The sequence below is a fragment of the Falseniella ignava genome (genome assembly GCF_002847645.1).
Lineage (GTDB): Bacteria > Bacillota > Bacilli > Lactobacillales > Aerococcaceae > Falseniella > Falseniella ignava.
The window spans coordinates 57,672-173,014 of record NZ_PKHE01000001.1 but is presented as its reverse complement, the minus strand read 5'-3'; the positions used below and the strand labels follow the sequence as shown (position 1 = coordinate 173,014).

124 protein-coding genes and 2 pseudogenes (2 of these 126 cut by a window edge) are annotated in these 115,343 nt (G+C 39.3%); 26 read left to right on the top strand and 100 right to left on the bottom strand.

The window, feature by feature from the left end; all coding sequences use genetic code 11:
• Positions 1-480: the start of a hypothetical protein gene (locus CYJ57_RS07785; RefSeq protein ID WP_180764343.1), read on the bottom strand. Its footprint begins 1,371 nt before the window's first position; the window shows 480 of its 1,851 coding nt (coding positions 1-480); the start codon lies at positions 478-480; its stop codon lies beyond the left edge, outside the window.
• 533 nt (positions 481-1,013) lie between these two features.
• On the opposite strand from CYJ57_RS07785, the gene CYJ57_RS00910 reads away from it, so the two are divergent.
• From CYJ57_RS00910 to CYJ57_RS00900, 3 genes are all read left to right on the top strand, one after another.
• Positions 1,014-1,550: a QueT transporter family protein gene (locus CYJ57_RS00910; RefSeq protein WP_180764342.1), complete on the top strand. Its 537-nt coding sequence runs from the start codon at positions 1,014-1,016 to the stop codon at positions 1,548-1,550.
• 116 nt (positions 1,551-1,666) lie between these two features.
• Positions 1,667-2,416, top strand: a complete 750-nt coding sequence (locus tag CYJ57_RS00905; protein WP_101953690.1) for a threonine/serine exporter family protein — start codon at positions 1,667-1,669, stop codon at positions 2,414-2,416.
• A gap of 10 nt (positions 2,417-2,426) precedes the next feature.
• On the top strand, positions 2,427-2,888 hold the full coding sequence (locus CYJ57_RS00900) for a threonine/serine exporter family protein (RefSeq protein ID WP_101953689.1): 462 nt from the start codon (positions 2,427-2,429) through the stop codon (positions 2,886-2,888).
• 113 nt (positions 2,889-3,001) lie between these two features.
• Here CYJ57_RS00900 and CYJ57_RS00895 read toward each other — a convergent pair whose 3' ends face one another.
• The 11 genes from CYJ57_RS00895 to CYJ57_RS07950 form a co-directional block, all read right to left on the bottom strand.
• Positions 3,002-3,622, bottom strand: a complete 621-nt coding sequence (locus CYJ57_RS00895) for a V-type ATP synthase subunit D (protein WP_006700917.1) — start codon at positions 3,620-3,622, stop codon at positions 3,002-3,004.
• A 6-nt stretch (positions 3,623-3,628) separates the two neighbouring features.
• Positions 3,629-5,005: a V-type ATP synthase subunit B gene (locus CYJ57_RS00890; RefSeq protein ID WP_006700916.1), complete on the bottom strand. Its 1,377-nt coding sequence runs from the start codon at positions 5,003-5,005 to the stop codon at positions 3,629-3,631.
• 1 nt (position 5,006) lies between these two features.
• Positions 5,007-6,785 carry a V-type ATP synthase subunit A gene (locus CYJ57_RS00885; RefSeq protein WP_006700915.1) on the bottom strand — a complete coding sequence of 593 codons (1,779 nt, stop codon included), beginning with the start codon at positions 6,783-6,785 and terminating at the stop codon, positions 5,007-5,009.
• A gap of 12 nt (positions 6,786-6,797) precedes the next feature.
• Entirely contained in the window at positions 6,798-7,109 is a 312-nt protein-coding gene (locus CYJ57_RS00880; RefSeq protein ID WP_101953688.1) for a V-type ATP synthase subunit F, read from the bottom strand.
• Positions 7,099-8,100 (bottom strand): V-type ATPase subunit, encoded by a 1,002-nt coding sequence (locus CYJ57_RS00875; protein ID WP_006700913.1) that lies wholly within the window; start codon positions 8,098-8,100, stop codon positions 7,099-7,101. Before CYJ57_RS00875 ends, CYJ57_RS00880 begins: the two co-directional genes overlap by 11 nt.
• Before the next feature lie 12 nt (positions 8,101-8,112).
• Positions 8,113-8,691 (bottom strand): V-type ATP synthase subunit E, encoded by a 579-nt coding sequence (locus CYJ57_RS00870; protein WP_101953687.1) that lies wholly within the window; start codon positions 8,689-8,691, stop codon positions 8,113-8,115.
• Positions 8,692-8,746: 55 nt separating this feature from the next.
• Positions 8,747-9,226 carry a V-type ATP synthase subunit K gene (locus CYJ57_RS00865; RefSeq protein WP_101953686.1) on the bottom strand — a complete coding sequence of 160 codons (480 nt, stop codon included), beginning with the start codon at positions 9,224-9,226 and terminating at the stop codon, positions 8,747-8,749.
• Positions 9,227-9,253: 27 nt separating this feature from the next.
• Positions 9,254-11,209 (bottom strand): V-type ATP synthase subunit I, encoded by a 1,956-nt coding sequence (locus tag CYJ57_RS00860; RefSeq protein ID WP_101953685.1) that lies wholly within the window; start codon positions 11,207-11,209, stop codon positions 9,254-9,256.
• Positions 11,187-11,522, bottom strand: a complete 336-nt coding sequence (locus CYJ57_RS00855; protein WP_101953684.1) for a hypothetical protein — start codon at positions 11,520-11,522, stop codon at positions 11,187-11,189. Before CYJ57_RS00855 ends, CYJ57_RS00860 begins: the two co-directional genes overlap by 23 nt.
• A 330-nt stretch (positions 11,523-11,852) precedes the next feature.
• On the bottom strand, positions 11,853-12,029 hold the full coding sequence (locus CYJ57_RS07955; RefSeq protein ID WP_006700908.1) for a hypothetical protein: 177 nt from the start codon (positions 12,027-12,029) through the stop codon (positions 11,853-11,855).
• Between the two features lie 174 nt (positions 12,030-12,203).
• On the bottom strand, positions 12,204-12,530 hold the full coding sequence (locus CYJ57_RS07950; RefSeq protein WP_244896561.1) for a helix-turn-helix domain-containing protein: 327 nt from the start codon (positions 12,528-12,530) through the stop codon (positions 12,204-12,206).
• Between the two features lie 345 nt (positions 12,531-12,875).
• Here CYJ57_RS07950 and CYJ57_RS00845 point away from each other — a divergent pair, with 345 nt between their 5' ends.
• Both CYJ57_RS00845 and glyA read left to right on the top strand, forming a co-directional pair.
• Complete coding sequence (locus tag CYJ57_RS00845) at positions 12,876-14,090, top strand: dicarboxylate/amino acid:cation symporter (protein WP_101953683.1); 1,215 nt, start codon at positions 12,876-12,878, stop codon at positions 14,088-14,090.
• Positions 14,091-14,221: 131 nt separating this feature from the next.
• Positions 14,222-15,457, top strand: coding sequence for a serine hydroxymethyltransferase (gene glyA, locus CYJ57_RS00840; RefSeq protein ID WP_101953682.1), 1,236 nt, complete (start codon positions 14,222-14,224; stop codon positions 15,455-15,457).
• 29 nt (positions 15,458-15,486) lie between these two features.
• On the opposite strand, the pseudogene CYJ57_RS00835 reads toward glyA, so the two are convergent.
• Positions 15,487-16,432, bottom strand: a pseudogene (locus tag CYJ57_RS00835) (IS30 family transposase).
• Positions 16,433-16,669: 237 nt separating this feature from the next.
• Here CYJ57_RS00835 and CYJ57_RS00830 point away from each other — a divergent pair.
• Together CYJ57_RS00830 and CYJ57_RS00825 are read left to right on the top strand one after the other, a co-directional pair.
• Positions 16,670-17,857 carry a glycine C-acetyltransferase gene (locus CYJ57_RS00830; protein WP_006700906.1) on the top strand — a complete coding sequence of 396 codons (1,188 nt, stop codon included), beginning with the start codon at positions 16,670-16,672 and terminating at the stop codon, positions 17,855-17,857.
• 45 nt (positions 17,858-17,902) lie between these two features.
• Positions 17,903-18,847, top strand: a complete 945-nt coding sequence (locus CYJ57_RS00825; RefSeq protein WP_101953681.1) for an L-threonine 3-dehydrogenase — start codon at positions 17,903-17,905, stop codon at positions 18,845-18,847.
• Between the two features lie 70 nt (positions 18,848-18,917).
• On the opposite strand, the gene CYJ57_RS00820 is transcribed toward CYJ57_RS00825, so the two are convergent.
• The 7 genes from CYJ57_RS00820 to tsaE form a co-directional block, all read right to left on the bottom strand.
• Positions 18,918-19,994, bottom strand: a complete 1,077-nt coding sequence (locus CYJ57_RS00820; protein ID WP_006700904.1) for an ABC transporter substrate-binding protein — start codon at positions 19,992-19,994, stop codon at positions 18,918-18,920.
• A 2-nt stretch (positions 19,995-19,996) separates the two neighbouring features.
• Entirely contained in the window at positions 19,997-20,827 is an 831-nt protein-coding gene (locus CYJ57_RS00815) for an ABC transporter permease (protein ID WP_244896560.1), read from the bottom strand.
• Positions 20,817-21,635 (bottom strand): ABC transporter permease, encoded by an 819-nt coding sequence (locus tag CYJ57_RS00810; protein WP_101953680.1) that lies wholly within the window; start codon positions 21,633-21,635, stop codon positions 20,817-20,819. The genes CYJ57_RS00815 and CYJ57_RS00810 overlap by 11 nt, the downstream gene beginning before the upstream one ends.
• Positions 21,636-21,645: 10 nt before the next feature.
• On the bottom strand, positions 21,646-22,797 hold the full coding sequence (locus tag CYJ57_RS00805) for an ABC transporter ATP-binding protein (RefSeq protein ID WP_101953679.1): 1,152 nt from the start codon (positions 22,795-22,797) through the stop codon (positions 21,646-21,648).
• A 166-nt stretch (positions 22,798-22,963) separates the two neighbouring features.
• Positions 22,964-23,908, bottom strand: a complete 945-nt coding sequence (murB, locus tag CYJ57_RS00800) for a UDP-N-acetylmuramate dehydrogenase (protein ID WP_101953678.1) — start codon at positions 23,906-23,908, stop codon at positions 22,964-22,966.
• A complete protein-coding gene (locus tag CYJ57_RS00795) occupies positions 23,892-24,479 on the bottom strand; it encodes a GNAT family N-acetyltransferase (RefSeq protein ID WP_006700899.1) in 588 nt (195 codons plus the stop codon). Before CYJ57_RS00795 ends, murB begins: the two co-directional genes overlap by 17 nt.
• Positions 24,480-24,482: 3 nt before the next feature.
• The gene (gene tsaE / locus CYJ57_RS00790; RefSeq protein ID WP_006700898.1) at positions 24,483-24,971 is read right to left on the bottom strand and encodes a tRNA (adenosine(37)-N6)-threonylcarbamoyltransferase complex ATPase subunit type 1 TsaE; all 489 of its coding nucleotides are present in this window, start codon (positions 24,969-24,971) and stop codon (positions 24,483-24,485) included.
• Between the two features lie 92 nt (positions 24,972-25,063).
• Here tsaE and CYJ57_RS00785 point away from each other — a divergent pair, with 92 nt between their 5' ends.
• Positions 25,064-25,561: a DUF4430 domain-containing protein gene (locus CYJ57_RS00785; RefSeq protein WP_006700897.1), complete on the top strand. Its 498-nt coding sequence runs from the start codon at positions 25,064-25,066 to the stop codon at positions 25,559-25,561.
• Between the two features lie 50 nt (positions 25,562-25,611).
• On the opposite strand, the gene pta is transcribed toward CYJ57_RS00785, so the two are convergent.
• The gene (gene pta / locus CYJ57_RS00780) at positions 25,612-26,595 is read right to left on the bottom strand and encodes a phosphate acetyltransferase (RefSeq protein ID WP_101953676.1); all 984 of its coding nucleotides are present in this window, start codon (positions 26,593-26,595) and stop codon (positions 25,612-25,614) included.
• A gap of 137 nt (positions 26,596-26,732) precedes the next feature.
• Between pta and CYJ57_RS00775 the strand changes: the two genes are divergently transcribed.
• The 9 genes from CYJ57_RS00775 (at position 26,733) to CYJ57_RS00735 (ending at position 39,971) form a co-directional block, all read left to right on the top strand.
• The gene (locus tag CYJ57_RS00775; protein ID WP_101953675.1) at positions 26,733-27,173 is read left to right on the top strand and encodes a CopY/TcrY family copper transport repressor; all 441 of its coding nucleotides are present in this window, start codon (positions 26,733-26,735) and stop codon (positions 27,171-27,173) included.
• A 10-nt stretch (positions 27,174-27,183) separates the two neighbouring features.
• On the top strand, positions 27,184-29,439 hold the full coding sequence (locus CYJ57_RS00770) for a heavy metal translocating P-type ATPase (RefSeq protein ID WP_101953674.1): 2,256 nt from the start codon (positions 27,184-27,186) through the stop codon (positions 29,437-29,439).
• A gap of 218 nt (positions 29,440-29,657) precedes the next feature.
• Positions 29,658-30,137: a nucleoside 2-deoxyribosyltransferase gene (locus CYJ57_RS00765; RefSeq protein WP_101953673.1), complete on the top strand. Its 480-nt coding sequence runs from the start codon at positions 29,658-29,660 to the stop codon at positions 30,135-30,137.
• 120 nt (positions 30,138-30,257) lie between these two features.
• Complete coding sequence (locus CYJ57_RS00760) at positions 30,258-31,889, top strand: ABC-F family ATP-binding cassette domain-containing protein (RefSeq protein WP_006700891.1); 1,632 nt, start codon at positions 30,258-30,260, stop codon at positions 31,887-31,889.
• Positions 31,890-31,915: 26 nt separating this feature from the next.
• Entirely contained in the window at positions 31,916-32,890 is a 975-nt protein-coding gene (gene guaC, locus CYJ57_RS00755) for a GMP reductase (RefSeq protein WP_101953672.1), read from the top strand.
• A gap of 142 nt (positions 32,891-33,032) precedes the next feature.
• Positions 33,033-33,746: a YebC/PmpR family DNA-binding transcriptional regulator gene (locus CYJ57_RS00750; protein ID WP_101953671.1), complete on the top strand. Its 714-nt coding sequence runs from the start codon at positions 33,033-33,035 to the stop codon at positions 33,744-33,746.
• A 176-nt stretch (positions 33,747-33,922) separates the two neighbouring features.
• Entirely contained in the window at positions 33,923-36,751 is a 2,829-nt protein-coding gene (locus CYJ57_RS00745; RefSeq protein ID WP_101953670.1) for a DUF1002 domain-containing protein, read from the top strand.
• A gap of 271 nt (positions 36,752-37,022) precedes the next feature.
• A complete protein-coding gene (locus CYJ57_RS00740; protein WP_006700886.1) occupies positions 37,023-38,321 on the top strand; it encodes a dicarboxylate/amino acid:cation symporter in 1,299 nt (432 codons plus the stop codon).
• Between the two features lie 153 nt (positions 38,322-38,474).
• Positions 38,475-39,971: a PALP domain-containing protein gene (locus tag CYJ57_RS00735; RefSeq protein ID WP_180764341.1), complete on the top strand. Its 1,497-nt coding sequence runs from the start codon at positions 38,475-38,477 to the stop codon at positions 39,969-39,971.
• Positions 39,972-40,019: 48 nt separating this feature from the next.
• On the opposite strand, the gene CYJ57_RS00730 is transcribed toward CYJ57_RS00735, so the two are convergent.
• The gene (locus CYJ57_RS00730; protein ID WP_101953668.1) at positions 40,020-40,526 is read right to left on the bottom strand and encodes a GNAT family N-acetyltransferase; all 507 of its coding nucleotides are present in this window, start codon (positions 40,524-40,526) and stop codon (positions 40,020-40,022) included.
• Positions 40,527-40,629: 103 nt separating this feature from the next.
• Between CYJ57_RS00730 and CYJ57_RS00725 the strand changes: the two genes are divergently transcribed.
• Positions 40,630-41,286 carry a hypothetical protein gene (locus CYJ57_RS00725; protein WP_006700883.1) on the top strand — a complete coding sequence of 219 codons (657 nt, stop codon included), beginning with the start codon at positions 40,630-40,632 and terminating at the stop codon, positions 41,284-41,286.
• Between the two features lie 62 nt (positions 41,287-41,348).
• Here the strand turns inward: CYJ57_RS00725 and truA are convergent, their stop codons facing one another.
• The 51 genes from truA to tilS form a co-directional block, all read right to left on the bottom strand.
• Positions 41,349-42,119, bottom strand: coding sequence for a tRNA pseudouridine(38-40) synthase TruA (gene truA / locus CYJ57_RS00720; protein WP_006700882.1), 771 nt, complete (start codon positions 42,117-42,119; stop codon positions 41,349-41,351).
• A 21-nt stretch (positions 42,120-42,140) separates the two neighbouring features.
• Complete coding sequence (locus CYJ57_RS00715; protein WP_006700881.1) at positions 42,141-42,944, bottom strand: energy-coupling factor transporter transmembrane component T family protein; 804 nt, start codon at positions 42,942-42,944, stop codon at positions 42,141-42,143.
• Positions 42,934-43,836, bottom strand: a complete 903-nt coding sequence (locus CYJ57_RS00710; protein ID WP_006700880.1) for an energy-coupling factor transporter ATPase — start codon at positions 43,834-43,836, stop codon at positions 42,934-42,936. The genes CYJ57_RS00715 and CYJ57_RS00710 overlap by 11 nt, the downstream gene beginning before the upstream one ends.
• Positions 43,806-44,645, bottom strand: a complete 840-nt coding sequence (locus CYJ57_RS00705; RefSeq protein WP_101953667.1) for an energy-coupling factor ABC transporter ATP-binding protein — start codon at positions 44,643-44,645, stop codon at positions 43,806-43,808. Before CYJ57_RS00705 ends, CYJ57_RS00710 begins: the two co-directional genes overlap by 31 nt.
• Before the next feature lie 238 nt (positions 44,646-44,883).
• A complete protein-coding gene (rplQ, locus tag CYJ57_RS00700) occupies positions 44,884-45,264 on the bottom strand; it encodes a 50S ribosomal protein L17 (protein WP_006700878.1) in 381 nt (126 codons plus the stop codon).
• 41 nt (positions 45,265-45,305) lie between these two features.
• Positions 45,306-46,250, bottom strand: coding sequence for a DNA-directed RNA polymerase subunit alpha (locus tag CYJ57_RS00695; RefSeq protein WP_101953666.1), 945 nt, complete (start codon positions 46,248-46,250; stop codon positions 45,306-45,308).
• A 75-nt stretch (positions 46,251-46,325) separates the two neighbouring features.
• Positions 46,326-46,718, bottom strand: coding sequence for a 30S ribosomal protein S11 (gene rpsK / locus CYJ57_RS00690; RefSeq protein WP_006700876.1), 393 nt, complete (start codon positions 46,716-46,718; stop codon positions 46,326-46,328).
• A 28-nt stretch (positions 46,719-46,746) separates the two neighbouring features.
• Positions 46,747-47,109, bottom strand: coding sequence for a 30S ribosomal protein S13 (gene rpsM / locus CYJ57_RS00685; protein WP_006700875.1), 363 nt, complete (start codon positions 47,107-47,109; stop codon positions 46,747-46,749).
• Positions 47,110-47,133: 24 nt separating this feature from the next.
• Positions 47,134-47,247, bottom strand: a complete 114-nt coding sequence (gene rpmJ, locus CYJ57_RS00680; RefSeq protein WP_022155406.1) for a 50S ribosomal protein L36 — start codon at positions 47,245-47,247, stop codon at positions 47,134-47,136.
• 25 nt (positions 47,248-47,272) lie between these two features.
• Positions 47,273-47,491 (bottom strand): translation initiation factor IF-1, encoded by a 219-nt coding sequence (infA, locus tag CYJ57_RS00675; RefSeq protein ID WP_006700874.1) that lies wholly within the window; start codon positions 47,489-47,491, stop codon positions 47,273-47,275.
• Between the two features lie 43 nt (positions 47,492-47,534).
• Positions 47,535-48,197, bottom strand: a complete 663-nt coding sequence (locus CYJ57_RS00670; protein ID WP_006700873.1) for an adenylate kinase — start codon at positions 48,195-48,197, stop codon at positions 47,535-47,537.
• A 20-nt stretch (positions 48,198-48,217) separates the two neighbouring features.
• Positions 48,218-49,513, bottom strand: a complete 1,296-nt coding sequence (gene secY, locus CYJ57_RS00665; protein ID WP_101953665.1) for a preprotein translocase subunit SecY — start codon at positions 49,511-49,513, stop codon at positions 48,218-48,220.
• Positions 49,513-49,953 carry a 50S ribosomal protein L15 gene (gene rplO / locus CYJ57_RS00660; RefSeq protein WP_006700871.1) on the bottom strand — a complete coding sequence of 147 codons (441 nt, stop codon included), beginning with the start codon at positions 49,951-49,953 and terminating at the stop codon, positions 49,513-49,515. Before rplO ends, secY begins: the two co-directional genes overlap by 1 nt.
• A gap of 29 nt (positions 49,954-49,982) precedes the next feature.
• The gene (rpmD, locus tag CYJ57_RS00655; protein WP_101953664.1) at positions 49,983-50,162 is read right to left on the bottom strand and encodes a 50S ribosomal protein L30; all 180 of its coding nucleotides are present in this window, start codon (positions 50,160-50,162) and stop codon (positions 49,983-49,985) included.
• Positions 50,163-50,173: 11 nt separating this feature from the next.
• Entirely contained in the window at positions 50,174-50,677 is a 504-nt protein-coding gene (rpsE, locus tag CYJ57_RS00650; RefSeq protein ID WP_101953663.1) for a 30S ribosomal protein S5, read from the bottom strand.
• A 21-nt stretch (positions 50,678-50,698) separates the two neighbouring features.
• Positions 50,699-51,046 carry a 50S ribosomal protein L18 gene (gene rplR, locus CYJ57_RS00645; RefSeq protein WP_006700868.1) on the bottom strand — a complete coding sequence of 116 codons (348 nt, stop codon included), beginning with the start codon at positions 51,044-51,046 and terminating at the stop codon, positions 50,699-50,701.
• 24 nt (positions 51,047-51,070) lie between these two features.
• Positions 51,071-51,607 (bottom strand): 50S ribosomal protein L6, encoded by a 537-nt coding sequence (gene rplF / locus CYJ57_RS00640; RefSeq protein WP_006700867.1) that lies wholly within the window; start codon positions 51,605-51,607, stop codon positions 51,071-51,073.
• A gap of 39 nt (positions 51,608-51,646) precedes the next feature.
• Complete coding sequence (gene rpsH / locus CYJ57_RS00635; RefSeq protein ID WP_006700866.1) at positions 51,647-52,045, bottom strand: 30S ribosomal protein S8; 399 nt, start codon at positions 52,043-52,045, stop codon at positions 51,647-51,649.
• A 32-nt stretch (positions 52,046-52,077) separates the two neighbouring features.
• Positions 52,078-52,263, bottom strand: a complete 186-nt coding sequence (locus tag CYJ57_RS00630) for a type Z 30S ribosomal protein S14 (protein WP_006700865.1) — start codon at positions 52,261-52,263, stop codon at positions 52,078-52,080.
• Between the two features lie 17 nt (positions 52,264-52,280).
• The gene (gene rplE / locus CYJ57_RS00625; RefSeq protein WP_006700864.1) at positions 52,281-52,823 is read right to left on the bottom strand and encodes a 50S ribosomal protein L5; all 543 of its coding nucleotides are present in this window, start codon (positions 52,821-52,823) and stop codon (positions 52,281-52,283) included.
• A 26-nt stretch (positions 52,824-52,849) separates the two neighbouring features.
• Entirely contained in the window at positions 52,850-53,155 is a 306-nt protein-coding gene (gene rplX / locus CYJ57_RS00620) for a 50S ribosomal protein L24 (protein ID WP_006700863.1), read from the bottom strand.
• Positions 53,156-53,182: 27 nt separating this feature from the next.
• Positions 53,183-53,551 (bottom strand): 50S ribosomal protein L14, encoded by a 369-nt coding sequence (rplN, locus tag CYJ57_RS00615; protein WP_006700862.1) that lies wholly within the window; start codon positions 53,549-53,551, stop codon positions 53,183-53,185.
• Between the two features lie 32 nt (positions 53,552-53,583).
• Positions 53,584-53,862, bottom strand: coding sequence for a 30S ribosomal protein S17 (gene rpsQ / locus CYJ57_RS00610; protein ID WP_006700861.1), 279 nt, complete (start codon positions 53,860-53,862; stop codon positions 53,584-53,586).
• Between the two features lie 19 nt (positions 53,863-53,881).
• Positions 53,882-54,082, bottom strand: coding sequence for a 50S ribosomal protein L29 (rpmC, locus tag CYJ57_RS00605; protein WP_006700860.1), 201 nt, complete (start codon positions 54,080-54,082; stop codon positions 53,882-53,884).
• Positions 54,072-54,506 carry a 50S ribosomal protein L16 gene (gene rplP / locus CYJ57_RS00600; RefSeq protein WP_006700859.1) on the bottom strand — a complete coding sequence of 145 codons (435 nt, stop codon included), beginning with the start codon at positions 54,504-54,506 and terminating at the stop codon, positions 54,072-54,074. Before rplP ends, rpmC begins: the two co-directional genes overlap by 11 nt.
• Positions 54,507-54,508: 2 nt before the next feature.
• Positions 54,509-55,165, bottom strand: coding sequence for a 30S ribosomal protein S3 (gene rpsC / locus CYJ57_RS00595; RefSeq protein WP_006700858.1), 657 nt, complete (start codon positions 55,163-55,165; stop codon positions 54,509-54,511).
• A gap of 1 nt (position 55,166) precedes the next feature.
• Positions 55,167-55,523 (bottom strand): 50S ribosomal protein L22, encoded by a 357-nt coding sequence (gene rplV, locus CYJ57_RS00590; RefSeq protein WP_006700857.1) that lies wholly within the window; start codon positions 55,521-55,523, stop codon positions 55,167-55,169.
• A gap of 14 nt (positions 55,524-55,537) precedes the next feature.
• Positions 55,538-55,819, bottom strand: a complete 282-nt coding sequence (rpsS, locus tag CYJ57_RS00585; RefSeq protein WP_006700856.1) for a 30S ribosomal protein S19 — start codon at positions 55,817-55,819, stop codon at positions 55,538-55,540.
• Between the two features lie 42 nt (positions 55,820-55,861).
• On the bottom strand, positions 55,862-56,692 hold the full coding sequence (rplB, locus tag CYJ57_RS00580) for a 50S ribosomal protein L2 (protein ID WP_006700855.1): 831 nt from the start codon (positions 56,690-56,692) through the stop codon (positions 55,862-55,864).
• 25 nt (positions 56,693-56,717) lie between these two features.
• Positions 56,718-57,029: a 50S ribosomal protein L23 gene (locus tag CYJ57_RS00575; RefSeq protein WP_101953662.1), complete on the bottom strand. Its 312-nt coding sequence runs from the start codon at positions 57,027-57,029 to the stop codon at positions 56,718-56,720.
• A complete protein-coding gene (gene rplD / locus CYJ57_RS00570; protein WP_101953661.1) occupies positions 57,029-57,649 on the bottom strand; it encodes a 50S ribosomal protein L4 in 621 nt (206 codons plus the stop codon). The genes CYJ57_RS00575 and rplD overlap by 1 nt, the downstream gene beginning before the upstream one ends.
• Positions 57,650-57,672: 23 nt before the next feature.
• Positions 57,673-58,305: a 50S ribosomal protein L3 gene (rplC, locus tag CYJ57_RS00565; protein ID WP_006700852.1), complete on the bottom strand. Its 633-nt coding sequence runs from the start codon at positions 58,303-58,305 to the stop codon at positions 57,673-57,675.
• Positions 58,306-58,331: 26 nt separating this feature from the next.
• Positions 58,332-58,640 (bottom strand): 30S ribosomal protein S10, encoded by a 309-nt coding sequence (rpsJ, locus tag CYJ57_RS00560; protein WP_006700851.1) that lies wholly within the window; start codon positions 58,638-58,640, stop codon positions 58,332-58,334.
• 310 nt (positions 58,641-58,950) lie between these two features.
• Positions 58,951-60,057 (bottom strand): alpha-hydroxy-acid oxidizing protein, encoded by a 1,107-nt coding sequence (locus CYJ57_RS00555; RefSeq protein WP_101953660.1) that lies wholly within the window; start codon positions 60,055-60,057, stop codon positions 58,951-58,953.
• A 25-nt stretch (positions 60,058-60,082) separates the two neighbouring features.
• Entirely contained in the window at positions 60,083-60,802 is a 720-nt protein-coding gene (locus tag CYJ57_RS00550; RefSeq protein WP_006700849.1) for an LrgB family protein, read from the bottom strand.
• Positions 60,799-61,173, bottom strand: a complete 375-nt coding sequence (locus CYJ57_RS00545) for a CidA/LrgA family protein (RefSeq protein ID WP_101953659.1) — start codon at positions 61,171-61,173, stop codon at positions 60,799-60,801. Before CYJ57_RS00545 ends, CYJ57_RS00550 begins: the two co-directional genes overlap by 4 nt.
• A 201-nt stretch (positions 61,174-61,374) precedes the next feature.
• Complete coding sequence (gene nagE / locus CYJ57_RS00540) at positions 61,375-62,829, bottom strand: N-acetylglucosamine-specific PTS transporter subunit IIBC (protein ID WP_006700847.1); 1,455 nt, start codon at positions 62,827-62,829, stop codon at positions 61,375-61,377.
• An 89-nt stretch (positions 62,830-62,918) separates the two neighbouring features.
• Positions 62,919-64,103: an elongation factor Tu gene (tuf, locus tag CYJ57_RS00535; RefSeq protein ID WP_006700846.1), complete on the bottom strand. Its 1,185-nt coding sequence runs from the start codon at positions 64,101-64,103 to the stop codon at positions 62,919-62,921.
• Between the two features lie 135 nt (positions 64,104-64,238).
• Positions 64,239-66,317: an elongation factor G gene (gene fusA, locus CYJ57_RS00530; RefSeq protein WP_006700845.1), complete on the bottom strand. Its 2,079-nt coding sequence runs from the start codon at positions 66,315-66,317 to the stop codon at positions 64,239-64,241.
• Positions 66,318-66,379: 62 nt separating this feature from the next.
• Positions 66,380-66,850: a 30S ribosomal protein S7 gene (gene rpsG / locus CYJ57_RS00525; protein ID WP_006700844.1), complete on the bottom strand. Its 471-nt coding sequence runs from the start codon at positions 66,848-66,850 to the stop codon at positions 66,380-66,382.
• A gap of 55 nt (positions 66,851-66,905) precedes the next feature.
• On the bottom strand, positions 66,906-67,319 hold the full coding sequence (gene rpsL / locus CYJ57_RS00520; RefSeq protein WP_006700843.1) for a 30S ribosomal protein S12: 414 nt from the start codon (positions 67,317-67,319) through the stop codon (positions 66,906-66,908).
• Between the two features lie 294 nt (positions 67,320-67,613).
• Positions 67,614-68,648, bottom strand: coding sequence for a LacI family DNA-binding transcriptional regulator (locus CYJ57_RS00515; protein ID WP_101953658.1), 1,035 nt, complete (start codon positions 68,646-68,648; stop codon positions 67,614-67,616).
• 1 nt (position 68,649) lies between these two features.
• Positions 68,650-69,486 carry a carbohydrate ABC transporter permease gene (locus CYJ57_RS00510; RefSeq protein ID WP_006700841.1) on the bottom strand — a complete coding sequence of 279 codons (837 nt, stop codon included), beginning with the start codon at positions 69,484-69,486 and terminating at the stop codon, positions 68,650-68,652.
• Positions 69,487-70,332: a carbohydrate ABC transporter permease gene (locus CYJ57_RS00505; protein ID WP_006700840.1), complete on the bottom strand. Its 846-nt coding sequence runs from the start codon at positions 70,330-70,332 to the stop codon at positions 69,487-69,489.
• Between the two features lie 112 nt (positions 70,333-70,444).
• Positions 70,445-71,794, bottom strand: a complete 1,350-nt coding sequence (locus CYJ57_RS00500; RefSeq protein WP_101953657.1) for an ABC transporter substrate-binding protein — start codon at positions 71,792-71,794, stop codon at positions 70,445-70,447.
• A 359-nt stretch (positions 71,795-72,153) separates the two neighbouring features.
• Positions 72,154-73,641: a lysine--tRNA ligase gene (gene lysS, locus CYJ57_RS00490; RefSeq protein WP_101953655.1), complete on the bottom strand. Its 1,488-nt coding sequence runs from the start codon at positions 73,639-73,641 to the stop codon at positions 72,154-72,156.
• 61 nt (positions 73,642-73,702) lie between these two features.
• Positions 73,703-74,743: a tRNA dihydrouridine synthase DusB gene (gene dusB / locus CYJ57_RS00485; protein WP_101953654.1), complete on the bottom strand. Its 1,041-nt coding sequence runs from the start codon at positions 74,741-74,743 to the stop codon at positions 73,703-73,705.
• A gap of 1 nt (position 74,744) precedes the next feature.
• On the bottom strand, positions 74,745-75,638 hold the full coding sequence (hslO, locus tag CYJ57_RS00480; RefSeq protein ID WP_101953653.1) for an Hsp33 family molecular chaperone HslO: 894 nt from the start codon (positions 75,636-75,638) through the stop codon (positions 74,745-74,747).
• 105 nt (positions 75,639-75,743) lie between these two features.
• Positions 75,744-77,801: an ATP-dependent zinc metalloprotease FtsH gene (gene ftsH, locus CYJ57_RS00475; protein ID WP_101953701.1), complete on the bottom strand. Its 2,058-nt coding sequence runs from the start codon at positions 77,799-77,801 to the stop codon at positions 75,744-75,746.
• Between the two features lie 147 nt (positions 77,802-77,948).
• A complete protein-coding gene (gene hpt, locus CYJ57_RS00470; protein ID WP_006700828.1) occupies positions 77,949-78,491 on the bottom strand; it encodes a hypoxanthine phosphoribosyltransferase in 543 nt (180 codons plus the stop codon).
• 47 nt (positions 78,492-78,538) lie between these two features.
• On the bottom strand, positions 78,539-79,996 hold the full coding sequence (gene tilS / locus CYJ57_RS00465; RefSeq protein ID WP_101953652.1) for a tRNA lysidine(34) synthetase TilS: 1,458 nt from the start codon (positions 79,994-79,996) through the stop codon (positions 78,539-78,541).
• A 98-nt stretch (positions 79,997-80,094) separates the two neighbouring features.
• Here tilS and CYJ57_RS00460 point away from each other — a divergent pair, with 98 nt between their 5' ends.
• Positions 80,095-80,769: a response regulator transcription factor gene (locus tag CYJ57_RS00460; RefSeq protein ID WP_006700826.1), complete on the top strand. Its 675-nt coding sequence runs from the start codon at positions 80,095-80,097 to the stop codon at positions 80,767-80,769.
• Positions 80,766-81,827, top strand: coding sequence for a sensor histidine kinase (locus CYJ57_RS00455; RefSeq protein ID WP_101953651.1), 1,062 nt, complete (start codon positions 80,766-80,768; stop codon positions 81,825-81,827). The genes CYJ57_RS00460 and CYJ57_RS00455 overlap by 4 nt, the downstream gene beginning before the upstream one ends.
• 40 nt (positions 81,828-81,867) lie before the next feature.
• On the opposite strand, the gene CYJ57_RS00450 is transcribed toward CYJ57_RS00455, so the two are convergent.
• The 9 genes from CYJ57_RS00450 to CYJ57_RS00410 form a co-directional block, all read right to left on the bottom strand.
• Positions 81,868-83,628, bottom strand: a complete 1,761-nt coding sequence (locus CYJ57_RS00450; RefSeq protein WP_101953650.1) for an ABC transporter ATP-binding protein — start codon at positions 83,626-83,628, stop codon at positions 81,868-81,870.
• A complete protein-coding gene (locus CYJ57_RS00445) occupies positions 83,615-85,357 on the bottom strand; it encodes an ABC transporter ATP-binding protein (RefSeq protein WP_244896558.1) in 1,743 nt (580 codons plus the stop codon). The genes CYJ57_RS00450 and CYJ57_RS00445 overlap by 14 nt, the downstream gene beginning before the upstream one ends.
• A gap of 200 nt (positions 85,358-85,557) precedes the next feature.
• Entirely contained in the window at positions 85,558-86,862 is a 1,305-nt protein-coding gene (locus CYJ57_RS00440; RefSeq protein WP_244896557.1) for an IS1182 family transposase, read from the bottom strand.
• 128 nt (positions 86,863-86,990) lie between these two features.
• Complete coding sequence (locus CYJ57_RS00435) at positions 86,991-87,518, bottom strand: S1 domain-containing RNA-binding protein (RefSeq protein WP_101953648.1); 528 nt, start codon at positions 87,516-87,518, stop codon at positions 86,991-86,993.
• 30 nt (positions 87,519-87,548) lie between these two features.
• Positions 87,549-87,932: an FtsB family cell division protein gene (locus CYJ57_RS00430; RefSeq protein WP_101953647.1), complete on the bottom strand. Its 384-nt coding sequence runs from the start codon at positions 87,930-87,932 to the stop codon at positions 87,549-87,551.
• Positions 87,933-87,993: 61 nt separating this feature from the next.
• A complete protein-coding gene (locus CYJ57_RS00425) occupies positions 87,994-88,275 on the bottom strand; it encodes an RNA-binding S4 domain-containing protein (protein ID WP_101953646.1) in 282 nt (93 codons plus the stop codon).
• Position 88,276: 1 nt separating this feature from the next.
• Positions 88,277-91,798, bottom strand: coding sequence for a transcription-repair coupling factor (gene mfd / locus CYJ57_RS00420; RefSeq protein ID WP_101953645.1), 3,522 nt, complete (start codon positions 91,796-91,798; stop codon positions 88,277-88,279).
• A gap of 70 nt (positions 91,799-91,868) precedes the next feature.
• The gene (pth, locus tag CYJ57_RS00415) at positions 91,869-92,429 is read right to left on the bottom strand and encodes an aminoacyl-tRNA hydrolase (RefSeq protein ID WP_244896556.1); all 561 of its coding nucleotides are present in this window, start codon (positions 92,427-92,429) and stop codon (positions 91,869-91,871) included.
• A gap of 104 nt (positions 92,430-92,533) precedes the next feature.
• Positions 92,534-92,767 (bottom strand): Veg family protein, encoded by a 234-nt coding sequence (locus tag CYJ57_RS00410; protein WP_006700817.1) that lies wholly within the window; start codon positions 92,765-92,767, stop codon positions 92,534-92,536.
• Between the two features lie 225 nt (positions 92,768-92,992).
• On the opposite strand from CYJ57_RS00410, the gene CYJ57_RS00405 reads away from it, so the two are divergent.
• The 3 genes from CYJ57_RS00405 to CYJ57_RS00395 are packed head-to-tail and all read left to right on the top strand — an operon-like array spanning position 92,993 to position 95,551.
• Complete coding sequence (locus tag CYJ57_RS00405) at positions 92,993-93,736, top strand: metal ABC transporter ATP-binding protein (protein ID WP_101953643.1); 744 nt, start codon at positions 92,993-92,995, stop codon at positions 93,734-93,736.
• Positions 93,729-94,610: a metal ABC transporter permease gene (locus CYJ57_RS00400; protein ID WP_101953642.1), complete on the top strand. Its 882-nt coding sequence runs from the start codon at positions 93,729-93,731 to the stop codon at positions 94,608-94,610. Before CYJ57_RS00405 ends, CYJ57_RS00400 begins: the two co-directional genes overlap by 8 nt.
• A 17-nt stretch (positions 94,611-94,627) precedes the next feature.
• Positions 94,628-95,551 carry a metal ABC transporter solute-binding protein, Zn/Mn family gene (locus CYJ57_RS00395; RefSeq protein WP_101953641.1) on the top strand — a complete coding sequence of 308 codons (924 nt, stop codon included), beginning with the start codon at positions 94,628-94,630 and terminating at the stop codon, positions 95,549-95,551.
• Between the two features lie 11 nt (positions 95,552-95,562).
• On the opposite strand, the gene CYJ57_RS07780 is transcribed toward CYJ57_RS00395, so the two are convergent.
• Positions 95,563-95,706, bottom strand: coding sequence for a hypothetical protein (locus CYJ57_RS07780; RefSeq protein ID WP_156790210.1), 144 nt, complete (start codon positions 95,704-95,706; stop codon positions 95,563-95,565).
• Positions 95,707-95,954: 248 nt separating this feature from the next.
• On the opposite strand from CYJ57_RS07780, the gene CYJ57_RS00390 reads away from it, so the two are divergent.
• Positions 95,955-96,530 carry a hypothetical protein gene (locus CYJ57_RS00390; RefSeq protein ID WP_101953640.1) on the top strand — a complete coding sequence of 192 codons (576 nt, stop codon included), beginning with the start codon at positions 95,955-95,957 and terminating at the stop codon, positions 96,528-96,530.
• Between the two features lie 82 nt (positions 96,531-96,612).
• Here CYJ57_RS00390 and rsmA read toward each other — a convergent pair whose 3' ends face one another.
• The 5 genes from rsmA to CYJ57_RS00365 form a co-directional block, all read right to left on the bottom strand.
• A complete protein-coding gene (rsmA, locus tag CYJ57_RS00385) occupies positions 96,613-97,440 on the bottom strand; it encodes a 16S rRNA (adenine(1518)-N(6)/adenine(1519)-N(6))-dimethyltransferase RsmA (RefSeq protein ID WP_219525533.1) in 828 nt (275 codons plus the stop codon).
• Positions 97,441-97,477: 37 nt separating this feature from the next.
• A complete protein-coding gene (gene rnmV, locus CYJ57_RS00380; RefSeq protein ID WP_101953638.1) occupies positions 97,478-98,065 on the bottom strand; it encodes a ribonuclease M5 in 588 nt (195 codons plus the stop codon).
• On the bottom strand, positions 98,065-98,895 hold the full coding sequence (locus tag CYJ57_RS00375; protein ID WP_101953637.1) for a TatD family hydrolase: 831 nt from the start codon (positions 98,893-98,895) through the stop codon (positions 98,065-98,067). Before CYJ57_RS00375 ends, rnmV begins: the two co-directional genes overlap by 1 nt.
• Entirely contained in the window at positions 98,876-100,933 is a 2,058-nt protein-coding gene (gene metG / locus CYJ57_RS00370) for a methionine--tRNA ligase (RefSeq protein ID WP_180764340.1), read from the bottom strand. The genes CYJ57_RS00375 and metG overlap by 20 nt, the downstream gene beginning before the upstream one ends.
• A gap of 96 nt (positions 100,934-101,029) precedes the next feature.
• Positions 101,030-102,610 (bottom strand): C40 family peptidase, encoded by a 1,581-nt coding sequence (locus CYJ57_RS00365; RefSeq protein ID WP_101953635.1) that lies wholly within the window; start codon positions 102,608-102,610, stop codon positions 101,030-101,032.
• Between the two features lie 293 nt (positions 102,611-102,903).
• Between CYJ57_RS00365 and tyrS the strand changes: the two genes are divergently transcribed.
• Both tyrS and CYJ57_RS00350 read left to right on the top strand, forming a co-directional pair.
• Complete coding sequence (gene tyrS / locus CYJ57_RS00360) at positions 102,904-104,175, top strand: tyrosine--tRNA ligase (protein WP_101953634.1); 1,272 nt, start codon at positions 102,904-102,906, stop codon at positions 104,173-104,175.
• Positions 104,176-104,368: 193 nt separating this feature from the next.
• Positions 104,369-104,572 carry an IS3 family transposase gene (locus tag CYJ57_RS00350; protein WP_040442786.1) on the top strand — a complete coding sequence of 68 codons (204 nt, stop codon included), beginning with the start codon at positions 104,369-104,371 and terminating at the stop codon, positions 104,570-104,572.
• Between the two features lie 227 nt (positions 104,573-104,799).
• Here the strand turns inward: CYJ57_RS00350 and CYJ57_RS00345 are convergent, their stop codons facing one another.
• From CYJ57_RS00345 to CYJ57_RS00295, 12 genes and pseudogenes are all read right to left on the bottom strand, one after another.
• Entirely contained in the window at positions 104,800-105,210 is a 411-nt protein-coding gene (locus tag CYJ57_RS00345) for an OsmC family protein (RefSeq protein WP_040442783.1), read from the bottom strand.
• A 55-nt stretch (positions 105,211-105,265) separates the two neighbouring features.
• Entirely contained in the window at positions 105,266-106,432 is a 1,167-nt protein-coding gene (locus tag CYJ57_RS00340) for a cobalamin-independent methionine synthase II family protein (RefSeq protein WP_006700800.1), read from the bottom strand.
• Between the two features lie 66 nt (positions 106,433-106,498).
• On the bottom strand, positions 106,499-107,320 hold the full coding sequence (locus CYJ57_RS00335; RefSeq protein ID WP_101953633.1) for a phosphate/phosphite/phosphonate ABC transporter substrate-binding protein: 822 nt from the start codon (positions 107,318-107,320) through the stop codon (positions 106,499-106,501).
• Between the two features lie 43 nt (positions 107,321-107,363).
• Positions 107,364-108,497 (bottom strand): acyl-CoA dehydrogenase family protein, encoded by a 1,134-nt coding sequence (locus CYJ57_RS00330; RefSeq protein ID WP_101953632.1) that lies wholly within the window; start codon positions 108,495-108,497, stop codon positions 107,364-107,366.
• A gap of 1,079 nt (positions 108,498-109,576) precedes the next feature.
• Positions 109,577-110,476, bottom strand: a pseudogene (locus tag CYJ57_RS00325) (transposase); the annotation flags it as partial.
• Between the two features lie 175 nt (positions 110,477-110,651).
• Complete coding sequence (locus tag CYJ57_RS07775) at positions 110,652-110,828, bottom strand: hypothetical protein (protein WP_006700796.1); 177 nt, start codon at positions 110,826-110,828, stop codon at positions 110,652-110,654.
• On the bottom strand, positions 110,828-111,535 hold the full coding sequence (locus tag CYJ57_RS00320) for an NAD(P)H-dependent oxidoreductase (RefSeq protein WP_101953630.1): 708 nt from the start codon (positions 111,533-111,535) through the stop codon (positions 110,828-110,830). Before CYJ57_RS00320 ends, CYJ57_RS07775 begins: the two co-directional genes overlap by 1 nt.
• Positions 111,532-112,953, bottom strand: coding sequence for a sensor histidine kinase (locus CYJ57_RS00315; RefSeq protein ID WP_101953629.1), 1,422 nt, complete (start codon positions 112,951-112,953; stop codon positions 111,532-111,534). The genes CYJ57_RS00320 and CYJ57_RS00315 overlap by 4 nt, the downstream gene beginning before the upstream one ends.
• Positions 112,950-113,672 carry a response regulator transcription factor gene (locus tag CYJ57_RS00310; protein ID WP_006700793.1) on the bottom strand — a complete coding sequence of 241 codons (723 nt, stop codon included), beginning with the start codon at positions 113,670-113,672 and terminating at the stop codon, positions 112,950-112,952. Before CYJ57_RS00310 ends, CYJ57_RS00315 begins: the two co-directional genes overlap by 4 nt.
• A 181-nt stretch (positions 113,673-113,853) precedes the next feature.
• Complete coding sequence (locus CYJ57_RS00305) at positions 113,854-114,282, bottom strand: single-stranded DNA-binding protein (RefSeq protein WP_006700792.1); 429 nt, start codon at positions 114,280-114,282, stop codon at positions 113,854-113,856.
• Between the two features lie 77 nt (positions 114,283-114,359).
• Complete coding sequence (gene whiA, locus CYJ57_RS00300) at positions 114,360-115,283, bottom strand: DNA-binding protein WhiA (RefSeq protein ID WP_006700791.1); 924 nt, start codon at positions 115,281-115,283, stop codon at positions 114,360-114,362.
• A 26-nt stretch (positions 115,284-115,309) separates the two neighbouring features.
• On the bottom strand, positions 115,310-115,343 hold the 3' portion of the coding sequence (locus tag CYJ57_RS00295; protein WP_101953628.1) for a gluconeogenesis factor YvcK family protein. The gene runs 962 nt beyond the window's last position; the window shows 34 of its 996 coding nt (coding positions 963-996); the start codon falls outside the window, past its right edge; its stop codon occupies positions 115,310-115,312.

Genomic DNA, 115,343 nt, shown 5'->3' with positions numbered 1-115,343 from the left:
CGTTGTTTCCGGCGCAGGAGTTGTATCTTTTTCCTTGTCGTCTTCCTTATCCTTATCTTTATCTTCGTCTTTGTCTTTGTCCTTATCTTTGTCTTTGTCTTTGTCTTTATCTTTGTCTTTGTCTTTATCTTTGTCTTTATCACCGTCTGAATTATCATTCGATGATTCCTCTGGTGGATTTGGGGTATTGTTTTCCGAATCTTTATTATCTGGGTTTTCTGAATCTTGATCTTTTGAATCAGTATTACCAGGGTCTGGATTTGTCCCATCATTTTCAGAACCTGAGTTTGAATTATCTGGGGTAGTACCCTGTCCTCCATCCGGATTATTCGTTGCTGGAGGGTCCGCTGGTACATCTCCATCAACTACCTCAGATACAGCATTATCATCATCTGTTGCTAATACAAGTGAGCTAGCTTGCGCTAACACCATATTTACACTTAGCAGTCCGACCATCATACGAACTAGCGATTTCTTCATAATTTCACTCCTTAGTCTTGATTCCCGCTTATTATAACATTATTTTTCAGCTGAACATATTAATTTGACGTTACATTGTTTTAAAAGAGTTCGATTAGCGAACCTATTTAGATTTTCGATTCTAAATAGGTTCAGGCGGGAAATCTATTTGGATTTCAGATTCTAAATAGATTCAAGCGACAAACCTATTTGGATTTCAGATTCTAAATAGATTCAAGCGACAAACCTATTTGGATTTCAGATTCTAAATAGATTCAAGCGACAAACCTATTTGGATTTCAGATTCTAAATAGGTTCAGGCGGCAAATCTATTTGGATTTCTGATTCTAAATGGATTCAAGCGACAAACCTATCTGGATTTCAACATCCAGGATAATTCGACAAAAATAGTGATCAAAATATCAGGATTGCTTTTTATAGTGAAAGTGTTAGAATAGGAATGTTGTCTTACAACACTGCACCACTTCAGCAGAGTACTGCTCATCGTCCTTTGGGTGCAGTTATTACTAGCATTGCTATAAAGGAGAATGGATATGTCAAATCAACAAAAATCATACGGTACTAACCAGACACAAGGTTTAGTACGTGGCGCTTTAGTTACCGCATTGTATATCGCTTTAACGGTGGTCGTTGCCCCTGTCGCATATGGTCCAATTCAGTTTCGTATTTCTGAAGCTCTGAATTTTATCGGCCTGTATAATCGCCGCTATATCTACTCAATTACACTTGGTGTAATGATTGTCAATTTCCTACAGTCCAATCTGTTGGACGTGGTTGTGGGTGGGTTCCACACTTTAATATCATTACTCATTGCACGTTGGTTAGGTGAAAAAGTCGTTCAGTGGCTGGGCGAAAAGGCTAAACATCCCCTTTTCGTTCGTTACATCGTAATGACCTTCGTGTTTACGGCGACCATGTTTATTATCGCTTGGATGCTAATCCACTTAGGCTATGAAAATTATTTCTGGCAAACCTACGGTGTGCTTGCACTATCAGAATTCATTGTAATGACCTTGGGAGGTCTCGTAATGTACTTCTTGATTGATCCACGCATTAATTTTTATCAATAAAATAATGACCAGTAAGTGGGACGACTTACTGGTCTTTTTTTCAAGTAAACTTTTGCATTATGATATTGATTTATTAGACATTATCTTGAATAATAGATAACAGACAGGAGGGTATTATGAACGAAGAATATAAACAAACAGTCCTGACCACCGCTCTGTTAGCAGGACGTATTATGATGGAATCCGGATCGGAAGCCTATCGTGTTGAAGATACGATGTTAAGAATCTGTCGACATGCTGGATTTTTAAATGCAGAAAGTTACGTTACTGCTACCGGTATTTTCCTAAGTCTTAATGACCTGACTGGTTCACAGCTACAACAAGCGCGCCGACGCTCTACGAATTTCGAACGCATTGCCAATACCAATCAACTTTCACGTCTATACACTAGCAATGCGATTACATTAGAAGAATTAAATCATCGTCTACAAGAAGTTGACATTAATACCCCCAATTTCCCTTTCTGGTGGAAAATTATTTGCGCAGGGATTGCTTCAACGACCTTAATGATTATTATGGGCGGTTCATATTACGACTTTCTTGCCGCTATTCCAATCGGAGCAGCTGGCTATGTTGTTTCAGTCTTGGTCTCAAAATACACTGGCCTATTATTTATTAATGATCTTTTCGCTTCGATTGTGATTACATTCTTAGTTTTATTATTAGAAAATTTGGGGCTTGTCACTGACCGAGATATGTTAATTGTTGGGACGTTGATTCCACTCGTCCCAGGGCTCGCCATTACTGCGGCTTTTCGCGATTTATTCGCAGGGCATTTGCTAACAGGGATTGTTCGAAGTGTCGAAGCCATTATTACCGCCTCAGTGCTCGGTATTGGTATTGCCTTAATGTTAAGTAGTATGTAAGGAGCAAGCGATGGTTTATATTGAACAATTTATTATGTCCTTTATTCCAAGTTTATGCTTCGGAATTATACTCAATGCTCCGCGACGTATCTTAATCCCTTGTGGTTTAATTGGCGGTTGTGCTTGGATTGTAACCTACGCAACGATGCAGGCTGGGACGAATGTTGCGATTGCAACTTTTCTTGGAACCTTAATGATTAACTTCTTATGTGTCTATTTTTCACGTCGACAAAGAGTTCCCGCAATTATTTTAAGTATTCCAGGTATTGTCCCCCTTGTTCCCGGGGGTCCTGCTTATACTGCTGTGCGCTATGCGGTAGAAAGCCGCTATATCGAAAGCTTCGAGCAAATATTAATTGTCATTTATGTTTCAGGTGCAATCGCAGTTGGGTTTATGGTTGGAAATATGGTTGAAAGTAAGTTCACCCACTATCTCTCACGAAATCGCCTGACCCGTACAAAACAACCTTAAAAATCAATCTATGATAAATAACCTTCACCGATTCTTTCAAGGTGGAGGTTATTTTGATTTTCTCTAAAAAAACTCAACAGTGTTTATTCACTGTTGAGTTAAACTGTAGCCTCTTATTGATCAAAATCTTTAATTTTCATTAGACGGGTAATTTCTGCCCGCTCATTTTCGTCGAGTTTAAGTTGAATATACTTGATCGTTTCTTTCAAGTCAGGAATTGTACGCTCTTCTAGCGCGTTTACACGACGGCGTGTGCGTTCAATTTCACCGGCTAAAAGTTGACACGCTTTTTCCAATTCGGCTAACTCTAACATTTTAGGGAGCGCTTCGTTGAAACTTGTTAACGTATCATCTAAATCTGCATTCGAATTCAAGTAACCATACTTCAATTCGTTGTCTTCTTCACCGGAAAAATGCATTTCAGGAACTTTGACACTCAACATATTCTTTCGGTCAACGTCCAAACGGACATCGAATGTCGGAACGAGTGCGATTTGCTCTAAATATTCTTCATGGAGTAATGCTTTTGATAAAGCGAAATTTTGCATACCACGTTTTAAGATGGTTTCAACTTCTTCACGAAGTTGTGCATTCTCACGAATCATATTAATGAAGCTTTGCATCAACCCATCTTGTTTGTCTTTTAAGATTTTATGACCTTTGGTGGCGACGGCGAGTCTCTCTTTCAATACTGTGAGCTCCATCCGAGTGGGATTCACATTTAATCGAGCCATCGTTCATCACTTCCCTTCAGGCATATATTTCTCAATCAATTCCTCGCTAATACGGGTTAATTCCGTTCTTGGGAGAATACGTAGTAATTCCCAACCAATCTCTAAACTATCTTCAATACTGCGGTTTGTATAGTAACCTTGGTTAACGTACTTCTCTTCAAAAGCGTCTGAGAATTCTAAGTACTTCAAGTCCGTTTCAGTCAGAGCTGAATCCCCTAAAACCGAAGCTAAGCTCTTCGCTTCTTTACCTTGTGCGTATGCAGAGAAGATTTGGTTCATCGTTGACGCATGGTCTTCACGCGTCTTACCTTCCCCAATTCCGTTATCTTTCAGACGCGAAAGTGACGGCAACACGTTAATCGGTGGTTGTAACCCTTGGTTGTATAAATCACGAGACAAGATAATTTGTCCTTCTGTAATATAACCCGTTAAGTCAGGGATCGGATGCGTAATATCATCTTCTGGCATCGTAACGATTGGAATTTGTGTCACTGACCCCGTTGAACCTTCGATACGTCCTGCACGTTCATAAAGCGTTGCTAAGTTCGTATATAGGTAACCTGGGTAACCACGACGACCTGGCACTTCACGACGCGCTGCGGAAACTTCACGTAATGAGTTCGCATAGTTCGTCATGTCTGTCATAATAACTAAGACGTGCATATTCTTTTCAAATGCTAAGTATTCCGCAGCAGTTAACGCCATTTTTGGTGTCGCTAGACGTTCAATCGCTGGGTCATTCGCTAAGTTAATAAAGACTACCGAACGGTCAATCGCACCGGTCTCAGTAAAGTCATTGATGAAGTATTGCGCTTCCTCGAAAGTAATCCCGATGGCTGCGAACACTACCGCAAAGTCTTCATCTGAGTTTAATACTGTCGCTTGACGAGCAATTTGCGCCGCTAACTCTTTATGAGGTAGACCAGACCCTGAGAACACTGGAAGTTTTTGTCCACGAACTAAAGTATTTAAATGGTCAATGGTTGAAATTCCTGTCTGAACGAACTCATTTGGATAGTTACGCATTACAGGGTTAATCGCTGCTCCGTTAATATCAAGTGATTTCTCTGCAATCAGTTCTGGTCCCCCATCACTAATGCGTCCCATTCCATCGAAACGGCGTCCGATCATATCTTCAGACACATCTAATGTTAAAGGTTTGCCTAAGAAACGAACTTTTGCATCAACCTTATTAATTCCAGATGAACCTTCAAATAACTGAACGATTGCTGTGTCACCTTCAGCTTCAAGGACTTGTCCACGGCGAATAGTGCCATCGCCTAATTCAACGTTAACTAACTCGTCGAATTTTACGCCTTCCACACCTTTAACGGTAACTAATGGGTCTACAACAGCAGATAATCCTTTATGTTCTTTTAACATCTTATGCGTCACCTCCATCTTGCACCACTTGACGGATTACCGCATCAATGACTTCGCGAATTTCTCCGTAAGCTGTTTCTACTTGATCTTCATGGATGTATTTCATACGTCCAATTCGTTCACGTAATTCTACCGTGCCTTCAATCACATCGGTAATATGTGTTCCGAGCTCTAAGGCGTGTTTTACTTTATCTTCAAAGTGAAGAATCGTTTGAAGCATTTCAGATTGTTTCTTCAAGCTTGTATACGTATCGACATCATCGTAAGCATTTTGTTGTAAGTAGTCGGTACGAATCATTGCTGCAACAAGTAATTTAGCGCGGTCTGAGTCGGAGAGTGAATCTACCCCAACTAGACGAACAATCTCATCTAATTCTGCTTCCTGTTGTAGTAATGAACGTGTATGCGTTACGGCAGCATCCCAATCCATTCCAAGGCGCTCGTTTAATTTCTTATTCAAATCTGATGAATAAAGTGAGTAAGAACTTAACCAATGAATCGCTGGGAAGTGACGACGACGTGCTAGCGTAGCATCAAGACCCCAGAACACTTTAACAACACGTTGTGTGTTTTGCGTTACCGGCTCTGAAGTATCCCCACCTGGAGGTGATACCGCACTAATCGCTGTAATACTTCCTTCACGCGCAGGTTGTCCAATCGTTGTAACAAATCCAGCACGTTCATAGTATTCTGCTAGACGAGATCCTAAGTAAGCAGGGTAACCTTCGTCCCCTGGCATTTCTTCAAGACGACCTGAAATTTCACGCAGCGCTTCCGCCCATCGTGAAGTTGAGTCAGCCATGATGGCAACCGAGTATCCCATATCACGGAAGTACTCAGCAATGGTAATACCCGTATAGATTGACGCTTCACGCGCCGCTACCGGCATGTCCGATGTGTTCGCGATCAGAATCGTACGGTCCATAATTGATTCTCCAGTATTTGGGTCTACTAATTCTGGGAACTCATTAATAACTTCCGTCATCTCATTACCACGTTCACCACAACCTACGTATACGACAATATCTACGTCAGCCCATTTTGCAATTTGGTGTTGTACAACGGTTTTACCCGCTCCGAATGGTCCGGGAACCGCTGCCGCTCCACCTTTTGCAACCGGGAAGAGCGTATCAATAACACGTTGACCTGTAATCAGCGGAGTTGTCGGTTCATGTTTTTCAGCAATTTTACGCGGTTGACGAATTGCCCAACGTTGAATCATATTAAATTCACGGTCACCTTCGGCTGTTTCTAACACGTACACGGTGTCTTCAACTTTGAAGTCTCCTTCGTGAATTTCTTTCACAATACCCGTTACACCGATCGGCACCATAATTTTATGGTTAATAACCTTTGTTTCTTGAACTTCACCGATGATGTCACCTTCTTGGACTTTATCACCAACTTTAGCAACTGGCGTAAAGTGCCATACACGGTCACGATCTAATGAAGCCACCTCGATACCACGGGCAATAAATGAACTATTTGATTGTGTCGCAATATCTTTCAGTGGACGTTGGATTCCATCAAACATTGAAGACATCATACCTGGTCCGAGTTCAACTGATAGAGGTTGTCCTGTAGGGAATACAGGTTCACCTGGTCCGACCATCGATGTTTCTTCGTAAACTTGGATGAAGGCTTCATCTTCACGGATTTGAATAATTTCGCCAACTAATTTCGCTTCGCCGACATAACAAATGTCACGAATTTTGGCTTCTTCTAAACCAGTTGCAGTGACTAGCGGTCCTGAAACTGATTGAATAATTCCGGAATTCAATAATCATACCTCCTATAAAATATTTTGGCCAACGGCCTTTTTAACTTTCTCTTGGATTCGTTGCATTCCAATGCTCTCTGAATCCACTTCACTTGGTATTAATATAATGGCTGGCAAGAACTGCTCATCATATTCAGAAATAACATGGGGGACTTGAGCCGCAAGCGCTTCTGTAATAAAGATAACCCCATATTCTTGTTGAACCATCTCATGAATCATCGAGCGAACCTCACTCGCATCATTCACATAGTTGACGTCCATCCCAAGCATTCCAAATGCATAGACGGCATCTTTCTCACCGATAAATCCAATCTTATATCGCATAGCTCAACCTCATTCTTTCCTTCACAATATCGTTATCGATACTGTTCAATTTGCCTGTTAAAATTAGGCGGATATTCACAACTTCTTCTTCAACGGCGTGAATATAGGCTAATACAGGTAGCGGTCCAAACACTTTCATTTTAGCGGCTGATAATACGTTGCTAGATTCCTTGTCAATCTCACGTTCGAGCTGACTCAATGAGTTTTTATGGTTCATATTGACATTCATAAATAATTCCCGTAAATCTGGGTGTTGACTGAAATGCTGATAAGCTGCGTCAAACCCTTGACCCATCGCTTGAACATACTCTTCAACTTTAATGTTTCCATGTTCCGATAAGACCGCTTGCATATGATTTACCGAACGATTCATCGCTAATCCTCGGAAGTATACCGATAAGTTTTGTAAATCGATTTGTCGACGAATCCAATGCTCAACGTCTGATTCTTCTAATTGTTCAGCGAGATGAACTAAATGTTCTTGATAAATTCGATCCACAAATATATCAATATCATTCACTGAAGGCGTATCTGAATAAAAATTATCCATTTGGCGAATATGATCAATATATTCTTGTGGTAAAATATCAGAGTTTAACGTTGCTACAGCTTTACGAAACTCATATATCGGATAGTAGGTCAGATCAATCAATGTTTTTTGATATTCTTGACCGGTCTTTTTCTCCTTAAAGAGCACCTTGATATTATGATATGCATACTGCAGTGTAATTAGTTCCGCTAAAGCTTTATTAGGGATCTCATTGATTAACCAGCGGTATGTATCTTCCAATACATGCATCAGCATTGGTTCATAATCACGCGTACGAATCGCCTCTTCCACGCCTTCACGATAGATTGTATCGCTTAAAACACGGACAGCTTCTTCATAATTTGCTGCTTGTAGCATCCGCTCATAATGATTCTGATTGAGGAGGTAGTTCTCGTGAACACGAACAGTCATATTCACTTTGCCATAATCTGTATCTTGCATACGAACTCCCTTCTATTTGTCGTTGAACAGTTTCTCCACGACAAGATGTTGTAGTTGTTCTCGATAATCATTGACTAAATTATCAAATAAATAATTGTATTGTGTATTTCCTTGTTCAAGGATAAATCCTGAAGCTCCTTTTAAAGGTTCATTTTCTACTTCTATACCAGCTTTTTTGAAGTCTTCAAACTTATCATCTAACTTGTAAAAAGTTTCGCTTCCTAAAATTAACTTGATTCCTTCTTGAGAAGGTAACTCCTTAATCACATTCCAAATAAACTCTTGGATTAACTCTGGAGAAAGGGCTGTTAATTGGTCTTTAACGTCTGTAATAAAATGTTGGATAATGTTTTGTTTGATTGCCAACATGTCGTTACGTTGTCTAAGTTGAGTACTGCCTAAAGCAATCTCGTGCTGTTTTAGTCGGTTCGCTTCGACTTTTTGACGTTCTATTTGGTTTTCTTCTCTTAATTGTTCCTTCTTCTGCTCGAGTTCTTTAAGTTGCTCTTCACGATATTCTTGGAACAATTGATCAAACTTTGCTTCTTCACGACCGATGACACTTTGAGTCAAGCTTTTTAAGTCTGCCATAATCTCTCGTCACTCTCCTCTCTAATTCGATATCATTTGACGTAACTACGTCTTATTAATTACCGAATAAGAACATTAAGATCGAGATAACTAAACCTAAGATCGCGTATGTCTCAACCATCGCTGAGAAAACAATCCCTTGGGTTGCATTTTCAGGACGTTGCGCAAGAATTTGCATACCCGCAATTGAAGCTCGCGCTTGATATGGAGCAGAAGTATACCCTGCGATTCCTACTGGAAGTGAACACATAAAGTAGTACCATCCTGTTGAAGCAGACATACCTGGTTCAAGGTTAAGTAAGATTAATAACCCCATAACGAATCCGTATAATCCTTGCGTTGCAGGAAGTAGTTGAAGAACTAGCGCTTGACCGAATAATTCTGGTTTTTCTTTAACCAATGCTGAAGCAGATTCCCCAGCCATACCTACTGCAATTGCAGAACCTGTCCCTGCCATAAAGGTAGCGAATGCTACACCAAATCCTCCGAGAATAAGTCCAATGTTTTCTCCGAAAAATGCCGTAATAAATTCCATAAAAGAATACCTCCAATGATATAAATTTTATTTTTTACTTTCAATCCAAACTTCTTCTTCCAATGGTTTCAACGGTTTGAATTCTTTACCTCCGCCTTCAAAAAACTTACCGAAAAACTCAACGAATTCAAGACGCATTGAGTGGACGTAAGCTCCGAGGAACGAAATAAAGATGTTCAAACCATGTAAAGCTAAGAACAATAGAATCCCTACACTAAAGCGCAATACCGGTGGTAGTAGGCTTACAATTAAGTTGAATGCCATTCCGATATTTGCTCCAGCCACACCTAAAGCTGTTAGACGGGTATAACTTACAATATCCCCTACTAATCCAGCCACGTCGATCATACCAAATAAACCTAAGCTAAAGCCGATAAATGGATTACCGTTAGTAAAGATGTTAACAATAAACATCCCCACAATATTACCAAGAATTAATACGAGACCGACTTTTTGTAGGGAGGGGTTATTCCATCCCAAAATGCTATTAGCTCCCATTACTAAAATCCCAACTAAAATTAAGAACCATTGCATGGAGTCAAGGTACCATCTAACATAGTCCCCTTTACGAGCTTCCAAATAAGCTTTTAGTGCATAGGCTAGAAGCATATGGATAATACCGATTAATACGCAAATTAACATGACATCGATAACTTGATCGGTAATGTCCATCACCTTAAACGGTAGATCAAAGCCAAAGAAACTACCAAAAAATAGGCCTACCGCCATTGTTCCAACAGACATAAAATTAAATGACATCAGACTTTGCTTTGTCTTATCATTCAAATCAAAGAACAAGATTGGGAATAGCGTTCCGATAAATAAAAGTAATCCATAACCTAAATCTGCACTCATCAATCCAAAGAATAACACTTGGAAAAATGAGTAAAACGGTGTTGGGTCCAGACTTCCGTACAATGGGATTCCATATTGTTTCGTAAGCCCTTCAAACGGACGGGCAAACCAATGGTTCCTTAATTGAACTGGAATATCTTCAGGTTGGTCTTCATCACTAACAGGTTCGACATAAGATACAAACCCATCTTGACCCAGTTGTTGTTCTAGATAATGAATTTGCTCATCAACTCGATCCGACTCCATCCATCCTTTGAGAACGAACAGATGCGCGCTATCTAACGCTAACTTACTCGCCATCTGACGTTCAACAAGATTACCGTAATGCTCTTTAATTAACGATAACTGAACGTATTCTTCTTCAAAATCACCTAAAGATGCTTTAATGTCTTTTGCTTGTGCAAAACATTCTTTACGCTGCTTTAAGTTACGCTCTAACTCCACTTGAGGAAGTTCTGTATATTGATAATTTAACGGATCAAAATCAAGACGTTGAAGTTTATTTAGGATGACCTTTTGACTTTCTTCAGGGAAAACGATTAGATAACCGCTACGGTCCTGCCCATAAAATACTTCTTGAACAAACACATCTTCAGTAATTTGATGCAATTGATCAACTAAGTCATTATAATCTTCAGTCTCAATCGTACCTAACACGCCCGAAAAGTAATGTAACTCTTTCAATTCATCTGGATGAACTTTCAGTTGCGACCATTGTCGCAGCAATGCTTCTTCGTCTTCAAGCTGCTTGATTTTTTCTTCAATCTCATGCAACTGATTATCGAGCGAATAAATTGCTTGGGTTAACCCCTCAAAGTCTAATGAATGAATATGTTGTTCTAATTCATCTAACGTGAACGTATCACGTTTTCGTCGTAAACGAGTGAATAATGATTCCGGAGTACGGTAGCGATCAAGTATCGCTAGAGCTTTGACCGCCTCATTATATTGATAGCGTGCTGAGCTCTCTTGTGTATCTTGATGCGAGAATATTTCAATATCCTCTTCAGCTAAATCGGTGAAAGGCACAATTTCTGTTCCTTTCATTTCTTGCAAAGATTCTAGCAGTAGATCCTTTCTTGATTGTTCAGCGATTATCAGAACTTTACTCATTTCTGAAATTGCCATATGCTGCCATAACCTCCTTTACACCTTTCTGGACGAGTAAATCCTTGACAGATTCGTATTCATGCTGCATTTTTTGTTGATATTGCGAGACAACATGACTCACTTGCTCATAAGCCGCATTTAACTCTCCTTGAAATTGACGATCCAAATCACGATCTAAATCTTTCAACGACCGATCCAGTACCTCGCCATATTGTTGAAGTTCTTTTTGGACCATTTCTTGAATTTCTTCTTTATGCTCGTGCATCGAATTTTTCAATCCATCAATCGTACTTTCCGCTTCCTTCAAGGTATTGATAATTTCGTTTTTCATTCAGAAAATCACCTCCGACATGTCGTTATGAAAGCGTTATATTATCAGTTTACAGAGCTCCTCAACCCCCAGATGCCAGGATTCCTCATAGTAAATTAATAAATAACTCTTTACCATATTACCATTTTGTCTATAGAGTATCAAATCTTTATCTAACATAAAAGCTTGATCTATCTAGCTTTTTAATCCTTTATTTTAAAGTATTTTCCAGAAATAAACGTCGATTATTTCCAGATTTTTTTCATATAATTAGATCATGTATTGGTGTTCATTTAAGTCAAGAAATACTTTTTTGATTAGATAAATTGCAATAATTATTGCGACAAAAAGTCATTCTAACTGAACGAGTTCGTACATGAGTACTTCAAAAGGTGTTTTAAAATCTAAGCATTTTCTAGGTCGATTATTTATCAACCATAATGCATTGAAAAGTTCACGTTCCGTAATTTTAACTAGATCTGTGCGTTTAGGGAAAATTTGGATCAACTGATTTACAGTCGAAATCATAGATTCCTTCGATCGATTCGGCATCTTTAAAGCGATATAGAAGCGACTCTTGTGCTCAGCAAAAGTAACGAGACATTCTTTACTTTTACCTCTGGTTTCCTGAGTTTTGCGTCGTTTCCCTTTTTGTCTCAGGTAGTCGTAGTCTAGCGAGACCTCAATGACGCCTTGATAGATCTAGTTATAAATTGTTTTAAATGATAATCTTTTTTGATAGCAGCGCCCTACGATTTGTTCGGCAGACCAGGTTAATTCTAACTTTGTTTGAATATCTTGAATGAGATCGGGCGTATGTTTAAGACGACGACCTTTAAGAGATTGATGCTCAGTAGCGTTAGCTTGAGCCAATTGAGCAACGTAACGGGCTGACTTAACACGCTTGAGTTCTCGATAAATCATCGAACGGTGGCGCCCAATAGCTTCAGCAATTTGACTCACTGTATAGTCCTGATAAAGTACTTCTATTTTTGAACGGTCTTCTATGGAAAGATGTTTGTAGCTCATAACAGGTCTTCCGTGTGTGTTTTTGTGGTTACTAACATTTTATACGAACCTGTTATGAGTTTTCTTGTTTGTCGCAATTATTTTTACAATCTATCTAATATATAACAATTCTCTCTAATAGCTCCTGTAATGATTTTAGTAATTTTCATTTTGTAATCTCCTATAATATCTTATAATTAGATTTACAATATCATTATAATATCATTATAATGAAAATAATAGTTGCTATTGATTAAAAATAATGATACTGTTTAACTGAGACAAGGGAAACGCTTTCTTATATTATTTCAGTAAAGGAGGATCGTGATCACTAATTTTAACTAAATGAAAAAGGAGAGTTTATTTATGGCAAAAAAGAAAAAATCGATTGGTTTAATCCCCAAGTTAATTTTAGCGATTGTATTAGGTGCTATAGTTGGACAGATGACATTCCTACCAGAATTTATTTTACAAATTCCGGTAACATTCTCTTCAATTTTTGGTAATATTCTTAACTTCTTTATTCCGCTAATGATTGTTGGATTTATTGTCAAAGGCATTGCTGACTTATCTGACGGGGCTGGCAAATTATTAGCAGCGACTACGGGATTGTCATATTTATCTACAGTTATTGCGGGTGTGTCAGCATTATTAGTAGCGACTATAATATTCCCCATGTTTATTGATCAAGGAACATCTTTTGTAGATACTAGTGGATCTGAATTAGCTCCAATATTTGAAGTTGCTATTCCACCAATGTTTGAAGTAACAACTGCCATTGTATTTGCGTTTATTTTTGGTATCTGTATTTCATGGTTAAGAACAGAGAGAGATCGTTATGTCATGTATAATTTCTTCGATGAATTTAACCAAACTGTTGTTGTTACATTAGAGAAATTTATTGTTCCAATGTTACCTTTCTTCATCTTTGGTAACTTTGTAAACTTAAGTTATGCTGGAACATTTACTACAATCTTGTCTGTTTTCTGGCGAGTATTCTTAATTATTATTGCACTTCACTGGGTATTTATTATTTTATGGTTCGTTATCGCAGGCTCATACACTGGAAAGAATCCAGTCACATTAGTTAAAAATCAAATACCAGGTTACTTAGCTGCGGTTGGGTTGCAATCATCAGCAGCGACTATTCCATTTAGTTTAGAAATTGCTGAGAAAAACGGTGTATCAGCTAAGATTCGTGATTTTGTTATTCCATTCTGTGCAACAGCACATTTAATGGGAAGTACGATTACCATTACTAGTTGTGTGACGGCAGTATTAATGATGAATGGTATGTCATATTCACTAACGACAATGATACCATTCATTATGACGCTTGGTATTGCAATGGTTGCTGCACCTGGCGCACCAGGTGGAGCCATTATGGCTGCTTTACCATTTTTATTCATGGTAGGGCTAGACCCTTCTGGATCTGCAGCTACATTACTCGTATCGCTTTATATCGCTCAAGATAGTTTTGGTACGGCAACCAATATTTCTGGTGATAACGCGATTGCATTAATCGTAGACAAATGGTTTTCAAAAACAGTAGATACTGCAAAGCCTGAAAGAAGTGTATAGTTAAATACTAAATAAATGTATAAAAAATAAATTGATTAAAGTGTTACTTAAGAGCAAAAATTTAATATTTTAAACCATTAACTAACTTATCGTGATATGTTAAAAATAAAATAATGGGGAGAGTTATTTATATGACAAACCAATATTTTGACCAAGAGGTATTTGACACCATTGAAAAGGAGCGTCAACGTCAAGAAGAGAACATTGAACTAATCGCCTCTGAGAACTTCGTTTCGAAAGAAGTATTAGAAGCTCAAGGGAGTATTTTAACAAACAAATATGCGGAAGGTTATCCTGGTAAACGTTACTACGGTGGATGTGAATTCGTAGATATTATTGAACAACTAGCCATCGACCGTGTTAAAGAATTATTCGGTGCTGAGTACGCAAACGTACAACCACACTCAGGATCTCAAGCTAATAATGCTGTATTCCAAGCATTATTAAAACCCGGTGACACCTATTTAGGAATGGACTTATCACACGGTGGGCACTTGACTCATGGCTCTCCAGTTAATTTTAGTGGTAAATTATATAACGTTGTTCCTTATGGTGTAGATAAAAAAACAGAAATAATCGATTATGACCGTATTCGTGAATTAGCATTAGAACATAAACCAAAAATGATTATTGCTGGTTACAGTGCTTATCCAAGAGAATTAGACTTTAAGAAATTTAGAGAAATTGCTGATGAAGTTGATGCTTATCTAATGGTGGATATGGCTCACTTTGCTGGACTTGTTGCAGCAGGCGAATATCCAAACCCAGTACCTTATGCTGATGTTGTGACATCAACAACTCACAAAACATTACGTGGACCTCGTGGCGGTTTAATCTTAGGTAAAGCGAAATATAAGAAAAAATTTAACAGTGCAATTTTCCCAGGTAGTCAAGGTGGCCCTTTAGAGCACGTTATCGCCGGAAAAGCTGTTGCGTTCTTAGAAGCTTTACAACCAGAATTCAAAGCATATGCAAAACAAATTAAGAAAAATGCGAAAGCAATGGCAGAAGTTTTCTTAGCTCATGACAAAGCTCGTCTAGTTAGTGGAGGAACAGATAACCACTTACTATTAATTGATGTAACTGGTTTTGGTATTACTGGTAAAGAAGCTGAAGAGTTACTTGACGAAGTAAAAATTACAACAAATAAAAACACCATTCCATTCGAAACAGAATCACCTTTTGTGACAAGCGGTATACGAATTGGTACACCAGCAATCACTACACGTGGTTTCAAAGAAGAAGAATCTCGTGAAGTAGCTGAATTAATTGTAAAAACATTAGCGTCTAAAGGAAATGAAACAGTTCTTGATGAAGTACGCCAAGCCGTCTCTGATTTAACAACTCGCATTCCTTTATATAAATGATGAATTACAATAATTATTGCGACAAAAAGTTATTCTAATTGAACGAGTTCGTACATGAGTACTTCAAAAGGCGTTTTAAAATCTAAGCATTTTCTAGGTCGATTATTTATCAACCATAGTGCATTGAAAAGTTCATGTTCCGTAATTTTAACTAGATCTGTGCGTTTAGGGAGAAATTCTCTAAGTAATCCATTGGAATTCTCGTTAGTCCCTCTCTGCCAGGCACTGTAAGCATCCGCAAAGTAAAAAGCGATGTTTTGTTGTTCGATGTCTGAATAACAAGCAAATTCTTTCCCACGGTCAGAGGTGAAGCTTTTGAGAGTTTATTTAGGGAAAGATTGAATCAACTAATTTACAGTCGAAAGCATGGATTCTTTGGATCGATTCGGCATCTTTAAAGCGATATAGAAGCGACTCTTGTGCTCAACAAAAGTAACGAGACATTCTTTACTTTTACCTCTGGGAGAGAGTACCGTATCAAGTTCCCAATGATCAAATTCCAAACGCTTTTTAACAGCGCTCGGTCGTTCTTTAATCGATGTTTCGATATTAAATTTACCTCTGGTTTCCTGAGTTTTGCGTCGTTTCCCTTTTTGTCTCAGGTAGTCGTAGTCTAGCGAGACCTCAATGACGCCTTGATAGATCTAGTTATAAATTGTTTTAAATGATAATCTTTTTTGATAGCAGCGCCCTACGATTTGTTCGGCAGACCAGGTTAATTCTAACTTTGTTTGAATATCTTGAATGAGATCGGGCGTATGTTTAAGACGACGACCTTTAAGAGATTGATGCTCAGTAGCGTTATCTTGAGCCAATTGAGCAACGTAACGGGCTGACTTAACACGCTTGAGTTCTCGATAAATCATCGAACGGTGACGCCCGATGGCTTCAGCAATTTGACTCACTGTATAGCCTTCATGATAAAGAATTTCTATTTTTTTAACGGTCTTCTATGGTAAGATGTTTATAGCTCATAACAGGTCCTCCGTGCGTGTTTTTCGTGTTTTTGTGGTTACTAACATTTTACACGAACCTGTTATGAGTTTTCTTGTTTGTCGCAATTAATTTTACAATCTATCATTTACAAACTCAGAGGCATAAACATCTCATTAAATTCTCATGTTACAAATGTTAGCGATTGCTAGAAAACGCTTGAACAATCTGATAAACTGAAAACATAGTATTTTATTAATAAATTATAGGAGGATTATTATGAGTCAAAAACTTGAAGAATTTTTAGCAAAAAATTTGCAAGAGTTAAAAGAAAATGGGTTATATAATGAAATCGATACGGTTGACGGACCAAATGGCCCAATCATCAACGTCAACGGTAAAGAATTAATTAACCTATCTTCAAATAACTACTTAGGTTTTGCTACGAACGAAGAAATGATTCAAAAAGCAAACGAAGCCACTACTCATTACGGTGTCGGAGCTGGTGCGGTCCGTACAATTAATGGAACTTTAACTATTCACGATCAACTCGAAGCAAAAATTGCCGAGTTCAAAGGAACTGAAGCAGCCATTGCTTTCCAATCTGGCTTTAACTGTAATATGGGAGCTATCGCTGCAGTTATTGGTAAAGGCGATGCGATTCTATCTGATGAGTTAAATCATGCATCGATTATTGATGGTTGTCGTCTTTCTGGAGCAAAAATCATCCGTGTAAAACACCAAGATATGGACGATTTACGTGCTAAAGCTAAAGAAGCTACTGAAAGTGGCGAATACGATAAAGTAATGTACATCACTGACGGTGTCTTCTCAATGGACGGTGACGTTGCAAATATTCCAGGCATCGTTGAAATTGCTAAAGAATATAACTTAATTACTTATGTTGATGACGCACATGGTTCAGGCGTTATGGGTAAAGGTGCTGGTACGGTAAAACACTTTAATGCACAAAAAGATATCGACATGCAAATGGGAACCCTCTCTAAAGCTTTAGGTGTTGTAGGCGGCTATGTTGCTGGTTCTCAACAATTGATTGACTGGCTTAAAGTAAGAGCTCGTCCATTCCTATTCTCTACTTCACTAACACCAGGTGCCGCAGCAGCAGCAACCAAAGCAATTGAATTAATGATGGCTTCAACTGAAGCACACGATAAATTATGGGAAAATGGCCGCTACCTTAAAGAAGGTCTGAAAAACTTAGGCTTTGATATCGGACAATCTGAAACACCAATTACGCCATGTATTATTGGTGATGAAAATAAAACACAAACCTTCTCTCGTCGTTTGAAAGAAGAAGGCGTTTATGCTAAATCCATTGTTTTCCCTACCGTTCCGCGTGGTACAGGGCGTGTTCGTAATATGCCAACAGCGGCTCATACGAAGGAACAATTGGACGAAGTGCTAAAAGTCTACGAAAAAGTTGGTAAAGAATTAGGCGTTATTTAAATCCATCACATCATAGATTAAATAGAAAAGGATGATTTCACCACTATGGAAAAAATTCTTATTACGGGGTCTCTTGGCCAAATTGGGACACCCCTCGTCGTTAAATTACGTGAAATATACGGTGTTGATAATGTTATTGCAACAGATATCCATCAAAATGATGATTCTGTGGTATGTCAAGAAGGTATCTTTGAAATTCTAGATGTTCTCGATGTTGAGAACTTCGAACGAATCATTCGTGAATATAAAGTCGATACATTAATTCACCTGGCAGCTTTACTCTCTGCTGTTGCAGAAGCAAAACCTAAGTTAGCTTGGGATATCAACATGGGTGGTTTGGTGAACGCATTAGAGTTGGCACGCCAATACGATTTACAATTTTTCACACCAAGTTCCATTGGTGCTTTTGGCCCAACTTCACCACGCGATCAAACACCTCAAGATACTATCCAACGCCCTACAACCATGTATGGTGTTACAAAAGTAAGTGGCGAACTGCTTTGTGATTACTACTATACAAAATTCGGCGTCGACACTCGTGGTGTTCGCTTTCCGGGATTAATTTCTTATGAAGCACCTCCAGGTGGTGGTACAACGGATTATGCCGTAGAAATCTACTATGAAGCATTGCGCCATGGTAAATATGCCTCATATATCGATAAAGGCACTTATATGGATATGCTCTATATGCCGGATGCGATTGATGCGATTATTCAACTAATGGAAGCACCTGCTGAGAATTTAAAACATCGTAACGCCTTCAACATTAGCGGTATGAGTTTTGAACCTGAAGAAATTGCGGCTTCAATCCGTAAAGTCATGCCTGAATTTGAAATGACGTATGACGTCGACCCTGTCCGTCAAGGTATTGCAGATTCATGGCCTAATTCTTTAGACATATCTTGTGCTGTTGAAGAATGGGGCTTCAGTCCAAAATATGACCTTGATGCGATGACACGAGATATGCTCGATAAGCTTAAGCTCGACTAATTTCAATCCTTACTATAAATTAAGAAGCGTTGCCTTTTTAAGGCTAACGCTTCTTTTTGAATATATTTACTTAATCTCTAGGTTCTAATTTTACTTCTAGGAACATATTGTTATATTCAATCAATTTCTCTTGGCCTAAACCACGATAAACTTCTAAATGTTCAATAACATCATCGGTAGGATAGAACGCAGGGTCATTCACCACTTCCGGATCCATCAGCTCCATTGCCCGTCGATTTGGGGTCGCATATCCAATATATTCTGCATTGCGTGCCGCTATATCTGGCCGAAGAAGGAAATTAATTAAAGCATAAGCTCCGTCAGGATTAGCTGCATTATGCGGAATGACAATGTTATCAAACCACAAGTTGGACCCTTCCGATGGGACTTTATATGCTAAACGATCATCATTTTCCATCGCCATCGCCGCTTCTCCCGAAAAAGTAATTCCGATAATCGCTTCTTGATTATGCATATGCATTTTCAACTCATCAGCAACTAACGCTAAAATATTGGGCATTAATAACTTCATCTTATCACGCGCCTCAATTAAGCGACTCGTATCCGTTTCATTCAAGGAATAACCTAACGACTGCAATCCGATACCCATGACTTCTCGGGCACCATCATAAATAATAATTTGATTGCGATATTTTGGATTCCACAGATCATCCCAATGATTCAACTCATCTTCATCCACATATTCAGTATTATATAAAATGCCTAAGGTCCCCCAAAAATATGGGATTGAATACTCATTGTTAGGGTCAAAGGGTTGATTTAAAAAACGTTCATCGATATTTTCTAGTCCTTGAATTTTCGACTTATCCAATGGCGTTAATAATTGATCTTCGATCATTTGTTCAATCATATATTCACTCGGAACCGCTAAATCATAAGCCGTTCCTCCTTGTTGAATTTTGGCAACCATCGCCTCATTCGAGTCAAATGTTTCATAGATAACTCGGTATCCAGTTTCTGCTTCAAAGTCTTTCAAAATTGTTGGGTCGATATAATCGCCCCAGTTATAGAATACCACTGTCTGCGAACCTTGACCGCCCATTCCTCGATCTAAGGAATAACGAACGCCGTACAAAACAAAAATCAAGGCTAGAACACCTAGTATTAAACGGTTCAATTGTTTCATGCTTATCTGCCTCCTTGGAAAGGAATTCGACGAGACGGACGTATTCGCTTCTGTTGTTCGCTGATTTGAATTCGGTAATACCCAAAGACAAGTAATAAAGCTAAAATAAACATCAACGTACTCAACGCATTAATTTCGAGACTAATACCAGTTCTTGCTCGCGAGTACACTTCAATCGAAACCGTACTAAAGCCCGCTCCCGTCACAAAGAAAGTAACCGCAAAATCATCTAACGAATAAGTGAATGCCATAAAGAAGCCTGCCACAATCCCTTTAAGAATACTTGGAAGAATCACTCGAGTTAAGGTTTGCCACTGTGTTGCACCTAAGTCTTGTGCGGCTGTAATCATATTTAAGTTCATTTCATAACTTTTTGGCAATACCATTAAAACAACAATCGGAATACTGAATGCCACATGCGCAATTAAGACAGACCAGAATCCTAAGGTTACTGGAATCACTGTTGAAAATAAAATTAAGAAACTCGCTCCCATCATTACATCAGGGGTCACCATTAATACGTTATTAAACTGCATTGTCACTTGGCTTGACTTACTTCTACGTGAAAAGAAAATTGCTAAAGCCCCAAATGTCCCGATAATAGTAGCAATCAATGCCGAGCTCAAGGCAACGATAAAGGTGTTTGCGATATAACTTAACAACCGTTTATCGGAAAATAAAGTTTGATAATGCTCCAAGGTAAACTCTGTAAAACCTGACATATCTCCTCCGGCATTAAAGGAGTAAAAGATTAGATAGGCAATCGGCAAATACATCAAAATAAAGATTAGGACGATATAAATCGTTGCCCAAGAAAAATTTTTACGCATCATGGGTCGAACCTCCAATCTCTTTGGGTCGAGTAAATCGCATCACGATAACCATTAGCAGAAGTAAAACAACACCGATGGTTGCTCCCATGCCCCAGTTTTGCGTGACTAGAAAATGTTGTTCCACGGCCGTTCCGAGTGTAATGACCCGGTTACCTCCGATGAGTCGGGTTAGCATGAACAGTGAGAGCGATGGGATAAACACTGCTTGAACCCCACTCGTTACGCCCCGCATGGATAACGGGAAAATAACCCGTCTGAGTGTCACCCATTCACTCGAACCTAAGTCTAAGCTCGCTTCAATAATCGAGGTGGGGATCTCATCAATTGAATTAAAGATTGGCAGCATCATAAATGGAAGTTCCACGTACGCAGCTACAAGGATGAAAGCGGCATTCGTAAAGAGTAACTGAGGCGACCCGAGTCCCAAACGTTGAAATAACGCAACGACAGGCCCCGTCTGACCCAGTAATCCAATAAAAGCATAGATCTTCAATAATAAATTAATCCATGTTGGCAAAATAATTAACATCAGCCATAAATCTTTACGTTTGGTCTTTGTTAGGAAATATGCCATTGGATAAGCAAATAAAAAAGTAATCAACGTTACCAGTAGTGCCGATAGAAAGGAAGCAAACGTCATTTGCATATAATATGGGCTACTAAAATACTCAATATAGTTCCCGAACGTCAAACTTCCGTCAATCCCAAAAAATGAACGATAAATTAATAATAAAATAGGTGTAACCACAAATAACACAATCCATAGATAATACGGAATAGCTAATATATGTTGTAATCGCCGATTCATATGCTACCTCCTATAATTGTGAAGTCACTGAACCGTTCGATTGCAGAAAATCAAAGTGTTCTTCATCTTCCTCGTCGTCCGTATACTGTTCAATCCGAGCATCAAAATCTTCTTCTGATTCATTGTAACGCATCACATGAATGTCCGTTGGACCAAATGATAAACCAATCTCTGAACCTTCCTCGATAAATTGTGTCGTATGAATCATCCACTCATTACCTTGCTTATCGTAAGCAATGACTTCGTTAAAGACTCCTCGGAATAGTTGAGTATCTACATCCGCCACCAATTGACCTTCTTCTGGCGTAGTAATCGCAATATCTTCAGGTCGAATAACCACTTCAACCCGCTCTCCACTTGGAATTCCTCCGTCATTACACTCAAATTGATGTCCAACAAATTCCACGACATAGTCATCAATCATCGTCGCATCAATAATATTACTATCACCAATAAAGTCAGCAACGTAGTGATTGATCGGCTCATCATAAATATCTTTCGGCGTTCCTGATTGAACCACGACACCTTCATTCATTACAAAAATCCAGTCAGACATCGCTAATGCTTCTTCTTGGTCATGGGTGACAAATACAAAGGTAATCCCTAACCGTTGCTGTAACTCACGAAGTTCATATTGCATATCTGTTCGTAACTTTAGGTCTAAAGCAGATAATGATTCGTCTAATAGAAGAACCTCCGGTTCATTAATTAATGCTCGTGCGATCGAGACGCGTTGTTTTTGTCCTCCCGATAATTCACTAATTTGACGGTTTTCAAACCCATCGAGCTGGACCAGCCGTAACATCTCTTTGACTTTTTGATCAATGACTGCCTTCTTTTCTTTACGTAACGTCATCCCAAACGCAATATTATCGTATACATTCATATGTGGAAACAGTGCATAATCTTGGAAGACGGTATTCACCTTACGACGATTCGCACTCACTTGCGTAACATCTTTACCATCGAGCACTACGGTTCCAGTATTGGGTTGATTAAATCCTGCAATGATTCGTAACAACGTTGTTTTGCCACATCCAGAAGGACCTAACAATGTATAAAATTTTCCTTTTTCCAAATCCATATCGATATTTTTTAAAACGACCGTATCCCCATACGTCTTTGAAATACCTTTCAATTCAACACTGTACACTTCTGTCATTACAAATCACTCCCTATTCATCGTTTCGTATGGTGAAGCATCTTTTTTAACATTTGAGTACTCCACCTTTTACTGTAAAAAGTATAGCATAATTTAATAAAACAAACAGCTTAAGGCACACAAAAAGGTCACCACAAAGTGACCTTAATTTGATATCAAAATGTATTTATGCATCAGCGGGTATCGCTTCGCCAATAATGCGAACTTCAGGCTCTAACTGAACTTGATAAAGCTCCCAAATTCGATGCTGTATAAATTGAATCAACTCGATATAATCTGTCGCAGTCGCATGATCCACATTGACGATAAAGCCAGCGTGTTTTTTTGAGATTTCCGCACCGCCAATACGGTAACCTTGCAAGCCAGCATCTTGAATTAATTTACCGGTGAAATGCCCTTCTGGCCGTTTAAATACACTCCCGCATGAAGGTAATTCAAGCGGTTGTTTGGACGTTCTTAATTCGGTTAAACGATCCATTTCGGACTGAATCAAATCAATCTCACCAGGTTCAAGTTGGAATTTAACTTGTAAGACGACTTCGTGATTATCTTGAAAAATACTATGGCGATATCCAAATTGAGCAGTTTGAGTGCTGTAAGTTCTGAATTCACCCGTGCGAGTCAATGTTTCAATCTCTAAGGGCAAGTCCTTAATCTCTCCACCATACGCTCCCGCATTCATAAAAATGGCGCCTCCAACACTACCCGGAATGCCACAAGCAAATTCTAAACCTGTTAGATGGTGATCGCGGGCAACTTGCGTTGTTTCGATTAGTGATGCACCTGCGTCGGCAATTACCGTTTCACCTTCAACTTGAATCTGGTTCATTCGAGTTAAAATCATTACGATACCTCGAATTCCTCCGTCCATCACAATTAAGTTACTTAAATTTCCTAAAATCGTTAATGGAACTTGATTCGTATCGACCCATTCAATCATTTGTTGTACTTCTTGCTTAGTCTGCGGGAATACTAACGCATCGGCTTTCCCACCTACTTTAGTGTAGCTGTATTGAGATAAAGGTTCATTTAATTTGATATCCATTGCGGGATATTTGCTAATTAATTCATTATAAAGCACAATCATTTCCTCCTTATGCGTTGTAATCATGTAAAGTATGTCCTAATGGCTTCTCCATCACAATCGTATCATAATATTTACCATCTTGATTAATCCATTGAGATGATCGGCCAATTTCGCAAAAGCCGAATTTCCGATAAAGATTGATCGCACGATGGTTGGATGCCAGCACTTCTAAAGTTAAGATGTTTAACGAAGTTTGTTCTGCAAAGTCAATCAGCGAATCAATCAATGCACTCCCAATTCCACATCCCCAATATTCCTTAATAACAGCAATGCCAACTTCTCCAAGTTGAGGATCTTCTAAAAGATTCCGTACAGATAGATTCGCCGTCGCAATTAATTCCCCAGCTAATTCAACAACTAAAATAATGCTGGAAGAAGCTTGCTCATACTGAGCTAAAAGTTCTCGAAGTGCAGAACAATCATTAAGGTCATTTTTTGTATCAAAGATTAAATAAGACGTCTCTTGTCGAAGTTGGCACATGAGTTGCTGATAGTGAGACGCATCTTCAACTTTTGCTTCGCGGAATAAAAGTTCAACCCTTTCAGTGGTGTTCCCTGAATCGCTAGATATATTAGAGTGCGTTGATTCAACCATTCGCTAGATTAACCCTCTTTCTTCGACCGCATCTTCTATCATAGCTATCACGTTATCGTATTTCAATGAATTCCCACAAGGCTTAATAGTAATTTCTCGCGTCGTTGAATCCAATGGATTTAATTGAATCATTAAATAATCTTCAGGTAAATATCCCTCGATAAATTGTGCCCATTCAATAAAAGTAATCGCATCCGGAGAAAGAACAGCATCGATATCAAGTGACTCTGCCCCTCCTTGTTCTAAACGGTACGCATCCATATGAATTAACTCAAAATTTTTATCCGGAATAGGATATTGCTTTACAATAGTGTACGTTGGACTATTGACACGGCGAGTAATTCCTAATCCTTGTGCAAAACCTTGAGTAAACGTTGTTTTACCCGCACCTAACGGTCCGTCTAATCTAATTACCATCCCAGGCTGAATATATTGAGCGAGCAACTTAGCAACTTGTTGTGTTTCAGCATGTGAAGTCGTTCGTATCCGCATCGTGAATATCCCCTTTCTGAATAAAAATTTGATTTCATGGCTATTCTATGCTACTTTATAGATATAAACAAGTCCTAATAAGGAGGCAAATTATGAAAAAATCATTGAAACTTATATTTTTACCTTTATTAACCATCTTACTCGTTGCTTGTACGAACGGGCAAGATAAAAAAGAAAATGTTGAAACCACCGTTGAAGAAACAACGACAGAAGTTACAACAGTCGAAACAACAGTTGAAACTACTGAAGAAACAACTGAGGTTGCAACGGAAGATGCTGTGAAGATTAACATTTACCTTCATGGCGAAGAAGAACCGATTGCTACAGCCTTTGTCAATGACGGTGCTGGCAAAAGCGTACTCGAAGCGATGCATGAAACAGACCTGAAATTCCACTTCAACGAAGATGAAGGTGTCGTAGAAGAAATCGAAGGTCACGAAAATGACTATGAAGATTTCAATACATGGGTATATCTACTCAATGGTGCATATGCTGAACTTGGTGTTAAATCGCAAATCTTAGAAGCTGGCGATGAAATTAGTTGGTACTATGGTACTCAAGATGAAATTCCAGTAAATATTATTGAATAATAAATAAATCAAAAAACGACCTTGCTTGGGGCAAGGTTGTTTTCTTCTTTTTAAATTAAAGCTTGATTTGCTGTAATAATTGATACTTTGTAGACATCCTCTTCATTACATCCTCTAGATAAATCCGATACCGGTTTATTTAACCCTTGTAGGATCGGGCCAATCGCTTGATATTGTCCTATACGTTGCGCTATTTTGTAACCAATATTACCTGATTGAATCTCTGGGAAGACGAATACGTTGGCATGCCCAGCTACATCTGATTCTGGTGCTTTTTTATCCGCAACGGATTCAACGAGCGCCGCATCAAATTGCAACTCTCCATCGATAGGCAATGTTGGGTCTAATTCACGAGCGATTCGCGTCGCCTCTACAACTTTATCAACCTCAGGTGAAGCAGCAGATCCTTTCGTTGAGAAGCTTAACATTGCGACTTTAGGTTCAATATCAAAAATTCTTGCGGTTTTAGCACTTTCAACTGCGATTTCCGCTAATTCTTGAGCATCGGGATTAATATTGATCGCGCAATCCGCCATAATTAACTTCTCACCACCACCTTCAACTGGCGGTATCATGACGAAAGCACCACTCGTTAGTTTTACATTCGGACGAGTTTTTATAATTTGTAGTGCAGGTCGAACCGTGTCTCCTGTTGAGTAAGTAGCTCCACAAACTAAACCATCTGCTGCATCCGTATAAACCAACATTGTCCCTAAGTACACATTATCACGTAACATTTCACGTGCTTGTTCCTCGGTATTTTTTCCTTTACGACGTTCAAAAAATGCCGCTACCATCTCTTCAAAGCGAGGATAGTTGGATGGATCAATAATTTCAATATCACCTAGATTCCAATGGTTTTCTGCTGCCAATTGTTTAATATTATCAGGATTACCAATTAAGATTGGTTCAATCAACTTGTCAGCTTTCAAACGAATTGCTGCCCCTAGAACACGGACATCTTCTGCTTCAGGATAGACGATCCGTAAATTTTTATCTTTGATTTTTAACGATAATGCTTTAAATAATTCCATATTTTCGCTCCTTTATTTTCATATCTTTATTTTACACAATTCATCGGTGATTTTAAATGAATATTCTTCATTTTATTTCATACTGCTTGACATTTTTTGTTTACACATGTAAACTTTAGGTTGAAAGGGGAGTTATTATGGATTACACAATTAGCGATGCTGAATGGCAAGTGATGCGTCTAATTTGGAGCCAGCCTCGATTGACGAGCCGAGAAATCATTGATCAACTTCAACAAACGACGTCTTGGAAAGAGGGCACGATTAAATCGTTAATGAACCGGTTAATGCAAAAAAAATTAATCGATTCGATTGATAAGACTCGACCTTACCAATACGTTACCACGATTGATCAGAAAAAAGCGTCCCTCGATCAAATAAATGGCTTTATCGATCGAATTTGTCAACGTCAGGTGGGCACTTACCTTAATGAACTCATTGAAACTAGCGCCTTATCACAAGATGACTGCACGTTACTAATTCAAACATTAGAACAAAAAAGAGCTCTAGCGCCAACGGAAATTCCTTGCAATTGTCCAATTGGCGAATGTCACTGTACTCATACAAATATTCATACTTAGGAGGAATTCAATGAAACAAAATTATCATATTGATGGAATGAGCTGCGCCAGTTGTGCCTCACGAGTGGAACAGGCTGCGCTCAAAGTCCCTTCTGTTAAAGAAGCATCCGTTAACTTAGCGACTGATACACTTCGTGTTACCTCAGATAATGAATTAGACCCAACGAATATTATTGAAAGTGTTCAACAGGCGGGGTACCAAGCAAATCTTATTTTGTCCCCGCAAGAACAATTTGAACGTGATGAACGTCAAAAAGAGGCAAAACGCATTATGCAAAAGAAACAATTATATTGGATGTTTCTCTTTGCCATCCCACTCTTTATCATTGCAATGGGCCCGATGCTAGGAATTCCTTTGCCTCATATAATTGATCCCGTATCGTCTCCCTTAGGTAATGCCTTGGTTCAATTTATCCTTACGGTTCCGATTTTATATTTTGGAAGGGATATTTTTATCCGTGGTTTCCGTCAATTAATACATAAGCAACCTTCAATGGACTCGCTCGTTGCCTTAGGGACCTCCGCAGCCTTTATTCAGGGTATCATTGCGACAATCTATTGGGTCATTTCACCAACTTCAACAACAGGCCATCACCCTATCGAGCTATACTTTGAATCCGCTGGAGTCATCATTACTTTGATGACACTGGGAAGATATTTAGAGGAATTAGCTAAAGGACAAACAGCACAAGCCATCCGAGAACTGATGAATTTAACACCACCTACCGCTCGAGTCATTGACGATAACGGCAACGTAACACTCAAACCCGTTGATGAAGTTCAAATTGATGATCTTATCCAAATTCAACCAGGAGAGAGCTTGCCCGTTGATGGTATTATTACCCAAGGCCGCTCAGCTATCGATGAATCGATGATTACCGGCGAAAGCATGCCAGTCGCTAAAGAAATTGGCGACACTGTCATTGGAGCCAGCGTCAATAGCACAGGCGCTTTCACTTATCGGGCCACCCGTGTAGGACAGGATACGATGATTTCTCAAATTATTCGGATGGTTCAAGAAGCGCAAGGTTCAAAAGCACCAATTAGTAATTTGGCAGACCGGGTTGCACACTATTTTGTGCCAACCGTTATTATCCTAGCCATTTTGGCGGGGGTGTTCTGGGGATTAGTAATGGGCGAATCCCTTAATTTTACTTTACGTATTGTTATTAGTGTTCTTGTTATTGCCTGCCCTTGTGCACTTGGTTTAGCGACCCCCACTTCCATTATGGTTGGTACAGGCAATGGCGCTAAACACAGTATTCTCGTTCGAAGTGGGGAATCCCTTGAAAAAATGCATCACACAACTACGGTTGTCTTAGATAAGACGGGTACCGTTACGATGGGGAGTCCTACTCTCACTGATTGGTTGGTTGATTCAGAACAAGATGAAGCCCAAGTCATGCAATTAATTTATAATGCAGAGAAACAATCTGAACACCCTCTCGCCCTAGCTATTACCCGTTATGGTCAAGAGCAGAATTTTGAGACGTTACCAGTTGAATCTTTTAACAGCATCACCGGAAAAGGAATCGAAGCTCAAATTGCTGATCAAACCATTCAAGTTGGAAATCAAGCGTGGATTGAATCGATGTCTTCGATTCCTAATCACCTTATCCAACAAGCAATACAATGGGCTAACGAAGGGAAAACCCCAATCTTTGCTGCTGTCAACCAACGAGCGGTTGCGACCATAGCGATTAGCGATCCGGTAAAAGACTCTTCCGAAGAGGCCATTCAACAGATGATTGCAGAAGGGTTGAAAGTTGTTCTACTTACAGGTGACAACAAAGCGACTGCTGAGGCCATCGCAAAGCAAGTTGGGATTGAACAAGTCTATAGTCAAGTCTTGCCACAAGATAAAGCCCAAATTGTGAAGCAATTACAGACTAATAGTGAATGTGTGATGATGGTGGGAGATGGCATTAATGATGCTCCCGCTTTAGCTCAAGCAGATATCGGACTCGCAGTAAGTTCAGGTACGGATGTAGCAATTAGCTCGGCCGATGTGATCTTAATGCATAACGATCTTAAAGATGTCTTACGAGCGATTCATTTAAGCAAACTGACTCTCAAAAATATTAAACAAAATCTATTTTGGGCCTTTGCCTATAATATCATTGGTATTCCAATTGCAATGGGCGTATTAAGATTATTCTTTGACGGTCCTCTTCTCAATCCGATGATGGCTGCTTTAGCGATGAGTTTAAGTTCAATCTCTGTTCTAACCAATGCACTCCGTCTTCGTTACCAACGACTATTGTAAAAATGAAATTTTCCGAAACTCAAAGCGACGAAGCAAATTAAAACTTCGTCGCTTTTTATGGTGTTTATTCCGATATTGGGGGGTATTTGCATTTACCTTCATAAAATTCATCTAATACCATCGAATTATGGATATGAGTAATCGTTAAGCTCAAAGGTGCTTTTATTAATCGATAGACTCAATTATAATAAAATTAACAACAGAAAGGAGCTGCTTTCATGTCAAAAAATGTTTATTTTGCGAGTCCTCTCTTCAACGAAATGGAACTTCAATTCAATGCACAATTAGCCCAAAGAATTCGAGATCGTTATCCAGAAATCAATTTATTTTTACCACAAGAACAAAGTGAAATAAATGATAAGTCTAACTATGCAGACTCTAAGTTAATTGCCCAGGTGGATACCGATGCGGTATTAACGAGTCGGTTGTTGATCGCAGTATTAGACGGCTTAGTCGTTGACCCAGGTGTCGCTTCTGAAATCGGTGTCGCATATCAAGCTGGTATTCCAATTATCGGATTGTATTCCGATACGCGCCAAGCTGGAGCTGATAATCCAGAAAAAATCGAAGCGCTCCATACCATTGCAGAATCTCAGTTTAGTTATATCAATTTGTATACGGTTGGGTTAGTTAAATTAAGAGGTGAAATCGTCGGTAGCTCGGCTGATCTCATCAATTCCATCGAAAAATATTTATAATCTCATATTATTTTAACATTTCTCTAAAGTTACCAGACTGTAACTTTCTTTCACAAGAAGAATGTGCTAATATTATCAATGGTGTTCTTAGGACCCAATGATATTAGAGGAGGCTCATAAATGCTTAATGTATCGAACGTCAGTCTTCATTTTCCTGACCGAAAATTATTTGATGACGTAAATATCACTTTTACACCGGGCAACTGCTATGGCGTTATTGGTGCAAATGGAGCTGGAAAGTCTACTTTCCTTAAAATTTTATCCGGTGAAATCTCACCTACAACAGGAAACGTTACGATGGATCCTAACGAACGGCTTGCGGTATTAAATCAAGACCATTATGGTTTTGAAGATTATCAAGTCCTCGAGACCGTGATGATGGGACACCAAGAGCTTTACAATGTTAAAAAAGAAAAAGACCAAATTTATTTAAAAGAAGATTTTTCCGATGAAGATGGAATCCGAGCTGGAGAGCTTGAAGCTAAATTCGCTGAAATGGGTGGCTGGGAAGCAGAAGCTGAAGCGAGCGACCTACTTCAAGGTCTCGGCATTACTACCGATATGCATTATTTATATATGCGAGAGTTAGTTGAAGCCGATAAAATTAAAGTTTTATTAGCACAAGCGCTCTTCGGGCGTCCTGATAACTTACTACTCGACGAGCCGACAAACGGACTCGATGCGCAAGCAATTGAGTGGTTAAGTAATTTTATTATGGATTTCCCGAACACTGTCATTGTCGTCTCTCACGACCGTCACTTCTTAAATCAAGTTTGCACTCACATGGCAGACGTGGACTTTGGGAAAATCAAACTTTACGTCGGTAACTATGATTTTTGGTTACAATCGAGTCAATTGGCTGCCAAATTACAAGCAGATCAAAATGCTAAGAAAGAAGAGCAAATTAAAGAACTACAAGCTTTTATCGCAAGATTCTCAGCCAACGCTTCGAAATCTAGACAAGCTACTTCTCGTAAGAAAATGCTTGATAAAATCACCTTAGACGATATCCAACCTTCCTCCCGACGTTACCCTTATGTCGGATTTTCACCTGCTCGGGAGATTGGTAATGACCTACTACGAGTCGAAGGCTTGTCAAAAACAGTCGACGGTGAAGTGTTACTCAATAACATCACCTTCACCTTAAATCGTGATGACAAAGTTGCTTTTGTTAGCCGTAACGACCTAGCCGTCACCACTTTCTTTGAAATGATTACTGGACGCCTCGAGCCGGATAGTGGTATCTATGAATGGGGTGTTACAACGACTCAAACCTATTTGCCGCGTAATTCTTCAGATGAATTCGATCATAACGAAATGACGATTGTCGATTGGTTGCGTCAATATGCTGAAAAAGAAGAACAAGACAATACATTCTTACGTAACTTCTTAGGTAGAATGTTATTCCGTGGCGATGATGTATTGAAGCCTGTGAACGTTCTTTCAGGGGGTGAAAAAGTTCGCTGTCTATTGTCTAAGATGATGCTTTCGAAAGCCAATGTTCTTATATTAGACCAACCGACAAATCACCTCGACTTGGAATCTATTACCGCACTTAACGATGGCTTAATCAAGTTTAAGGGAGCTATTTTAATGGCTTCTCACGACTATGAAGTCTTAGACACTACATGTAATCGAGTGATTGAATTAACACCGAATGGTGCTTACGATCTGATCAATACCACTTACGGTGAATATGTTAATAATCAAGATGCTCAACAACGTATTGCAAAATTGTATGAAACAAAATAATAATTTAATTTAAAGGAGAATCTATCATGGAAGTTTTTGATTTTGAAGATGTTCAGTTGATTCCTAATAAATGTATTGTTAAAAGTCGTTCAGAATGTAACACTGAGGTTCAATTTGGCCCGCGTACATTCAAAATTCCAGTTGTTCCAGCAAATATGCAAACCGTCATGAACGAGGAACTTGCTCAGTGGTTTGCTGAACATGATTATTTCTATATTATGCATCGTTTTGATGAAGCATCTCGCCGTCCATTTATTGAAAAAATGCATAACAAAGGACTCTACGCATCAATCAGTATCGGAATTAAAGAACCTGAATATGCATTCGTAGAAGAACTTGCACGCGACGGTGTCATTCCTGAATACGTTACGATTGACGTTGCACACGGTCACTCTGACAACGTTATTCGAATGATTCGCCATATTAAAAAACATCTCCCTTCTACGTTCCTCATTGCAGGAAATGTGGCGACACCTGAAGCAGTTCGTGAATTGGAAAATGCGGGAGCAGATGCGACAAAAGTTGGTGTCGGACCTGGGCGTGTTTGTATTACGAAATTAAAAACTGGTTTTGGTACTGGTGGTTGGCAACTTGCTGCGATTCGTCTTTGTGCAAAAGCTGCTACAAAACCGATTATCGCAGATGGCGGAATTCGTCATAACGGAGATATTGCCAAAGCATATCGTTTCGGTGCATCCATGGTTATGATTGGATCACTCTTTGCAGCGCATGAAGAAAGCCCTGGAAAATCTCGTGAAGTTGATGGGGTTATTTACAAAGAGTACTTCGGTAGCGCTTCTGAGTACCAAAAAGGAGAACGCAAAAACGTCGAAGGTAAAATTGAACTCATCCCGACTCGAGGAAAACTCGAAGATACGTTAATTGAAATGCAACAAGACTTACAATCTGCTATTTCATATGCGGGTGGAAAAGATATTAATTCACTACGCCACGTCAATTACGTTTTAGTGCGTAACACCGTCTACAATGGTGACCGTTAATTACAGAATACTTATCAAGAGTTGTGTTTAAAGCACAGCTCTTTTTTTATTTATACTTATCGTATGTACCAAGATAAGATTGTTCAATCCAAAAAATTTGCTATAATAGATTTATGCAAATTAATGAAAGAAGTGTGATGATATGGGTCGTAAATGGATGAATATTAAAGAAAAGAAAGCCCAAAAAGATAAAGACACGTCCAGAGTGTACGCAAAATTCGGTATTGAAATTTATGCCGCAGCTAAATCAGGTGAGCCTGACCCAGACCTCAACCAAAAATTAAAATTCGCAATTGATCGTGCAAAATCATACGATGTTCCAAAACATATTATTGATCGAGCGATTGATAAAGCAAAAGGAACCGGCGATGAGAACTTCCAAGAGCTTCGCTATGAAGGCTTTGGTCCAGGCGGATCAATGATTATTGTCGATGCGCTAACAACCAATGTTAATCGAACCGCCGGAAATGTCCGTGCCATCTATGGTAAAAACGGCGGTAATATGGGCGTAAGTGGATCTGTCAGCTATTTATTTGATAATACTGCTGTATTTGTATTTGAACATGCGGATGCCGAAGAAATCATGATGGCCTTATTAGAAGCAGACTGCGATGTCCGAGATGTCGAGCAGCAAGAAGATAATGTCGTCGTTTACGGTAATCCAACGGATTTCCAAAAAATCTATACTGCGCTTGAAACTTATGGAATTGATAAATTTGATGTTTCTGAACTAGAAATGTTACCGAAAACAGAAATTACTTTAGAAGGTGCGGAACTTGAGCAATTCGAAAAACTCATCGATTTGCTTGAAGATGATGAAGATGTTCAAAAAGTACACCACAACGTAGATCTCTAATAAAGTTGAAACGACTAACTTCATTTTGACGAAGTTAGTTTTTTTATAGATAAATATGACTTTTATATGAATAACGCTTGAAAAAAATTATAAACTTTTGTCTATTTCTCTTTTGTAGGCATTTTTTGTTCTATAATAAAGATAGCAACTCAATAAAAAAGAAAGAAGTGATATTCATGCGTAAGTCCTATTTATTAGCAGCGATTCTACTGGCTGGCACAAACACAATGTCTCCAATGGTCAATTTGGTCAACTCTACTCAGCATGAAAGTGTAATTTCTCGAGTTCAAGCTAAATCGATTCAACCGAGCGCTTCTCTTGGTGCAACTTTATCTGAAAATGATATTAAACGCACCTTACAGTTATTAACAGGTCAAACAATTGAGCAAAAAAATCAATATTTGATTGATGGAGAGATCATTAACCATTATCTAAACGATGGATCAACGCGTATCACACCTGTTTATTCGAGTGCGGTAATTGAACCAAGGGAACCTGGTTATGGGGTTCAAGTTCAAATTGTTACACCTCAAACTATTTTAAATGTTAATTCCCAAACCTATGCCAATGCTGCGATTACAGCTGGGGCGGAAGATGTCTTAATTCGAATCGCCTCACTCTACCCTGTCACCGGTGAAGGTGCTTTGGCAGGTGTTTATAAAATGTATGAAGCTGCAGGACAAGCATTGAATCCCCAAAACGTTACAACAGCGCAAAATGAAATTAAAACGGTTATTCAAGTTAAAGAAACTAAAGAATTAACCGAAAGTCAAATTAACGAAATTCAAGCTTTACTAAAAACCAGCTTACATCAATATTTAGGTGAAGGAAATGACACCAGTCAAGCGGCTTTGGATCAATTAATTCAACAAACCATTGAAAACTGGGCTAAAGAACATCAACTTACCCTCTCTCAAACCGTAATTCAATTATTAACAACGTATGCACGAGAATATGCTCAATCTGAAGCAGCTCAAAATGCTCGTACTGAAAAACAAATTGATGCAAATTCATCTACGAAGTGGACGGCTGAACAAGCCATTGATTTATTCGAAGGTGTCTTCTTATATCACACCAATCAATACGCAAAAATTGATCCTAACCAATATGATCGTAAAGCATGGTCAGTAATTGATAACCATGACCAAACGATTACATTGTCCCTTCAAGGGGTTGGAAAGTATGAATTCACCTATCGTGATCATCAAGTAATTATTACTGCCTATACTGACACGCAATCACCTGAAAAAGCAACAGCAATGTATACGATCGATAAAGTTAGCTATTTGATTTTACATGAAAAACATTTTGATTTACTCGATTCTAAAGAAGGTTTCGATTCATTCACGGAAGAAATAGCTTTTGACTATTTGCAAAAAGCTGTAGTAGGTTCAAATAATGATCTCATTCAATCTTGGATTGAACCTGTAGAGGATGGTTCGTATTTAGTCGAGTTAGTCTACCAAACAAAAGATAACCAAGATGATACGACCAATTATGGATTATTTAGTGTCCAACCTGATGGTTTAATTACAGAGGTGAATAATTACGCTCATGTGATGGGACATCCTTATTATAACGATGACCTCCATTCAAACTCCATTCTCAAACATTTGGCCTGGACTTCTGAAAAACAACAAGCCCTCGAACAATTTATGATTCGTTGGCAAGCTGAAATGGGACAAGAATATATCGCGGCAACACCGAATAATCCTGCGAATATGTATGGTATTACTTTCCCTGAACAATTAACGGAAGGGTTATTGGCTGTTAATGATCAAAAGGTAGCCGCAACTTGGAATCCAAATGGTGAATTATTACCAGATACATACAACATTGTCGCTGCATACTACCAAGTTAACGGCCCAGAGATGGCGGGACATTTCTACTTAATGACCATCTATAACGGACAATCAGTAGTACTGCACTCACAACAAAATCAAGGGCTTCCTGATGGACTTGTTCACTTTACCCCAACTGAAAATATTGCATTAGCGAATGCCTTTACAGATATCGCCAACAATCGATTCACTACAACAAACGTTGTAGGCTACCGACCTACGACTCCAAATGAGGAGACCAGCATTGAACCGATTTCTCCAAGTGAAATCGAACAATATCCAAATACAGAAGATCCTGCGTGGGACGCTGTTAAAGATGAACAAATGAAAGGCTATTTCGGTTCTTACGAAGTTGAAACAGGTGAGCAATATATCCAAGCAACCCCTGCTAGTCAACAATCGATGTATGGTGTAGATTTCCCTACAGGGGTAATTGAGCGACTCGCAGTGAGTGATCAACAAGTTCCAGCGCGCTGGGCTAATTTTGATGAACCCCTTAAAGCAGACGTCTATAATATCGTCGCAGCCTATCGCCAAACACCACCTGAGAACTTAGAATATTTCCCTCATTTTTACTTGTTAGCAATCTACAATGGGGAACCCGTAGTATTGCATTCACAACAAAATCAAGGGGCAGAAGATGGGTTAATCCATTTTGAACCGACTCAAACTGAGTACTTGCGACAACAATTTGAAGCTACCTATCAAGCCACCCCTCCGACTGATGATGATTCTAATGATTCTGCTCAAATATCATGGAATAATGAAAAAACTGAGCAATTGAATACTTTTATGACAGAATGGCAAAAAGATATGAACCAAGAATATCTTCCTGCCTCACCAGAAAATCCAGCGAATATGTATGGTGTCGAATTCCCTGCACAAATTACGGATGACTTTTTAGCGGTGGCAGATCAGCCTGTCCAATCCGTTTGGAATCCGGACGGCCCACTGGTTCAAGACACCTATAATATTGTTGCATCCTATTATCAAATTAACGGTCCGTCAATGCAGACCCACTTCTATTTGATGACGATTTATAATGGCGAGCCGATTGTTTTGCACTCACAACAAAATCAAGGGATGCCAGACCAAAAAATCCACTTTGAACCTACACAAAATGCTGCACTGCAAGAAGGTTTCCGTAATATCTATCTTCAGTAACATTTGATGACAATCTTATGTACTACCCGTTAAATATTGATTTAACGGGTAGTTTTTGCTTGTAAAAAGATTGGATTAATCGTTTATTTGTGATAATATTAACAATGGAAAATAACAAAGGAGGTGCCTTTTTCATGTCTAAATGATGTAATATCTCTTGCGCTAGCATAGCGTACCCTACTTGGCACCTTTGCATCTTTTTACAAAATATTTTTCCAGATAGCAGACAGGGTCAAGTGACGAACTCGATCAACTAAAGGAGGATTCTTGAATGTATAGTCTTTTGGCTTTTCTGATTACCTTAGTACTTTTTTATATTTTATACAAAATGCAGCAACGCAAAATGTCTTTAATGGTCCGAGTATTAACCGCGACTGCAATGGGTGCCATTTTAGGATACTTTTTCCAAGGTCACACTGATTACGTCGTAATCTTTGGTAAAATATACGCCAACCTATTAATGGCCTTTGTAATCCCCTTACTACTCTTTTCAATTATTGCAACGATTATCAATATTGGAGACCTTAAAACTTTAGGTTCTATCGGAGGCAAAACATTAGGTTTTCTTTCACTCCATAATATTTTAGGTTCCGTTATTGCAATTATTATGGGCCAATTAATGAACTTAGGACTCAATGCAGGCATCGATATGGTTTCTACCGATGAGCTTGCAGAAGTTCCTCATTTTTCACAAGTCATTGTTAGCTTTTTCCCACGTAATATTATCGATAACATGGCCAATAACAAAGTGATTCCAGTAGTTATTTTTGCTGTGATTATTGGTATCATTATTTTAATCTATGAAGACAAACAAGAAATCAAGCCGTTTATTGATTTCATTGTGGCGGGTAATAAAGTAATGAATAAAACGATTGGCTCAATCGTTAAATTTACCCCATATGCAGTACTTTCTCTTTTAGCGAATCAAGTAGCTACATTAGATTTCTCGTTCGTAACTTCACTGCTTATTCTTTTATTGGCGGTTTATATTTGTTGCTTCTTCCATACCTTTATCACAACATCTGGTCTAATTACGTTGTTTGGACGTCATAATCCATTAATTGTTCAACGTAAATTATTCCCTGCGTGGTTAATTGGCTTCACTACCCAAAGCTCTATTGGTAGTATTCCTGCTAATATTCGCTGTCAGAAAGAATTGGGAGTACCCGAAAATATCGCTTCGATTTCGGCTTCTGTCGGTACTACTTTCGGAATGCCTGGATGTGCTTCAATCTGGCCAGTATTACTAGCTATCTTTACAGTCAATGCACTAAATATTGATTTCTCAGTTAACCAATATTTCCTAATGGTTGGCGCCGCTTTACTGGCTTCAATAGGAACCGTTGGTGTCCCAGGTACTGGTACTATCCAAGCTACTGCATTATTTGCAGCAATGGGGCTTCCAGTTGAGATGATTCTAGTTCTAAGTCCAATTGCTGGAATGGCAGATATGGCCCGAACTTCTACCAACGTACATGCAGGAGCTTCAACTGGATTTATGGTGGCAGCAAGTAATCATCTCATTGATGAGGAACAATTCCATCAAACTACCGCACAACTTGATGCATAGATATCACGCATTATAATTATGGTCTATTCTGGTCACTTTCTTTAATTGAAAGTGGCCTTATTTTATTCTTCGTTATCGTATAATTTCGAATAGCTTCTAAAACAATTATCTTCATTTAGATTTTATGGTATACTACGTCTAGTATGATTGGGGGTGAGGAATCTGTATTACGTAAGTACACAAAATCAAGCGCATCGTGTCACTGCTGGGGAGGCTTTATTGAATAGCATAGCTCCGGACGGAGGTCTTTATGTACCTGAACATATTCCGCATTTTGAAGTAGATTGGGAGACATTTTCCCAATTATCTTATCAAGAGATGGCAGAGAAAATTTTAGCACTTTTCTTTGATGATTTCTCATCTGAACAATTGAGCGATGCCATCAACTCTGCCTATCGCGAACGATTTAACCATTATCAAATTACTCCCGTTCGTAAAGTGAGCGATTATTATATTCTAGAGTTGTTCCATGGGCCAACGGTTGCCTATAAAGATATTAGTATGGCGATTTTACCTTATCTTTTTGAAGCTGCGCGAGCCAATATTATGCCTGACAAACAATTAATTTTAATGTTGAGTTCAACAGGTGAATCTGGAAAAGCTGCTCTCGAGGCTTTTAGAGAGTTTGATAACTTTCGTGTCTTACTCTTCTATCCAAAAGATATTATGTCAAGCCTACAAGAGAAACAGCTTAAAGTTCATCAAACGTATCCTAAAAAAGTTGTCTCGATTATCAATAACTTCCGAGAAACTGTCGGAACATTGGAGCATATCTTACTGGATCAACCCCTTACACAGCGCCTCGAAGAACAACATTGGCACTACAGCTCATTGAATGCCATTAATATTGGAAGAGTGATTCCTCAAATTGTCTATTACTATTATGCTTATGCCCAACTTATCCGCCAAAATGAAATTACGATTGGAGAATTAGTAGATTTTAGCATTCCAACGGGGAACGGGACCAACCTACTTAGCGCCTACTATTCGCGCAGAATGGGATTACCGATGGGAGAATTAATTTGCGTTAATAATGAAAATAACGACCTCTATCAACTCTTTACGACCGGCGAATTTGAACTCAATCGACCAACTTATCATACACTCAGCCCTTCTCTCGATGTCCGCCTACCACGTAATTTCGAGCGAATTCTATACTACTTGCTCAATGAAGACGCTGAGCATACAAAACATCATATGGATGAACTTAAACAAACTGGGCGATTCAAATTAGACCCCGAAGATTACAGTAATATTGATGATTTTATTGCAACGTGTATTACCAATGCAGAAACGAAAGCTCAAATTCGACAAACTTTTGAAAACCATATCTATTTACTTGATCCTCATAGTGCCGTTGCGATGGCAGGTATGCGTAAATTAAGACGTGAAGAACGGCTGACACATAAGCAAATGGTTATTGCAACCTCCAGCCCTTATAAATTCCCTTATGCGACACTAGACGCCCTAAATATTCCAGTAGATGGCAAGACCGATCGGCAAATTTTAGAATTGACCGAGAACATTTTACAGTATGACTTACCTGAATCGATTCTAGAATCAATTAGTACTGTCGACAGCCATCTTTATTCTATAACGCATCAAAAACTCAAACCTTTCCTAGAACAATGGTTCAACAAATTAGACTAATTTAAAAACTCCAGGTAGCACTGCAAAAGTACGCCTGGAGTATTTATTTTAATCTTCCCTAACATAATGAAATGCTAAACGTTCTCCACCACCGTTGATTAATTGAATCTTGCCACAATATTCAAAACCTGAGCTTGACAAAAGATGAAGCATCGCCGCATTATCACGATGTGTATCAATACGGATATTTAAAAAGTTGCGTTTCAACGACTCGATGATAAAGCGTCCGGTGCCACATTGGCGTGACGCCATGCGATGAACGGTAACATAAGGGGCATCATTGAGCCAAGAACCTTCGATTGTCGTATAAGACTGCTCAGGCTTTTTCATTAAACAAAATGTCCCGACCAGATACGCTTCCCCGTCTTGATCCGTTGAAACAACTACATAACTTTCTCCTTGTTCAATATCTGATTCGATATGATGTTTCAGCGGATAATTCTCCCCCCATTGATTAAGATTCCCTTGTTCTTGTTGTAGCGCTTTGGCATAATCAATAATTTCCATGATATCCCACAAATCAGATAACTTAGCCGGTCGAACTGATAGTTTCATTTTTATAACTCCTTTTGTTATTACATTCATTATATCTTAAGATTGATTTCAATCAAATAATCGTATAATCTAGTAAGTGATCATACATGAAGGAGCAAACATCATGCAATATATTACTGAAAGTCAAGCTAGAAGATTAGCTAAAGAATACATCGCAAACCCTGAACAAAAGTATATTACTTATAATATTCGCGAACGCAGTTATCGTTTAGTTGATTTTTATAAGTTTTATTTTCGTTTTAGTCGCCGGGAATCGGTCTGGAACATTCCAATCTACCATGTTGAGGAAATTTATTTAGAAGATCCTAACGAAGATGCCATGACCGAAGCCATAATGGCGGCCATTAATACGCGAGTAGACGATACACTACAATTAAAATTAAAAAGAAGTTTTACCAAAGACGATTGTAAAGTGATGTTAAATTACTATTTTTCAAGTAAATGTTACCTACTCTATTATGACTATTACTTAGGACGCGTAGTTTTAATTAAAGAGCGGGATAAAACATTAGACTTTATCAATTTAGTAGGTGTTCGCTACCATTTTATCGGTGACATGAACGATATTATGACGCAGCGAATTGACATTGATGAGCATACTTTAATGACCTTTATGTCAATCTTTATGAATGAACAGACTCCGATTCGCTCGATCAGTGGCTTTAATGAAATTAACGAAAAAGTTCACGCTTACTTATGTCCTGAAATTCAAAAGCTAGATCAATGGTTGACGGATAAAGAAGTCATTGTGACTGATTAAATTCAAATTTGGTTAAATTAACTTTAAAAAATGGCTGGAACCCATAGGTCCAGCCTCTTTGTTTATTTAAAAATATTTTCTGGATATACCACTTCAACTAGAAATAATCCTTCAGGTTTTGCGGTAGGTCCAGCAAGATTTCGATCTCGAACTTGTAGTAACCGTTCCATATCTGATACCGGACGAATCCCATCGCCAATTTGTAATAGCGTCCCCACTAAAATACGTACCATATTATATAAAAAACCATTACCACTAAACGTAAAGATTAAATGATTCGCATCTTCTTGATATACGATGGCTGCTTCAGTAACCGTCCGAACTTTATCTTCTTGTTGGGTCTTAGTTGAGCAAAAACTGGTAAAGTCATGCGTTCCCTTAACAGCTTGAATTGCTTCCTCTATACGCGCGATTTCAATCGGATAAGGATGATGGAGGGTATATAATCGCGTAAATGGATTTGGAAAATCATTTAAGTCCACAATGTAGCGATAAGTTTTACTAATCGCATCGTAGCGTGCATGAAAAGTGTTACTCACACAAGCAACAGCTACCACACGAATCGAATCATCAAGAATACTATTTAATCCTCTACGCAGCCCTTCAGATGGAATTTCATAAGGAAAATCAACGTGTACAACTTGTCCTAGTGCATGAACACCTGCATCCGTACGCCCTGATACTGTATTAGCAACTCGCGTTGTCGAACTAACTTTTGCAATTCGTCTTAAAGCCCGTTCTAACACCTCTTGAATTGATAATCCATTGTCTTGTACTTGATACCCAACATAGTTCGTGCCATCATATTGGATTTTTAACGCATAACGAGGCATTTGCTCATTCCTTTCCAGAAATTAAGTAAAGTATCGAATCAATAACAGTATGATTGTAAGCAATACGAGTGATAGGAAAGCTATGGAATCCCGGCGAGTATACTGTAATTGGCGGTATTGGGTACGCCCTTCGCCGCCTCGATACCCTCTTGCTTCCATCGCAATCGCCATCTCATCCGCTCGATTGAAAGCACTAATAAATAATGGCACTAAAATTGGAATTAATGACTTGATACGTTGAATCAAACTTCCTTCATCAAACTCAACCCCTCTTGCACGTTGGGCATTCATAATCTTTTCAGCCTCATCCATTAAAGTAGGGACATAGCGTAGGGCAATCGACAACATCAACGCAATTTCATGCGACGGAAAACCAAATCTTGATAAAGGTCTGAGCAGTTGTTCGATGCCATTAGTTAGTTCAATCGGTGACGTCGTGAGTGTTAAAACAGTAGACATTGTTATAATCAAGACTAAGCGCATAAAAATATAAGCCGCATTCGTCACACCTACCGAAGTGATACGAATGATTTTCCACTGAAAATAAACGGTGCCTCCGGTGGTAAAAAACAGTTGAAAAACAACTGTAAACAAAATTATCCATAACATCGGACGGATCCCTTTTAGGAAATAACGCATTGAAATTCCGGTGAAATAGATTACTAAGAAAGCATAGATCACTAGAGCTAAATAACCCCACCATGAATTCGCTAAAAAGACAATTAATATAAAGTAAAAACTAGCCAATAATTTCGTCCGAGGATCCAATCGATGAACAAAGGATTCTCCTTGAATATACCTTCCTATTAATAGCTTAGTATTCATTGGTATCATCCCCCTCCTTTGTTCCCATCGCTTTCATCTTAATAATTTGGTCTGCTAAGGCTTCAATTGTTAAAGGGAGATACACTGTTGGCGCAGGACGATCGGACAACTCTAATAACTGGTGATAAAATTCAGCAGCATGTGGGAGTGCTAGTTGTTTACTTTCAAGCCATTGCTGACTCTCAAATAATGTTGCTGGACTCCCCTCTTTGACAACGCGCCCTCGTTCCATCACAATCGCATGATCGGCGTAACGAGCGACATCTTCCATTTTATGGGTGACGAGAACTAACGTTAGTTGGTAATCCTTTTGGAGTTGCATGAATAAGTCCATCATCTGTTTTTGACCAGCGGGGTCTAAACCTGCGGTTGGCTCATCTAAAACCAAAACTTCAGGTCGGCAAGCTAAAACACCTGCAATGGCTACGCGACGCATTTGACCACCACTAAGCTCAAACGGTGAGCGTTCAAAGAGTTCATCTGGAATACCTACTAGACGCAAAATTTCTATTGCATCCTGACGTGCCTCTTCTGGCGATGCGCCGAAATTAATCGGGCCAAACATTACATCTTTTAAGACTGTTTCTTCAAAAAGTTGTGATTCAGGAAATTGGAAAACAATACTTACTTTTTTACGTAATTGCTTTAAATTCGTGTGTTTTGAATCTTTTGTAAAGACTTCACCATCAATGGTCATTCGTCCATGGGTCGGTCGTAGTAGCGCATTTAAATGCTGAATGAGCGTTGATTTCCCAGAACCCGTATGCCCAATAATCGCAGTGACTTTACCACGTGGTATTGAAACACTGACTTGATCTAGCGCTCGAACTTCAAAGGGAGTCTTCTCATTGTAAATATGGCTTACTTGGTCAAATACGATGTGCTGATCCATCTTAGGAGCTCCTCCTCACTTAAATAATCCTCAGGAACGGTAACACCCCGATTTTCTAGTTCTTTCATCAGTTGAACTGCAAATGGAACATCTAATCCAAAATCAATTAACTGTTCGCCATAATGGAAAATTTCTTCAGGTGTTCCCTCATACATTAAGTGACCCGATTTTAATACAAAAATTCGATCTGCCTTCGCCGCTTCGTTAATATCATGTGTGATTGAAATGACGGTTAAATTATATTGTTGCTTAAGCTCTGCAATTGCCTCAATCAATTCTTGACGTCCGAGTGGATCCAGCATCGACGTTGCCTCATCTAAAATGATTACTCCAGGTTTTAAAGCTAGCACTGAAGCAATCGCTACACGTTGCTTTTGACCTCCCGATAATCGTGCGGGTTCTTTCTTAAGATGCGGTAACATTCGAACTTGTTCAAGCGATTCATGAACGCGTTGAATCATTTCTTCTCGCTCGATGCCCATATTTTCTAATCCAAAGGCGACATCATCTTCAACCGTAGCCCCCACAAATTGGTTATCCGGATTTTGAAAAACCATACCGATTAACCGACGAACATCCCAAACTGTATCATGATTTAATTCTTCCTGATTAATCAGCACTTGGCCTTGATTAGGTATTTGAAGTCCATTCATCAATTTTGCTAAGGTTGATTTACCCGAGCCATTTGGGCCGATCACAGCGATCCATTCTCCAGCATTGATGGATAAATTAATTTGGTTTAAAGCGTTACGCTCAGCTTGATTATATTTAAACGAAACATCTTTTAATTCAATGATTGGAAGTGTCAAGTATTTCCCTCCTATAGCTAATAATACGAACGCCGTATTTTTTATCGTTAAATTGTCATTCAAATTATGAGTTAAATCATAATTTAACGATAAAAAAACCACTTATACGATGAAGCGTGGGTTGGGGTGAACCCCCAACCCCAGCACGAATAGGCTGTGCTTTAGAGCTAGACTAGTTACTTAAGTACTAATCGTAACACTCTCCATCATTAAGTGTTTCAAAAATCTATCTTATCGATTACACTAATTCTAAAATAACCATTTGTGCGGCATCACCACGACGAGGTCCTTTTTTAAGAATACGTGTATAACCACCATTACGTTCTGCATAGCGTGTAGCATAATCATCGAATAGACGATCTAATACAGATTGAATAATTAGTTCATCTTCTTCAACACGCACATCTGCTAATTCACGACGTAAGAATGACGCTGCTTTACGACGAGATGCTAAATCTCCCTTTTTACCAAGCGTAATCATTTTATCAACAAATTTTCTCACTTCTTTTGCGCGAGCTTCTGTTGTTTCAATACGTTCGTTAATTAATACGTCTGTGGTTAAATCACGTAACATTGCTTTACGTTGTGAACTGGTACGTCCTAATTTACGGTATGACATTCATTTTCCTCCTTATCACTGACTGATTGACGAAGTGGACTTTAATCTTCTTCTTTTAGGCTTAACCCTAACTGATCTAGTTTGTTCTTTACTTCAGCTAAGGACTTACGACCTAAGTTACGAACTTTCATCATCTCTGCTTCGGTCTTATCAGTTAATTCTTGAATGGTATTAATTCCTGCACGTTTTAAGCAGTTATAAGAACGGACTGATAGATCAAGTTCTTCAACAGTCATTACAAGAACTTTTTCTTTTTCAGTTTCTTCCTTCTCTACCATAATTTCTGCTTCTTTAGCTTCTTCAGTTAAGTTAACAAAGATATTTAAATGTTCGGTCAAAATTTTTGCGGCCAAACTTAAAGATTGTTCTGGGCTGATTGATCCATCAGTCCAAATATCCAAGGTTAAGCGGTCATAAACATTCTTTTGACCAATGCGTGTATTCTCAACTTGATAGTTAACTTTCTCCACAGGAGTATAAATTGAATCCACTGGCAATACGCCGATTGGCATATCTTCAGTTTTATTATATTCACTGCGAACATAGCCACGCCCTTTAGATACATTCATACGCATACTTAGCGTTGCGCCTTCAGCAAGTGTACAAATATATAAATCTGGATTTAAAATTTGAACTTCATTGTCATGAATAATGTCAACTGCGGTAACCGTTTTGGGACCTGTTACATTTAATTCAATGACTTTGCTTTCTTCTGTATATAATTTAAGGGCTAATTGCTTCAAGTTTAAGATAATAGCTGGAATATCTTCTACTACCCCATCAACGGTGGCAAATTCATGCAGAACACCGTCTACTTGAATATTTGTAATTGCTGCTCCGGGTAATGAGGATAATAAGATACGACGTAATGAATTTCCAAGGGTTGTGCCATAGCCACGCTCTAGCGGCTCAATCACAATCTTGCCATATTTCTCATCTTCGCTGACTTCTACTATTGTAATCTCTGGTTTTTCAATTTCGATCATTAGCAATAAGGTCCCCTTTCAATACGCTAGTCCAATAATAATTTCAAGCAACAATTTATTTGAGGCTTATTACAATTATACACGGCGGCGCTTCGGTGGGCGACATCCGTTATGAGGAATTGGAGTCACGTCACGAATTGCTGTTACATCTAAACCAGCAGCTTGTAAAGAACGAATTGCAGATTCGCGTCCTGAACCTGGTCCTTTAACTGCAACTTCAATGCTCTTCATACCATGTTCCATTGCACCTTTAGCTGCAACTTCAGAAGCCATTTGTGCGGCGAATGGAGTTGATTTCTTAGAACCACGGAATCCTAAAGATCCTGCAGAAGACCATGATACCGCATTACCTTGCTCGTCTGTAATCATCACAATCGTGTTATTAAAAGTTGAACGAATATGAGCTATACCGCGTTCAATGTTTTTTCTATCACGACGACGTCTACGAGTTTGTTGTCTTTTAGCCATGAAATACATTCCCTCCTTATCAGATTAATTATTTTTTGCCAGTAATGGCTTTTTTAGGTCCTTTACGCGTACGAGCGTTGTTTTTTGTGTTTTGACCGCGAACTGGTAAGTTACGACGGTGACGCATACCACGGTATGAACCAATTTCTTGAAGGCGTTTAATGTTTAAGCTGACTTCACGACGTAAGTCACCTTCCACTTTAATGCCATCTACTACTGCACGAATTTTATCTAATTCGTCGTTAGTTAAGTCTTTGACACGAGTATCTGGATTCACGCCTGCCTCTTCACAAATATGCAAAGCAGTCGTTTTACCGATACCGTAGATATATGTTAATGAAATCACTACTCGCTTATCACGAGGGATATCTACACCGACTATACGAGCCATAGTGTTGTTTCCTCCTTTGTATTATTATCCTTGACGTTGTTTGTGTTTCGGATTTTCACAAATTACCATCACTTTACCATTGCGTTTGATTACTTTACATTTTTCGCAAATTGGTTTTACTGATGCTCTAACTTTCATAATATTTCCTCCTTAGTTCGAACTTCTATTTGAAGCGGTACGTGATGCGACCTTTAGTTAAATCATAAGGAGACATTTCTACTGTAACTTTATCCCCTGGTAAAATACGGATATAGTTCATACGAATTTTACCTGAAACATGAGCCAAAATTTCATGACCGTTCTCTAATTCAACTCTGAACATGGCATTAGGTAACGTTTCTAAAATTGTTCCTTCAATTTCAATGACATCTTCTTTAGCCACTCTTAATTCCCTCCTTATTTATACCAGTGAATAACGTAAGTAATTAAGCGTGCGGACTTTCTCCTAGAATGTCGCGAACTTCCCGATATACGTTTTCAATCTGATTATCACCGTTTACTCGATGGAGTAATCCTTTAGCTTCATAGTATTCAAGAATCGGACGAATTGAGTCCATTTGTAATTGAATACGGTGTCTCACTTTTTCTGGTTTATCGTCTTCACGTTGGTAGAAATCATTTGATCCACATGTATCACATACTCCCGCAGTGGAAGGTGGATTATATAACTTGTGGTATGTAGCGCCACAGTTACGGCAAATAATACGCCCACTTAGACGATCTTCAAGTGTTTGAGCATTAACATCAATATAAATGACTGCATCTAGAGTTTCATTTAACGCTTTTAAATTTTCTTCTAAAGCTTTAGCCTGATCGCTTGTTCTTGGATAGCCATCTAACATGAATCCATTTTCTTTAACATCAGGTTGCGATAAGCGCTCAGATACGAGACTATTTGTCACTTCATCAGGAACGAGATTGCCTGCATCCGTGTATTCTTTCGCTTTTAATCCAAGCTCTGTTTCATTTTTGATTGCTTCTCGGAAAATGTCTCCAGTTGCAATATGAATCATTGGATAATCGCGTGAGATTTGTTCACTTTGCGTCCCTTTACCTGCTCCAGGTAAACCCATCAATAGTATGTTCATTTAATTATCAGTCCTTACTCTTAATTATATAGGAATCCTCGGTAACGACGTTTGATCATACGTCCTTCAATTTGTTTTGCTGTCTCCATTGCAACACCTACGACAATAAGTAAACTCGTTCCACCTAAAGCCATATTTGTTGGAATCTTCCAAATCAAACCGACAATAATAGGTGCAACAGCAATGACAACAAGATATAAAGCACCAACAAAGCTGAGTCGATTTAATAAATAAGTAATATACGATTCTGTATCTTTACCTGGACGTACTCTTGGAATATATCCGCCTTGTTTTTGTAGGTTTTCAGCAACCTTCTCTGGATTTACTTGGACCAAAGCATAGAAATAAGTAAATGCAATTAATAATACGGTATAAAATACTGCACCCATCCAGTGTTGTAAATTAAATAAATTCATAAAGAATTGTTGAACTGGACCAGCATCTTGCGTATTCATTAATGAGAAAATTGTTTGTGGCGTTGTAATAAATGATGAAGCAAAAATCACGGGAATCACACCAGCTGCATTAATTTTTAAAGGTAAATGAGCAGTATGTTTTGCACCCGATGCCTTCTTAGAATGATGGATTGGGATTCTCCGTTGACCACTTTCCATCACAACGACAACAACAATCGCTAATACAAGTAAAACAATCACTCCTAATAGAATTAATACTCCATTACGTAATTTTTCACCCGTTGCGCCATGAATCATTGCGCTAAAGAAACGATAAACGTCTTGTGGTACTTGTGCGACAATCCCAGCGAAAATAATCATTGAGAGGCCATTTCCCACACCTTTACGCGTGATTTGTTCTCCTAACCAAACTAAGAACATCGTTCCTGTGGTTAAAATTAGTGCGATTGTTATATAGGTGCTCATCGACGGATTTTTAATTAATCCTAAGCCCGATAGGCGGTTGAAGCCAAATGATAATCCAAGCGATTGTACAAAACCGAGTATAATACCCAGATAAGTCGTTGCTTGATTGAGTTTACGGCGTCCAACTTCACCTTGTTCAGCCCATTCAGTAAACTTAGGCACTAGATCCATCTGTAATAGTTGCATAATGATTGAAGCGGTAATGTAAGGAGATACTCCCATGGCGAATAATGAGTATCGCTGTAGAGCTCCTCCTGCAAAGGTATTTAACATTCCTAAAATACCTGTATTTCCTAACTTAGATAATGCCTGTGCATTAACACCTGGAACAGGAATATGTGTTCCAAGACGAAAAATAGCAAAGATAAATAATGTAAAACCAAGTCGTTTACGAATATCTTTATCTGCGAGTGCATTTTTTAGAAAGGAGAACATTACATCACCTCAACAGATCCGCCTGCTGATGTAATAGCTTCTTCAGCAGCTTTAGAGAATTTAGCAGCTTGGACTGTTAATTTCTTCTCTAATTTACCTTGTCCTAAGATTTTCACACCAGATAATTCCTTGTTTACAAGGCCAGCCTCTTTTAAGAGTTCAAAATTAACCGTTGTTCCATCTTCGAAGCGATTTAAATCTTCAATATTTACAATGGCATAGTCTTTACGGTTGATATTTTGGAATCCACGTTTTGGTAAACGACGGAACAATGGTTGTTGTCCACCTTCAAATCCTAAACGTACTCTTCCACCTGATCTGGATTTTTGTCCTTTTTGACCGCGTCCAGCAGTTTTACCATTTCCTGACCCTGATCCACGTCCTACACGGTTGCGTTCGAAACGCGAACCTTCTGCAGGTTTCAATGTATGAAGTTTCATCTAGGCACCTCCTTATTATTAGAATAATGTTATGCTTCTTCTACTTCTACTAAGTGACTGATTGTATTTACCATACCGCGAATTGCTTCGTTATCAGGTTTAACAACCGTCTTATTTGGTTTTCTCAAGCCTAATGCATGAGCTGTTTTAATTTGGTTTTCTTTACGACCAATCAAACTTTTCTTTAATGTAATTTGTAAATTTGCCATTACATGTCCTCCTATCTTAGAATTTCTTCTACTGATTTCCCACGTAATTTGGCAACTTCTTCAGCTTCTTTTAACTGCATTAATCCGTTAACAGTCGCTGAGATCATGTTAATCGGCGTATTAGAGCCTAGAGATTTACTTGTTACATCTGCGATACCAGCTAACTCTACTACCGCACGAACTGGTCCACCAGCTGCAACTCCGGAACCGGCCGTAGCTGGTTTAAGTAATACTCGCCCGCCACAGAATTCGCCGATCACTTCATGAGGGATCGTTGTTCCAGTACGAGGAATTGAAATCATTCTTCTTTTTGCATTTTCAATCGCTTTGCGGATGGCTTCAGGAACTTCTTGCGCTTTACCTGTACCAAATCCTACATGACCATCACGATCTCCGACAACAACTAACGCTGAGAAACGTAGACGACGTCCACCTTTAACAACTTTAGTAACACGGTTGATCGCAACGACACGTTCTTCGATTTCACCTAAAGTGTTAGGATTAACATATTTCATGAATCGGTATTCCCCTTTCTTCTAAAATTCTAATCCATTCTCACGAGCAGCTTCAGCTAATGCTTTAACTCGTCCGTGATATGCATATCCACCACGGTCAAAGACAACTTCTTTAATGCCTTTTTCAGTAGCTTTTACGGCAATTGCCTTACCGACTGCTTGTGCTTGTTCAGTTTTTGTTCCTTTTTCATCTTGACTAGAGGCACTGACTAGCGTCACACCCGCTACGTCATCAATTAATTGAGCGTAGGTGTTTGTATTAGATCTAAATACACTTAAGCGTGGGCACTCTGCAGTACCAGAAATTTTATTACGGATACGTTGATGTCTTTTCTTACGTAATTTATTACGTTCTGGTTTGTTAATCATTTTGTCACCTCTTTAATTTATTTATTATTTACCAGTCTTACCTTCTTTGCGACGTACATATTCACCAACATAGCGAATACCTTTGCCTTTGTAAGGCTCTGGTGGACGAACGGCGCGAATATTCGCTGCTAATTCGCCAACTTTTTCTTTGTCATATCCTTCAACAACAACTTGTGTGTTTGAAGGTACTTCAACATTAATACCATCAGCTGGTTCGAATTCAACTGGATGTGATAAACCAACGTTTAATACTAATTTATTACCTTGTTTTTGCGCACGATATCCAACCCCTACTAATTCAAGTTCTTTCTTGAAGCCAGCAGAGACACCTTCGATCATGTTATGAACTAATGAACGAGTGGTACCATGGATAGAACGGTTTTCTTTTTCATCGTTTGGACGTGCAAAAGTAATGATATTATCTTCAATTTTAAGCTCGATAACCGGTGAAAGTTCACGAGTTAATTCACCTTTAGGACCTTTAACTGTTACAGTTTGATCCTTAATATCTACGGTTACTCCTGATGGAATTTCAATAGGTCTATTTCCTATACGACTCACAGTACCGTACCTCCTTAATTATAATGTGTTATCAGTAAATTACCAAATATAGGCAATTACTTCTCCGCCCACTCCTTGATTGCGAGCAGCTTTATCAGTAATTACTCCAGCAGACGTTGAAATAATCGCAATACCTAAACCATTCAATACTTTTGGAACATCTTCAGATTTTGCGAACACACGTAAACCTGGTTTTGAAATACGTTTTAATCCAGTAATTACTTTTTCGTTGTTTTGACCATACTTAAGTTGGATGGTAATTTCATTTTGTTTATTATCTTCTTTTACTTCGAAGTCTTTAATGAACCCTTCTTCTTTAAGAATCTCTGCAATCGCAACTTTCATCTTAGAAGATGGCGCTGAGACAGAAGCATGATGTTGTGCGTTAGCATTACGAATTCGTGTTAGGAAATCTGCTATCGGATCTGTCATTGTCATGTGATATAACCTCCTTTATTAAGAGTTGTAGATTACCAGCTAGCTTTTTTAACGCCTGGTATTTGTCCTTTGTAAGCTAGTTCACGGAAGCAAATACGGCATAATTTGAACTTACGATATACAGAGTGTGGACGTCCACAACGTTCACAACGAGTGTACTCTTGAACTCTAAACTTTGGTTTACGTTGATTCTTTTCAATCATTGATTTTTTAGCCAATATATTTCGCCTCCTTATTATTTTCTAAATGGCATGCCTAATTCTTTTAGTAAGGCATGAGATTCTTCGTCAGAATTTGCAGTGGTTACAATCACAATGTCCATTCCGCGAACTCTGTCAACATTGTCATAAGAAATTTCTGGGAAAATTAATTGTTCTTTAACACCAAGTGTGTAGTTTCCACGACCATCAAAAGCTTTGTTGCTAATCCCTTGGAAGTCACGTACACGAGGTAAAGATACTGAAATTAATTTATCTAAGAAATCATACATTCTTTCACCACGTAAAGTTACTTTACAACCGATTGGCATTCCATCACGCAAACGGAATCCAGCGATTGATTTCTTCGCTTTAGTAATAACAGGTTTTTGACCTGAAAGTAATGTCAATTCATCGACAGCTTTTTCTAAGTTTTTTGCGTTAGAAACAGCGTCGCCGACACCCATATTGATGACGATTTTTTCAATTTTAGGAACTTCCATTACAGATGTATAATTGAATTGTTCAACTAATTTATTAATGACTTCATTAGTGTATTTTTCTTTTAAACGATTTGCCATTCTTAGAATATCCTCCTTCCTCGAGATTAGTTAATTACTTCGTTTGACTTTTTAGAATATCTTACTTTTTTACCATCTTCAAAGCGATAACCTACACGAGTAGGCTCTCCAGTAGATGGATCAATAAGCATAACGTTAGATACGTGGATTGGAGCTTCGAACTCTTCGATACCACCTGTAGACATTTGTGTTGGTTTTTGGTGACGTTTATGAATATTTACACCCTCAACTACCACACGGTCTTCTTTAGGTAAAGTTCTTAACACTGTACCTTCTTTACCTTTATCTTTTCCTGTGATAACTCTAACTTTATCTCCTGATTTAATACGCATTTATGTCTCCTCCTTCTCTCTATAAAATTACAGAACTTCTGGAGCTAAGGAAACAATACGCATAAAGTTATTGTCACGAAGTTCACGAGCGACTGGACCAAAAATACGTGTTCCACGAGGTGATTTATCATCACGAATAATTACACACGCATTCTCGTCAAATTTGATGTATGAACCGTCTTTACGGCGTGTACCAGATTTCGAACGTACAATTACCGCTTTTACGATATCGCCTTTCTTAACAACTCCACCTGGTGTTGCTTGTTTAACTGATGCAACGATGACATCTCCAATGTTAGCAACTTTACGTCCAGATCCACCTAGTACTTTGATTGTTAGAACTTCTCTTGCTCCTGAATTATCAGCAACTTTTAATCGACTTTCTGTTTGAATCATTTGATGTCCTCCTTCCGATTAACCCATTATCATTAAATAATAACGGCTTCTTCAATGATATCTACTAAACGGAAGCGTTTCGTTTTAGATAATGGACGTGTTTCCATAATACGCACGATATCGCCTTCTTTAGCGCGGTTTTCTTCATCATGTGCGGTATATTTCTTAGAATACTTCACACGTTTACCGTAGATCGGATGAACTTTACGAGTTTCTACAACAACTGTAATTGTCTTGTCGTTTTTTGCAGAAATAACACGTCCACGGTACACTTTACGTTGTTTGCGTTGTTGTGTTTGTTCTTCAGCCATTCTATTCTGCCTCCTTTAATTATTTACTAGATGACAGTTCTTGCTCTCGAAGAACAGTCTTAATACGAGCAATTGTCTTGCGAACTTTACTTAATTGGGCAGTGTTTTCTAATTGACCCGTTGCCAATTGGAATCGAAGATTGAATAATTCTTTCTTTAATTCTTTCTCTTTAGCAACCATCTCTTCAGTAGATAATTCTCTAATTTCATTAATTTTCATTCGATTCACCACCATATCCTTCACGTACGACAAACTTCGTCTTAACTGGGAGTTTGTTCGCAGCTAATCGTAATGCTTCTCTTGCAACTTCTTCGGAGACACCATCGATTTCAAACATGATTTTACCACGTTTGACTGGAGCTACCCATCCTTCAGGTGCACCTTTACCAGAACCCATACGTACTCCGATTGGTTTAGAGGTATAAGATTTATGTGGGAAAATCTTAATCCATACTTTACCGCCACGTTTCATGTAACGGGTCATCGCAATACGTGCAGCTTCAATCTGGCGGTTAGTGATCCAGCTAGATTCAGTTGCTCTTAATCCGTATGTCCCAAAATCTACGTTTTTACCGCCTTTTGCTTCTCCGCGCATTTTACCACGGAACTCGCGACGGTACTTCACTCGTCTAGGTACTAACATGATTAGTTATCTCCTTCCTGAACATCGTTTGATTGTGGAAGAATTTCACCACGGCAAATCCAGACTTTAACTCCTAACTTACCATAAGTAGTATCTGCTTCTTCCCAAGCATAGTCGATATCCGAACGAAGCGTATGTAATGGAACTGTACCTTCACTATAATGTTCAGTACGAGCCATATCAGCACCGTTTAATCGACCTGAAACTTGTGTTTTAATTCCTTGTGCTCCGGCACGCATTACACGTTGGATTGCTTGTTTTTGTGCACGACGGAATGCAACACGATTTTCTAATTGATGTGCAATATCTAATGCAACTAATTTTGCATCTAAGTTTGCATCTTTAATTTCAACAATATTAATATGAACTTTTTTGTTTGTCAATTTGTTTAATTCATTACGTAAAGCATCTACTTCAGATCCACCTTTACCAATTACCATTCCTGGCTTTGCAGTATGAATTGATACGATAACACGGTTCGCTGCACGTTCGATTTGAATCGTAGATACGGATGCATCAGCTAATCGCTTATAGATGTACTCACGAATTTTTAGGTCTTCGTGTAGGTAGTCAGCATAATTTTTATCTGCGTACCATTTCGCATCCCAGTCGCGAATAACGCCAACGCGTAGTCCTATTGGATGTACTTTTTGACCCATATTATGCCTCCTCTTTCTCAGATACCACAATTGTGATGTGGCTGGTTCTCTTGTTGATTGGTGAAGCTGAACCACGAGCACGTGGACGGTAACGCTTCATTGTTGGTCCTTCATTGACATAAGCTTCTGTAACGTACAATGATTCTACGTCTAAATCGAAGTTATGTTCTGCGTTAGCAATTGCTGACATTAAAACTTTTTCTACCACTGGAGATGCTCCGCGCGGTGTGAATTTTAAGATCGAAATTGCTTCAGAAATATGCTTACCTCTTATTAGATCGACTACTAGGCGAACTTTACGAGGGGCAATTCGAACTGTTTTAGCTGTCGCTTTTGCGGATGTAATTTGTTCTGACATCTTATTCCCTCCTGTTAACGTTTCTTAGTCGTTCTATCGTCTTTTGTGTGACCTTTGTATGTACGAGTAGGTACAAACTCTCCTAATTTATGGCCAACCATGTCTTCTTGAATGTAGACTGGAACGTGTTTACGTCCGTCGTATACTGCAATTGTTAACCCGATGAAGTTCGGGAAAATAGTAGAACGACGAGACCAAGTTTTAATTACTTGTTTTTTCTGTGCGTTGGCTTGTTCTTCAACTTTTTTCATCAAATGGTCATCAATAAATGGCCCTTTTTTCAAACTACGACTCACAGTGTAGCCTCCCTTCGAAAATTTTTCTTAACTAGTTAGTAATTATTTTTTACGTCCTCGGATGATTAACTTGCTAGATTTCTTCTTAGCATTACGTGTTTTAACACCCATTGTTTTCTTGCCCCAAGGTGACATTGGACTTGGGCGGCCAATTGGTGCGCGTCCTTCCCCACCACCGTGTGGGTGATCGTTCGGGTTCATTGCAGAACCACGTACGTGTGAACGTTTAGATAACCAGCGACTACGTCCTGCTTTACCAATGTTGATGAGTTCGTGTTGTTCATTACCAACAGTACCGATTGTCGCACGACATGTAGAAAGAATCATACGAACTTCACCAGATGCAAGACGAACTAATGTGTATTTACCTTCGTGTCCTAATACTTGAGCGCTGGCGCCAGCTGAACGAACAAGTTGTCCACCTTTACCTGGTTTCATTTCAATATTATGTACCACAGTACCGACTGGAATATGTTCAAGTGGTAATGCATTACCTAATTTAATGTCTGCATTTTCACCAGACTCAATTTTATCTCCAACTTTAATTCCTCGTGGCGCTAAGATATATGTCTTAACCCCATCTTCATAATGCACTAAAGCGATATTAGCTGTTCGGTTTGGATCGTATTCAATCGTAGCGATGGTTCCGATAACGCCATCTTTATTGCGTTTGAAATCAATCACACGGTAAGCACGTTTATGTCCTCCACCTCTGTGACGAACAGTAATTTTACCTTGGGCATTACGTCCCGCTCTTTGTTTCTTTGACTCTAATAATGATTTTTCAGGTTTATTTGTTGTGATTTCTGAGAAATCATAGCCAGTCATATTACGACGACCATTTGTGATCGGTTTGTATGTCTTAATTGGCACGTGAATTCCCTCCTATAATAGTTTTCTATTCTTCACTGTCAGCGTCAGTTTCTGAAGCGAACAATTCAATATTCGCTGAACCTTCAGCTAAGGTGATAATTGCTTTTTTGTAACGACGAGTAAAACCTTGGTAACGCCCCATGCGTTTTTTCTTAGGCTTTACGTTGACTGTATTTACTTTGGCAACCTTCACTCCATCAAACATCGCTTCAACAGCTTGTTTGATTAAGTTTTTGTTAGCACGACGATCTACTTCAAAAGTATATTTACCTTCATCGATATCATACATAGATTGTTCTGTAATTACAGGACGTAGAATAACTTCTGAAAATTCCATTATGCTAATGCCTCCTCTACAGTTTCTAATGCTTGTTTAGTAATTAAGATTGTATCGTAATTAACCACATCGAGAACATTGACATTATGTTCGTCAATTACTTTAACGTTTGGTAAGTTACGAGCTGATAGATATGCGTTATCGTTATCCCCTTCAAGCACGACTAAAGTTTTTCCTAAGTTCAAGTTTGTCAGGATATCTTTGAACGCTTTTGTTTTTGGTGCTTCGAAAGCTAAACCTTCAATTACTTTAATTTGATCTTCTGCAGCTTTCATTGATAATGCAGAACGAATTGCAAGTCTTCTAACTTTCTTCGGTAATTTATATGCGTATGAGCGAGGTGTAGGTCCAAATACTACGCCCCCACCAACCCATTGTGGTGAACGGATTGATCCTTGACGTGCGCGACCCGTTCCTTTTTGTCTCCAAGGTTTACGGCCTCCACCGCGTACTTGACTGCGGTTCTTAACAGCATGCGTTCCTTGACGCATTGAAGCACGTTGCATGATGACTGCATCGAAAACTACGCTTTCGTTCGGCTCAATCCCGAAAATTGCATCATTTAATTCAATTTGTCCATTTTCAGTACCATCTTGTTTATATAATGTAACTTTTGGCATATTCTCGTTCCTCCTTCCTGAAATTAGTTCGCTTTAATCGCTTGTTTGATTTCTAATAATGATTTCTTAGGTCCAGGTACGTTTCCTTTAATTAGGATTACATTGTCTTCTGCGTTCACTGCAACAATTTCTAAGTTTTGAATTGTTACACGCTCGCCACCCATTTGTCCTGGTAATTTTTTACCTTTCATAACGCGTGATGGCGTAGAAGCTGCCCCCATTGAACCTGGGCGACGGTGGTAACGAGATCCGTGAGACATTGGTCCGCGGCTTTGTCCGTGACGTTTGATTGCTCCTTGGAATCCTTTACCTTTTGATGTACCCGTTACATCAACGATGTCTCCCACTGCGAACGTTTCAACTGTGATTTCTTGTCCAACTTCGTATTCTCCTAGCTCGACATCACGAAATTCGCGAATGAAGCGCTTAGGAGTAGCATTTGCTTTTGCTACATGACCTTTATGGGGTTTGTTAGCTAATACTTCACGTTTGTCGTCGTAACCTAATTGCACCGCCTCGTATCCGTCAGTTTCGCTTGTTTTAACTTGCAAAACAACGTTTGGTTGCGCTTCGATTACTGTTACAGGAATTAATTCTCCGTTTTCCGTAAAATATTGCGTCATCCCTACTTTTTTCCCTAAGATTCCTTTGGTCATGAGTACACCTCCATTTTCCTTTTTTATTATAATTTGATTTCTACGTCAACACCACTTGGTAAATCTAATTTCATTAATGCATCAACTGTTTTAGCTGTTGGATTAACGATGTCAATTAGACGTTTGTGGGTACGCATTTCGAATTGCTCACGTGAATCTTTATATTTATGTGGTGAACGAATAACAGTATAAAGCGAGCGCTCTGTAGGTAATGGGATTGGCCCAACCGTTTCTGCTCCCGTTCTTTTCGCTGATTCTACGATTTTCTTAGCTGATACGTCTAAAGCACGGTGTTCGTAAGCTTTTAGACGAATACGAATTTTTTGATTTGCCACAATAGTTCCTCCTCGTCATTAATCATTGTTTGACTTGCTCCATAAGAATTACCGACTTCACCAGCGGTGGCAACTCCACCTGGCGTGTCGCAACCTCTTATTTCATCGCTCCCCCATTCCGAAGAATAGAGGGTGCGTAATTTAGGGCGCAACGATCCCCTAATAATAAGCACAAAGATTATTATACCTAAGACAAACCCTCTTTGCAACACCTTTTTCAATCTTTTTTAAGTTTTTATTAACCATTTTTCTTTCTTTGAATCAAAAAAGCAACTTGTTAAAAAACAGGTTGCTAATCTTTGGTTTTATTTTACTTTAAATCTTTTAGACGTGCATTTTTAACATCTTCAATTGTCTGGGTTCCAGCTAGCTGCATTACACGTTTAAGGTCTGTTTCAAAGTATTCAAAAACAGACTTCACGCCTTTCCATCCACCTAAGGCAAGCGAGAATAGCACCGGGCGTCCAATTGCTACGATATCTGCTCCACTTGCGAGCGCCTTGAAGATATGTTCTCCACGACGAATACCTGAGTCAAATACGATGGGTACCCGACCTGCCACCGCAACAGCAATTTCTTCCAACACTTCAAATGAACCTGGCGCACCATCTAATTGGCGACCACCATGATTTGATACCCAAATTCCATCTGCTCCAGCGCCCATAGCAGCTAACGCATCCTCAGGTGTTTGCACCCCTTTAATAAAAACAGGTAACTCTGAGTGCTCTTTGATAAAACGAATATCATCTAAATTAATTTTTTGTTTTGATTGACCGTAAATATTGTTAAGTGACATATTTGCGCCCGTTCCCGTTAAGTAGCGAGATACAATTGGCATTCCAAATGGATAGACAAACTCGTTACGATCGTCGCGGTGTCGGTTACCCGATACTGTGGCATCCGCTGTTAAAATAATCGCTGAGGCTCCGTCCGCTTTTGCTTCATCAAGAATGTTTTTATTTAGCTCATCGTCTTTTGACATATAGATTTGGAACCAGCGTGGTGTATCGCCTAATCCTTCTGAGATTTCCTCAAATGACGCTCCAGAGTAAGCAGAAATTGACATGAGGGAACCACCAAACTCGCGAATTCCTCTTGCTGTTCCTGCTTCTTTACTTTCATGTGCCAACCCGTGAGCAGCAATTGGCGCCATAATAAATGGCACTTTCAACTCATGCTCGAAAATTTTTGTACTTGTGTTCGGAAATTCAACATCCGCTGCCATTCGAGGGAGGATCCCTTTAAAATTAAAGCATTCAACGTTGCGTCTTAATGTAAATTCATCTCCTGAACCACCAGCCATATAGTTAAAGCCACCATGCGGAACGATTTCTTGAGCAAAGTCTTCCAGTTCAATAGTATTAATAATCCGTAATTCTTTTACTTCTTTCGGTGCGTTATAATTTAATTCTGTCATATTTTTTCTCCTTCAATTTCTTTGTTTATTTGATTAGCCATTGCAAAATCGGCTCAACAAGCGGAGCAAGTAAGACGACGACAATCCCGGTCATAATAATCGAAATGCTCGACATCGCTCCTTGTACATCCCCCAATTGGATTGCTTTCGCCGTTCCCATCGCATGGGCTGACGTGCCTAATGCTACGCCTTGTGCCACAGGATCGGTTATTTTAAAAATTCCAAAAACAGTTTCGCTAAGCATTGCGCCAATGACGCCTGTAAAGACGACTACAGCCACCGTTAACGATACAATACCTCCCAATGATTCACTCACACCAATTGCAATCGCGGTTGTAATTGATTTAGGATAGAGCGTCGCTACCATCGCATAGTCAAATTTGAATAAGATTGCGAGTATCACAATTAATGTCGTATGAATAATAACTCCCATTACAATTGAACTCACAATCACTTTAAAGTAACGTCTTAAATATTCAAAGTTCTCTTCAAGTTTTATGGCTAAAGAAACCGTAGCAGGCGCGATCATAAACGATATAAAATGCCCTCCCTGAGCATAGTCTTGATAAGGGATTTGATTCAACTTCAAAATAAGAATAATTACAGCAATCGTCAATAATAACGGATTAAATAACGATTTTATAATAACGTGGTTGAATTTCCCTTGAATCATTGTCAGCAAACGAAATACGCCGAGGGTTAACACTAACCAAATAAAGGGATTAGATAACAGGGCTTCTTTCATTCGTTCACCTCCTCTAATTGATCATGTTGTCGTATAAATTTTTGGACGAATTTACCGATACAAATTAATAGAACGATGACCGTAATTAAAACAACCAATAATAGTTGCCACCAAATGGATTGCAGTGTATCAAAATGCGTCATCAGTCCTACACCAGCTGGCACGAAAAATATCGCCATATTATCCGTCAACCAAGTTCCGACCATTTTTATGCTCGATTTTTTGATCCATCCAAAGTGGAGCGCAGCAAAAAGAATCAACATTCCCATTACCGGACCTGGCACTGCGATGTACGGCGATAATAGAACCGCTACAACTTCACCTATCAACGAAAATAATAAAATGAAAAATAATTGCTCGATAATTTTCACCTTTTCCCTCCTTTCACGATACATAAGCTTATTATACCAGCAGCTGAAGCGTTTGCAATAAATATGCTTTTAAAAAATGACCAGAAATATTACTTTTAGAAACATCTGTGAAGTAACAAAAAATCCCCCGGCTTTGAAAGTAGAATCAATGCCAGAGGATGATGTTCATCGCTGAAGTTTGTATTTATATTTTCAAAAAATTTAGTGCTTTAAGTAATCACGCATTCTATCTGCCACGAATTCAACATCCGTACCGACAATAACATGTAAGTTTTGATCATCGAGCACGTGCGTTCCCGGAACACCTGTTGCTTTAATGCGATCCATATCCACTTTATCCATATCATTCACTCGTAAGCGCAGACGTGTTGCACAATTTGTTAGTGAAATAATATTTTCAGCTCCTCCTAATGCTTCAAAGATCGCAGTGGCACGTTCATCATATGCTGAGCTATCTGTTGTTTTTAAAACTGTTTCATTCATTTCGGTAGCTTCAACATTTCGACCTGGTGTATTAAGATCTAATTTTTTGATCATCAAAGTGAAGATCACATAATAAATTACAGCAAAGACAAGCCCTTGGACAATTAGCATCCATGGATGATTTGCCATCGGAACTCCAAGTGAAAGAATAAAGTCAATGGCTCCAGCTGAGAATGCAAACCCTGCAGTCCATTGCATCGTTGCAGCGATAAATAATGATACGCCTGTTAATAATGCATGGACAAAGTATAATTGTGGTGCCACAAACATAAAGGTAAATTCAATTGGCTCAGTTACCCCTGTTACAAATGCCGTAACAGCTCCCGCTAATAATAACGACGCAGTGACTTTCTTAGCTTTACTATCTGCTTGTTGATACATTGCTAAACAAGCTGCAGGCAAACCAAACATAAAGATCGGGAAGAAACCACCTTGATACATTCCAGTAATTCCTTTGACTCCTTCATTCGCCCAGAATTTTCCGATATCGTTAATATTTACTAAGTCAAACCAGAATACGTTGTTTAAAGCGTGGTGTAATCCTGTTGGAATTAATAAGCGGTTGAAGAAGCCGTATAAACCAGCTCCAAATGCACCCATCCCAGCAATCCACGTACCGAATGATAATAAAATTCCATAAACGACTGGCCAAATAAAGATTAATAATAGCGATACTAAGAGCATAACTAGTCCAGTGATAATCGGAACAAAGCGGCGCCCTCCAAAGAAAGCAAAAGCTTTTGGAACTTGAATTCGATGGAATCGATTATAGAGTTCACCCGCTACAGCCCCTGAGAGCATTCCCATAAAGACGTTTTTAAAGTTAATCGCATTAAATGCAACGTTTACCTCTTCCAAAGGAATTCGGGTTAAGTTTGCTACGGATGCAGGTTGTAGCAACGTATTCACAGAAAGCATCGCGATCAATCCTGCTAGAGCTGCAGAACCATCGTTATCTTCAGCCATCCCAACTGCTACCCCGATTGCAAAAACTAACCCAATGTTATCTAAGATTGAGCCCCCAGCTCCAACTAAGAAAGCAGCAATCGCACTATCGCCACCCCAACCAGCAGGGTCAATCGCATAACCAATCCCTAGCAAGAGTGCAGCTAGTGGTAGTGTCGCGACAGGTAGCATCAACGATTTACCTAATTTCTGCATATATGTTTTCATATTTTTTCTCCTTTTATAAAAACGTTTACATATAACTTTTTTATAAAGCGCCCCAAGAAACCGAGGCGCTTATAGATCTCTTAATTAGATTAAGATAAAATTTCTGTAACTGTACCCGCACCAACAGTACGCCCACCTTCACGGATAGAGAAGCGTGTTCCTTCTTCGATCGCGATTGGGTGAATCAATTCAACAGTCATGCTTACGTTATCGCCAGGCATAACCATTTCAACACCATCTGGTAAGTCAACAACACCTGTTACGTCCGTTGTACGGAAGTAGAATTGTGGGCGGTAGTTTGTGAAGAATGGCGTATGACGTCCACCTTCTTCTTTTGATAATACGTATACTTCAGCTTTGAACTTAGTATGAGGCGTGATTGTTCCTGGAGCTGCAAGAACTTGTCCACGCTCGATATCATCACGAGTTACACCACGTAATAATGCACCGATGTTATCTCCAGCTTCTGCGTAGTCTAACATCTTACGGAACATTTCAACACCAGTAACAGTTGTTTTGTTTGTATCTTTGATACCAACGATTTCAACTTCGTCACCAACGCGAACTTGTCCACGCTCAACACGACCAGTTGCAACTGTACCACGACCAGTGATTGAGAATACGTCCTCAACTGGCATCATGAATGGTTTGTCGATTTCACGTTCTGGTTCTGGAATATAAGCGTCAACTTCTTCCATTAAGTCTAAGATTTTTTGTTCGTAAGCTTCGTCGCCTTCTAAAGCTTTAAGCGCTGAACCTACAACGATTGGAATATCATCACCTGGGTAGTCGTACTCAGATAATAAGTCACGAACTTCCATCTCAACTAATTCGATTAACTCTTCATCGTCAACCATATCAGCTTTGTTTAAGAATACTACGAAGTATGGAACACCTACTTGACGAGAAAGTAAGATATGCTCACGAGTTTGTGGCATTGGACCATCAGCTGCAGATACAACTAAGATCGCACCGTCCATTTGAGCAGCACCAGTAATCATGTTTTTAACGTAGTCCGCGTGTCCTGGCGCGTCAATATGCGCATAGTGGCGGTTCGCTGTTTCATACTCGATATGAGATGTGTTAATTGTAATTCCACGCTCTTTTTCTTCAGGAGCGTTATCGATTGCTGCGTAGTCTTTTGCTTCACCAAAACCGTGTTTTGCTAAAACTGTTGCAATCGCAGCAGATAAAGTTGTTTTACCGTGGTCAACGTGGCCTAAAGTACCAATGTTAACATGGGGTTTCGTACGTTCAAATTTTTCTTTTGACATTGATTAATCCTCCTAATGTTGAATGTATTATAGATTACTAATGTTAACCTATCGAAATGATTATAACGTGAAACGCTAGTAAATTCAATCAATTACTAGCATTCCAACGTATTTTTATTGCAAAGTTATCTCGGATTACTTACCGTGAGCTGCAATAATTTCTTCTTGAATTGATTTTGGAACTGGTTCGTAGTGGTCGAATTGCATTGTAAAAGTACCGCGACCTTGTGTTGCAGAACGTAATGTTGTTGCATAACCGAACATTTCAGATAAAGGAATAAATCCTTTAACGATTTGTGCGTTTCCACGAGCGGTTGTTCCTTCAATGCGTCCACGACGAGCACTTACGTGTCCCATTACATCTCCTAAGTAATCTTCAGGAACTGTAATATCAACCATCATCATCGGTTCTAAAATAACTGGGTCTGCTTTCTTCGCAGCTTCTCTTAAAGCAAGTGAAGCAGCAACCTTGAAGGCAGTCTCAGAAGAGTCGACGTCGTGATATGATCCGTCAAATAGACGTGCTTTAACGTCAATTAATGGATAACCAGCAAGGACACCATTTTCCATTGCGTCTTTAAGACCTGCATCGACAGCCGGGATATATTCACGTGGAACTACCCCACCCACGATCGCGTCTTCGAACTCATATCCTTTACCTTCTTCGTTAGGTGTAAACTCAATCCATACGTGACCGTATTGACCTTTACCACCTGATTGACGAACGAATTTACCTTCCGCTTCAACACCTTTACGGAATGTTTCACGGTAAGATACTTGTGGTGCACCTACCGTTGCGTTAACCTTGAATTCACGTTTCAAACGGTCAACAATAACGTCTAAGTGTAACTCACCCATACCAGCAATAATAGTTTGACCTGTCTCATGATCTGTTGATGCACGGAATGTTGGGTCTTCTTCAGCTAATTTCGCTAAAGCTGTTGACATCTTATCTTGGTCAGCTTTTGAGTCAGGTTCAATTGCAACGTTAATAACAGGCTCAGGGAACGTCATTGACTCTAAAATAACAGGGGTATCTTCAGCACATAAAGTGTCTCCAGTTCCTGTATCTTTCAGACCTACTGCAGCAGCGATATCTCCAGAGAATACTTCTGAGATTTCTTCACGAGAGTTCGCGTGCATTTGCAGGATACGTCCGATACGTTCACGTTTACCTTTCGTTGCGTTGAGTACATATGATCCGGATTCAAGCGTTCCAGAATAAGCACGGAAGAATGTTAAGCGACCAACGAATGGGTCTGTCATCACCTTGAACGCTAATGCCGCAAAAGCTTCACTATCATCCGCGTGATGTTCGATTTCTTCACCTGTGTCTGGGTTTGTACCAACGATTGGCGGTACTTCAAGTGGAGATGGTAAGTAGTCAATAACACCATCCAATAGAAGTTGGACCCCTTTGTTTTTGAAAGCAGAACCTACGAAAACAGGGAAGAACTCTACAGATAGAGTTGCTTTACGAATTGCTGCTTTAATCGCGTCAACTGAAATTTCTTCACCTTCAAGGTAAGCTACCATGATATCTTCATCATAATCTGCAATTGCTTCGATTAAGTTAGCGCGCCACTCTTCAGCTAAGTCAACCATATCTTCAGGAATTTCAATCTCATCAACTTGCGTTCCTAAATCGTCCGCATAGTTGTAAGCTTTCATTTCAACTAAGTCAATAATTCCTGTAAAGTTGTCTTCTGCTCCGATTGGTAATTGAACCGGATGAGAATTCGCTTGTAGACGCTCACGAATTGTCTCGTTAGCGTTTAAGAAGTTAGCACCTAACTTGTCCATCTTGTTAACGAAAACCACACGTGGTACGTGGTAAGTTGTTGCTTGTCGCCAAACTGTTTCAGTTTGTGGCTCAACGCCCGATTGAGCATCCAGTACTGTTACCGCACCGTCAAGAACACGTAGTGAACGTTCTACTTCAACTGTAAAGTCCACGTGCCCTGGGGTATCGATAATATTTACACGATGACCTTTCCATTGCGCAGTCGTTGCAGCTGATGTAATGGTAATACCACGTTCTTGCTCTTGCTCCATCCAGTCCATTTGTGCTCCACCGTCATGGGTTTCACCAATCTTATGGATACGGCCTGTATAATAGAGGATACGCTCTGTAGTCGTCGTCTTACCCGCATCGATATGCGCCATGATACCGATATTACGAGTTTTGTCTAGAGAGAAAGCTCTCTTCGCCATACAATATTACCCCTCTTTCATAATAAAATTTTATATAAACTAGAAAACGGCTTGGTAAATTATTACCAACGGAAGTGTGCAAACGCTTTGTTCGCTTCTGCCATTTTGTGCATATCTTCACGTTTCTTGACTGATGCACCTGTATTGTTTGCTGCATCCATAATTTCACGCGCTAAACGTGTTTCCATGGTTTTTTCACCACGTAAACGTGAATATTGGATTAACCAGCGAATCGCTAAAGTATAACGACGTTCTGGACGAACCTCCACTGGCACTTGGTAGTTTGACCCCCCAACACGACGAGCCTTAACTTCAAGTAATGGCATGATATTTTCAATCGCTTGTTCGAAGACTTCTAATGGCTCTTGGCCTGTTTCTTCACGAATGATATCAAATGCCGAATATAAGATTTTAGAAGCTTTCCCACGTTTACCATCAACCATAATACGGTTAATTGTACGTGTTACAAGTTTAGAATTGTAAATTGGATCTGCAATCACTTCACGCTTTGGAACATTTCCCTTACGAGGCATTCATACTCCTCCTTTCGTTTTTTAATAAGTAATAATTAGTTAAAAAGTCTTATTTCTATCCCTTAGGACGTTTTGTACCGTATTTAGAACGGCTTTGTTTACGATCATTAACACCTGATGTATCTAACGCACCACGAACGATATGGTAACGTACCCCTGGTAAGTCTTTTACACGTCCTCCACGGATTAGTACCACACTGTGCTCTTGTAAGTTGTGGCCTTCACCTGGAATATACGCGGTTACTTCCATTAGGTTAGATAAACGAACACGAGCATACTTACGTAAAGCTGAGTTCGGTTTCTTAGGTGTCATTGTTCCCACACGAGTACATACTCCACGTTTTTGCGGAGACATTGTTTTAGTTTGAGAACGTTTGAAGCTGTTGTAACCTACGTTAAGTGCTGGTGAATGAGATTTCGTCATTTTAGACTTACGAGGCTTGTTAATCAATTGATTAATTGTAGGCATTAAAGTTCCTCCTTCCACTTAAGAATCTTAGTCCACACATCCAAGTGTGTCATATTTATGAAAAATAATAAGCCAACGGTGAAACGTTGGTAATATAGGGTTTAATGCAGTCAGCACGACTGATACACAGGAATCTGTCATTAAAACACCTCTGCTATCTTAACACGATTGACGGTAGCCGTCAACCCATCGTATGCATTTTTCGCTTTAAAAAAACTGTAAAATATAAGAAATCCCCTCCGTGTAATTAACAGAGGGGAATAGTGTATCACTTACTTCTTTGATTCTGTCGCCTTAGCAATTTTCTAACGGTTGAGTTGTAGCTCCAATATACAACTCTCCTTCGAATTCACTCATCTTCGGATAGGCTTCATTGTTGATAATATGGAACAAATCAACTACCGATTGATAAGCGATTTTCGCAGAGGGTTGGATAATTGTTGTGATTGGCTTTAGTAGGAATTCATTGATTTCTAACCCATCAAACCCTGCCACCGAATAATCTTCAGGAACACGGTAACCGTGATCATCAATCGCTTTAATTGCACCAATCGCCACAAAGTCTGAAATTGCAAAAATTGCAGTACAATCAATTTGTTCTTTAATAATTTTAGAAGCTGATTGGTAACCATGATGTAGCGAATAAGGATTTAAATCCGTTGTTGGATATATTACTAAGCGTTCATCATAGTCTATGCCATGTTCTTTCAAGGCACTTCGATACCCTTCAAGTCGCAATCGACCAATACTTTCGTCATCCGAACGGGCTGCAATGAAGGCTATCTTCCGGTGACCCAGATTAATCAAATATTCAATCATCTTTTTACTTTCAGCATAGTCATCCACACCGACACACGTTGAATGATCAATCTCTAAATCTCGATTAATGGTTGTTGTCATTGAAAATGGCACGCCTAATCGATGGAGTTTTCGAGGATCTTCAATATGGTAACCCCCAAGGAAGATAATCCCTTCTGGCTTCACATTTTCAACCACACGTTGAGCCACCTCTAATTCACATCGATTTTCTTCTACTTTATGTAGCGAAAAAGTGTAATGGGTCTTAGTAATTTCTTCCTCAAGTACATTTACCATCGGGGTAAAAAATGGGTTGGTTACCCCTTTAACAATGACCGCAATCGTTTTGTTTTTATGCACTTTTAAGTTTCGAGCATTTTGACTTGGAATATATCCTGTCTCTTCAATGGCAGCTAAAATCTTTTCTCGGGTAGCCTGAGAAATTTCATCGGTATTATTGATTGCTCGCGAGACGGTACTTGGACTTACACCGCACATTGTTGCAATATCTTTAATCGTTGTCCTTTTCATACTAACCTTTAACTGCTCCTGCCGTAACAGATTTTACAATATGTTTCTGCATTGATAGGTAGAAGACAATAACTGGAAGCATACTTAAAACTAGCATTGCCATCATTGCTCCTAAGTCTTTGTTTCCGTTTGTTCCTACTAACATTTGAATAACGACCGGCACGGTCTTATATTGCGTTGAAACACCAATCACTAGATAAGGCAAGAGATAGTCGTTCCAAATCCACATCGCATTCAATATCGCTACGGTAATGGCCGTCGGCTTTAAGATTGGCAAAATAATATAGAAGAAATGCATAAGTGGTGAGCACCCATCAATCATTGAAGCTTCTTCAATTTCAATTGGAATAGATTTGATAAAGCCACTGAACATAAAAACAGATAGCCCTGAACCAAAACCGAGATATAATACCACCATCCCAATCGGATTATTTAAATGTAAGAAGTCCGCAATTTTAATCGTAGGGAACATGACCATTTGGAACGGTACAATCATTGAGAATACAAATAAGTAATAGATTAATTTTGTCCACCAAGTTTTCACGCGCGTTAGGTAGTAAGCAGTCATCGCAGATAGTAAGACTACCACTGCTACGGATAAAATCGTAATTAAGAAAGACCAGCCTGCCGCTTGCAAGAAACCTGTTCTCGCTAAGCCCGAAGTGTAGTTTTCTAACCCTGCAAAAGCCTCCCCAGTTGGAATACTGAATGGCGAGTCGCTAATATAGAATTTTCCTTTAAAAGAGTTCACTACGATAAAAAGAATTGGAAATAGGAAAATTGCCAGTAACACTAGCATAATTAAAAATAAAATCGTATCAATTGTTTTCTCTTTCATCTAATGTTCCACCTCTTTTTCTCTAGTAATCTTAATTTGTAGATAGGCAATAAATGCTACGATAATAAAGAACACCACCGCTTTGGCTTGTCCGACTCCCTCGAAACCATTCCGTGAGAACATTGTATCGACAATATTCATCGCCAACATTTCTGTCTTGTACATTGGCGCCCCAGCAGTTAACGCTAAGTTTTGGTCGTATAACTTAAAACTGTTGGTGAGCGTTAAGAACGTACAAATCGTAATCGATGGCATAACCATTGGAATCGTAATATGACGTAAAATTTGCCAACGTGTTGCACCATCGATTTTGGCAGCTTCGATTAATGAATGTGGCACGTTCTGTAATCCTGCAATATAGATTACCATCATATAACCTATCAGCTGCCAGTTCATTAAAATAACTAAGCCCCAAAATCCAAATTTTGGATCTGCTAATAATGTTTTACCATAGCTTAAAAGAACTGCGTTAATCATCACTTGCCATGTATAACCTAATACAATACCACCAATTAAGTTTGGCATGAAAAATACCGTTCTAAACAAGTTTGTTGCGCGTATTTTCCGCGTCAAAATTAAAGCCAAACAAAACGCAAAAATATTAATTGTAATTACAGACACAATAGTAAAAAGCACCGTAAAGATAAAAGCTTTTCCAAATCTTTGCCCTTTTGAGAAAGCGACGATATAGTTTTGTAATCCCACGAATTCCATATTAAAAATGGTAGTGAATTTAGCAAATGATAGTCCTATTCCTAAGAAGAATGGGAGAATAAAGACAATACAAAATACTAAAAAGGTGGGTAAAACAAAGAGTGGAAAATGTTTTTTTAGTATTTTTTCCATAGAAATCTCCTTCTAGACCTATGAGATAGATAAGAGGTCTAAATGTATTTACGGCAAAAGCAACCCGATACATCAGACCTCTTATATCTTACTTCAATGTCAAATTTATCTATTAGTTTCCAGTCATTGCTTTTTCATCAGCCCAGCTAGTGATGAATGCTTCTTTGACATCTTCCCACTCCATTGAACCTGAAGCATATTGACCTAAAGCTTGGCCGAAGAAGTCTTTGAACGCTTGACTTGGGAATGACGTGAAGTTCCAATCAATGTTATATAAATCAGTATTAGACATATAGCGGCTTACTTCTAAAGCAAGTGGATCTTTTGGTGCATCTTCATCCGTGAAAGTATCGAATGGTGCGATAAATCCTAACTCTTCAGTAACATAGTGTTTACCTTTGTCACTTGTGAATAACCATGCTAAGAAATCTTCTGTCGCTTTTTGATCCGCTTCACTTGCTTGAGAGTTAATTGAGAAGAAGTTTTCGGTACCTACAGAGATACTTTGTTTTTCTTCACCTTCAACACCCGTATAAATAGGTAAGAATTTAATGTTTTCTTCTAAAACTTTGTTCCCAGATACTTCAGCAATTTGGCTCCAAGCCCAGTTTCCGTTTTGAACGAATGCTGCTTTTTCAAGGGCAAATTCTGCCATTGAGTCTGTAACTGATTTACCTGTTAAAACTTCTGGACCTACCGTTGAATTGTTAATGTATAAATCAAAGATGTTTTTAAAGTTTTCAGCGTAAGTAAATTCTACCTCGTCTAAGTCTTTTACATCTTTATCGCGGTATTCATAGAAGATTGGTAAGTTTGCTAAGTGTGTTTGCCATCTCCAGTCTTCACCCGGTGCTAATGACGTTGAAGCGAATGCTCCTTCAATTCCTAATTCATCTTTTCTTGCTTGCATATCTTCAGCAACTTCTTTTAATTTATCAAAGTTATTAATTTCATCGATGCTCGCAATTTTTGCACCATCTAATGCAATATATTTTTGAAGAATCGCATCGTTATAGATAATTCCATAACCTTCAACAACATATGGAATACCATAAACGCCTTCACCTTCTGTGACTGCTAACTCTTTGTTAACAAGGTGTGCGTAAATTTCAGTATCTTTTAAGTCTTTCGTGTAATCTTTCCAGTTTAAGTAACCAATCGGTCCATTAATTTGGAATAACGTTGGCGCATCTGCTTTTGTAATTTCTGCTTTCAGTGTTGACTCATAGTTCCCACTTGCTGCCGTTACAACTTTTACAGGAACACCTGTTTCAGCTGTATAATCCTCTGCGATTTTATTCCAAACATCTTCTACTTCCGGTTTAAAGTTTAAATAATAAACTGAACCTTCATCTTCAGCAGATACTGTACGTTCTACTTGACTGTGTCCAAGATTCCCTACCAAACCAGCTAAAGCCATTAATGAAACAGCTCCAGTAAGCAACATCTTTTTAAGTTTCATCCTTAAATCCTCCTTTTTTTGATTACCTCAAATGCAATCTTTCTCAGTGAAAAAACCTTTCAGTTTTACACCTTAATTTTTGAAAGCACTTTACGGTAACGTTTCCGTAAATAGAATATACCACTTTTTGTTTTCGTTTACAAGCGCTTTTATTGCTTTTCTTATTGAACTTTTTAATGCTATCCAATGCATAAGGTGAAACGTGATGACTCTCTTGCTTACATTCTATTTTCATAATTTAATCTTCTATGCCTACACCTCAACTTTCTATAAAATTAAAAACTGTCTCCAATCTAAGACGTATCGCATTAGATCGAAGACAGTTTTATTTATCAAATATTTTATCCGTGTTGCATTACTTATTGATTACGCATGGTTGGGAATAACAGCACATCGCGAATCGATTGTGAATCCGTCAATAACATAACTAATCGGTCAATGCCGATTCCTAATCCGCCAGTTGGAGGCATTCCATACTCTAAAGCTTCTAAGAAATCATTATCCACCGGATGTGCTTCATCATTACCTTGATCTTTTTCTGCCATCTGAGCTTCAAATCGCTCACGTTGATCGATTGGGTCAGTTAGCTCTGTAAAGGCATTGGCATACTCATGACCGGCGATAAATAATTCAAATCGGTCTGTAAAGCGAGGATCCTCTTGATTCTTACGCGCTAATGGAGAAATTTCTACAGGATGACCATAAACGAATGTCGGTTGAATCAAATGTTCTTCACATTTTTCTTCAAAGAACTGATTAATGACATGGCCAACTGTCGTGTCAGAGTCCTCTAATGGAACATGATGTTCCTTCGCTAAAGCTTTCGCTTCTTCAAAAGACATTTCTGGCCAGAAATCGACCCCAACCGTTTCTTTAATCATGTCCACCATATGCACACGAGCAAAGTCTGATTCTAAATCAATTTGTACCCCGTCATATTCAACCATCGCTGTTGAATGAATCGCATGTGCGGCACTTTTAATAATTTCTTCCGTTAAGTCCATTACATCGGTGTAAATGGAGTAAGCCGTATAGACTTCAATCATGGTAAATTCCGGGTTATGTGTTGTATCGATCCCTTCATTTCGGAAGACACGACCGATTTCATAAACTTTTTCAAAGCCACCAATCACTAAGCGTTTCAAGTGAAGTTCAAGCGCAATCCGCAAATATAATTCCATATCTAACGCATTGTGGTGCGTAATAAACGGACGAGCATTGGCCCCTCCAGCCAAGTTATGTAGTACTGGCGTCTCAACTTCCATATACCCTTCTTGATCTAAGAAACGACGGATTGCCGTAATAATTTTAGAACGATTAATAAATCGAGTCCGACTCTCTTGATTACTAATTAAATCCAAGTAACGCTGACGATAACGTTGCTCAACGTTCGTTAAACCGTGATATTTATCAGGTAATGGACGCAATGCTTTTGTAAGTGGAATAAATTCTTTTGCACGAACCGTTAATTCTCCCGTATTGGTTCGAAATAGTGTTCCGGCAACACCGACAATATCACCAAGGTCTGCAGCATCATACCAATGATAAGCCGCTTCGCCAACCTCGTCTTGTCGAACATAAATTTGAATTTGTCCGCTCATATCTTGCACATGCGCAAAGCCCGCTTTTCCTTTACCGCGCTTGGTCATTAAGCGTCCTGTCACACTTACCGAAATGGCCTTTTCAGCTAATTCTTCTTTAGATAAATGGTCGTACTGTTCGGTGACTTCTTGTGATAAGTGCGTCCGATAGAAGCCCGCATCAAAAGGATGAACCGTTTCTGACTCGAACATTTCCATCATTTTGTCGCGTCGAACTTGAAGTTGATCATTTAATTCTTCCGTCATTTTGTCACTCCTTAAATTTTCTCTCATTTTGATTAAAGCATATTTGACCGTTGATTACAATCTAATCCCGATTGAGAGGATTATTTTGTGCACGTTGGGCACGAAGTTGTTCCATTTTTTCAATTTGCTCCATGGCTTCGTTAGCAAATTGATCTAAAATTTGGATGACTTGATATGGATCTTCATATTCATTAATTTGAACTTTTATTTTTGAAGAACGTGGAATTCCTTTTAAATAATAATGGGCTTGTGTCCGGAACTCACGATTTGCTACCAATTCCCCTTTAAGTCCAATCAAGCGATGGAGGTGATCGATCGCCGTATCAATTTTCTCACGCGGTGTCATCGGCGGTAGCTCTTCCCCTGTTTTTAAATAATGGACCATTTGTTTAATAATCCATGGATTGCCCAGAGCCGCACGTCCAACCATCACCCCATCGACTGAGGTTGTTTCAAGCAAATGCTTCGCTTGTTGAGGCGTTGACACATCTCCATTCCCAATAAAGGGAATTGTCTCGATAGCTTGGCCGACTCGGTCCAATATTTCCCAATCTGCTTTACCTTCATACATTTGGACACGCGTTCGACCATGCATCGCAATCATTGAAGCTCCAGCACGTTCAGCCGCCAGCGCATTTTCGACTGCATAAAGATGTTCATCGTCCCAGCCCGTACGCATTTTAACCGTAACGGGTTTGTCGATGGCATCTACTACTGCCGCGACCATTGAATACACTTTATCAGGGTCAAGTAGCCAACGAGCACCAGCTTCTGCTTTAATCACTTTATTCACAGGGCAACCCATATTAATATCGATAATTGCACAATCGGTATTTTCGCTAACATATTTTGCTGCTTGAACAAGCGTCTCTTTATTCCCTCCCATAATTTGGATGCTGAGTGGATACTCGTTAGGTTCGATATGCAACATGCTTAGGGTTTTCTTATTTCGGTACTGGATTCCTTGGTCACTAATCATCTCACAAACGACTAAGCCTGCACCAAATTGCTTTACAATTGTACGAAAGGCAGCATTCGAGACCCCAGCCATCGGTGCCACTACAATCGGATTGTCGATTTCAATATCTCTAATTTTAAACATATTATTCCGTCTCCTTTGAATGAATCCGTTCAATCAATATTTCCAGCTCACTCTGACTAAAGTCATAGTGTTTTGAGCAATAATGACAAACTACTTCTGCCTGTCCTTGCTCATCGATCAACAATTGTAATTCAGATTCTCCGAGTAACATTAATTTATCCGCGTAAAACGCCTTATCACAAGGACAATGATACGTTATGTCCTGCGTAGCAATAATACGAGAATTTCCCTCACCTACTAAGTAGTCAAGTAGTTTTTCAGAAGTTAAACCGGACTGTAGCTTATCACTGAGCCGCCCAATCTGTTGAATGGTCTTCTCCAATTGTTGGATGGTTTCTTCGCTCGCTCCCGGTAAGACTTGGATCAAAAATCCTCCCGCACTCAAAATATGTTCATCCACATCAACTAACACACTTAAACCCATCGCTGACGGTGTTTGTTCTGAGACAGCTAAATAATAAGTAAAGTCTTCCGCAATTTCACCGGATATCAACTCAACGGTTCCATTAAAGGGCTCCATATTTTCGATATATTTGCTCACCGTTAAAAAACCTGGCAGACCAATCCCTGCCGACACATCAATTTTCCCTTGTTCATTGAGCGGCAAAGAAACATGAGGGTGGTCAATCGCCGCACGAATTTCACCATGACTATTGCCATGCACCACAATTCGCCCGATTGGTCCTTGACCTTCAATAACGGTTACGAGTCGATCGCTTCCCTTGAGGTTCGCCGCTAATAAAGATGTAGCCATTATCATACGACCCATCGCTGCAGTCGCTGTATACCATGTCTCATGGGTCTTACGTGCAGTTTCTACTACCTCAAGACCGTCAATCACAAACACCCGTATCTCATCGTTATAAGCTAAAGCGCGAATGATTTTACTTGTCATTTTATTAACTCCTTTACTATTACATAAACGCACAAAACGAACATAACAAGCAAGGTATCCTTGCCTGAAATGTTCGTTGCCACATAACGTATGATAGTTCCTCGCTTACAATTCGTCGTGATCTTGATCCGCTGATCCATTTGATTGGATCGAATTATTTTGCTGATCATCGATTACAGATTTATCTACGTTATCATGTTGTTTTTGTTCTTCTTCGTTTTCCGCCTTTTCCTTAGCTTCTTCATAAGTCTCAGCTACAGCCGGTTCTTCTGAATGAGAATCCGATTCATCATCGTCACCCGGTTCTGGCATCTTTCCTGTTTCAAATAAAGATTTGATCTGACGTGCATCCAATGTCTCAACTTCAAGCAACTTCTCTGCAATTAAATTCAACTGCTCGCGGTGTTCTTCGATAATTTGATGTGCTTCTTCCATTGCTTTCGCCATCATTTCTCGAACCGCAAGATCTATTTCATAGGCAACTTGCTCTGAATACGCTGGAGTTTGTCCATATTGACGCCCCGCAAAAGGTTGATGACTGCCTTCAAATTGAATCGTACCTAATTTTTCAGACATACCGTACTCAGTAATCATCGAACGAACAATTTGCGTGGCTTGTTGGAAGTCATTGCTTGCACCCGTTGATTTTGAATTAAATACGATTTCTTCGGCAGCACGTCCACCGAGAAGACCCACTACTTGCTCATATAATTCTTTTTCAGTCACAATGTATTGATCCTCTTTAGGTAACATAATCGCATACCCGCCAGCGCGTCCACGTGGCACAATAGTTACCTTATGGACAATACGAGCGTCGCTTAAGACCATTCCAACAACGGTATGACCAGCTTCATGGTACGCAACCGTTCGGCGTTGCTTCTCAGAAACTTCTCGATTATTTTTGGCAGGTCCCGCAATCACCCGGTCATGCGCTTCATCTAAATCCGATGGTGTAATAAATTTATGATTGAATCGTGCCGCGATTAAAGCCGCCTCATTCAATAAGTTTTCTAAGTCTGCTCCTGAAAAACCAGGGGTTTGCTGAGCGATAACTTTAAAATCAATCTCATCAGATAATTTTTTATTGCGAGCGTGAACACGCAAGATTGCTTCACGACCTTTGACATCCGGGTTACCCACTAAAATTTGACGGTCAAAACGTCCTGGACGAAGTAGCGCTGGGTCTAAAACATCTGAACGGTTGGTTGCTGCCATTACAATAACACCTTCGTTGCCTTCAAACCCATCCATCTCAACTAGAAGTTGGTTTAATGTCTGCTCGCGTTCATCATGGCCGCCTCCCATTCCTGTTCCGCGTTGACGGCCGACGGCATCAATTTCATCAATAAAGATAATAGAAGGTGCGTTCTTTTTAGCATTCTCGAACAAGTCACGTACGCGACTTGCACCAACCCCGACAAACATCTCGACAAACTCAGATCCAGAAATGCTAAAGAATGGCACGCCCGCTTCACCTGCTACCGCTTTAGCGAGTAGTGTTTTACCCGTTCCTGGAGGGCCTTCTAATAGGACTCCGGCAGGAATTCGTGCACCTAACTTGGTAAAACGCGTTGGGTCTTTTAGAAACTCAACAATTTCAACAAGTTCTTGTTTTTCTTCTTCTGCACCTGCTACGTCTTCAAAACGTACTTTAACTTTTTGTTTTGAGACATCTTTGGATTTTGACTTACCAAAGTTCATAACCCCTTTTCCGCCGCCTCCGGCTTGTTGGGTCATTGTATAAATTAAGAAGAATGATGGGATTAATAAAATTAGAAATGGTAAAAAGCTTAACCATAATCCCGCACTCGACTCCGCTATGGTTGTAATTTCCGTTTGTGATTCACGCGCAAGCTCTGTGACTAAATCTAAGGTCGAATCATTGCCTAAAATTTTCGTTTCAAAACTATTGGCTTGACTTGAACCTTGAATAACTTGAATAAAGTTTTCTTCTTCTTTGGTAGTCGCTTCAGATTGCTTACGATACTCACCTTTTACAATATAGACACCCGATCCAATCTGAATTTTGAATTTATCAACATCACCTTTTTCAAGGGCTTCAATAAATTCAGAGGCTGGGATTTCAGTAGAACGCCCCATAAATCCACCATCACCGGTAAACATTTGCATTCCACCAATCAGCGCAAAGATTATAATTGCCATGGGTAAGAAATTACGAAATGGATTCCGGTTCGGATTATTTCTAGGATTCTGATTCAATACATACTCCTCCGATCGTTTAAATAATATATCTTAACAATCATAGCATAATTCCATTAAGAATCGCTATTAAATTGCATTTCTTCCAACTTACTGATAAACTTCTGGCTTTAAAACACCAATATAAGGCAAATTGCGATATTTTTGCTTGTAATCTAAGCCGTATCCAACGACGAACTCATCGGGAATATCGATGCCGATATAATCAGGCTCAATTCCTTTGACGACACGTCGTGCTTTTTTATCAAGCAAGGTACAAATGCGAACCGATGCTGCTTTACGATAATGGAAGAGATCTACCAAATATTTTAAGGTGCGACCTGAGTCGATAATATCTTCGACAATTAGCACATGACGTCCTTCGATAGAAGATGCCAAATCTTTGATAATGCGTACTTCACCCGATGATTCAAAGGCCTCGCCATAACTAGATACATCCATAAAATCAATTTCTAAATAAGTATCCATCGAACGAATAATATCCGCCATGAAAATAGCCGCTCCACGTAATATGCCGACTACAACGACTTCTTTTCCTTCATAATCTTTCGTTAATTGCTCACCAAGGCGGTCCACTGCTTGTTGGATTTCTTCAGGTGTCACGAGAATTTTAAGTATATCTTTTTCTAACATGTGAAGCCTCTTTCTATGAATAATGTTACCTTTATATTATCACAGTTTTATAGAGTTCGGTACTTTTTCTTATAGGCTAGAACCAACTCTGTCTCTGGTTTTAATGTATCCAATTTGATTGGGTGTGATAAGGGTGGTACTGTTGCAATAATTTGATCAGCACCATCTAGAAACATCCAATACAATTCCCGTTCATTGCGTGGGACTTTCCGATCAATCATCAATCGTGCAATTTTTTTGTGAAAATACTTCCCTTGTTTACTGGCAACTTTTAAACGGTCTCCTGGATGACGATGCCGGATTTTTAATTGATGATATTGTTGATAGGTCATTTCATAATAATATTGAATGCGATCGTCTTCTAATAATTTATTCAATTGAGCGATTTCAAAAACCCCTACAAAATCATCATTATAAAGGCGTACCCATTCATTAATAGGTACTCGCTTAATCTCATTCATTTCATTAAGGCTTGTACGCATTTGTAATTGATAAATATAAACTTCTTGATAGCTACGTTGAGCTACCCAACCCGAAGCAATATCTACCTGAATATTCGCATCCTGCTGTCGCATCAATAAATCAATCATTTGTTCAATTAAGGATTTACTGTACTTCTCTACAACGGCACGCAGTCTTTCATCGAATAAGATACCTAAATACACATGAAGCTCTGCTTGACTCAACGCTTGCCATCTAGGAACATTGAGAATAAAGTAGCCTTGCGGTGAGACTTGAAGCAATTCTGGTTCAATCTTTAAATAATTCTCTAAGTGAACTCGATAACTTGTATATAATTGATCCGAAAGTGTCGACATATTATCAAGAAACTTTGGATTGATTTCAAGCATCTCGGGTACAATGCGTTGCCGTATTCGGTTTCTGACGAAGTGATCGTCTAAATTAGTATAGTCTTCACGGTAAGGAATTTGATGTTGATGCGCATATTGATATAACGTATCTTTAGGCCAAAAGATGAGTGGACGAACTAATTGAACACGAACTCCACCTTCAAAATTATCATTTAACACACGATGGTATTCACTACGAATGCCACCTAATCCTCTGAGTGATGTCCCACGAATTAAACGCATAATCATTGTTTCCGCTAAATCATTCGAGTGGTGGCCTGTCATGACAGTATCGCTGTCCGTCATTTTAACAACATCCCCTAAAAATGCATAGCGCGCATTACGCGCTTGGGACTCCACATCACGCTCAGCCGGCTGAGACCACTCCCCAAAAAAGTAAGGTAAATTATATTCTTTTGCAACTTTTCGAATTAAATCGGCATCTAAATCACTGTCTTCTCTTAGATGATGATTGAAATGCGCAATAAAAAACTCTTTACGCTGATCTTCAGGGAGCCTTTGATTTACTTCAGTCATTAGGTACAATAATACCATCGAGTCAACACCACCTGAAATAGCAAGTACGATTCGCTTGGCAAAATGCCACTGTGAAGAATTATTTAATTGGTGTTGTACTTCAAGCAATAAGTCCATAGCGCACTCCTTTACTAATATTTCATTCGGCTAAATTATACTGATAATGTCATCCTTTTACAAATTAATCCATTTAGACTAACCGGAGGTGTTTTTTTATGAATCGCATCTTAATTATCGAAGATGACAAAAACTTATTGAATCTACTAAGAGTCACTTTAGAGCAACATGGATTCGAGACAATCACCGTAACGCATGCTCAGCAAGGTCTCCGTGCCCTCGATCATGAACGGATAGACTTAATTGTTACCGACATCATGCTCCCTGAGATTGATGGATTTGAATTTATTCAACAAGTCCGCACCATCCATCAACTCACACCGATTTTAATTGTTTCTGCAAAAGAAACCATTGACGACAAGCGCATCGGTTTTCACATTGGTGCAGATGATTATATGGTAAAACCGATCGATTTAAAGGAATTAGTGTTGCGGGTCGAAGCACTTTTGAGGCGAGCTCGGATTGCTCAAAGTAATATTCTACAGTTGAACGAAACAAAGCTCGATTCACAAAATTTATTAATTGAGACCCCCCAACAGACGGAGACGCTACCTCAAAAAGAATTTCTCTTGCTTTTTAAATTACTATCTTACCCCAATCAAATCTTTACGCGGCAACAGCTGATGGATGATATTTGGGGGCTCGATAGCGAGACTGATGAACGGACTGTCGACGTCCATATTAAACGATTACGTGATCGTTTTTCAGATAATCCCGACTTTGAAATTATTACCATCCGCGGTCTAGGGTACAAAGGAGTGATTAAAGCATGAAATCAATCCAACAATGGATTCATTCAAAATTATGGATTTATTTTTCACTCATTTTCTTTGCGATTGGTCTGCTCATTGCCACCATCGCAATTACGATTTTAGGTGTGTTAGAGTATCATAACCTCCTTGCCACCTTCAACCACTACCCATTCTTAAGATGGCTATTACCGATTATTATTTGCTTTATCATTGGCGTCATTACCGCGTCCTTAGTCAGCTTAGTGATTTTAAAGCCAATCTCACAACTGAAACAACAAATGCAGCAAGTCATTCAAAGTGACTTCTCAATTCAAGTGGATGAAAATCAACCCATTCAAGAAGTTGCAGAACTATACCACGCTTTTAACTTAATGGTCAAAGAACTTAACGGAATTGAGCGTTTTCAAGCCGATTTTACCTCGACTATCTCTCATGAATTTAAGACACCATTGAGTAATATTCAAGGTTACGCTCAGCTGCTCCAGTCACCTAAAATTACCCCTGATGAGATGTCGCAATATTTACATAAGATTCAGCACGCTACCGAACAGCTGACCACCTTAGTTAATCATATTTTAGAACTGACTCGTCTTGAAAATCAATCCATTGCTTTTAATCAGTCGCATTTTCGCCTAGACGAGCAAATTAGAGAAAGTATCCTATCGCTTCAACCTCAGTGGGAAAAACAAAATTTACAACTGAAACTAGATTTACCTACGACGTATGTTCTCGGCAATGAGTTACTACTCTATCAAGTTTGGACGAATTTAATCCAAAACGCGATTCAATACAATTGGAAAGGGGGGACTTTATCAGTTCAAATTAATCAATATGCTAAACATATCCAAGTCATTATTTGCGACACTGGGGTTGGGATTGCACCAAAAGATCTTCGGCATATTACGGAGCGCTTCTACCAATCCGATACGAGTCGCCATACGAAAGGAAATGGCTTAGGGCTCGCAATTACCCAAAAGATTGTAAAACTTCATCAAGGCTCGATCCATTTTACAAGTCAATTGCATCAGGGAACACAAGTCATCGTGACCCTACCCACGGATGACATATCCTCCAGCTAAAAAATGCCGCTTATCTGCTAAAGATAGGCGGCATTATTTATTAACTTGAAGGTTCATTACTAATTTGAGCTTGTATTTGATACATCTTAGCATATTCCCCTCCTAAATCAAGAAGTTGAGCATGGGTTCCCTGTTCAGAAATTTTACCTTTTGATAATAATATAATTTGGTCTGCTTGTTGAATCGTCGACAATCGATGCGCCACAATAATCGTAGTGCGTCCCTCTTTTACGACTTCCATCGCACGCTGGATGACATTTTCAGTCTCTGTATCAATATGCGAAGTAGCTTCATCAAGAATTAAGATAGCTGGATTTGATACGAGCGTTCGAGCAAAAGAAATTAATTGGCGTTCTCCTGACGACAGCGTCTGTCCACGTTCATTAATCGGGTGATGGATCCCAAGCTCCAATCGCTTAACAAATTCCATCGCACCTACGCGTTCAAGTGCTTCTTCAATCATTGTGTCGTCAATTGATGGGTGATTCATACTCACATTGCTCGCAATCGTACCAGTGAATAGAAACGGCTCCTGCAAGACGATTCCCATCGACTCACGGACACTTTCGCGCCGAAAACAACCAATATCTTGACCGTCAATTAAAATATTCCCGCTTTGCGGGTCATAAAAACGCAAGAGTAAATTAATAATTGAACTTTTCCCTGAACCAGTATGACCTACGAGTCCTAATGTTTCACCTCGTTTAACCTTGAAGGAGATATGGTCTAATACTAATTGATTCGGTCGATACCCAAAAGATACATCTCGAAATTCTACTTTCCCTTCTGTAATAAGCAACGTATCCTCAACGTCCGGCTCCACTGGCGCATCCAATAACTCAAAAACACGTCCTCCCGACACCAAAGCTTGTTGAATTGTTGTCATTAAGCGAACTAACATACTAATCGGCCAAAATAAACTTCGAATATACGTAATCAATAAAAAAATCGTCCCAACTGAAAAAGTCAATGTTTGATTGAAATATCCCGAAATAATATAAGCCATTAGCAAAGTAATTGATAAATTCCCTAGTAACTCCGAAAAATTCCATGAAAACATCGAATTCAATTGAATATCTTTATAACGCGAATCGCTCCATTTGAGGTTCATTTTCTTGAACTCATTGTTAATCGTATCTTCTTGGTGATATAACTGGACCATCGAGACCCCTTGGACAATCTCCGCCGTTTGATTATTTAACTCACTGAGTGACTCACGCCACTGTGTATTGATTGGCTTTGCCCACCTTGCGTAAGTTAATTGCCACCAAACTAAAATAGGAATTAACCCTAAAAAAATCACACCTACCCAGACACTGACTCTAAAAATTGCAATATAAGTACTGATGACTAATAAACCTTGGACAACTACCTGATTACCAAAGTTTTGGAAAAAACCTTCCCGTAAACTTTCAGTATCATTAACAATTCGTGAAGATATCTTGCCTGCAGGCTTATCATCGAAGTATGAGACCGGCAATTGTTGCAAATGCGCGTAGGCTTCATCTCGGATACGTTTAGTGAGTGCATTCGCCACATACGCTAAGCAAAGATAACTGACATATCCGACCACTGCTCCGGTCACAATCAATAACATCATCTGCGCCAGATGTTCCCAAATCACTGAGATCGCAATAACTTGATTTTGTTTAACTTGATTCGTAATATAATCGATTAATCGTTGGATGACTCGAGGTGTATATACATTGATCGTCACAAATACAATTTGAAGTACAACTCCGATCATAAATCGCCCGAAATGATAGCGATAATAACTTATCAATCGTTTAAATGTCTTCATGATGATCTCCTTCTACTTGCTGTCGAAGGTATTGCTCATAATACCATCCTTTTTGCACCATTAATTGTTCACTCGTACCCGATTCCACGATTCGCCCTTGTTCCATTACAATAATTAAATCCGCAGATTGAACAGCGGACAGACGGTGACTCACAATCATATTTGTCTTATCTTGTCTAACACGCGCAATATGATCAATAATTGTTCGCTCGGTTTGGGCATCGACTGCAGATAGTGAATCATCCAAAATTAAGAGTTCGGGTTGGCGAATCAACGCTCGAGCAATACTAATACGTTGCTTTTGTCCTCCAGAGAGGGTTACGCCTTTTTCACCTACAATCGTATCGAGTCCCTCTGGCATCCGAGCAAGGTCTTTCGATAAATCAGCCCAATCAACCGCATCCATCACTTGTTTTTCTGTAGCTTCTTTTAGACCAAATTCAATATTGTAGCGAACGGTCTTTGAAAACATTATATGTTCTTGTGGAACGTAACTGATTAATGATTCAATTTGATTGATGGCATAATCTGTAATCGGACGGCCATTGAGTAAAAACTGCTCGGTATTTTCAACAGGGAATTGTCTTAACATTTGTCGGACTAAGGTAGATTTACCACTTCCTGTTTTCCCTACGATTCCCAGCGTCTGGCCACGTTTTAAGATGAGTGAGATATCTTTTAAAATGGGGTGCTTGTCATTAGGATATGTAAAAGAATAATCTCGCCATTCAATCGAATCAATCTGATCAATATCAACTTGCCCTGGCACAGCGACTTCATCAGGATACGTAATCAACTCTGAAATCTTATTAAATGAAATATTCGCTTGTTTATAAATAGCTACTAAATCTGCAGCCCCCCAGACAAAATCACTTAACATTCCGAGGTACATTTGAAAAGCAACAAATTGTCCAACTGTTATTTGCCCTGCCTTAACCATATACCCACCGTATAGTAGACCTGCCGCCGTACTTAACCCACTAAAAAACCGGGATACTGGACCGTAACTCGCATTATAAACAATATAGTCATTGGTTTTATCCCTCGCTTGTTGCGTCCGCTCAGTAAATCTCGCTTGTTCGACTTGGGTTGTGGTGTATGATCGAATCACACGTACGCCTTCTACCACTTCCAACACTTCATTGCTCAGCTTGGTTACTTCTTCTCGACTCCGTTCATAGCGCTGATCGACTTGTTGACCAATATAGTAAATCGCGATACCAAACAGTACTAACGGTAATGAGCTTACTAGCGCTGCTTGCCAAGAAACGACCCAACTCATCACCACTATGATTGCAATCATGTAGAGTCCATCACCCAAAGCGATAATCGTTCCCCAACTTAACATATTACCCATCATATCAATATCCGTTGTCATTCGAGTCATTAAATCGCCCGAGCGAAACTTTTCATAAAAGGGTTGGCGTAACGTCAATAATTTATCGAACATTGATTGACGGAGCTCTGCCTGATACTGAATTCCTTGATAGAATATCGTCCGTAAATAGATTAATTGTGATAAATAGGCAATCACACCGGCAGCAAAAAGCACTCCTACAAGTTGAATACTCTTTGATACTGAAATGGTTTGTTGGACCAATCCATCTACAAAACGTTGAATGATATAATTCGGTACGAGTAATGCTAATGAATTTACTAAGGCAAAAATTACTCCGATAATAAAACGCGTTCGATGCTGTGAAATATAGCTTGTAAGTGATCGAATCATATTGTCACCTCCTTTTTCATTGTTCTCGTTATAACTTAATTTACTGATAGTGAATACTATAAAATTATCCACAAAAAAACTCCTAACAATTTGTTAGGAGTTACAGATTGAAGACAAACCCCGTTTGAGTTCATCTCAAAACAAGGGTTTGTCTTTTGTTTTAGTGAAATATCCTCTGAAAATAAAAAAACGAAGCCTTTCTAGCTTCTCAATGCCAGTATATTGGCCAGTTTCTTCATGTTTAAGCAGGCAAAAGTGAGCCCTGCTTTGAATTCCATCAAGGCTTTCCCAACTAAATGGGTATATCGAAAACCGTGATGTTCCTTCGCAGTGCCAAATAATCGCTCTACCGATTGCTTACGTTCTTGATATAGTGCACGCATGCCGTCTGAATGCCGGATATCTTCGCAGGTTTCAAGGGCTTCCTGCCAGACATGCCGTGTAATGACGCGTTTACTTCTTTCCTCTCCCGATGCGCGATACTCTCGATAACCTTTGCGATTCGTTGTTATGTAATGATAGACGGTATTGTTTTCATCTAAATAACAGTCATAGTATTCATCATAGACAATGTCTCGATTCTCTGGTTTGCGTCTAGGACGTGTATAAGGAAATATTGGGGTGATGGCTTTACTTAATAAAAACTGAGCGATAGTGGGGGTTTTATACCCGGCATCCGCAATAATACGGGCAGGATCAAACGAGATAATCTTGTCAAATAATGACGGGAAAGCTTGTGTATCATGAGTGTTCCCTGAATGTACGCTGTAACCTAATACCCAACCGTTCCGATCACAGGCAGTTTGAATATTACAAGCAAAGACTTGTTTGTGGTCTCCTTTATGGAACCAACCGGCCTCGGGATCATTGGGACTGATTTTTTGGGATTTTGTTGAGGACTCCTTTTCTGTATTTTTTAGGGGCTTTTTTCCATGCATCTCCCGATCTTTTTGAACAGCTTCCATCATCTCATCCGCTAACCATTTTGCCTGGATAAGGATTTCCTCATTCGTATACTTCCGACCATTGGCGCAAGCTTTAACATGGGTGCCATCAATGAAAATATCTTTAGAATCGACCACGCCTGCCTCAAAGCACTGGATGAGAATCTGTGAAAAAATTTGTTCGGCGATATTGGTTCCTTCGAAACGTCGCTTATAATTTTTTCCAAATGTTGAAAAATGTGGCACGGCATCCGTAAAAGATAAACCGAGAAACCAACGATAAGCTACATTTACTTGAATTTCTTGAATCGTTTGACGCATGCTTGGAATCCCGAAGAGATATTGAATGATTGGGATTTTAATCAAAGTAACCGGGTCGATACTGGGACGCCCGTTATCAAGGCAATAAACATCTTCGACCAGATCATAGATGAAAGAAAAGTCAATGTAGCGATCAATTTTTCTTAGAAGATGTTCCTCAGGAACGAGATCTTCAAGCGCATGAAATGCGATTTGGTGACGTGCTTCAAACGTCTTACTTTCAGCATTAATGGACATCATAGAAATCACCCGTTTTCTTTTTATTATATCAAAAAGCTCATTAAATCACTCGAAAAAAGTGATTTAATAAGCTTTGTCTACAGTCTGAAACTCCTAACAATTTGTTAGGAGTTAAACTTTTAAGAAAATTAATTGCGGCGTCCGCCTCTACCCCCGCGCTTCCCTTCAGTGTTACGGCGTAATGAAGCTAGACGATCCTCACTATCCTTTAGAAAAGCGCTCATTAAAGAGTCAAAAGACGAATCTCCCGCATCAGTTCGAGATTTTGACTGAGCTGTTGGAGCTGCCAAAGTATTTTTTACCTCTCGCTCATGTGCTACTTTATCTTCAAAATTACCTCGACGATTTTGTGGGCGTCCTGAGCGTTCGTTCGAGTTAAACTTTTGTTGTGGCTGACGATTCGCTGAGGCAGAATCCTCTTCTGGATTCGCTTGTCGAATCGATAAGTTAATTTTACCGTCTGGTGTCACTTTCAACACCTTAACTTGAACGGTATCACCAACACTCAGATAATCACTGACTTCTTTCACAAAACCTGCGGATATTTCACTAATATGTACGAGACCGGATTGATTTTCGGGTAATTGAACGAATGCTCCAAAATTCGTAATCCCTGTCACTTCACCTTGAACTACTTGGCCAACTTCAACTGCCATTACTGCTTTGTTCCTCCTTGAATTAAACTTTTAATTTTCATCGATTTTAAAAATAATTTCACCGGGTTTACTGTAATAATAATCACGGCGTGCAACTTGCGCTAAATATTCTGGGTCTTGAATCAATTGATATTCACGTTGAATTTCAGCGTTTTCCTTCACTAATTGGGTTTCGATTTGTTTGACTTCATTTAATCGGTCCATCGTTTGCGCATGTTGTTGTCTTATTTGATAATACTGAATTGAAAAGAATAGAATTAAAATACAACTCATTCCAATCGCTGCCCACGTTTTAAAATTTCCAGCCGAATGACTCGTAGGCACTCTCGAACTTTTCGTCGCCATCTGACGCGGCTGTCGTCGAGCAGTATCTAAAAACACCACATTTTTTGTATTTGATTGATTCTGATTCATGAAGTCACCCCCTATTGTTAATGAAAGTATATCAATCTTTTCTTGAAATTTCTATCTTCTTTTAATTAAAAAATAAATCTTTCTCTGTTTCGATGCGTTCTTCTTGAATGATTTCATACATTTTCTCAGCGTCCTCTTTCTTAGCTGAGTCCAATAGGGATACAATTCGATAAGTTACAATGCGTTGGCCGAACTGGATTTCTAACTCATCGCCAACTTTTAATTTCGTACTTGATTTAGCGACTTGCCCATTGGCTTTAACGCGCCCTTGGTCGGCAACTTCTTTTGCAACGGTTCTACGCTTTATAATGCGCGATACTTTCAAAAATTTATCTAATCGCATATTATTCCTCCTCTTTTTGATCAAATGTCTCATATGCAGCACGAGTGAAACGAATTAACGAATTCAAAACTTGGTCAACCGCTTTATTATATATATTTAAGGTCAATTCAAGCTGGTTATTTTTCACTCCCATATAAGCTTTATTATCTATCGCTGATAATGCTTTAAAGATACGTTCCCCTTGAAGGTGTTGCGTACCCCATTCATTAAACGTAATAATTAATTCTTGACGCTTACGACGAATTTGAGTAATCCCGATTTCTAAAGCATAGTATTTGATTAAAGCAAAGTCTACTAAGTTACTCACCGGATCTGGAAACTCTCCGTAACGGTCAATTAGTTCATCTTGTAGTTGAACATATGCCTCTTGTGAATCAATCCGCTGAACTAATTTATAAATACCAACCTTCTGACGTTCATCGCTAATGTAATCAGATGGAATATAAGCATCCATCTCAAATTGCCAGTCGAGCGTCGATGTTGGACGGTCCACTAATTGGCTGCCCCCGCCTTGTTTACGTTTGATTGCTTGTTGCAACATCTGGGTATATAATTCATAACCAACAGAATCGATAAAGCCTGATTGTTGCTGACCTAATAAATTTCCAGCTCCCCGAATTGAAAGATCTCGCATCGCCAGTTTAAAACCGGAGCCTAATTCGGTAAATTCTCGTATCGCATTGAGACGCTTCTCGCTAATTTCACTTAATTGTTTGAAAGGCTCATAAAATAAATAAGCATACGCGAGACGATGAGTCCGGCCAACTCTCCCACGCAATTGATATAACGTCGATAAGCCCATCCGGTCCGCATCATCGACAAACAGTGTGTTCGCATTTGGAATATCAATTCCCGTCTCAATAATGGTGGTTGTTACTAAAACATCATAGACCCCTTCAATAAAATCTAGCAAAACACTTTCTAACTGGGCTTCGCTCATTTGACCGTGCGAAATCGCTACGCGCGCTTCCGGTACTAAATCTTGAATTTCTTGTGCTTTGCGGTCAATACTCGCAACTCGATTATATAAGTAAAACACTTGCCCACCCCGAGCCATTTCACGTTCAATGGCCGATTTAATCACACCGTTATTGCGCTCCATCACATAGGTCTGAACTGGATATCGATTATTTGGCGGAGTTTCAATCAAGGATAGGTCACGAACCCCAATCATTGACATATGGAGCGTCCGCGGAATCGGTGTGGCAGTGAGTGTTAAAACATCCACTTGACTGCGCAATTGTTTCAGTCGCTCTTTATGTTTAACCCCGAAACGCTGCTCCTCATCAATAATCAATAATCCCAAGTCATTGAATACGACATCTTTTGATAAAATTCGATGCGTTCCGACGACAATTGAGATGGCACCAGTCTTTAGTCCATCAATCGTTGTTTGTTGTTTCGCTTTTGATACAAAACGACTCAATAAACCCACTTCAAATGGCCAATCTGCAAAACGCTCGATAATTGTATGGTAATGTTGTTGAGCAAGAACCGTCGTTGGTACTAGAAATGCGACTTGTTTGCCATCCATCACCGCTTTAAAAACCGCTCGTAAAGCGACTTCCGTCTTACCATACCCGACATCTCCAACCAATAAGCGATCCATCGGGCGATCCGATTCCATATCCTGCTTAATTTCTTGAATACTACGCAGTTGGTCTTCTGTTTCAGGATAAGGAAAATCATCTTCAAATTTATATTGTTCTGGCGTATCTTGCGCAAAAGCAAATCCACGCTCTTGTTCACGTTGAGCGTATAGTTGAATCAATTCATCCGCAATATCTTCAACTTGTGACTGAACTCGCGCTTTAGTCTTTTTCCACTCTGTTCCGCCCAATTTATTCAGCTTTGGCGTTGTACTTTCCGAAGCGACGTATTTTTGAAGCTGCGAAATATTCTCTACTGGAAGAAGAATACGTGCTTGATCACGGTATTCGATTGCGACCGCATCCGTATGGTTACCATTAATTTCAATAGTTTCGATGCCTGTATAGCGTCCGATACCATGAATCGGATGTACAACATAATCGCCGATATCTAATTCATTATAATCCTTTAATCGCTCGGCATTCGATTGCTTTCCAGAACGCACTTTCGGCCGGCGCTGTTGATTGAATAATTCTTGCTCTGTAATAACTACCCATTTATCAAGGGGGAGTTCAAATCCTTTAGACAATGAAAGGGGTAATATATTGATTTTCTCGCTTTGGGGATCATCAGCCTGAATAATCGCTGGCAAATCATACTCATGCAGTAAATCATACGTACGCTGTGCCTCATGCTTAGAACTTACCGCAATTTGAACGATAAAACCTTGACGCAACCAATGCGTAAGTTCACTTTCAATCAAAGACATTTGATGGAAGAATGAATTCATGCCGCGGTATTGATAATTATGAATCGAATGAAACGTAATGCCCGACATCCCACGTTGCAGTGAAGCAAAATGCAGTGTATTTAATGGAGCTTCTCGCAATCGATGATAAGCTTCATGCTTCATCTCAATATTCGGTAACAATTGTCCCCGACTGACTTCTTGTTCAATCCAAAATTGATTTTCTTCAAGTAGTTGAAACTCTACCTGTTGAATTCGGCCTAATTCCATCACGATTAACTGCGCGTCAGAAGATAAATAGTCTAATAGACTTGTCCCAGTTCGATCCCACAAGGATAAGTATGCTGAAGCAAACTTAAGTGATTCACCTTGCTCAAGTTGGTCTAAAGTTTCTTGATAACGCGCTGAAATTAAGGCGCGCTGTTCTTCATTGGACGTATGTTTCACGATATGATCCATGCGTTGCCTTAGCTCTGGTATTAACGCTTGTTGCGCTTCTATTGGGAATACAATATCTATCGCAGGTGTAATCGTCACCTGGTCAATATTATCAATCGACGTTTGCTCTAACGGATCAAAGGTTCGAATAGAATCCAACTCTTCATCAAAGAAATCAAGTCGAATCGGATTAGCTTGGTCAAAAGGATAGATATCGACAATACTCCCACGAATACTATATTGACCCGGAAGTTCCACCAGAGGCTCTCTTTGGTAGCCATAACACGATAAATAAGCTTCTAATTGGTTAAAGGCATACTCGCCACCTAATTGAAGCTTTAAAGACCCCTTCTTCCATGTATCAACAGGTGATAAACGCATCTGAATCCCTGCTACATTGGTTAAGATAATTCCAGGACGTCCTGTCGCAAGATGATTTAATACGTCAATGCGCTGTGCAATTCGCTCTTGTGATGCGATAGAATACTCTACCGCTAATGAATCTTCGGCTGGAAAAAGTAAAACCGGTTCATCAATCAACTCCGTCAAATCTTCATATAATTCATTGAGTTGCTTAGAACGTGGTTCGACGATTAGATAGGGTTTAGGATTTTTATGAAAAAGTTGCGCAATGAAAATCGCCCTTGCACTATCATCTAATCCTGTAATTAAATCGACAGCGTTGGAACGCTCATCAATCAATTGCGCTATGACCTCTTCAAAAACCTCGGTATATAATCGGGGCACTGTATCACATCCTTTTATGTAAAATGACGCAAGGAGCTCGCCTTAACGACCCCCTCGCATTGACTCGTATTTAATTGTATTGATTCATTAATTGATTGAAGGTGGTTCCATTCAACCAATCTGTGACTGCATTCGCAGCGCGGTGAATTTCAGGTTGCAATAATTCTCGTTCTTGTGAATTAAACGGTGCTAGAACATGGTCGGTAACTTTCCATCCTGGAGCTGGCCGGCCAATTCCCATCTTAATTCGATTAAATTCATTCGATCCCAGTAGATCGATAATATTTTGAACACCACGCTGTCCACCTGAACTACCACGGTAACGAAGCCGAACCTTCCCAAGAGGTAAATCTAAGTCATCATGGATTATCACAATATCTTCCATCCCTACGCCAAAATAACTCATCATTGGGAGTAATGCCTCACCTGACAGATTCATATAAGTATAAGGCTTCATAATGATGGCACGCTCTCCTCCGTGGCGGTAGATTGTATAGTCTGATTGGAACTTCTGGTCCGTCATCGTCAAGTCATGCATCGCTAAGAAATCATCAATAACTTCAAAGCCAATATTATGCCGTGTTCCTGCATACCTTTCGCCAGGATTACCTAGACCGATTATTAATTTCATATCGTCTTTCACACCCATTCATAAAAAACATAAAAACCGTAAAAATCCCAAATATCAGTTTGCACTAAATATTTGGGATTATCTACTTAATCATCCACTGATGATTACACAAATTCTAATTCAATGGCTTTCGTTAACACATCGCGATAACTGAAACAAGAACGCTCAAAATCATTTTCGTCTTGATCTAAACAAACAATAAAGATCGAACGATAAGTTTCAGTTAAGACTCCTCGTCGTTCTTTTTGGCGTTTACGTCCTAATTGGACAGTGACACAAATCTCTTCACCAACCCGCTCTTCAAGATAACTCTTGATTTCTCCTAGCTCATTTGGCATGTATGCTCACCTCACGAGTGTATTATACCACAAATAATATAATTTGACACTATCAATTTGATCAAGATGCTTGACAAAGAAAAAAGGATGCGTTAAAGTTTAGGTAAGCCTAAACAAAGAGAACAAAAACACAAACAAATAAATCAATAGAATATTCTATTGTTTTTTACTGGACATTATTTAGGTTGCTCTAAACAATGTTTCAGAAAAGAAAGAAGGAATAATATGATAGAAGCGAATAATTTATCCGTTTCCTACAATAAATTCCTTGCCTTAGATGATGTCTCATTTAAATTGAAGACAGGGCAACTAATTGGAATTATTGGGCCAAACGGAGCGGGAAAATCAACGTTAATGAAAGCGATGTTAAATATTCTTCCCCATAGCGGAACAACGACCTATGACGGTCAGCATGTGAGTCAAGTAAGAAAGAAAATATCTTACGTCGAACAAAAGAATAACATCGACCATGATTTTCCGATTAACGTTTTAGATATGGTGGCTATCGGGTTTTACCGTCAACTAGGGTTATTTAAATTTCCCACCAAAGAGCAAAAAGACCAAGCTATGGAAGCCTTAAGGCAAGTGGGACTCGAAGAGTTTTCCCACCGTCAAATTAGCGAACTTTCTGGTGGACAATTCCAACGCGTTCTCATTGCTCGCGTCCTTGTTCAAGATGCAGATTATATCTTTTTAGATGAACCCTTTGTAGGAATTGACGCTAAAAGTGAAGCCATTATCGCTAAAATTTTACGTCAAATGAAAGGAGATGGTAAAACAATATTAATTGTTCACCATGATTTAAGTAAAGTAGCGGAGTACTTTGATAGTGTGATTTTACTTAAACAACAATTAATTGCTTATGGGACGGTTGAAGAGTGCTTTACTCCGCAGTATTTATCCGAAGCCTTTGGCGAAAGCATTTTAACCTCTACCCAATTTGTTGGAGGAGGTGCATCAAATGAGTAATTGGTCGACTGTGTTTACATTGGAACAAATGCAACAATTCATCCAACAAATCAAAGACTATGAGTTTTTACAAAAAGCATTAACAACTTCCGTCATGATTGGGATAATTGCTGGAATATTAGGGTGCTTTATTATTTTAAGAGGATTAGCTTTAATGGGGGATGCGATTTCTCACGCAATTTTACCCGGTGTGGCGATTTCTTATATGATGGGAACGAACTTTTTTATTGGAGCAGCCATTACCGGCTTTATTACAGCCTTATTCATTGGACTGATCCAACAGTCTAGCCGGATTAAAAGTGATGCAGCAATAGGGATTGTCTTTTCATCCTTTTTTGCGATTGGTGTTATTTTAATTCAAATGGCCCAAAGTGCGACCGACTTAACCGAAATTTTATTTGGTAATATTTTAACCGTGCAAGATAGCGACCGAAATATTACGATGGTAATCGGTGTGATTGTTATCATTCTAGTCGTTGCTTTTTATAAAGAATTACTTATTACCACCTTTGATCCAACAATGGCGGCTGCTTGGGGATACCCAACTAAATTAATTCATTATGGAATTATGGTGACGTTAACGTTAGTTACTGTAGCCTCACTGCAAGCTGTTGGTGCTATTTTAGTTGTTGCTTTACTGATTACACCAGCTTCGACAGCGTATCTATTAACAAACAACTTACGAAATATGTTAATTCTTTCGGCTATTTTTGGTGTTATTTCTTCAGTGGTCGGATTGTATATTAGTTTTGTTATTAACGTTCCGTCAGGAGCAGCGATTGTATTATGTGCCACAGTAATGTTTGTTTTAGCCTTTTTATTTGCACCTAATAACGGCTACGTCTGGCGTTTAGCTCATAAATTATCTAAATAGTAGGAAGGTATGATTAAATGAAACGTTTATTGAAAGTATTATGTGCGATCAACTTAATTTTAATGATGGGATTAAGTATCGCAACCACAGCTCATGCAGATGAACCGCTAAAAGTGGTTTCAAGTTTTTCTCTCTTAACTGATATGTTAGAAAGTATCGGCCAAGATCATATTGAAGTCTATAACTTAGTTCCAGTTGGAACTGATCCTCATGAATATGAACCTTTACCAGAAGACATTATGAAAGCGACTGACGCGGATTTAATGTTTTATAACGGATTAAACTTAGAAGGATCCGAAAATGGTTGGTTTATGAAATTAGCTAATTCAGTGAAGAAGTCACCAGAACAACTCATCGAAGTTGCTAAAGACGTAGAACCACAATATTTAAAAGATGAAGAAGGAAGGCAAGAAATTAACCCTCATGCCTTTGCAGATCCTAACGTAGGTATAAAAATGGCTCAACGAATTGTAGAGGTCTTAAAAGAACAAGATCCAAATAATGCAGTGGTCTATCAAGAAAACGCTGAAGCTTATATTAAAGAGTTAGAAGCAATTCGCGATGAATATGAAGAAAAATTGGGCAGTTTAGAAGGTAACCAGCGTAACTTTATTGCTAGCGAACATGCTTTCCAATATATGGCTCAATCTTTTAACTTAAATCATGGTTATATTTGGGCAATTGATACCGATGAAAATGGTTCGCCCGCTCAAATTCAATCAGCGATTCAATGGGTCAAAGATAATAACCCACCGGTATTGTTCGTTGAATCAAACGTTGATAGACGTCCAATGCAAACCGTATCGAAGGAAACGGGCGTTGAGATTTATGAAGAGCCGGTTTATTCCGACGAAATCGGTGAAAAAGGTTCACCCGCGGATACCTATTTGAAGTATTTACAAACGAATTTAGATGTTATTTATAACGGTTTAAATCAATAAATAGTTAGAAGTCACTTAACATAGTGGCTTCTTTTTTTGGTTATTTGTTTAGTCGCTAAAATCGTGGTAAAATCATAAGAAGATTGAATCGCTTGATGATATAAATCTGTCATCATTTTACTAATTTCTTGCATAACTTGTGTTACAATATTCATGGATAACCCTCTAACTTTCTGTGTGTTTTGGATACTAACAGTATAGCAGAGGGTTATCTTTTTTGCTTTTAGCTTACCAACAGTTATTTTACACTAAGAGCAAGTAGCCACTGTCAATGACTATTCAAAGAATTTTAAATTTTAGCTTGAAAACGTTTTTTTGTAGTGTATACTTAAACTAATGTAATAAAACATTTGAATTATCCTATGTTTTATTACACAAAAATAATTAAGGAGGCGTTGTTGGTATGAATAAGATTAAACAGTTGTTGTCATCGTGTATGATTGTATTGTTATTGTTAACCTCTGTCATTCCGATTAAAGCTCAAGAAGAACGAGTTTATCAAAGTCAAGATGAGTCTGCCTCTTTTAGTGAAATTGTGATTGCGGATGATTATACTTTATTAACCATGAATCCAAATGCTGAAGCTTATGAACATTATATGATTGTTTTCGCAAATTATGTGAATAACGAGCTCTATTCACGTCTTCCTTCCGAAGAAGATCCAGACGAAAAAGAGTTGATGATTCAGCTCAACGCAATGAATGCAAACTTCTATGAAATTGTTCAGCAAATTAATGCAAAACAAGATGTATATCGTGCGATTGAGGAAGTTCAAGATTTATCAAGTGGTATCTATCTTCAACTCGTTGACCGCGGACAGCTCCAAGTTAAAATTACACATCCTAAATATTATGAAACGGAAGACGCACTGGATATTCGACTTTATTCAAAAGATTTAGTCCAATTCAAAAAAGTTGATCAAAAATTGGTGAATTCTTTTGAAGAAGCAGAATATGAACTTATGACAGAAGCAGAATAAGTGTGATAACGCTTGAATCTAAAAAAACGAACACAGCCCCTTTCACTTTATAGGTGAAAGCAGGCTGTGTTTTTCTTGCTCATTAATTGAGCGCATTAAAAGCTTGATAAAGTGCATAGAAATCATCGATTGTAAGTTCTTCTGCCCGTTGACTTGGATTAATCTGAGACTTATCTAACGCTACTTGCAATAATTCACTCTGTTCCTTGCCATAATAATTTCTCAAATTGTTCCAGAGTGTTTTTCTTCGTTGCGTAAAACACACTTGAACAAATTGTTCAAATACAGCAGTGTTTTCCACTGGAACAAGGGGCGTCTCACGTCTGGTCAACGTTAGAACAGCAGAATCAACATTCGGCGGTGGATTAAACACCGTTCTTGGTACGATAAATGATAATTCTGCTTCCATTGTATTTTGAATCGCAATCGATAAGGATCCATAATCTTTCGTTTGAGGTTGCGCAATCATCCGTTGTGCGACTTCTTTCTGCATCATCATGACCAACTTGCGGAACGGTAGCCCACTGGTGATTAACCCCATGATAATCGGCGTCGTAATATAATAAGGTAAGTTAGCGACTACAACTAAATCTTTCGCTTGGCGAAGATCTTGATATTCCGGCGCACCAAAATCCACTTCTAAAATATCTTGATGAACGACTTGAACATTATCATAATCTGACAACGTGTCTTCTAAGATCGTAATAAATCGCTGATCAATCTCAAAGGCATAAACTTGTTTACTGTGAAGCGCCAAAAATTCGGTCAACGCACCAATCCCTGGGCCAATTTCAATGACGGTCGTTTGATCCGTTAACGCTGCCGTCGTGACCATCTTGCGTAAAATATTCGTATCCATTAAGAAGTTTTGACCTAAACTTTTTTTCATTTTTATTTGGTATTGCTTCATAATTTCTGCCGTTCGTCGAGGATTGGCAATATAGACTTTAGATTCTTCCAAGATGTTCACCTTCTTCTAACGCTTGTTGTAATTTCTCCACTGTAATTTGATAACGAGCGAGTTGCTTTTGCAGTTGCTTACCATTCATACGTCCAATTCTGAAATAATTCGAAATATAATCGCGTCGGCACTGGGCACTTGAAGACGCAACGAGCCCAAATGCAATTAATTGAGCCAACGGGATATACGTAACTTGCTGTGAGTTTATCTCTATGGGGGTCATAACTTGCGCCAATGCCTCTCGGATACTCTCACCCGATGCATGTTCGACACCTAAACTTTGATGCTTGCGATGACTTAATGCTTGTTGTTGACTAAGATGCGCGTGCTTCACAGTTGGATACGTTTGACGAATTATTGCTCGAATTCGTTCCCCTGGATAATCAGGGTCAGTTAAAACAATCACGCCCGATTGTACATGCGCTCGGCCAATTTCATCGAGCACCGAGTCATCAATCGCTGATCCCCCTGTTTCAATCGTCTTAACTTCAGGACCGAATACCTCGACTAACCGTCGCGTGTCGTCCCGTCCTTCAACTACAATAAATTCTTGCGGAATCCACTGTTCAGCCACTAGATTTGCTCACCTTTCCAGCGAAATAGTTCAAACGCATTTTGAGTCGTTAATGCTGCTAAATCAGCGTAAGACATTTGGCGTACTTGAGCTAACCGCTCTGCAACATAGCGCACATATGCAGGTTGGTTTTGCTTCCCACGCATTGGCTCAGGCGCTAAATACGGTGCATCGGTTTCAATTAACAGTCGATGATCAGGAACAATCGCGGCAGCCTGACGGACTTCCTCCGTCCTTTTAAATGTCAATACACCACTAAAACTTAGATGCATTCCAAGATCTAAAAATCGCTTCGCATCATCGACTCCCTCGCCAAATGAATGCATAATCCCACCCGCATCCGGAATCCCTTCTTCTTTAAGAATTTGGTATACATCGTCTGTCGCGTCACGGTTATGTATCGTAATCGGTAAATTATGTTCTTTTGCGATGGCGATTTGGCGTCGAAATACACGCCACTGTTCCGCTTTGGTTGAGGTATCCCAATGATAATCTAAACCAATCTCACCGTACATTTTTACCTTTGGATGTTCCAATTGTTGCTCTATCCACCGTTCAACTTCACCATTGTAGCAATAAGCTTCCGTTGGATGCCAGCCAATCACGCTAATAATTTCATCGTATCTCTCACTTAAGGCAAGACTTCTTTCAATGGTTTCGCGGTCAAATCCAACAACTGCAAAATAACCGACACCTTGATCATGCGCTTGTTGAATGATTTGATCCTCTTGCCCTTTAAAGGCTGTCGCATTGAGGTGGGTATGCGTATCAAATAAACGTTGCATAATTTCCTTTCTCTCTACTAAATCTCTAGCCGAGTAATGTGCCATTTGGAACTTCTGGACTGATGGTCACGACTTTTAATTCGCCATTCGCTTCTGTGGATAGAATCATCCCTTGACTAATATATCCCATCATTTTACGTGGTTTTAAGTTCGCTACAATCGCTACCTTTTCTCCAATTAGTGCTTCCGGTTGAGGGTAATATTTCGCAATGCCAGATAAAATTTGGCGGTGTCCCTCATCCCCAGCATCTAATCTAAATCGTAATAATTTATTTGAACCTTTGACGGGGACAACATCCATTACTTCGGCGACTTTCAATTCAGTTTGAATAAATTGATCAAACTCGACATGTTCCACTTCGTCATAAGCTAACTGAACTTCTTCAGGGTTCCAAGATGGGTCGTCAACTTTAGGTTGAGCATTGACTGACTTCGGACGCATCATTTCTTGGATAAAAGCCATTTCTTCTTCCATCTCAAGACGTGGGAAGAGTGGTTGCCCTTTCTTGACGACTTGATGTTCAGCGGTCAGTTGATTGAATTCGACTTCCGTTAAATCTAAAGCAAGCTGATCACTTAACCCGAGCTGTTCTAAAATTTGTTCAGCTGCATGCGGTATCACTGGACGTAATAAATGACTCACAACACGCAAGCTATCTGCTAGGTGATACATTACCGAAGCCAACTCTGCTTTGCGTTCTTCATCTTTCGCTAGAACCCATGGTTCTGTTTCATCGATATATTTATTCGTACGAGAAACTATCGCCATCACACAATCTAAAGCTTCACTAATTTCAATTTGATCCATCGTTTGATGATATTTTCCCAGTAGTTCTCGGACTGTGGCTTCGTAACTCGAATCGATCACAGTTTCTTCAAGTGAATGGGTTGGGATTTCACCGTCGAAATACTTATTAATCATCGCAATCGTACGGTTTAATAAGTTTCCTAAATCATTTGATAATTCTGAATTTAAGGTTTGAATAAATCCTTCCGGAGTGAAGACGGAATCATTTCCGCCACTCATTTCACGTAATAAGAAATAACGTGTCGCATCTAATCCGTAACGATCTATTAACATCTCAGGATAGATGACGTTCCCCATTGATTTACTCATCTTCCCGTCTTTCATCACTAACCAGCCATGGGCAAAAATTTGTTTCGGTAATGGTAAGTCTAAAGCCATCAGTAACGCCGGCCAATAAATCATGTGGAAACGTGAAATATCCTTACCGATTACATGCACATCTGCCGGCCAATAATGGTCAAACAGACGCGTATCTTCTGAACCATAACCTAACGCTGAAATATAGTTTGATAAGGCGTCAATCCAAACATAGACTACGTGTTCTGGATTTGATTTAACAGGCACTCCCCATGAGAACGTTGTTCGCGAAACCGCTAAATCTTCGAGGCCCGGCTTAATGAAGTTATTAATCATTTCATTTTTACGAAAAGCAGGGACTAAAAAGTCTGGATGTGTCTCATAGTATTCTACGAGTCGATCAGCATATTTACTTAATTTAAAGAAATATGACGCTTCTTGAACCCGTTTGACTTCATGGCCAGAAGGAGCCACTCCACCAATCACATTCCCCTCTTCATCACGATAGACTTCAATCAATTGTGATACTGTAAAGAATTCCTCATCACTGACCGAGTACCAACCTGAATATTCACCTAAGTAAATATCGCCTTGCTCAAGTAATCTCTCAAAAATTTGTTGCACTGCTGCAACGTGTTGTTTATCGGTGGTTCGAATAAATCCATCATAGGTAATTTCTAATTTTTCCCACAAATCTTTAATATATGTTGCCATTTCATCAACATATTGTTGCGGGTGAATTCCTTCTTGTTCGGCTTTCGCTTCGATTTTTTGACCATGTTCATCCATACCCGTTAAGAAATAAACATCATAATTCATCAAGCGTTTATAACGTGCCATAGCATCGCAGACTAACGTTGAATACGTATTCCCGATATGCAAACGACCACTCGGGTAATAGATTGGTGTCGTAATATAATATGTAGGTTGTGTTTCAGTCACACGGAGTCCTCCTTTTAAATAAATGTACCTTCTCATTATAGCATAGAAAGTATTCATTGAGCTGATGAGATAGCAGCTAACAACAAAAAAGCTTTCTGAATTTTCAGAAAGCTTTTAGCGTAAATTTTCTAATTATTTGTTAACACGAACAGCGAAACTTGGCATGAAATAATCACTTACTGTTCCATATGATAATGGACGTCCAAAGTCTACTGCGTGTAAGTAGTTACCATTACCTGTTGCTAATGCTACGTGGTATGGAGCTCCTTCGCCATTTGACCAGAAGTATAGGTCTCCTGCTTGAGCTTCACCGACACCGATGCGGCTTCCTGAATTTTGTTGTTCACCAGTCCAGCCACCTACGTTGATGCCATAAACTTGTTGGAATACGTAGTATACATAGCCTGAACAGTCAAATCCACCAGGTTGTTTACCACCCCATACATAAGGTGTTCCAATAAATTGTTCAGCAAATGAAATCAGTGACTGAACGTTTGCTTGAGCAACTTGACTTGCTTCTTCAGCTTGGGCTGCTGCTGCTTTAGCACGTTCTGCTTCTTCACGAGCAGCTTGAGCTTCTTCAGGTGTCACAGCTGTCCATGATTGTTCTGTTTCAACTTCTTCAACTACAGCTTCAGTTTCTTCAACCGGTGCTTCTGTCTCTTCCACAGGTTCCCATGCCATTTCTGGTTCCACTTGTTCTACTTCAACAGGTTCTTGTGTCAAGGTTTCTGGCGCCGCTTCTTGTACAACACCTACATTTGCTTCTGCTTCTTGAGCAGCTGCTTCTGCTTGTTGTGCATAAGCTCTAGCTTGTTCAGCTTCAGCTGCTGCTTGGTCTGCTTCTGCTTGAGCTTGAGCAATCGCTGCATCTTGTGCTTGTGCTTCAGCAAGGGCTTGGTTATATTGCGCTTGTAATTCAGCTTCAGAAGTCGCTTGACTTGCCGCTGCAACGGATGCTTCTAGTGAAGCTTGATTTGCTGCTGCTTCTTGTGCTAATTGCGCTTCATAAGCTAAACGTTGTTGTTCTAAATATTGTTCTCTTTCAGCAACTAGCGCATCGCGTTGTGCTGCTGCTAAGGTAATATCATTCGTTAATTGGTTATAAGCTTCTTCTTGTGAAGCGGTTTGTGTCGCTAACTCAACTTTTGCTGTTTCAAGTTCTTTTTGTTTTGCTTCTTTTGCTTCTAAAGTTTCAACCGCTTGTGCATGTTTTGTTTCAACGGCTTCTTTATCTGCAATTTGTAATTGGATTAAATCTTTATTCGCTGAAACCATGCGATTAATCACATCGACACGTCCAACTAAATCTGTAACAGATTTAGATGAAGCAACATAATTTAAATAATTTGCTGAACCGTTCGATACTTGAACTGCACGTGCTTGTTCTTCTAATAGTTGCTCACGGTTCGCAATTGTTTCTTCAAGTACTGCAATCTCTTCTTCGATTTCTTTCAAAGTGCGAGTATCTTCAGCAATTGCCTTAGAAATTTCAGCTGATTCATCTTGAATCTTTTCAATTTCTTGGTATGCAGCTTGTAATTTTTGGTGTAATTCAGCTTGAGATGCTGAGAGTCCTTCAATTTGTACGATGGTATCGTTAATTAATGCATCAAAGTCTTGCGCATAGGTTGCGACTGGACCACTCAATGCCCCTACCGTTAATGCCGAAGCTAAAACTTTAGTAACGAATCGTTTCGATGATACTGTCATTATTTTCGGGCTCCTTTTTCTTATTATTAGTTATTAATTAAAAGTTTGATTTATATTTTAAAAATTGTTTATCAAGTAACGTTATCACGCTACGATAGATGTATCGTATCATAGATTCAGATCCATTTTAACAAGAAATTCAAATCGTATTTTACTTGTAATAATACTGTAAAATAGCAATTTTTCCTTAGGTTTTTCTTAACTATTTCTTAAGAATTAGTCGACTTCAGCTTGTTTATCTTTACAGCAACTTCTATAATAAAACATAAATAAATCAAACTAGGAGAATCTACATGACACAAAATATTTTAGATGATTTAAAATGGCGTGGTGCGATTAACCAGCAAACGGATGAAGAAGGCTTACATGAACTGATCGATCAAAAATCGATTGGTATTTATTGTGGTGTTGATCCGACGGGCCCTTCGATGCATATTGGGCATTTAATTCCATTTATGATTCTTAAACGATTCCAACTTGCAGGACATCATCCGATGATTGTCATTGGAGGAGCTACCGGATCGATTGGGGACCCAAGTGGCCGTACAAGTGAACGTACACAACAATCTTTTGAGGTTGTCAAGGAGAATGCACATCGATTGACCCAACAAATGGACCATCTCTTCTTAAAAGGTGATGTCGATAGTAGTGGATTTCGTATTATGAACAACTACGATTGGCTAGGTAAGATTAGCCTTATCGACTTCTTACGCGATTTTGGTAAGCATTTTAATGTTAATACAATGCTAGCTAAGGATGTTGTTGCCAGTCGGTTAGAGCATGGTATTTCGTATACTGAATTTACTTACCAAATTCTACAGTCAATTGATTTCCACTATTTATTAACACACCATGACATCCAAGTTCAAATCGGTGGGGCCGACCAATGGGGAAATATTACCTCTGGGCTTGACTTTATCCGTCGCAAGGAAGGTTCTGAGACACAAGCGTATGGATTGACCATTCCTTTGATGACAAAATCTGACGGAACTAAATTTGGAAAATCAGCAGGGAACGCCATCTGGCTTGACCCTGATATGACTTCTCCATATGAGTTTTACCAATTCTGGTACAATCAGCAGGACGAAGATATTGTCAAATTCTTAAAATACTTTACATTCCTAAGCCACGAAGAAATCGAAGAACTTGAAGAAGAAATTAAAGAGCGCCCTCATCTTCGCGTCGCTCAACGTCGCTTAGCAGAAGAGGTAACCCGCTTTGTTCATAGTGAAGAAGCTTTAAGGGACGCACAATATATTACGGAGGCTTTCTTTACTGGAGATGTCGGATCGCTCAGCCCAGAACAAATCAAGATTGCTGCTGCAAGCTTGCCTTCTTTCACAGCCGCCAAAGAAGCTGCCAACTTACCTGTTTGGTTAGTCGACACAGGGATTGTCAGTTCAAGACGTCAAGCACGTGAGTTCGTATCAAATGGTGCCATCTCAATCAATGGCCGCGTAATTGATGATGTGGACTATGAAATTTCGCCAGCCGATGCGATTGGAGAAAAATATATTATTGTTCGACGTGGTAAGAAAAACTACTTCGTCGTAACTTTTGAATAAAAAACAATAAGAGGCTGTAAGATAAGTCCTCAAAAAAGTCCAGATTTTTATTCGATAAGAATAAAAATTCTGGACCTTTTTATTTACTCCAATTATCAGCGCCAACTTCCTCAAGTTCGTGGCCATTAATGCCAACCCAATCTCATTATGAACCTTATCAATCCCTCTTACATGGAATCGGTTGAACCCCTAATTGGCCTTCAAATTTCCGAATGCGGGTTCCACATCCGTTTTTCGAAGGCTGTATATTGAGCTGTATTCTGGAAAAGTTTATCGAAGTTACGGTGAATTAAAACAAGCAATCATTGATTATATTCGTTACTATAACGAGGTGCGAATTAAGGAAAAGTTAAGTTGGTTAAGTCCAGTTGAATATCGAGAAACACTGGCTGCTTAAGGAATAGCCTTAAACAAACAAAAAGAGAGACAAGCATAAAACTATGCCTATCTCTCTGGTCCAACTATTTGAGGTCACTCTAACTCCTCTAAAAAAGGTCACTATAAAAATGATCAAACTTATCACATAAGGAATTGTGGTATCCAATAAAGCCTCGCGCATCGTTTCCCATTTAATGTTCGAATGCCTCTCCAATTACTCTCCCCTTTTTAATATTATTATATACTCTACAACACAAACTCGATATTTAAATTTATTTCTTGTCCCTTATCAATTAATTGATAAACAGGATTAAATAATTGAGCATTTCTCATTAAAACGCTAACTTTTTCACAATCATCTGTATCCGCATAATAAAATAGCTTTATTCTAATATCTTTAATCAGACTTGGATCAGAATAACCTCTTACAGGTATCATTCGCAATGGATTCGTCAGTTGAGCTTGGACTGTTCCTTCAATCTCATCTAAAAAAATATCATTCTGCTTTAATTCTTTAATAGCAGTTATAATTGTTGATGATAATAAGCTCGAAAGAAGATAAGAGATAGCCGTAATCTGCTCAAATTCAATATCAAAAGATATTACTTCGTTCACTTCAATATTTTGTCGATCCGTATATACATTTACTGTATCCAAGTTGGGACATGTTCCCCTCATAAACAGATTATAATATAGTGACTCGTCGGGCTTTTTAGCTTTCATACCTTGCTCTCAATTCTTCTTTGACTTTCTGAAGCACCGCCAGTTTTTCCTCGATATAAGGATAGCTATTCACCGGCTTCTTGGCGAAGGTCGCAAAGCCACAATCAGGATTCAATAGAATACGTTCGGCTGGCAAGTAGTTCAACAACTCTTCCGCTCGCTCAATGATCGCCTCCGCTGATTCAGTCTCATCCTGGCGCGGATTCATCACACCCAGTCCTAGCGAGGCCCGCTCAAACAGCTGATGCCCCTCAAACAACGAGCCCAGACTACCCGCACGATCGGTCGAGTACTCCAAAAAATAGATATCGGCCGCCACTGCTTCAAATAAATCTAACAGCGGTGTATAAGGACCGGTGAGAAGAATGGTCTCATCCTTACTCCAGTTACCCCGGCAGACGTGTAAGCCGACTTTAGATTTTGCTCGGTCCACCGTCTGGAAGACAGCTTGCAACAAGCCGGTGGCAAATTCAAGTTCCTCTGTCGGATCTTTCTTTTCAGATAGTGACGCACACATAAAGGTCCTGGTATTCCCCGGTGAGAAGACCACTTCCGTCAGTACCGGCTCATCAAACTGGATAATCTCAACACCACGAACTTGAATGGCTGCAATCTCCTCCTTGAAGGCCTGAATCACATCTACCGCCAAGGCTTCTTTGGAATCATAGTATTGATCGGATAAGCCCTTAAGCCACATAGAACGAGTCACCAGATAAGGGCCTGGCAGCGTGATCTTCTTCGGACGATCGGTTAATTCATGTAACAGATCAAGTTCGCCGCCTACCAAGGGCTGCCGCCGCTTGACCGGTCCCACACAGATCGCATTCTTAATACTATTGGCTGGCACATCCAGAATCGACAACATCTCTTCATAAGCTTTCTTATCCTCGATATAAGGTAGCAAATCACTCATGCTCATCATCTTGACCCCACCTAAGGCCTCAGCAATGAAGGAGACATAATTATCACGTGACAATTCTCCACTGGTGATATAGTCCACCGCATAGGCCTCCTGCAGGCGCACTACCGCCTCGGTGGCAGTATGAATCATCTGGTCATACTCAGCTTGAGTGATCCGTTCCTTGGCCAAATCTCTCCTTGCTTTCAGTAGTTCTTGTCCTCGGGGCATACTCCCCATTAACGACACTTCGAACATCTACACACCTCTTTCATCCTTGACAACTAGCCACGTTCTTGATGAGTCTTTTGACCACGAACGATTCTAGCTTTCAAAGAAGTTCATGTAATCGACTGCTTTACGGATCTCTTCGAAATTAGTGGTTCGCCCTGGTAACCATTCTTTCAAGCCTTCAAGGTCGAGAATTTCCTTGTCCTCTTCTTTGTTGTAGTCCATTAACATCAATACTTCGTTGAAGGCTTGTAGATCTTCATCTGGCACCTCGTTATGAGCGGTGAAGATGCAGTGGTCGAAGGAGTTGGTCTTGCCGATCACTTCAAGTTGATTACCATCGACTGTTCCGTCCCGGGTCCAAGCTTGATAGTTCCCTTCAATGGCGAAGCCAGCCACATTCTCTCCAGCTTCAACCGACTTGATCGCATCGAGTTCGCCCCCGGTATGGTCACCGTCCAGACCCACACCAATATCATAGCGCACTTCTTCATAGTCTTTGCCGAATTCCAGACCATTTTCACGTAGATATTGAATCGGAATTAAGCGCGCTTGAGGTGAGTCAATTGCACCAAAGGCAATTTTTTGGCCCTTGAGATCTTCCACAGACTTGATGCCGCTATCTTTTTTAGCGACTAAAACGGTATGCAAGTCGCGGTCGGTATCCCGCATCAACCCATATTTGACATCACCCTTAGTACGTAGCTCCGCTTCCCGATTAGCTAGTGGTGAGTTCCATGCCACGTCAATTTCTTTTTTGATCAAAGCATCAATCTGACTGCGATATTCATCGAAGAAGACCGGTTCAATCAAGATCCCTTGATCCTTATCCTCGATGAATTTGCCAATCATATCCCAAACAATCGTAATTTTGGGGTCATAAATAACAGCACCGACTTTTAATTTTTTGGTCATTAAATATTCCTCCTTGTTCATCTAATTATCTTCCAACCGCTGATTATGGAATCGGTTGATCGGTCAGGACACTACCAATCCATTGATGTAAGATATCGACACTTGGTGCCATCACTTGGCCAGCCAGTCCGTCGGCTAGATAACGTGAGAAGTTACGGAATTGACTATAAGCCCGTCCCCCACCGATTAACATACCCAAGCGACCTGACTCAACAACATTCTCAATCGCAATCACACGGGCTGAGAGGATCTTAGGTAGTGCATCGGCAACACCTTCTCTGGCTGCTAGCGCAGAACACTTACATGCGCTTACCCCTGCGTTGGCATAGTTATAGATACGTGATAAGTGAAGTTTGATAGAATCCACATTAGCTAAGGTACTTCCATCAGGGAAAGTCCGATCTTTAGCATGGAAGATTGCTTCGTTAGAAATCGCTACATTAAGACCACTATAGACAGCGGCTAATCCTTGTACAAAGAGTGGCGCCACTAGAGTTAAGATTTGTTCCATACCTGAATTTTCTTCGCCTGTTCGATATTCTTCACTCAATTTGACATCTTCCATATACATTGGGCATGAGACATTCGCTTTCAGGCCAATCCCATTCCAACGTTCCATCTTGAATGTAACACCATCTGTTGCCAGTGGTACAATGAAGTTATCGGTATCCGCTTTTCCTTCCCCGGTCTTAGCAATTACCATGTAGTATGATGCTGCCGTTGCGGAGGTAACCATACTCTTACCTCCATTAATAATCCATTGGTCACCCTCTTTAACAGCGCGAGTCTTATCTGGATAGTAGAAGTTTACTCCAGAACCAGATTCAGAGTAAGCTAAAGCAAGGATTTTACCTTCTTCGAGAACTTCTTTAACGATTTTAGCTCGTATATCTGATTTGGCTGCATTTAACACAATATTCAGGGCCACATTATGCATCATATAAGTCAAGCCGACTGTAGCTGAATGTATGGCAAAAGCCCGAATTATTTCAGAGTGATCATAAATATCGCCTCCCAAACCACCGTCTTCAGTAGGAATAAGAAGTTTGAGATAACCTTCCTGATGGAGTTTATTGAAGATTTCCATCGGGAATTCTTTTTTCTCATCCAATTCTCTCGCGACTGGCGCAATATGTTCTTCTGCAAACTTAACTGCTTGTTCGTAATATTCTGTCATTTTTTCTGCTCCTTTTAGATATACCTGGTAACCTGTGTTACCGCCATCTTGACGACAATTATATTTTTCGAGTTGATTAAATGATCAGAATACAATTAAAACGCACGCTCAATAAGCCCATCTTAATGATGTGCTTAGTCAGTGAGTACACCTCTGGGGTGACGTTCAGTATAAGGGTCAATTGTTTCTAAGTTCAGGTCAATATTTCACAATGAAACACTCACCTAAACTTAGAAACAAATGATTTTTATACTCGTTGTCCCAACGCTTAGTGAGATGTACTCATCGTTTAAATTGTATTCCATTAATTAACATAACCTTACCTCCTTAAAAAAATCCTAAAGACAATCAATATAAACCTATCGTTTATAGCCAATTCAGGGTAATATGTATATCATCTCTTAAAACCTATACTCTTCATTGGCGTTTATATTTATACACTTCTAAAAGGTTTACAACACCCTCTCTTTAATGTTTGCGATGATTATAGCAAAGCTCAACCGAAAGTTCAACATGTGTTTTATATATATATATATAAATGGAAGTTATATTTACTTTCTCCATCTATACAACGGCAATGACAAATAAGAATCATCACGCATTATCCATACGTGTTTGATTAGCAATCTTTAAAAAATTGTTACACAATTCGATGGTTGTTTTCGTATTGTTTATCTAATCTACCCTATCATGTTTCAGTATAATTACCGACGCTCCCACTACATATAAGAATTATGAATTCATCATACGATATTTATATCCGTAAAACACTCATATTATAAGTTGAGTTGATGTCGTATTATATTAAATCCATTCATATGAACATAATTATCTATTGTTCAAATAAATTGTGCTTCTTTATATAATGCTTACTAACTATTTAACGCCCCACCTAACAATTTAACACCAACCCCGCTCTCAACTTTTAAAGAGTGCACCTCCCCATCTCACCCACCAATTTCCACCCTTTCAGCAACCAAAAAAGCCCTGATATAGCCTCTCTACTCTCCAGTAAAACCGTTATATCAAGGCTTTTATACTCTATTAAATTGTATGCTTTGAGCCATTATCATTTCAGGAAACAGTTGATAGGCTAAAAAGAATTGATTACGGGTAGCGACTTGAAGATTATAACCTGGCTTGAGTTGCCCATTACGCATGGGATCTTCCTTCATTCGTATAAAAGTCGCATCTTTGTCAGTTTTTGAATACGAGTTGCGTGAACCGAATGTTTCGTGCTGTTTTTGATAATTCATCGCTTTCGATTGGCGTTCCTTCACCTGCTTCATTTGACGCTTTAGAAAGCGTCGTTCTCGCTTATCAGGATTGGGGGACAGCTTGGGATTTGATTCAATTTGTTGTTCAAGATCCTGCAATTTGACTTCTAACACCGTAATGATTTCTCCTAAGTCCTCCACGGTTAGCGGGGTATCTTCAGGGATGGAGGCTCTGCCGTAATAATCGTACAATTCATTTAACAGTGTCACGAGTTGTTGGCGATTCATTTCTTCGTAGCGAATCGTATTCTTCTTCCAAACAAAAGTATACTTATTGGCATCAGCGAGTAACTTGGTACCATCAATAAATACTTTATCATCAATGAATCCCTGCTTTTTCAAAAATGAAACAAAATAGTCAAAGCTATCCGTCAAAATCTCCGCTAATTCATCAGAGCGTCTGAAACGGCAGATTGTCTCGTGACTGGGGCACTGTTCTTGTGTGAGCCATCTAGCCGGTAAATTCTCTTGTGCAAAACGAGCGATTGGTCGACTGGTAAAGATTCCCCTTGAATAAGCATATAGGAGAAGTTTTAACAACATGGAAAAATCATACTCTCTAGGTCGACCAAAGATATAGGGGTGATGAATTTCTAAAGTTTCAACAAATTCGTGAATCGTCCAGACGATATGATTGACTTCAGGAGAATATTGAGTTGAGAGTTCTAAAGTGAGTTGGTTTATGTTATAATGGTTACACATTGGAGGTAGTTCTTTCTGGATTATCTTTAAACAGAGGGTCTGCTCCTCTGTTTTTTATTTTTACTACCTTTATTATACCATTAAACCCACCAAGAATGTTGATATAATAACATTCTTGGTGGGTTTTTAGCCTGACTTATCTTACAGCCTCTTTATGTTGCAATAATTTAATTTTCTATCGTTCATCCCATTGTTCGGGGCTCCAAGCTTGGCCAACTTGTCGGTTTCGTGCGCCTTCAAGTAAAGTAGCCTGTTCATGACGCAACTGCTCAGCCACATAAATTAATGCCTTAGTTGGATATGTCTTAGCGAGCGTTTGCCATTCTTCAATTGGATATTCCTTCAATTCCACTAATACCACCATCCATTCATCGTAAATAATTCTTCAAGTTCATCCGCTTGATGGCTAATATCTTCTTGCCACATTTGGAAAGTTAATGCTTGAGTTGAATCGAGCGGCAAACTCGATATAGTGGGATGTGCTAATTGTTCCAAAATAAATTGTTGGAAAACTCGCAAGCTTCCTTGTTTCCCGGTGGATAAATAGCATGCATAAGTTAACATTAGACGCATTTGTGTCGGCTCATCCATCATGCTAAAACGATGGATTGCAAATGGCGCAAGATACTCCATCCGATAATAAGTAGCCAGCGCTTGATAGGGTGACAATAGTTGATCCATCGTAACTCCAACATCTTCTCCAGGATGGAATCGTGTCGCAGCAACATCTGCAGTAATTACTACGCCGAATTCTTTGCCTTGCATTTTTTGTGCCCATCCAGGATTGGACTGCCAATCTTGAAAGACCTCATCCATCCAAAACTTCAACAAACTAGGTGCTTGATACCAATACATTGGAAATTGAAAAATAAGTCGGTCATATTGCGCCAGTTGATCGCGGTAGCGATCACCATCGATTGGGTGGGTCATATCGCTGATCTCGTCAGCAAGAATTAGTACATCCGCTGAAGTATAAGCTTGACTCGTTTGATATAAAAATTGTTGCGTTGTTGAATTCACCCCTGCAGGGTGTCCTACAATAATTAAAGTTGATTTCATTGATTTCCTTTCGTTGTCTCTTGGTGGGGCAAATGAATAATAAACCGTGTTCCCTCACCTTTTTTACTTTCGACAAAAATTTGCCCATCGTGCGTTTCAATAATGGATTGGACAATCGCCAACCCGATTCCTGATTCACCAAACTCGGTGTTTTTACGCGACACATCGGCTTTATAGAATCGCTCCCAAATCCGATTCACTTCATCCGGATCTATTCCAATGCCAAAATCTTCTACAATCATCTCGCTATAATCTGAATGCATTGAGCCATGTAAAATAATGTCGCTTCCTTGACTGAATTGGATTGCATTGGTGACTAAATTAATGAGCACTTGTACAATTCGATCATAATCGCCCCAAATCACTAAATCTTCCGCTGCTTGAGTGAGAATCGTGTCATTTTTTTGTGCGGCTTTCTCACGCAACTGCGTTTGGATTTGTTCAAATAGCGCTACACCATTAATCGATTGCTTTTTCAAGACAATTTGTCGACTGCGAATTTTCTCATAATCTAAATTCTCATTCACCAAGCGCGTTAGTCGATGTGTTTCTTGTTCAATTAACTTCAAACTTCGATCTTGTTGATGTTCAGGAATTACTTTATGGATTAGTCCTTCCAGTAATCCACTCATCGTTGTGAGTGGGGTACGCATTTCATGCGCCACATCCATCATAAATTGTCTTCTAAGTTCTTCTTGACGTTTAATTTCCTCTTGGGAAGCAATCAAAGACTGAGTCATACTATCAAAATCGCGTGCCAAGTCACCATATTCATCATGCGAAGAAGTGTCTAGAACGACATCAAAGTTGCCTTGTCCAATTTGCTGGGTCGCCTCTTGTAACCGACGAATTTTGCGCGTACTGTAATTTGAATAAAATGCACTTAATGCACCACCGATGATTAACGAAATGGATAGCGAAACTGCAATCGTCACCCTCAGGCTGTGTAACTGCTCTTCTAAATCATTGAGCGGCGCAGCCAGACTAATAAATCCCGATGGAAACTCCCCCACATCTTGGTGCGGTAAATAAACCATTAAGTAAGTCTCTGTTCCATGATCAGATATTTGCCGCTCAACCGAACGAAATCCCAAATAATTTCCTGACTGAAGCTTCGCTAATTCTTCCTGGGTTAAGCTTGATTGATAGCGTTGGTCATAAGTTGGATAGATAATTCGCCCGTCGGATAAATAAACTTGGATCGAAATATTTTCGCGAGCCAATAGCTGTGATGTCCGTACTAGATCATAACGAGAAAAATTATTGTTAACAATATTATTCCCATAATTAAGCAATTGTTGTTCTCGCGAATCAATTAAATTATCACTAATTTGGCGCTCAATTCGAAAAGCAAACAACATAATGGCAATGACAATGATTAAGGAGAATCCTAATAATTGTTGCCAAAATACTTTCATGCTTCCTCACCTGGTGCTTCGTATTTATAACCTACACCCCAGACTGTTTGAATCACTTGCGGTCCAACTGCCTCGATTTTTTGGCGAAGCTTCTTAATATGCGCATCAACCGTCCGCTCATCACCATAAAATGGATCTTCCCACAAACTCGTTAATAAATCATCTCGGCTAAAGACCCGCTTGGGACTTTGGACAAATGTCACCAAAAGATCAAATTCTTTCGGCGTTAGATTTTCAATTGGTTTATCATGGTAATAGGCTTCGCGAGTTGATGTATTAATATGAATTAAGTCTGTCTCAACATCGAATTCACTCGTTTTTTGTGATGTTTCTTCACTTGTTACATGATGATGTTGTGAACGACGATGCAGAGCTTTCATCCGAGCAATCAAAGTCATTGGGCTAAAAGGTTTGGTGACGTAATCATCTGCGCCGAGCTCTAGACCGATCACTTGGTCGCTCTCGGAGTCACGTGCCGTTAACATAATAATTGGCGTTTCTTTATCTTCTTCGCGAATCGCACGACAAATTTGAATGCCATCCATTGAAGGTAGATTTAAATCTAACAAGATAATGTCCCATTGATTCGATGCATTTTTATAGGCTTGATACCCTTCAAGTCCGTCTTGATAAAAGCTTGCGTTAAATTGTTCACTTTCAAAAAACATCGACATCATTTCAATTACAGAGTCATTATCTTCAATCATCAATATATTCATCGGTCTTCTCCTTTTGTTGTTCAGCGTATTCTGTCAGCTTTATTATACACGATTCACCGAAAAATCGCTGATGTTTCATCGATTAACATAAAAACTCTCTTTGTTTTCATGATTTTTTCACACATTCATCTTAGCCATTAAAAAGAAGCGACCTAAAGCCGCTTCTTCAATCTACTTCATCTTACTTCGGTTGCCCGACCGTCAGCGGAGTATCTGAACTTATTACTCCAACTTTTTCTTCTTCACGTGGGGCTGGGGGCACGGCTTGCGCGGATTCATTCGTATTAGAAGTAGGGTTTGATCCAATCAATGTCAGTTCTTCAACGAGACATTCAATGACATAGACATCCTGTTCTTCTCGATTTTTATATTTTCTACTTTGCATCCGTCCAGCCAAAGAGATTTGATCCCCTTTTTTACAATAACGATCCATTAACTCTGCCAAATGATCCCAAGCAACAAATGGAATAAAATCTGTGGCACGATTACCATTACTATCACGATGGTGTCGTTGAATCGCAATCACATTATTAACCACTCGTCCATTACTCCCTACTTGTCTCACTTCAACATCTCGGACAACTCGACCTACAAAAACGACTTTATTCATTAAAGTCACTCCTTTCTTTTTTACCCAAAAAATCGGGGCTAGTAATAAGTACACAAAAAAGGAGTGAAATACTTTTTTTATTTTAAAGTTTCTGCAATTTGGACCAGTTTTCGTAGCCGATGATTTACTCCGGATTTACTAATCGGACCTCCAGGAATTTCTTCACCCAATTGCTTTAAGCTCATATCTGGATTAGCTTGACGAAAGATTGCCATTTCTCGTAACTTATCCGGCAACCAATCTAACCCTTTAGTTTCTTCAATAATTTGAATCGCTTCACGTTGCCTTTGCGACGCATCAATCGTCTTATTCAAATTCGCATTTTCCATATTGACAAGTCGATTCACCGAATTACGCATATCCCGCACAATCCGTATATCTTCAAACCGCAGCACTGCGCTGGTAGCCCCAATTAAAATTAAAAAGTCTGCGATTTTTTCTGCTTCTTTTAAATAAGTAATATAGCCGTTGCGTCGCTGTACCATTTTTGCATTTAAACCAAATTCATTCATCATATGACATAATGCTTCGTTATGTTCTTCATAGTTAGTGTAGATTTCAAGGTGATAATTTGCGCCTTCAGGACTGTTGACCGAACCACTCGCTAAAAATGCGCCCCGCAAATAGGAACGCTTTTTAGCATCACTTTGTAAAATATCTTCTGGGATTTTTGATTGAATTCCAGCTGGTCCCATTACACTTAAATCTTCTAAAATTTCTTTGACCTGAGTACGTACACGCACAATATAGACGTTGTTTTTCTTAAGTTTCATTTTTCGGCGGACGAGAAGTTCGCCTTCCACATTATAGTGCTCTTTGATAAGTGTGTAGATGCGTCGAGCAATCGCTGCGTTTTCACTTTGAATATTTAAGATGAATCGTTGCTGATAGATTGACACATTCCCATTGATTCGAATTAAAGCGGCCAGTTCTGCCTTGGCATGCTCTTTATGCACCTCTAACAGCGTGCATTCTTTTTTGACATCCGCTGCAAAGGTCATAGCATCCACCCCCTAAATAATCATTATTAAAGTTTAAATTCTGGTGTGTTTAATAAATAA

Bases quoted from the DNA above. Each gene is read 5' to 3' on its own strand.
- CYJ57_RS00855 (WP_101953684.1), bottom strand. From the start codon at position 11,522: ATGAAAAACGAAATTATCAATACCTTGAAGGAAGCGGAAAGTACGATT.
- glyA (WP_101953682.1), top strand. From the start codon at position 14,222: ATGACAAACCAATATTTTGACCAAGAGGTATTTGACACCATTGAAAAG.
- CYJ57_RS00550 (WP_006700849.1), bottom strand. From the start codon at position 60,802: ATGAAAGAAGCCCTGTTATCTAATCCCTTTATTTGGTTAGTGTTAACC.
- rpsE (WP_101953663.1), bottom strand. From the start codon at position 50,677: ATGAAATATGTTAATCCTAACACTTTAGGTGAAATCGAAGAACGTGTC.
- rpmC (WP_006700860.1), bottom strand. From the start codon at position 54,082: ATGAAAATTAATGAAATTAGAGAATTATCTACTGAAGAGATGGTTGCT.
- CYJ57_RS00500 (WP_101953657.1), bottom strand. From the start codon at position 71,794: ATGAAACTTAAAAAGATGTTGCTTACTGGAGCTGTTTCATTAATGGCT.
- CYJ57_RS00575 (WP_101953662.1), bottom strand. From the start codon at position 57,029: ATGGAATTTTCAGAAGTTATTCTACGTCCTGTAATTACAGAACAATCT.
- whiA (WP_006700791.1), bottom strand. From the start codon at position 115,283: ATGACCTTTGCAGCGGATGTCAAAAAAGAATGCACGCTGTTAGAGGTG.
- CYJ57_RS00440 (WP_244896557.1), bottom strand. From the start codon at position 86,862: ATGATGTCCATTAATGCTGAAAGTAAGACGTTTGAAGCACGTCACCAA.
- CYJ57_RS00810 (WP_101953680.1), bottom strand. From the start codon at position 21,635: ATGAATCGGCGATTACAACATATATTAGCTATTCCGTATTATCTATGG.
- CYJ57_RS00860 (WP_101953685.1), bottom strand. From the start codon at position 11,209: ATGGCAATTTCAGAAATGAGTAAAGTTCTGATAATCGCTGAACAATCA.
- truA (WP_006700882.1), bottom strand. From the start codon at position 42,119: ATGCCTCGTTATGCGTTAAAAATCCAATATGATGGCACGAACTATGTT.
- CYJ57_RS00880 (WP_101953688.1), bottom strand. From the start codon at position 7,109: ATGCGATATAAGATTGGATTTATCGGTGAGAAAGATGCCGTCTATGCA.
- CYJ57_RS00330 (WP_101953632.1), bottom strand. From the start codon at position 108,497: ATGACAGAATATTACGAACAAGCAGTTAAGTTTGCAGAAGAACATATT.
- CYJ57_RS00765 (WP_101953673.1), top strand. From the start codon at position 29,658: ATGTCAAAAAATGTTTATTTTGCGAGTCCTCTCTTCAACGAAATGGAA.
- CYJ57_RS00795 (WP_006700899.1), bottom strand. From the start codon at position 24,479: ATGGTTGAATCAACGCACTCTAATATATCTAGCGATTCAGGGAACACC.
- rpsG (WP_006700844.1), bottom strand. From the start codon at position 66,850: ATGCCTCGTAAGGGAAATGTTCCAAAGCGTGAAGTGATTGCAGATCCA.
- CYJ57_RS00365 (WP_101953635.1), bottom strand. From the start codon at position 102,610: ATGACAGTATCATCGAAACGATTCGTTACTAAAGTTTTAGCTTCGGCA.
- rpsC (WP_006700858.1), bottom strand. From the start codon at position 55,165: ATGGGTCAAAAAGTACATCCAATAGGACTACGCGTTGGCGTTATTCGC.
- hpt (WP_006700828.1), bottom strand. From the start codon at position 78,491: ATGTTAGAAAAAGATATACTTAAAATTCTCGTGACACCTGAAGAAATC.
- CYJ57_RS00510 (WP_006700841.1), bottom strand. From the start codon at position 69,486: ATGAAAGAGAAAACAATTGATACGATTTTATTTTTAATTATGCTAGTG.
- rplE (WP_006700864.1), bottom strand. From the start codon at position 52,823: ATGGCAAATCGTTTAAAAGAAAAATACACTAATGAAGTCATTAATAAA.
- CYJ57_RS00875 (WP_006700913.1), bottom strand. From the start codon at position 8,100: ATGCAAGATACAGATTATGGCAAAGTGAATATGACTGTTCGTGTTCAC.
- rpsQ (WP_006700861.1), bottom strand. From the start codon at position 53,862: ATGGCTGAAGAACAAACACAACAACGCAAACAACGTAAAGTGTACCGT.
- CYJ57_RS00695 (WP_101953666.1), bottom strand. From the start codon at position 46,250: ATGATCGAAATTGAAAAACCAGAGATTACAATAGTAGAAGTCAGCGAA.
- guaC (WP_101953672.1), top strand. From the start codon at position 31,916: ATGGAAGTTTTTGATTTTGAAGATGTTCAGTTGATTCCTAATAAATGT.
- tsaE (WP_006700898.1), bottom strand. From the start codon at position 24,971: ATGCGGATACGAACGACTTCACATGCTGAAACACAACAAGTTGCTAAG.
- rplX (WP_006700863.1), bottom strand. From the start codon at position 53,155: ATGCGTATTAAATCAGGAGATAAAGTTAGAGTTATCACAGGAAAAGAT.
- tilS (WP_101953652.1), bottom strand. From the start codon at position 79,996: ATGGACTTATTGCTTGAAGTACAACACCAATTAAATAATTCTTCACAG.
- CYJ57_RS07955 (WP_006700908.1), bottom strand. From the start codon at position 12,029: ATGATTTCGACTGTAAATCAGTTGATCCAAATTTTCCCTAAACGCACA.
- rplD (WP_101953661.1), bottom strand. From the start codon at position 57,649: ATGCCAAAAGTTACATTATATAAACAAGATGGTACTGAAAATGGACAA.
- pth (WP_244896556.1), bottom strand. From the start codon at position 92,429: ATGAAATTAATAATCGGTCTAGGTAATCCTGGCGAAAGGTATGCAGGA.
- CYJ57_RS00895 (WP_006700917.1), bottom strand. From the start codon at position 3,622: ATGGCTCGATTAAATGTGAATCCCACTCGGATGGAGCTCACAGTATTG.
- CYJ57_RS00805 (WP_101953679.1), bottom strand. From the start codon at position 22,797: ATGACAGAAGTGTACAGTGTTGAATTGAAAGGTATTTCAAAGACGTAT.
- rplO (WP_006700871.1), bottom strand. From the start codon at position 49,953: ATGAAACTTCATACATTGAAACCTGCAGAAGGTTCGCGTTTCGAACGC.
- CYJ57_RS00775 (WP_101953675.1), top strand. From the start codon at position 26,733: ATGGATTACACAATTAGCGATGCTGAATGGCAAGTGATGCGTCTAATT.
- CYJ57_RS00865 (WP_101953686.1), bottom strand. From the start codon at position 9,226: ATGGAATTTATTACGGCATTTTTCGGAGAAAACATTGGACTTATTCTC.
- CYJ57_RS00405 (WP_101953643.1), top strand. From the start codon at position 92,993: ATGATAGAAGCGAATAATTTATCCGTTTCCTACAATAAATTCCTTGCC.
- ftsH (WP_101953701.1), bottom strand. From the start codon at position 77,801: ATGGCAATTATAATCTTTGCGCTGATTGGTGGAATGCAAATGTTTACC.
- rpmD (WP_101953664.1), bottom strand. From the start codon at position 50,162: ATGGCAAATTTACAAATTACATTAAAGAAAAGTTTGATTGGTCGTAAA.
- CYJ57_RS00410 (WP_006700817.1), bottom strand. From the start codon at position 92,767: ATGCCAAATGAGCTAGGAGAAATCAAGAGTTATCTTGAAGAGCGGGTT.
- CYJ57_RS00555 (WP_101953660.1), bottom strand. From the start codon at position 60,057: ATGACAGAATTAAATTATAACGCACCGAAAGAAGTAAAAGAATTACGG.
- rplR (WP_006700868.1), bottom strand. From the start codon at position 51,046: ATGATTAACAAACCAGAACGTAATAAATTACGTAAGAAAAGACATCAA.
- CYJ57_RS00515 (WP_101953658.1), bottom strand. From the start codon at position 68,648: ATGAAAAGGACAACGATTAAAGATATTGCAACAATGTGCGGTGTAAGT.
- tyrS (WP_101953634.1), top strand. From the start codon at position 102,904: ATGACACAAAATATTTTAGATGATTTAAAATGGCGTGGTGCGATTAAC.
- CYJ57_RS00435 (WP_101953648.1), bottom strand. From the start codon at position 87,518: ATGGCAGTTGAAGTTGGCCAAGTAGTTCAAGGTGAAGTGACAGGGATT.
- CYJ57_RS00820 (WP_006700904.1), bottom strand. From the start codon at position 19,994: ATGAAACAATTGAACCGTTTAATACTAGGTGTTCTAGCCTTGATTTTT.
- rpsH (WP_006700866.1), bottom strand. From the start codon at position 52,045: ATGACAATGACAGATCCGATAGCAGATTTCCTAACACGAATTCGTAAT.
- hslO (WP_101953653.1), bottom strand. From the start codon at position 75,638: ATGACAAGTAAAATCATTCGCGCTTTAGCTTATAACGATGAGATACGG.
- secY (WP_101953665.1), bottom strand. From the start codon at position 49,513: ATGTTCTCCTTTCTAAAAAATGCACTCGCAGATAAAGATATTCGTAAA.
- fusA (WP_006700845.1), bottom strand. From the start codon at position 66,317: ATGGCGAAGAGAGCTTTCTCTCTAGACAAAACTCGTAATATCGGTATC.
- pta (WP_101953676.1), bottom strand. From the start codon at position 26,595: ATGGAATTATTTAAAGCATTATCGTTAAAAATCAAAGATAAAAATTTA.
- CYJ57_RS00455 (WP_101953651.1), top strand. From the start codon at position 80,766: ATGAAATCAATCCAACAATGGATTCATTCAAAATTATGGATTTATTTT.
- CYJ57_RS00715 (WP_006700881.1), bottom strand. From the start codon at position 42,944: ATGAATACTAAGCTATTAATAGGAAGGTATATTCAAGGAGAATCCTTT.
- CYJ57_RS07780 (WP_156790210.1), bottom strand. From the start codon at position 95,706: ATGAATATTGTAACACAAGTTATGCAAGAAATTAGTAAAATGATGACA.
- CYJ57_RS00760 (WP_006700891.1), top strand. From the start codon at position 30,258: ATGCTTAATGTATCGAACGTCAGTCTTCATTTTCCTGACCGAAAATTA.
- CYJ57_RS00390 (WP_101953640.1), top strand. From the start codon at position 95,955: ATGAATAAGATTAAACAGTTGTTGTCATCGTGTATGATTGTATTGTTA.
- CYJ57_RS00785 (WP_006700897.1), top strand. From the start codon at position 25,064: ATGAAAAAATCATTGAAACTTATATTTTTACCTTTATTAACCATCTTA.
- CYJ57_RS00425 (WP_101953646.1), bottom strand. From the start codon at position 88,275: ATGCGATTAGATAAATTTTTGAAAGTATCGCGCATTATAAAGCGTAGA.
- CYJ57_RS00905 (WP_101953690.1), top strand. From the start codon at position 1,667: ATGAACGAAGAATATAAACAAACAGTCCTGACCACCGCTCTGTTAGCA.
- CYJ57_RS00445 (WP_244896558.1), bottom strand. From the start codon at position 85,357: ATGATTCGATCACTTACAAGCTATATTTCACAGCATCGAACGCGTTTT.
- CYJ57_RS00730 (WP_101953668.1), bottom strand. From the start codon at position 40,526: ATGAAACTATCAGTTCGACCGGCTAAGTTATCTGATTTGTGGGATATC.
- CYJ57_RS00335 (WP_101953633.1), bottom strand. From the start codon at position 107,320: ATGACCAAAAAATTAAAAGTCGGTGCTGTTATTTATGACCCCAAAATT.
- rsmA (WP_219525533.1), bottom strand. From the start codon at position 97,440: ATGAAGCAATACCAAATAAAAATGAAAAAAAGTTTAGGTCAAAACTTC.
- CYJ57_RS00450 (WP_101953650.1), bottom strand. From the start codon at position 83,628: ATGAAGACATTTAAACGATTGATAAGTTATTATCGCTATCATTTCGGG.
- rpsM (WP_006700875.1), bottom strand. From the start codon at position 47,109: ATGGCTCGTATAGTCGGTGTAGATATCCCTCGTGATAAGCGAGTAGTG.
- rplV (WP_006700857.1), bottom strand. From the start codon at position 55,523: ATGTCAGAACAAATTACATCCGCAAAAGCGACAGCTAAAACAGTTCGA.
- CYJ57_RS00670 (WP_006700873.1), bottom strand. From the start codon at position 48,197: ATGAACATACTATTGATGGGTTTACCTGGAGCAGGTAAAGGGACGCAA.
- CYJ57_RS00395 (WP_101953641.1), top strand. From the start codon at position 94,628: ATGAAACGTTTATTGAAAGTATTATGTGCGATCAACTTAATTTTAATG.
- CYJ57_RS00375 (WP_101953637.1), bottom strand. From the start codon at position 98,895: ATGGCACATTACTCGGCTAGAGATTTAGTAGAGAGAAAGGAAATTATG.
- CYJ57_RS00505 (WP_006700840.1), bottom strand. From the start codon at position 70,332: ATGGAAAAAATACTAAAAAAACATTTTCCACTCTTTGTTTTACCCACC.
- rplC (WP_006700852.1), bottom strand. From the start codon at position 58,305: ATGACCAAAGGAATCTTAGGGAAAAAAGTAGGGATGACGCAATATTTT.
- CYJ57_RS00825 (WP_101953681.1), top strand. From the start codon at position 17,903: ATGGAAAAAATTCTTATTACGGGGTCTCTTGGCCAAATTGGGACACCC.
- CYJ57_RS00770 (WP_101953674.1), top strand. From the start codon at position 27,184: ATGAAACAAAATTATCATATTGATGGAATGAGCTGCGCCAGTTGTGCC.
- CYJ57_RS00845 (WP_101953683.1), top strand. From the start codon at position 12,876: ATGGCAAAAAAGAAAAAATCGATTGGTTTAATCCCCAAGTTAATTTTA.
- murB (WP_101953678.1), bottom strand. From the start codon at position 23,908: ATGATTACAACGCATAAGGAGGAAATGATTGTGCTTTATAATGAATTA.
- tuf (WP_006700846.1), bottom strand. From the start codon at position 64,103: ATGTCAAAAGAAAAATTTGAACGTACGAAACCCCATGTTAACATTGGT.
- rplP (WP_006700859.1), bottom strand. From the start codon at position 54,506: ATGTTAGTACCTAGACGAGTGAAGTACCGTCGCGAGTTCCGTGGTAAA.
- CYJ57_RS00900 (WP_101953689.1), top strand. From the start codon at position 2,427: ATGGTTTATATTGAACAATTTATTATGTCCTTTATTCCAAGTTTATGC.
- CYJ57_RS00320 (WP_101953630.1), bottom strand. From the start codon at position 111,535: ATGAAATCAACTTTAATTATTGTAGGACACCCTGCAGGGGTGAATTCA.
- CYJ57_RS00310 (WP_006700793.1), bottom strand. From the start codon at position 113,672: ATGAATATATTGATGATTGAAGATAATGACTCTGTAATTGAAATGATG.
- metG (WP_180764340.1), bottom strand. From the start codon at position 100,933: ATGAGAAGGTACATTTATTTAAAAGGAGGACTCCGTGTGACTGAAACA.
- lysS (WP_101953655.1), bottom strand. From the start codon at position 73,641: ATGACGGAAGAATTAAATGATCAACTTCAAGTTCGACGCGACAAAATG.
- CYJ57_RS00740 (WP_006700886.1), top strand. From the start codon at position 37,023: ATGTATAGTCTTTTGGCTTTTCTGATTACCTTAGTACTTTTTTATATT.
- CYJ57_RS00815 (WP_244896560.1), bottom strand. From the start codon at position 20,827: ATGATGCGTAAAAATTTTTCTTGGGCAACGATTTATATCGTCCTAATC.
- CYJ57_RS00745 (WP_101953670.1), top strand. From the start codon at position 33,923: ATGCGTAAGTCCTATTTATTAGCAGCGATTCTACTGGCTGGCACAAAC.
- CYJ57_RS00750 (WP_101953671.1), top strand. From the start codon at position 33,033: ATGGGTCGTAAATGGATGAATATTAAAGAAAAGAAAGCCCAAAAAGAT.
- nagE (WP_006700847.1), bottom strand. From the start codon at position 62,829: ATGAAAACATATATGCAGAAATTAGGTAAATCGTTGATGCTACCTGTC.
- CYJ57_RS00870 (WP_101953687.1), bottom strand. From the start codon at position 8,691: ATGGCAGACTTAAAAAGCTTGACTCAAAGTGTCATCGGTCGTGAAGAA.
- rpsL (WP_006700843.1), bottom strand. From the start codon at position 67,319: ATGCCTACAATTAATCAATTGATTAACAAGCCTCGTAAGTCTAAAATG.
- CYJ57_RS00430 (WP_101953647.1), bottom strand. From the start codon at position 87,932: ATGAATCAGAATCAATCAAATACAAAAAATGTGGTGTTTTTAGATACT.
- CYJ57_RS07950 (WP_244896561.1), bottom strand. From the start codon at position 12,530: ATGAGCTACAAACATCTTTCCATAGAAGACCGTTCAAAAATAGAAGTA.
- rpmJ (WP_022155406.1), bottom strand. From the start codon at position 47,247: ATGAAAGTTAGAGCATCAGTAAAACCAATTTGCGAAAAATGTAAAGTA.
- CYJ57_RS00400 (WP_101953642.1), top strand. From the start codon at position 93,729: ATGAGTAATTGGTCGACTGTGTTTACATTGGAACAAATGCAACAATTC.
- dusB (WP_101953654.1), bottom strand. From the start codon at position 74,743: ATGTTTAAAATTAGAGATATTGAAATCGACAATCCGATTGTAGTGGCA.
- CYJ57_RS00305 (WP_006700792.1), bottom strand. From the start codon at position 114,282: ATGAATAAAGTCGTTTTTGTAGGTCGAGTTGTCCGAGATGTTGAAGTG.
- rpsK (WP_006700876.1), bottom strand. From the start codon at position 46,718: ATGGCTAAAAGACAACAAACTCGTAGACGTCGTCGTGATAGAAAAAAC.
- CYJ57_RS00340 (WP_006700800.1), bottom strand. From the start codon at position 106,432: ATGTTCGAAGTGTCGTTAATGGGGAGTATGCCCCGAGGACAAGAACTA.
- CYJ57_RS00910 (WP_180764342.1), top strand. From the start codon at position 1,014: ATGTCAAATCAACAAAAATCATACGGTACTAACCAGACACAAGGTTTA.
- rplQ (WP_006700878.1), bottom strand. From the start codon at position 45,264: ATGTCATACCGTAAATTAGGACGTACCAGTTCACAACGTAAAGCAATG.
- rplN (WP_006700862.1), bottom strand. From the start codon at position 53,551: ATGATTCAAACAGAAAGTCGATTAAAAGTTGCTGATAATTCAGGAGCA.
- CYJ57_RS00315 (WP_101953629.1), bottom strand. From the start codon at position 112,953: ATGAAAGTATTTTGGCAACAATTATTAGGATTCTCCTTAATCATTGTC.
- CYJ57_RS00725 (WP_006700883.1), top strand. From the start codon at position 40,630: ATGCAATATATTACTGAAAGTCAAGCTAGAAGATTAGCTAAAGAATAC.
- CYJ57_RS00830 (WP_006700906.1), top strand. From the start codon at position 16,670: ATGAGTCAAAAACTTGAAGAATTTTTAGCAAAAAATTTGCAAGAGTTA.
- CYJ57_RS00710 (WP_006700880.1), bottom strand. From the start codon at position 43,836: ATGGATCAGCACATCGTATTTGACCAAGTAAGCCATATTTACAATGAG.
- CYJ57_RS00460 (WP_006700826.1), top strand. From the start codon at position 80,095: ATGAATCGCATCTTAATTATCGAAGATGACAAAAACTTATTGAATCTA.
- CYJ57_RS00890 (WP_006700916.1), bottom strand. From the start codon at position 5,005: ATGTTAAAAGAACATAAAGGATTATCTGCTGTTGTAGACCCATTAGTT.